Source organism: Curvibacter sp. GW821-FHT09D12, from assembly GCF_059416245.1.
This window is the reverse complement of sequence record NZ_JBWKOU010000004.1, coordinates 168,740-281,765: the sequence shown is the minus strand read 5'-3', so window position 1 is coordinate 281,765 and position 113,026 is coordinate 168,740. Positions and strand designations below refer to the sequence as shown.

Below are 113,026 nucleotides of genomic sequence, written 5' to 3'. Positions count from 1 at the left end.
TGGCATCAGCGCGGGCAGGTCGAGCCCCGCACCTGCAGCGTGGCCGCCAGAATGCGGGGCTCTGGCCGCTCGCCTGCGGTGAGTCGGAGCAGGCAATCCACCATCTCGGTGCCGGCCAGCTCGATGGGCTGGCGCACGGTGGTCAGGGAGGGGTGGCAATGCGCGGCGGCCTCGATGTCGTCGTAGCCCACCACGCTGACATCGCGGGGAACGTCCAGGCCCTGCGCCAGCAGCACGCCCATGGCGTTCATGGCGATCAGGTCACTGGCCGCAAACAGCGCATCAAGACCCACGCCTCGGGCCAAAAACTCACGCATGGCCTGCTGGGCCTCGACGGCCGTGAAAGGCGCCACGATGCGCAGCGCCGGATCGGGGGTCAGGCCACGGTCACGGTGGGCCTGAAGGTAACCCTCAAAGCGCTGCTCGGCCTCAGGAAACGCCACGTCCCCCATGAAGGCGATGTGGCGTCGCCCCAGACCCAGCAGGTGCTCGGTGGCCATGCGCCCGCCCGAGAAGTTGTCGGTGCCCACGCTGCAATAGAGTTGCCTCGGCAATTGCGCCCCCCAGACCACAAAAGGCACCTGGCGCACCGCCAGCGCATTGAGTTGATCATGGTGGCCCCACTGGCCGATGACCACGATGCCACGCGCTCGACCGGTGTCGTACAGGCCGGCCAGGTCGTCCAGGTGCTCTGAGTCGACGCGCGACAACAGCAGGTCGTACCCGTGGTCGGTCAAGGCGTCGGCCAGGCTACCCAACATGCCCAGAAAAAACGGATCCGACACATGCTGACGGGTTTTGCGGTCGAATGGAATCACCACACCGATGGTGCGGTTCTCGCCCAGGCGCAGGTTCTTGGCTCCAACGTTGATCGAATAGTTCAACGAGCGTGCCAGTTCGGTGATCCGTTGGCGGGTCTCGGGGTTGATCAGCGCACTGCCATTGAGCGCGCGCGACACGGTGGAGGCGGACACGCCCGCCAGGCGGGCGATGTCCATCATCTGGACGCGTCGCTTATCGGAGTCAGGTCGTGTCATGTCGGCTCAAGGGATTGAACAGCGGTGCAGGTCGATTCGGACCCAGCCTGAAAACCAGGGCAAGTGGATGCATCAGGGGGTCTGCTGCGCATACAGAAGCCATAGTTGAGCGACCAGCAGGGCATCACCGCCAACCGCCCCCAGCACCTCACGTGCTTGTGCTTTGCGGCCTGCCCCGATGAGACTGCGGCCGTAGTGTAAGCGCACTTCCTCAGGCCGGCGAAGCTCCCCCAGGCCCAGTGCTTTTTCATAGGCCTCGGCAGCCTGGGGCCACTGTTGTGCCGAGCCGAGCAGGTCGCCCAGTTGCGCCCAATCGTTGCCCTGGCGCGCGGCCTCGCGCAGTGCTGCCAGGGCTTGCTCATCCTCCGCAGCGCGCTTGCGGGCCTGTGCCAATGACGCCTGAGCAGGTGCATCCGTCAGAACCCGCCGTTCAACGCCCATGGCCAGCACGCGGCTCGCCTCGGCCGGCAAGCCGGCCTTGATCGCCAGGCTGGCAAAGCTGCTGAATTCCGCCGCGTCTTCCAGGTTGCCCGTGGCCTCATACAGGCGGTAGACATCCAACTCAAGGCGACTGTTGAAGCCAGGCTGCTGGGTCACCCTGGGCAACAGGTCGGACCAGTAATCACGGCTGGCCTCCAGCGTGGCCGATTGGCGCAGCAACTGGCGCAAGGTCTGAAAGTAACCGGCTTCATCCTTGAGCTTGAGCTGGCTGGCCCCCAGGGCACGCCACTCGGCCTCATTCAAAGGGGGGCTGCCGGCGTCAGACTGGGCCTGCCGGGCTTCGGCCAGAACCGCGGCATGCTGGCCCAGCATGCCCAGCGACTGCAGCCTGACCTGGCGGAATCGGGCCGCCTCGGGCCCGCCGGCCTGCCAACCAGCCTGGGCCCAACGGGCTGCCCGGGTGTAATCCTTGAGGTTGATGCTGGCGTTGACCAGGGACTGCACCAAAGCACGGCGATCAGCCTCGGGCAGGTCGGGTCGTTGCAGCAGCGCTTCGAAGGCCGGCACGGCCAGCGCAAACTGGCGCGCCTGCATGGCCGCCGCGGCGGTCGTGCGGTCCAGCAGCGCCCGCTCGGCGTCCGTCAAATCGGTGCGCGCACGCACAGGCGCCAGCAAGGCCAGGGCCTCTTCGGGGTGGCGCGCCTTCAACACGTCCTGGGCCGCCTGCAGCGGCTGGGCCACCTCACGGCGCAGTGCATCGTCGGCCTGGGCGGTGGTCACCCAGAGGAGAGCGGCCAACACCACGGGCATGAAGCGGCCCGAGCCGGGCAAGGGAAAAGCGGTGGAAGTCATGACAAGGGACATCGATCCAAAATCAGTCAAAAAAGACCCCGCGCCCGAAAGCGCGGGGCAAGTCACTACCTTGGAGAAACTCAGTTGACGCTCAGTTGACGAACTGTTCTGAGCCAACAATGCCCAGCTTGGTCAAACCGATGCGCTGGGCATTGGCCATCACCGCGGCCACCGCCTCGTACTTGGCCTTGGCATCCGAACGGATGTGGATTTCTGGCTGAGGCTGCAGTCGCGCCGCCTCGCCCAGATGCGCTTCCAGCTCAGCCCGGTTGCTCAGCGCAGCGCCATTCCAGTGGATGACACTTTGCTTGTCGATGTCGATGTGCACCACCACCGGATCCACCTTCTTGGTGGGTGGCGTGGACACCGGCATGTCGAGGTTGACCGAGTGCAGTTGTGCCGGAATGGTGATGATCAGCATGATCAGCAGCACCAGCATCACATCGATCAGGGGCGTGGTGTTGATGTCCATCATCACCTCGGGTTCGCTGTTGCCGCCCCCGCTACCTATGTTCATTCCCATGATGAATCCTTGTCTTTGAAACGGAGCCCGGGCTCAGTTGGAGGCGGGCTCGGTGATGAAGCCCACCTTGGTGATGCCCGCACGCTGCACCGCATACATGACCCGGCCCACCGACTCGAAGTCGCTGCGCGCGTCACCCCGGATCTGGACTTCAGGCTGAGGCACCTTGACGGCGAAGGTCTTCATGCGGTCCAGCAGGTCGGTGGAGTTCTTGATGGGCGTGTCGTACAGAAAAATATGGCCTGAGGCATCCACCGAGATGATCACGTTCTCGGGCTTGGTCTCGCGCACCACGTTTTTCTCTTTGGGCAGATCCACCTTGACCGAGGTGGTCACCACCGGGATCGTGATCAGGAAAATGATCAGCAACACCAGCATGACATCCACCAGCGGCGTGGTATTGATCTGGCTGAGGACTTCGTCTTCGCCCGAGTCGGCACCGACATTCATGGCCATGGTTGGGGTCTCCTGCGCGCCGCCGAAGCGGCTCTGATGTCAATGGGATTCACTTCTTGGCAGTGGCCAGCAGCACCGAGTGCAGGTCGTTGCCAAAGGCGTTGATGTCTTCCATGGCCGACTTGTTGCGGCGCACCAACCAGTTGTAGCCCAGCACGGCAGGCACAGCGACCGCCAGGCCGATCGCCGTCATGATCAGGGATTCACCCACCGGGCCCGCCACCTTGTCGATGCTGGCCTGACCCGACATGCCGATTTTGACCAGCGCGTTGTAAATGCCCCAGACCGTGCCGAACAGCCCAACGAACGGACCGGTGGACCCCACGGTGGCCAGCACGGCCAGGCCGTCCTGCATGCGGCTTTGCACATTGCCAATGGCGCGCTGGATGCTCATCGTGACCCAGGTGTTGAAGTCGACCGCCCCGAGCATGCCCTCGTGCTTGCTGGCACCTTCCAGGCCTTTCTCGGCAATGAAGCGGTAGGGGCTGTCGGCGTGCAGTTCGTCGGTGCCCTCGCGCACCGAGCCCTTGGTCCAGAAGTTGTCTTGCGCCTTGCGGGCAAAGCCGGCGTTGCGGTTCTGCTCGAAGAACTTGGTGACGATCACGTACCAGCTGCCCATGCTCATGAGCACCAGGATCAACAGCGTGCCCTTGGCCACGGCATCGCCCTGGGCCCACAGGGCCCCCAGGCCATAGGGGTTGTCGGTGCTGGCTTCGGCGGCCGCGCCGGCCGGTGCCGGTACCGATGCCACCTGGGTGGCTGTCGTTTCTGCGGGGGCAGCCGCGTCGGCCGCCCAGACAGCGCCTTGGCCCAGCCACAGGCTGGCACTCAGGCCGCAGATCACAGCGATGGACTTGATGATTTTGAACATGGTGGAAGAACTCCTCGAAAAATGATGTCGTTTGTTTTCTGTGGCGATCAGGGTGGCCAGCCGGCTCATTCCAGACGCCACGTGTACTTCATGCTGGCCCAGCTCTGTTCGGGCTTGCCATCGGTGCTCGCCGGCTTGAACTGGCAGCGCGCCAGGGCCAGCCGGGCCGCCTCATCCAGGCGTTTGAAGCCCGAGGTGCTTTCGACCTGCGAATCCACGACGCGACCATCCACGTCAACCAGGAAACGCAGCTGCACCGTGCCCTCTTCTTCGGCCCGGCGCGACGCGGCGGGATAAGCAGGCTTCTCGCAGTTCTGAGCGCTGATCACAGCGGCGGTGCGCACAGGCGCCGCAGGCGGTGGCGGTGGCGCGGGAGGTGCCGGTGGTGGCGGCGGCGGTGGTGGTGGCGCGGGGGGCTGAGGCGTGTTCGACACCGCAGCAATCGCATTGGCGGCCGCCGGCGCGTTGCTCACCACGGCCGCAGGCGGCACATAGGCCGGCGGTGGCGGTGGCGGTGCGTTCTTGGGTGGAGGCGGCGGTGGCGGCGGCGGAATGTCGGGCTTGGCCTCCTCCAGCAACTGGGCCTCAACGGGCCCCTTGATCACTTTGACGAACTTGCGGGCCAGGCCCGAATTGATCGCCCAAAAGATCAACGCATGCAGCACCAGCACCAGGCACAAGCCGACGACGTGCTTGCGAGGGGTGCGTTGCCGACTGGCGTAGTCATTCATCAAACAGGGTCTCCTCTGGTTTGGACTTCTCAACAGCACGCGAATTGATTCATCGTGCAAACGTTTGCAATCGTAGTTTGTGCCAAAAAAATCAATACTAGTGATAACCCTAGACACACTTGCACAAGCTCTTTCGAAGTGAATCCCCTCTGTTGCAAGCCAGATACACTAGGGAAATCACTTAATTTTCAACCTACTACAGAGGAAGCAAGGCACCTTGGCAGCCTCATTTTCAATAACGGCTTCATGCCAATTTGATTTAAATGATAAAACCATCTTTGCAATCGTTTGCATGATCCAACACAATGCGATCACTCGCGGTAGGCATGCCTTGTGTGCCGAGAGTCACCCCAGCCGACAACCGGGCTTGCAGCGAGGTTTCGGCTCACTCATGAAACGTAGAAGGAGACTTTTGTGAAAAAGAAGCACCCAGCCATCGTTCCCACCAAGGTGGCGATCGCCGCCTCGATCGCGGTCCTGCAACTCGGCGCCGCATGGGCCCAGAACGCCCAGCCCGCCACGGCTGGCTCTGGCCTGAATCTGGACGAGATGGTGATCACTGCCACCCCGGAAGCACGCTCCAAGATGAAGCAAAGCTTGTCCGTCAGTTCGATGGACGGCGACCAGATCCAGGACGCGATGCCCGCCAGCTCGGCCGAAATCCTGCGTTCCATCCCGGGCATCCGCGCTGAAGCCAGCAGTGGCGAAGGCAATGCCAATGTGACCGTGCGCGGCCTGCCGATTTCAGCTGGCGGCTCGCGCTATGTGCAGTTCCAGGAGGATGGCCTGCCCGTTCTGCTGAACGGTGACTACAACTTTCTGACGCCCGACGTGTACATGCGCGCCGACATGGGCACGGAAGGCGTCGAAGTGGTGCGCGGTGGCTCGGCCTCGACCATGGCCACCAACGCCCCGGGCGGTGTGATCAACTTCATCAGCAAAACAGGCGAAGTCGAAGGCGGCACGATCGGCCTCACCACGAATGTCGGCGGCTCGACCAGCCGCCGCCTGGACCTGAACTACGGTGTGCGCATCTCTGACACCGCCACCTTCAACGTGAGTGGCTATGCACGCGACGGCCAAGGGCCTCGCGCCACCCAAGGCGTCAACATGGAGGGCGGCGGCCAGATCCGACTGGCACTGAACAAGGACCTGGGCGGTGGCAACAACATCAAGGTCTACGCCAAGTTCCTGGACGACAAGACGCCCCTGATCATGGATGCCCCGGTGCGCATCGTGAACGGTCAGATTGTTCAGCTCAATGGCGTCAATCCCGGCACCTTCTCCCCCTATGCCGGAGGTCTTCCCCGCATTGCCAACTGGGGCCTGTATGGCGGCGGCCCAGGCAACATGAATGATGGTCTGCGCGCCGTGTCCAAGGCTTTCGGCGCCGAGGTGAACCTGGACCTGGGTGGCGGCTGGCGCCTCAACGACAAGTTCCGCATCTCGTCCAACGGCGGCTCGTTCAACGGCATCATGCCGGCCGCCTATGGCCCCACCAACAACCTGACCAATCCGAGCTCGTCGAACGCCAGCGGCTATCAGGCCCTGTTCCTGGGTTCACGCTTCAACGATGCCGGCCTGGCCGTCAACGACCTGAAGGCCTCCAAGACCTTCCAGATGGCCGACAAGGCCAAACTGACCAGCACGGTCGGCGTCTTCATGGCCAGCCAGAAGCTCAACATGGACTGGGAAATCGGCGGCTTCAACGCGAGCCTGCCAGTCAATGGCAACAGCACCTATGGCCCCTACAGCAGTTGGTATCAGCGCAACGTGAACGAGACTTTCAACAGCCTCGCACCTTACGCCGCGCTGGGCTATGAAAGCGGCCCGCTGAACATTGACGCCAGCGTGCGCTTCGATCGCCAGAAGGTGACTGGCAGCTGGGCTGACAGTGGCTCCAAGGGCGGCCTGGGCATCGGCTACCACTCCGATCTCAACTCGTACTCGGTGGGTGCCAACTACAGCCTGAGCAAGGACACCGCCCTGTTTGCCCGCATCAGCAAAGGCGGCGCCCTGCCCAGCGATCGCATCCTGGCCTACGGCGGGGCCTGCGGCAACAACTGCCTGCAAAACGGCAACCAGACCCCCAACACCGTCACCCAGTACGAAGGCGGATTGAAGTGGCGCAATGGTCCGGTGACCACCTTTGTGACCTTGTTCCAGGCCAAGACCGACGAGACGAACTACGACGTGACCACGGGCGTTTCCTCGGCCAACAAGTACGACGCCAAGGGTGTGGAACTGGAAGCCAGCTACAAGGCCGGCAACTTCCGTCTGAACGGCGGCCTGACCGTGACCAATGCCAAGGTGACCGACTCCAACATTGCCGGTTATGCGGGTCTGACCCCGAACCGTCAGGCCAAGGTGATCTTCCAGTTGGCACCAAGCTACCGCTTTGGTGCGGCCACCGTCGGGGCCTCCATCATCGGAACCACCTCTTCGCTGGATGGCCAGACCACAGCGTTGCAGGCCACGCTGCCGGGCTACACCTATGTGAACGCCTTTGCCAAGTACGACGTGAACGCGGCCACCACGGTGATGCTGGGCGTGAACAACCTGTTCAACACGCTGGGCTACACCGAGATCAACACCGACCGTGCTGCAGCCCGCTCGATCACCGCACGCACGGTGCGTCTGTCGGTTCGCTACAACTTCTGATGAGAAGGCAGGCCGTCGCTGGCTGCCCCGGCGCCGGCCTGATGAGTTTTAACGCGGTATCTCCAAACCTCTCTTGAAGCCCGTGCGGCACGGTCGACCCCCGGCCAGCCGTGTCCGTGCGGCGCTCTTTTCCCTGATTGCACCCTATGAATTTCGTCGGAGCCAGCCACCCTCTCCAAGCCAGCGAGTCTGTGTCGCCCAGCGTGTCGGACTTTCTGCAGTCCATCCCACCGGCGCGGGCCACGCTGTTGCGCGAGCGGCTGGAGCGCGAACTCCCCCGGCTTCGGCGGTGCCTGGACCCGCTGTATGGCCAGACACCCTGCTTCGAATCGTTTTTCAATACCGTCCTACTGAACGCCCTCGCATCCGCCGAGCAGCGCGACGCCGACCTTTGGCAACTGGACCTGCACCGCGAGGCTGACCCCGCCTGGCATCAAAGAGGCCTGAGCGGCTATTGCACCTATGTCGACAAATTGGCTGGCACCCTGGCAGGGGTACAGCAGCGCATCGATTACCTGCGTGAACTGGGCGTGAATTACCTGCACCTGCTCCCCTTCTTGAAAGCCGGCACCGCCCCCAATGACGGCGGTTTTGCGGTCGCCAGCTTTGATGAGGTGGAACCCTCCCTGGGCACCCTGGCCGACCTGCGCTCGCTGTGCCAGGCACTGCGCCAATCGGACATCAGCCTGTGCAGCGACTTTGTGCTGAACCATGTGTCGCACGAGCACCCCTGGGCCAAGGCGGCCCGGGCCGGTGACCCGCGCTATCTGCCGTACTTTCACTGGCTGCCCAGTGAGGCTGAAGTCCGGGCCCGTGAACAGCACCTGGTCCAGATCTTTCCGGCCACCGCACCCGGCAATTTCACCTGGATTGCAGAACGCCAGGCCTGGGTCTGGACCACCTTCTACCCCTACCAGTGGGACCTGAATTACGCCCACCCGGCCGTCTTTGCCGACATCGCGGCCGCGCTGCTGAACCTGGCCAACCAGGGCGTGGAGTCCTTCCGACTCGACTCGACCGGCTTTCTGTGGAAGCGCGCAGGAACCAACTGCATGAACCAGCCCGAGGTGCACCTGATCGTGCAAGCCTTGCGCAGCCTGTGCGCCATTGCCGCCCCGGGCGTGCTGCTCAAGGCAGAAGCCATCATGCCGACCCGGGAACTGCCGCCCTACTTCGGGCTGGGGCCGGTGGCCGGACCTGAATGCCACATTGCTTACCACTCCAGCCTGATGGCGGCCAGTTGGGTCGCCCTGACCGAGGAAAGTCCGCAGCTGATCGAGGAGGTGTTGCGCAATACGCCCGAACTGCCCGTGGGCGCCAGTTGGTTGAGCTACGTGCGCTGCCACGACGATATCGGCTGGAATGTGTTGCGTCCCGAACTGCTGGCACTGGGCGCCGACCCTGTGGCTCGTCTGGGCCGGGCTGCCGCCTTCCTGGCTGGCGAGACCCCGGGCAGCTATGCGCGAGGTGCGCGCTTTCAGGCCAACACACCAGGGACGGTGCATGGCAGCAACGGCATGACCGCCGCACTGGTGGGTTTGCATCCCGATCTGCCCGCCGACCACCCCGACCAGCAGGCGCCCCTGCGTCGCCTCGGGTTGATGATGTCGCTGAGCTTTTTTGTGGGCGGTCTGCCCCTGATCTACATGGGCGACGAACTGGGTCTGGACAACACATCGGAGGCAGAGGTGCAAGCACGCCAAGGCGCTGATGGGCGCGAACTCCACCGCCCACGACTTGACGAAGCCGCCCTGGCACGCCGGCACCAACCCGGTACGGTGGCCGCACATGTCTTTTCGCTTTTGCAAGGCCTGAACCGCCTGCGCCGTGAACGCCTGAGCCTGGACGGCCCGATCCGCCTGCAAGTGCTGCCGTGCCGGCACCCAGGCTTGCTGGCCTTGCAACGCAATCAGGAAGTCGGCCTGTTCAATTTCAGCCCGGAACCGTGCAGCATCGAGCTGTCAGAGCTGAGCAAGCCCGCGCTGCAGAATCTGAGCCTGAATGAAAGCCACCCTGTGAGCTCAGTGCACCTGGAGGGCCATGGCTGCGTCTGGCTCGGTGCCTGACACAGCCCCCCCAAGGAGACCAACGAATGCGAGACAAGCATCAGAAGCCCTGGCTGACGCTGTGGCAGATCCTGCAGATGAACCTGGGGTTCTTCGGCATCCAGTACAGCTTTGGCCTGCAGCAGGCCAACATGAGCCCGATCTACAAATACCTGGGCGCCGATGAGGGCAGCCTGCCGTTTCTCTGGCTGGCCGGCCCCATCACCGGCCTGCTGGTACAGCCCATCATTGGCGCGCTGAGCGATCGAACCACCGGCCGCTGGGGGCGGCGCACGCCTTACTTCCTGGTTGGGGCCGTGCTGTGCAGTCTGGGCCTGCTGCTGATGCCTTTCAGCCCCAGCCTGTGGTTTGCCGCCAGCCTGCTGTGGATTCTGGATGCAGCCAACAACGTGACCATGGAGCCCTACCGGGCCTACGTGAGCGACCGCCTCAACCCGGGTCAACATGCCTTGGGATTCCTGAGCCAGAGTGCCTACACCGGGCTGGCCCAGACCCTGGCCTACCTGACCCCCTCTTTGCTGGTGATGTGGGGGCTGGACAAAAACGCCCTGGGTGCCAACCACATCCCCCAGATCACCGTGATTGCCTTTGTGATCGGGGCAGTGTTCTCCATCGGCACCGTGGCCTGGTCGGTCTGGTCCACACCGGAGCTGCCCCTGAGCCCCGAGGCACTGGCCGAGCTGCGCGCCAGGCCCTCAGGGTGGCGCGCCACCCTGACAGAGATCGTCGAGGCCGTGCGCGACATGCCCCAGATGATGCGCCGCCTGTGGTGGATGAAGCTGTTCCAGTGGTACGGCATGCTTTGCTACTGGATCTACGTGGTGCCGTGCCTGGCCCGCTCGGTGTTTGACACCCCCGACGCCCAGTCGGAGGGCTTTCGCGATGCCAGCCTGCTCAACGGTGAGATCGGGGGGTTCTACAATTTTGTGGCCTTTTTGTCCGCCTTCGCGCTGGTGCCACTGAGCAGGCGCTTCGGCCCGGCCCGGGTGCACGCGCTGTGCCTGACCCTGGCCGGTCTGGGCATGGCCGTTCTGCCCTCTTTGCAGTCGAAGGCCCTGCTGTTCATCCCGATGCTGGGCGTGGGCCTGGCCTGGGCCAGCATCATGGGCAACCCCTACATCCTGTTGGCGTCGAGCATTCCGAAGGAGCGCGCCGGGGTGTACATGGGCCTGTTCAACATGTTCATCGTGTTGCCCATGATCCTGCAAATGCTGACGCTGCCGCTTTACTACGACAGTCTGTTGGCCAGCGACCCGCGCAACGTGTTGCGCCTGGCCGGTGGGCTGCTGGTGGTGGCGGCCGCCTTTTCTTGGCGGCTGCATCGCCAGCCTCGCTGAAGCGGCAGCTCAAGCGGCCTGGCGTTTGGCGACGCGCTCGGCCACGAAACGGAAACCGAAACTGAGGGCGTCTTCCATGGCCTGCTCGATACCGTGGCGCTCTTTCTCGGTCAGGTAGAACATCAGGTCCACATCGTGACGCACATAGCGTGCCGGCAGACGGTTCAAGGCTACGCAGGCCACATCGGCCAGCATGTCGTGGGTGAAATCAGGGTATTTCTCGGAGCGGTGGCTGACCTCCTCGAACACCAGCCGCTCATAGAAATTGTGGATCTGCTCAAAGTCGGTGCTCATGGTGGTCTCCTTCGCGCTGTTGGGGGCCTGTTTTGTTGGAGGCCTGTTTAGCGGCCAGACTCCAACATTAACAGCGAGCCCCGGCCGCCACAAGACAGAAAGGGCCTGCCCTCGGGCTGGCCCTGGCCGCGGGCTCAGGCGCCCTGGTGGTCCAGACCCAGCAGGCGCACCGCGTTGTCCTTCAGGATGCCGGGCATCACTTCGGGCTTGAAGCCGGCCACCTCGAAATCCTTCATCCAGCGCTCGGGCGTGATCAGCGGGTAGTCACTGCCGAACAGGATGCGGTCCTTCAACAAGCTGTTGGCGTATTGGATCAGTTGCTTCGGAAAGTACTTGGGGCTCCAGCCCGACAGGTCGATCCAGACATTGGGCTTGTGCGTGGCCACCGACAGGGCCTCGTCCTGCCAGGGGAAGCTGGGGTGGGCCATGACGATCTGCATGTCAGGGAAGTCGATGGCCACGTCGTCCAGGTGCATGGGGTTGCTGTACTCCAAGCGCAGGCCGCCGCCGCAGCGCATGCCGCTGCCGATGCCGCTGTGGCCGGTGTGGAAGATGGCAGGCAGCTTGTAGTGGTTGATCACCTCGTAGATCGGCCAGGCCATCTTGTCGTAGGGGTGGTAGCCCTGCACCGTGGGGTGGAACTTGAAGCCCTTGATGCCGTGCTCGGTGATCAGCTTCTCGGCCTCACGCGCGCCCATCTTGCCCTTGTGCGGGTCGATGCTGCCGAAGGCCATCATCATGTCGCTGTTGGCCTTGGCCGCCTCGGCGATCTCTTCGTTGGGCACGCGCTTGCGGCCCAGCTTGGATTCACTGTCCACCGTGAACATCACCAGACCGATCTTGCGTTCGCGGTAGTAGGCCACGGTTTCTTCGATGGTGGGGCGACGGTTGCTGCCGAAGTACTTGTCGGCAGCACGGTCGTATTCCTCGCCGTAGTTGTCAAAGGGGTTCCAGCAACTCACTTCGGCGTGGGTGTGGATATCGATGGCAATCAGGTTCTTGTAGTCCATTGACGGTCTCCTGGGGTGGATAGAAACAAGGGTTTTCACCAAGATCAAAGCGGCTCTGTTGGCTTGAATTGGTTATTTTTTATAACCATAATCGATTCAACAACGGAACGCAATCATGAACCAGACATCCTCCCATCCCGACCTTCAAATCGAATTTCATGGCGACGAACAGCAAGTGGCCGTGCTGCGACTGACCCGTCCGACCAAGCGCAATGCGCTCAATGACGGGCTGATCATCGCGATCCGCAATGCCTTCGATGGCCTGCCCGAGACCGTGCGCGCTGCCGTGATCGACGGCCAGGGCCCGCACTTCTGCGCCGGCCTGGATCTGAGCGAACTCAAGGAGCGCGATGCCGGTCAGGGGGTGCACCACTCCCGCATGTGGCATGCGGCCCTGGAGCGTGTGCAGCATGGCCCGGTGCCGGTGATTGCGGCCCTGCATGGCGCCGTGGTGGGGGGTGGGCTGGAACTGGCCAGCGCCTGCCACATCCGGGTGGCCGACGAGACCACCTTCTACGCGCTGCCTGAAGGCTCGCGCGGCATTTTTGTGGGCGGCGGCGGCGCGGTGCGCATCCCGCGCCTGATCGGTGCGGCCCGCATGACCGACATGATGCTGACCGGCCGCGTCTACAACGCCGCTGACGGCGAACGCATCGGCATGGCCCAGTACCTGGTGCCTGAGGGCACCGCCTTCGACAAGGCTCTGGAGCTGGCCCTGCGCGTGGCCCAGAACGCCCCGCTGACCAACTACGCCCTGATGCATGCGCTGCCGCGCATTGCCGAGCAGCCAGCCGACCAGGGCTTCTTCACCGAAGCCCTGATGGCCGCCATCGCGCAAAGCGCCCCCGAGGCCAAGGACCGCGTGCGTGCCTTCCTCGAAGGCCGTGCCGACAAGGTGCGCAAGGACTGAACCCAGCCGCCCCAACAACCACCACCGAGCAGAAGAACATGAGCGAGACAAACCAAGCTGCGGCCCCGGCCCGCTACCGCCCCCTGGAATTCGGTGTCACCCGGGTTCAGTTGCACACCGGCCAACCCGGTACCCGCTACCTGCAGGCCGAACAGCCGCTGGCGTCGCATGCCGAGCGCATGACCGACCGGCTGCTGCACTGGGCGCAGACCGAGCCCGAGCGCACCTTCATGGCCCAGCGCCAACGCGACAGCCAGGGCCGCACCGGTGAGTGGCGCCGTGTGAGCTATGCCGAGGCCTTGCAGACGGCGCGGCGCATCGGCCAGGCCCTGCTCAACCGGGGCCTGAGCGCCGAACACCCGGTGGTGATCCTCAGCGAAAACAGCCTGGAGCACGCGCTGCTGGCGCTGGGCTGTGTGTATGCGGGCATCCCGCACTCGCCGGCCTCGCCGGCGTACTCCACCATCAGCCAGGACTACGACAAGCTGCGCCACGTGATCAACACGCTCACGCCCGGCCTGGTGTTTGCCACCGAGGGCAGCCGCTTCGCCAAAGCCATCGCCGCGGCGGTGCCGGAGCGGGTGGAAGTGGTGCTGGTCTCGGGCGAGGTGCCGGGCCGGGCCCACACGGCCTGGAGCGATCTGATCGCCACCGAGGCCACCGACACGGTGGACGCGGCCATGCAGGCCACGGGGCCGGACACCATCACCAAGTTCCTGTTCACCTCGGGCTCGACCAAGCTGCCCAAGGCGGTGATCAACACCCACCGCATGTGGTGTGCCAACCAGCAGCAGATGCGCCAGTCCATGCCGGTGCTGGGTGATCCGGAGCAGCCTCCGGTGCTGATCGACTGGCTGCCCTGGAACCACACCTTCGGCGGCAACCACAACGTGGGCCTGACGATCTACAACGGCGGCACGCTCTACATCGACGACGGCAAGCCCACGCCAGCCATGATCGGCGAGACCCTGCGCAACCTGCGTGAGATCGCCCCCACGGTGTACTTCAACGTGCCCACCGGTTTTGAGGCCATCGCCAATGCGATGAAGACCGACGATCTGCTGCGCAAGACCCTGCTGTCGCGGGTGCGCATGTTCTTCTACGCCGGGGCTGCCCTGGCCCAGCCGATCTGGGACGATCTGCACGCGCTGCAGGAAGCCGAGGTGGGCGAACGCATCGTCATGGGCACCGGCCTGGGCATGACCGAATCGGGGCCGTTTGCGCTCTACATCACCAACCCACAAGTCAAGTCCGGCGACCTGGGCGTGCCCACCCCGGGCCTGCAGCTCAAGCTGGTGGACAGCGATGGCAAGGTCGAGGTGCGCTACCGCGGCCCCAACATCACGCCGGGCTACTGGCGCGCCCCGCAAGAAACGGCCGCCCACTTCGACGAAGAAGGCTTCTTCTGCAGCGGCGATGCCGTGCAGTGGATCGATGACAGCAACATCCACCTCGGCCTGCGCTTTGACGGCCGCATCGCCGAAGACTTCAAGCTGGCCACGGGCACCTTTGTGAGCGTGGGTCCGCTGCGGGCCAAGATCATCGCGGCCGGCGCCCCCTATGTGCAGGACGCCGTGCTGACCGGCATCAACCTCAAGGAGGTGGGCGCCCTGCTGTTCCCGACCCAGGCCTGCCGTGCCCTGAGCGGGCTGCCCGCTGACACGCCCTGGGCCGAGGTGTTGAGCAGCGCCCCGGTGCTGGCCAAATTCCAGCAGATCGTCGATGAGCTGGCCAGCCACGCCACCGGCAGCGCCAACCGCATCGCGCGCGCCGCCCTGCTGACCGAGCCGCCCTCGATCGACCGCGGCGAGGTGACCGACAAGGGCTCGATCAACCAGCGCGCCGTGCTCAAGCACCGCGATGCCCTGGTGCAGGGCCTGCACGAGGGCAGCCTGCCCCATATCTTCCAACCTCAAGGAAACTGACCATGGACATCCAAGGACAAGCCGCGCTCGTCACCGGCGGCGCATCGGGTCTGGGCGAAGCCACCGCCCGCGAACTGGCCCGCCTGGGCGCACGCGTGGCCGTGCTCGACGTGAATGCCGAACTGGCCGCCAAGGTGGCCGCCGACATCGGCGGCATCGCCTGCGTCTGCGACATCACCAACACCGACAGCGTGCAGGCCGCCCTGGCCCGCGCCACCGAGGCCCATGGCCCGGCCCGCATCCTGATGAACATCGCCGGCATCGGGACCGCCAAGCGCGTGGTGCAAAAGGATGGCAGCGCCGCGCCGCTGGAAGACTTCAGCCGCGTGGTGACCGTGAACCTGATCGGCGCCTACAACATCAGCCGCCTGTTTGCCGCCCAATGCGCCAAGTTGACCCCGCTGGAAGACGGCGAGCGCGGCGTGATGATGTTCACCGCCTCAGTGGCGGCCTTTGACGGGCAGGTCGGCCAGCAGGCCTACAGCGCCTCCAAGGGCGGCCTGGTGGGCATGACGCTGCCGATGGCGCGCGATCTGGCGCAGCATGGCATCCGGGTCTGCACCGTGGCCCCGGGCCTGTTCGCCACGCCACTGATGAAGCAGTTGCCCGAGCCGGTGCAGGCTTCGCTGGCGGCCTCCATCCCCTTCCCCTCGCGCCTGGGCAAGCCCGAAGAATTTGCCCAGTTGGCCTGCCACATCGTCACCAACGGCCACCTCAATGGTGAGGTGATCCGGCTCGATGGTGCCTTGCGCATGGCGCCGCGCTGAAATCGATCGATTCAGCAACTTTTCAAAAATAACGGAGACAAATCATGAGCAATCGTCGTCAATTCATCCAGGCCCTGAGCGCCCTCGGCGCCCTGGGCGGCAGCGGCCTGCTGGCCCCCAACGCCTTCGCCCAACTGGTCGACCAGTGCAAGATCTTCTACGGCTTTCCGGCCGGCAGTTCGGGCGACAGCGTGGCCCGCCGCGTGGGCGAGAAGATGGCTGGCACGGCCTTCAGCAAGAACCCCGCGGTGGTCGAGAACAAGCCCGGCGCCGGCGGCCGCATCGCCCTGGAATCGCTCAAGCCCGCACCCGCTGATGGCTCGGTGCTGGCCCTGTCGCCCTTCTCGGCCCTGGCCATCTACCCGCACATCTACAGCAAGATGAACTACGAGATGAAGGACTTCGTGCCTGTCTCGATCGGCGCCGTGATGCACCATGGCCTGGCCGTGGGCCCGCTGGTGCCGGCCAGCGTGAAGACACTCAAGGACTTCCTGGCCTGGGCCAAGGCCAACCCCAAGGATGCCAGCTATGGCTCGCCGGGCGCCGGCTCCACGCCGCACTTTCTGGGCGCCCTGCTGGGCCTGAACAGCGGCGTCGAGATGCGCCACGTGCCCTACCGCGGCTCCATCCCCGGCGTGACCGACCTGGTGGGCGGGCAGATTGCCGCCATGCTGACCCCCAGCGGCGACTTCATCGCCAATGCCAAGGCCGGCAAGCTGCGCATCCTGGCCACCTCGGGCGAAAAGCGCTCGCCCTTCCTGCCCGACGTGGCCACCTTCGCTGAGCAGGGCTTTGCCGACCTGACCACCGAAGAATGGTTCGGCTTCTACGCCCCGGCCAAGACCCCTGCGCCGGTGGTTGCTGCCGCCAACGCCGCGATCAACGCTGCCCTCAAGGAGAAGATCGTGATCGACAGCCTGGCGCTGGTCGGCCTGATCGCCCAAGGCTCGACCGCCGAGGAGATGGGCCGTTCGCAAAAGCACGAGTTCGAGCGCTGGGGCCCCCTGGTCAAGCGCATCGGCTTCAGCGCCGAATCGTGATCGCGTGACCTCCTGATCCCGCCATGGGGCCCCGCGGGGCCCCTTGTTGTCTTAGCCCACCCACTTTCTCCGCACCATGTCTTCCTCTTACCAGCCCCGCCCCGCCGACAACGCCTTCTTGCTGTTCAACGTGCTGCAGGCGCCGCAGCAACTGGCGCCACTGTCCGCCCTGACCGAGGCCGACCAGGCCTTGATGGCGCAGGTGCTGGACGAAGCCGGCAAGTTTGTCGGCGAGGTTGTGGCCCCTTTGTCGCGTGACGGCGACGAGATCGGCTGCCGCTGGGAGGCCGGCCGCGTCACCACCCCACCGGGCTTTCGCGAGGCCTACCAGGCCTTCTGGCAGGCCGGCTGGCCCGCCCTGGCCGGCGCGGCGGAGGACGGTGGCCAGGGCCTGCCCTGGGTGCTGGAAGGCGTGCTTTATGAATGGCTGAGTGCCGCCAACCACGGCTGGACCATGGCACCGGGCCTGCTGCATGGCGCCTACGAATGCATCAAGCACCACGCCTCGGACGAACTCAAGGCGCGCTACCTCGACAAGGTGGCCAGCGGGGAGTGGCTGGCCACCATGTGCCTGACCGAACCCCATGCCGGCAGCGATCTGGGTCTGGTGCGCACCCAGGCGCAGCCGGTCGAAGACGGCAGCCTGCCCGGCGAACATCGACTCAACGGCAGCAAGATCTTCATCTCGGGCGGCGAGCACGATCTGACCGACAACATCGTGCACCTGGTGCTGGCCCGCCTGCCCGGCGCGCCGGCCGGGCCCAAGGGCCTGTCGCTGTTCCTGGCGCCGAAGTTCTTGCCAGATGGCTCGCGCAACGGCGCGCACTGTGATCGCATCGAAGAAAAAATGGGCCTGCACGGCAGCCCCACCTGCGTGATGCGCTTTGAAGACGCCACCGGCTGGCTGGTGGGCCAAGCCGGCGCCGGCCTGAACGCCATGTTTGTGATGATGAATGCGGCGCGTCTGCACGTGGCCCTGCAAGGGATCGGCCTGCTGGACGCCGCCTGGCAGAAGGCCGATGCCTACGCCCATGAGCGCCGCCAGATGCGCGCGCCCGGGCCCCGCCCCGCCTCGCGTGGCGACAAGGACAGCGCCGACCTGCTGATCGAGCACCCGGCCATGCGCCGCATCCTGGACGTGCAGCGGGCCTGGATCGACGGCGGCCGCCTGCTGGCCTACCGCACCGGTCTGGCCCTCGACATCGCCCGCCACCACCCCGACGCGGACGAGCGCGCCCAGGCCCAGCGCTGGTGCAGCCTGGTCACCCCGGTGTTGAAAGCGGCCTGGACGCACCAGGCCTTTTACGGCGCCAGCGAATGCCTGCAGGTGTTCGGCGGCCACGGCTACGTGCGCGAATGGGGCATCGAGCAGATCGTGCGCGACTCGCGCGTGGCCATGATCTATGAGGGCACCAACGAGATCCAGGCCATCGACCTGCTGCAGCGCAAGGTGCTGCCTGACGGCGGTGAGGCGTTGGGGGCCCTGCTGCTGTCACTGCGCGCCACCCTGGATGCCAGCCGCCCCTTCGATGCCGAGGTGCTGCGCCGTCTGGCCGAAATGCGTTACCTGAGCACCACGCTGGCCGCGGCCTGCGCCAATGACCCGATGCTGGCCAGCCTGAGCGCCGACGACTACCTGCGCGCCGTGGCCCTGGTGCTGCTGGCCTGGGCCTGGGCCCAGATCGAACACACCCCGGGCGCCGACGGCGCACGCTGGCAAGGGCCTTTGCAGGCACTGCAGCAGCGCGTGATGCCTGAGTTCGACATGCGACTGAAGATGATCCGCCAGCAGATCCCGGCCACCCCGCTGCACCCGGCCTGAGGCGGCCCCCCATCAGATCGGGGCCGCTGCAAGCCTCGATTCAGCCCCGGTCGACGCGCAGGCTCAAGCTGGCTCCAGGGGCAGCGCGGGCTCGTCGTACCGCAGCGGCTGCGCCAGCTCGACCCGGTTGCGCCCCCGACTCTTGGCCCGGTAAAGGGCCTTGTCGGCCGCAGCCAGCAGCTCACCCGGCAATTGCCCATGCTCCGGGTAGGACGCCACCCCCGCCGACAGCGTGATGCGCAGGCGCTGCCCTTCAATCAGCAACAGGGACGAAGCCAGGCTCTCGCGGTAGTGCTCAGCGCGCTGCAGCGCCGCCGCCACCGGCATGTTGGGCAGCATCAGCAGAAATTCCTCACCCCCATGGCGACACACCACGTCACTGGCCCGCGAATCATGGCTCAGTAAAAATGCCACGCGCCGCAACACCTCATCGCCCACGGGGTGGCCTGCGTTGTCATTGACTTTCTTGAAGTGATCGATGTCGATCACGATCAGTGCCAGAGGCTGGCCCTCGCGTTGGCAGCGGATCAGCTCGCGGCCCAGCGTGGCATCCAGAAAGCGCCGATTGAACAGGCCGGTGAGCGAATCCCGGTTGGCCTGCTCGCTGAGGCGCACCTGCAGCACCTGGTTCTCGGCCAATTGACGCTGGAGCGCCCGCTCGCTGTCGGTCAGGCGCAGGCGGATCGCATGCAGCTTGCGGGTGCGGTCATTGGCGCCATGAGCAAAGGCCAGCAGGTAACCCGACAAGGCCAGCATGCACAAGGCTGTCGGCACCGGGGCCAGATCAGGCTGAAAGTGAAAGCCATGCACCAGCACGGCCAAAACCGCTCCGCCCCCCTGCAGCAACACGGAGATCAGCAGGCCCCTGGGGCCCTTGAAGGCCGCCAGGTTCATGGCACCGCAGACACACAGGGCATAGGCCAGCCACAGAGGCGCCCCCAGCCAGGCCACCCAAAAGCCGATGGCCAGTGAATCGACGGTCAGTGTTCTCAATTCAAAGGCCAGTGGATCCTTGGCCAGGCGGGCCAGCAGATAGGCCAGTTGGGGGTACAGCACAAACTGCAGGCCCAAACCAGCCCACCAGAACCAGGGCCAGGGGCTTGCCCACCACTGCCATGCGACCACCACCATCACCGCAAGCCAGGACACGGCGCGGTTGCGGTAATTCATGCGAACCACCCAATGCGGGGGGCGTGGCGGAAAGGGCGACATGGGCAGCAGACAGGCCAGATATCAGAGTCTTCAACTGTATCAGTTGGTAACCAAACCTGCACCCGGACTGAAGGCCTTGCAAAGCGGCCAACAGGCCGTTGCCAGCGCCACCCCATGGCCGCAATTTTGTGGGTGCCAGCCCTCGCCCCGGCAGCGAGGCCGCGCCCTCAAGACCACTCATCAAGCCTGGGCAGCAACAGGTCCGACACATCGCGTGAGGCAATGTAAGTAATTTCAATTTTTAGCGGCAAATCTTGACGCTTTAAAGGCAGTTCTTAGCATCTGACGAACGAAAGAAAGACCACAACCGCGATAGGGGACTTTATGAATTTCACTCGCCGTCAATGGATGGGGGCCAGCGCCGTCGGCCTGCTGGGGGCCCTGGGAGCCGGGACCAGGCTGTCACCGCTGGCGCAGGCCATGGCCGCCACATCACCAGAGGCTGCAACCCTGGACGGGCTTGCCTCGTTCACTGGACAAGTCACCCATGCGACTCACTACGGGCCCTTGATCGCCACGGTCCAGAACGGCCGGCTCATCAAGGTGGAGGCCCAGGCGACCGACAAGCGCCCCACCCCCATGCTGACCGAGGGCGTGCTGGATCGGACCTACGACAAGACCCGCATCGCGGGCCCGATGGTGCGCAAGTCCTACCTGGAGTGGGAAATGAACGGGCGCAAGGGCAGCAACAAACCTGAGCTGCGCGGGCGCGACGAATGGGTGCAGGTGAGCTGGGACACCGCACTGGGTCTGACCGCCAAGGCCATCCTGGACACCATCGAAAAGCACGGCAATGAGGGCTGCTTTTCCAGCTCCTACGGCGGTTGGTCCCATGCGGGCATCTTCCGGCCCAACGTGCTGCAGGGGCGCTTTTTCAACCTGCTGGGCGGCTCGTCGATCACCACGGGCGACTACTCGGCCGGTGCAGGGCAGATCATCATGCCGATGGTCATCGGCGACATGGAGGTCTACTCCGCCCAGACCGCCTGGGAACAACTGCGCGATCACACCGAACTGGTGGTCTTCATCGGTTGCGACCCCGACAAGAACAACCGCATCGAGTACACCGTCTGCGATCACGAGATGTATGCCGGCTGGGATGCCATCAAGCAGGCCGGCTGCCGCTTCGTCTCCATCAACCCGCAACTCACCACCACCGACGAGAAGATGGGCTCGGAATGGGTGCGCATCATCCCCAACACCGACACCGCGCTGTTCCTGGCCATGGGCTACCACCTCATCAGCCAGAACAAGCACAACCAGGCGTTCATCGACCGGTACACCGTCGGCTTCGATCGCTACCGTGCCTACCTCGAAGGCAAGGACGCCGATGGCTCGCCCCCCAAGACGCCCGAATGGGCCGCGGCCATCACAGGCATCCCGGCCGCCAAGATCCGCGCACTGGCCGAGTTGATGGCCTCCAAGCGCACCCAGTTGTGCGGCTCGTGGGCCATCCAGCGCGCCCACCACGGCGAGATGCCTTACTGGGCCATCGTCAACTTTGCCTGCATCCTGGGCAACATCGGCCTGCCGGGTCAAGGCGTGGGCTTCTCGTGGCACTACGGCGGTGGCGGCATGGCTCAATCGGGTGGCACGGCACCCACAGGCCTGTCGCAGGGCCGCAATCCGGTCCGCAAGATCTGCCCGGCCTCACGCATCAACGACATGCTGCTCAACCCCGGCAAAGAGTTCACCTACAACGGCAGTCGCTACACCTACCCCGAGGTCAAGCTGATCTACAACGCAGGCAACAACCTGTTCTCGCACCAGCAAGACCTGAACGAACTGGCCCGGGCCCTCCAGACCGTGGACACCTACATCTGCCAGGAACCCTGGTGGAATGGCTCGGCACGCTGGGCTGACATCGTGCTGGCGGCCACCACCACCCTGGAACGCAACGACATCTCCTCGGCCGGCACCTACAGCATCGACAAGGTCTATGCGATGAAGCAGGTGGTTGCACCGCAACACGATGCGCTGGACGACTTTGAGATCTTCCGCCGCCTGTCTGCACTGTGCGGGGTCGAATACGCCTTCACAGAAGGCAAAACGGCACTGGACTACGTCAAGACGGCCTACGAGGCCAGCAGTGCGGCCAAACACACGCCGTTTGACCAATTCTGGGCCGAAGGCATCGCTCGCATTCCCGTGCCCGCAGCGGCTCATCAGTGGGTGCGTCATGGCGACTTCCGTCAGGACCCGCAAAAGCATCCGCTGCACACCACCAGCGGCAAGGTGGAGATGTACTCCAGCACGATCGAGAAAATGAACATTCCCGACATGCCGCCCATGCCCAAATGGCAAGCCCCTGCCGAGTACCTGGGCAACGCCCGCAAGGGCCAGGTGCATGTGGTCAGCCCGCACCCCTACTGGCGCCTGCACTCGCAGATGAACAACTCCGAAACGCTGCGCAAGCGCTACACGGTACAGACCCGCGAGCCCCTGACCCTCAGCCCCGAGGACGCCAAGGCACACGGCATCCAGGATGGCGATCTGGTGGAGCTCTACAACGAGCGCGGTGCCGTGGTGGTCGGCGCCCGGGTGTCCGACAAGATCATGCCCGGTGTGGTCAGCCTGTACGAAGGCGCCTGGCCACAGCTGGACAGCAAGGGGCGCTGCAACAACGGCCTGATCAACTTCCTGACCTCCAGCCGCCAGGCCAGTGGCCTGACCCAGGCCACGACAGCCAACACCTGTGTCGCCTCGATCCGCAAATGCACCGATGCTGACCCCGGCGGCACCCGGGCCTTTCAGCCGCCTAGGATCACGCGCAGCGATGTCCACTTTGACGAGAAGTTCTTCGGTGCCGACCGGGCATTTGCCTTGCGTGAAAAAGCCACGGCCTCGTTGACGCCAGCCGAAAAGATCTTCTACCAACGCTGCACGGTCTGCCACGGCCCACGCGATCCAGGCCAGTTCACCGAAAAGCAATGGCTGGGCATCACGCCCAGCATGTTCCAACGGGCCGGACTGAACGATGACGAACGCAAGATGGTGCTCGACTTCCTGCTGAAGAACGCCAAGCACTGAGCGCCCCCCCTATCCCCTCCATCCCACCCCATCCCCTGCACCCATCCCTAGAAGGAGTTCTGACATGTACCGTGTTTCATTGATTTTGGCCGCCGCCCTGGCGGCAGCCCCCGCCATGGCCGACCAGGCCCTGGCCACCAGCAAGGCCTGCATGGCCTGCCACTCGGTCGACAAGAAAATGGTCGGCCCGGCCTTCAAGGATGTGGCGGCCAAGTACGCGGGCCAGAAAGACGCCCCGGACAAACTGGCCGCCAAGGTCATCAAAGGCGGCTCAGGTGTCTGGGGACCGGTGCCGATGCCACCCAATGCACAGGTCAACGAGGCCGACGCCAAGAAGCTGGTGAACTGGGTGTTGTCACAGAAGTAAGCCCCGCCCAAGCGGGCGCAGCCTCCCCCCGGCCCTGGCGGTCGCGGCCCGAGCGCCGGGCTGGGCAGGCCGTGTGCCTGGGGTGGCAGGCGTCAGGCCAGAAAACGCTGCGCCAGCAAGGCCCAGTAAGCCGCCCCTCGCACCAGGTTGCAGTCATTGAAGTCATAGCCCGGGTTGTGCACCATGCAGGCACAGTGCCCGGCAAACGGGTGGCCTGCATCTTGCCCGTCACCATTGCCGATCAGCAGGTAGCTGCCCGGCACTTTTTCAAGCATGAAAGCAAAGTCTTCGCTGCCCGGCAGGGCCGGTGCCTGCAGCGTGACCTGCTGCGGCCCGATCAGCTCCAAAGCCACCTCGCGCGCCAGCGCGGTCTCGGCCGCCGTGTTGACCAGCACGGCATAGCCATCGCGGTAGTCAACCGTGGCCGAACAGCCAAAGCTCGCGGCCTGCGCCCGGGCCACCGCGGTGATGCGCTCGCGCAGCAGGGTTCGCACCTGGCGGTCCAGGGCGCGCACACTGAGTTTGAGCGTGGCGGTCTCGGGGATCACGTTGTTGGCCTGCCCGGCGTGGAAGGCCCCCACCGTGACCACCGCCATGCCCAGGGGGTCGACGTTGCGCGACACCACCGTCTGCAGAGCCATCACCAGGCTGGCCCCGGCCACCACGGGGTCGGCGGCACGGTGCGGCATGGCGCCATGCCCCCCCACGCCATGCAGGGTGATCTCGACATAGTCAGACGAGGCCATGGCCGGGCCTTCGCGCAGGGCCAGATGCCCTTGCGGATAGCCTGGCATGTTGTGCATGGCAAACACGGCATCGCAAGGGAACTGCTCGAACAAGCCATCCTGCATCATCCGAACCGCACCGCCCAGCCCCTCTTCGGCGGGCTGAAAGATCAGGTTCAGCGTGCCATCAAATCGCTCTGACTCGGCCAGCAGTTTCGCCGCCGCCAGCAGCATGGCCGTGTGCCCATCGTGCCCGCAGGCGTGCATCACCCCCGCGTGCTGGCTGGCGTGGGGCAGGCCACTGGTCTCGGTGATGGGCAGGGCGTCCATGTCGGCGCGCAGGCCCAGGCGCCGGGTGCCCCTGCCGCGGCGCAGTTGGCCCACCACCCCGGTGCCGCCCAGACCACGGGTGACCTGATAACCCCAGCGCTGCAGGGCTTCGGCCACGCGCTCGCTGGTGCGGTGCTCCTCAAAGCCCAGTTCGGGGTGTTGGTGGATGTCTCGGCGCCAGGCCTCGAACTCGGGGGCCAGGGCCTGGGCACTCGCCAGCAGGTCAGCAATGTCGATGCTCATGTCCCGGTCCTCACTGGGGCTGCAGCTGGATGGTCTTGGCCAGGGCCCTGAACTGAGCTGTGCCATCGGCATAAGCCTGCGCGGCCTCCTGCAGGCTCAGGGGGCGTGACACCTGCTGGCTCTGGGCCTCCAGCCCGGCGCGCACAGCGGGATCCGACAAGGTGGCGGTGAGCGCCTTGTACAGCGTCTGCACAATGGGTTCAGGCGTGTCCTTGCGCACGAAGTAACCGGTCCAGAGCTTGTAGCTGAAGTCTTTCAAGGCCCGGCTCTCGCGCAGCGTGGGCACCTGCTTGAGGCCCTCCAGCCGCTCCTCACTGAGGGTGGCGACAAACTTGAGGCGCCCCTGCTGCACCATCTCGAGCTGCGCCTTGCCAAACACGGTGATGAAAATGTCGACCTGGCCCCCCATCAGGTCCGTGAAGGCCGGTGCCCCGCCCTTGTAAGGCACATGGGTCATGGGCACGCCCAGGGTGTGCGACATGTGCTCGCCCATGAAATGGTAGAACGAGCCCGGCCCCACGCTGGCATAGGTGAGCGGGCGCCCCTCGCGGGCCACCCGGGCGGCATAGGCGGCCAGTTCGTCGCCATTGCTGACGGGCAGGTCAGCACGCGCGATGACGGCCAGCGGGGCCACCGAGATCATCTGCAGCAGGCGGAAGTCCTCGCTCTTGAACTTGACGGCCGCGTTGGCCAATGGCGACAGGATCAGCTCATTGGGCGACCCCTGAAACAGCAGGTAGCCGTCGGCAGGCGCAGTCAGGGTCTTCTGGGCTGCAATCGCGCCACTGACACCCCCCAGGTTCTCGACCACCACCGGCTGACCCAGGTGCTTGCCCAGAGCCGTGTTCACGGTGCGCGCGATGACATCAGACACCCCACCCGCAGGGTACGGCACCATCAACGTGACGGGGCGCTGCGGAAAGCTCTGGGCCCAGCTGCCGCCAGCCAGGGTCACGGCCGCCAGGGCCAGGCCGGTTTTCAGGGACGCACGACGAAGAATCGATTTCATGGGGTTCCTTGCCATCAAGTAAGAGATGAGGAGTCCATGCTAGAAATGCTCAGAAGATGTGTCCAATGCATAATTTTCCTGAAACCCATTCAATCACCTCATACCTAAGCCATGGACCTGCGCCAACTCCAGCATCTGATCTGCCTGGCTGAAACGGGCTCGTTCAGTCGGGCTGCCGAACAACTGCACCTGACCCAATCGGCCCTGAGCCGCAGCATCCAGGCCCTGGAGCGCACGCTGGATGCCCGGCTGATCGACCGGCTGGGCAAACGCAACGAGCTCACACCGCTGGGCGAGGTGGTGGTCACGCATGGGCGACGCATGTTGTTCGAGGCCGACGAACTGAAGGAGAACCTGAAACGCCTGGCCCAGGGGGGGCTGGGCTCGCTGCGGCTGGGCCTGGGCTCGGGCCCTGGGGCCTTGCTGATGACACCCTTGCTGAGCCACATGGCGCGCGAGCACCCCGCGGTGCGGGTCAGCGTCTCGCGCGGGCCCACCGAGCTTCAGTTGCAGATGCTGCGCGCGCGCCAACTCGATGCGCTGGTCATCGACCTGCGCCGCGTGGTACCCGCCGACGATCTGCAGATTGAATCTCTGATCGAACTGAGCGCCGGCTTCATCTGCCGTGCCAGCCACCCTCTGGCCGGGCGCGGCAGCCTGGCCTTTGATGAACTGCTGGCCTACCCGATTGCCACCACCCCGCTGAGCGATGAGGTGGCCCGCCTGCTGGTCGACCGGTATGGCGTGCAGGCCCACCCGGAGCGCCTGGCCTCGCTGCGCTGCGAAGATGTGAGCAGCCTGGTGGACACGACCCTGAACACCGATGCCATCTTCATGGGGGTGCAGGCCGCGGCCAGAGCGCACCTGCAGTCGGGAGCGCTGGTGGTACTGCCCCTGCAACCGCCCCTGCAGGCCACGGCACGCTTCGGCCTCATCACCCTGCGCGGGCGAACCCCTTCGCCGATCATGCACCTGCTGCGCCAGTTTGTGGACCAGCACCTTTGCGAGTGAGGGCCCGGTGGCGATCGACACGCCCGAGACAGGGCCGGTCATAGACAGGTCACTGGCAGGTAAAGGCCCCGCTGATGCCCGGTTAAGGTCTGTTGAAGCGCTGACATCCTGTCACATAATCAACGCCACCCATGAAATTAGCGCCCGTCAGCTTCAGCAACATTCCGCTCGGTCGCCCGCTGCCCTTCGGCCTGCACAATGCCGACGGGACCTTGCTGGCCAGTCGCGGCTACATCTTCACCGAACGCGAGGCACTGGACACCCTGGCGGCCCACGGCACCCTGTTTGTCGACCCACAGGAGGTGCGCCAGTACCGCCGTGCGATGGAAGCCCAGATGCATGCGATGGTGAACGACAAAAACACCACGCTGGGCCAGATTGCCGACACCCAGATCATGGCGCCGGATCTGATGACCGCCGCCCCCAAGACGACGGACGAATACAGCGACGCCGACGCCCCGATCGACTGGCTGGACATGCAAAGCCGCGCCAACGCGATCATGCGCGACCCGCGCAGCCAACGCTTCATGTTCCGCCTGGACAAGCTGCAACGCGACCTCAGCCGCATGCTGCGCAGCAACCCCGACACGGTGCTGTTTGCGCTGATCCACCTGACGGCCAGTGAGACCCGCTTCTACAGCGCCACCCATGCCATGCTGGTGTGCGCCATGTGCTCGCTGGCCGCGCGCGACGTGCTGAACTGGTCGCCCGAGCTGGAGACCTCGATGGTGCGGGCCTGCCTGACCATGAACATCGGCATGACCGAGCTGCAGGACCAGTTGACCCAGCAGCACGACCCGCCCACACCCGAACAACGTGCCGTGATCGACCAGCACCCCGAGCGTTCGGTGAATCTGCTGCGTGACCGCGGCGTGCAGGATGCCGTCTGGCTGGATGCCATCAGCCTGCACCACGACGCCATGGCGGGCCCTTTGGGCGGGCGCAGCGCGGCCGAGCAGATCGCCCGGCTGATCCACCGGGCTGACGGTTTCGCGGCCCGCTTGTCACCTCGGGCCACACGCCCTCCCATGGCGCCGTCGGCAGCCATGCATGCCACCTATTTCGATGAGCGCAAGAAGGTGGATGAGGCCGGCGCCTCACTGATCAAGGCCGTGGGCATCTACCCCCCGGGGTCGTTCGTGAAACTGGCCAGCAACGAGGTGGCGACCGTGGTGCGCCGTGGCGCCAACACCCTCACACCGCGCGTGGCCGTGCTGGTGAACCGCGAAGGCATGCCCATGCTGGAGCCGGCCATCCGCGACACGCGGGTGAGCGATTTCCGCATCCTGTCGAGCGTGAACTACCGCGACATCCGGGTGCGGACGGACCTGGTGCGCCTGCTGGCGTTGACTTAGCCCCCAGAGCTTGATCCCCCCTGAGCCGCCTTCGGCGCCACCGTGCGGCCGCGAGACGCGGACGCTCTTCGCCCTGTCCAGCCCTGCGCAGGCAGGCCTGGAGCCGCAGGGCTCAGCCCCCAAGGGGGACGACACCCATGGCCTGGCAAAGCCAGCTCCATGGTGTCCGCTGGCATGGCCTGCTCCGCGGCCTTTTGAACGGTGAGGCCGGTGCTCGCTCAGACTCCATGCTCAACACCCGGCATCAACGTTGGGCACTTGATCCCGCCCCAGAGACGGGAGACTCCATCTGTCCTACAAAGCGCTCAGTAGTGAGGCGGCAGTTCGTCGCGCAGGCTGGTGCCGCGCTGCACGCCGCTGTCGGGGGTCTGGCGGCGCAGTTCGTGCACTTCGCGGATCAGGGCATCAATCTGCTCCTGCTGGCGGAACACGGTCTGGTTGAGTTGTTCCAGCAGGTCTTCGTTGAAGCTGGTCTTGATTTCCAGCTCGGTCAGCCGGCTGTCGATGTGGGCAGGGATATCCATGCCCCGATTGGACCTGAAAAATCAGCGCCGCAGATGACAAAACCCCACACCTGCGAGGCAGGTGCGGGGTGGCGTCGTTCAATTCAAATCAACTCAGCGCGGCTCAGGCGATCGCCGGGGTGCGGATCAGGTGATCGAAGGCACTCAAGGCGGCCTTGGCACCGTCTCCTGCCGCGATCACGATCTGCTTGTAAGGCACCGTGGTGCAGTCCCCCGCAGCCAGCACGCCGGGCAGGTTGGTCTGGCCCTTGGCGTCAACCACGATCTCGCCGAAGCGCGACAACTCGACCGTGCCCTTGAGCCACTCGGTGTTGGGCACCAGGCCGATCTGCACAAACACCCCCTCGAGGGCCACCAGTTGCTCTTCGCCGCTGACGCGGTCCTTGTAGCGCAGGCCATTGACCTTGCCGTCGGCCCCGGTGATCTCGGTGGTCTGGGCATTGGTGTGCACCACCACATTGGGCAGGCTGTGCAGCTTCTTGACCAGCACGGCGTCAGCCTTCAGCTCAGGCGCAAACTCGATCACGGTCACGTGGCGAACCACACCGGCCAGATCGATGGCCGCCTCGATACCCGAGTTGCCGCCACCAATCACCGCCACGTCCTTGCCCTTGAACAAGGGGCCATCGCAGTGCGGGCAATAGGCCACGCCCTTGTTCTTGTACTCGGCCTCGCCGGGCACGTTGACATTGCGCCAGCGTGCGCCTGTCGACAGGATCACGGTCTTGGCCTTGAGGCTGCCGCCATTGGCCAGCACCACCTCGGTCAAACCGCCGGGCTGGGCAGCCGGGATCAGCTTGTCGGCGCGCTGCAGGTTCATGATGTCCACGTCGTAGGCCCGGGTGTGGGCCTCCAGGGCCGCGGCGAACTTGGGGCCATCGGTCTCGAGCACCGAGATGTAGTTCTCGATGGCCAGCGTGTCGTTGACCTGGCCGCCGAAACGCTCGGCCGCCACCCCCACGCGGATGCCCTTGCGGGCCGCGTACACCGCCGCGGCGGCGCCGGCCGGGCCTCCGCCTACCACCAGCACATCGTACGGGGCCTTGGCCGACAGCTTGGCGGCGTCGCGGGCCGCAGCACCGGTGTCCAGCTTGGCCACGATCTCTTCCACGGTCATGCGCCCCGAGGCAAACACGTCGCCATTCAGGAACACCATGGGCACGGCCATGATTTCGCGGCGCGTGACTTCTTCCTGGAAGGCACCGCCTTCGATGACGGTGGTCTTGATGCGCGGGTTGAGGATGGCCATGAGCGACAGCGCCTGCACCACGTCCGGGCAGTTGTGGCAGCTCAGGCTCATGTAGACCTCGAAGTTGTAATCGCCATCCAGGGCCTGGATCTGCTCGATCACATCTGCCTCGACCTTGGGCGGGTGACCACCGGTCCACAGCAGCGCCAGCACCAGCGAGGTGAACTCATGGCCCAGCGGCAGACCGGCAAAGCGCAGTTGGCTGCTTCTGCCCACGCGCTGCAGGCTGAACGAGGGACGGCGGGCATCGCTGCCATCGGTGCGCAGGCTGATCTTGTCAGCACGCAGCGACTGGATGGTCTGCAGCAGTTGCAGCATCTCGCGGGCGGTGTCGCTGTCGTCGAGGGACGCCACCAGCTCAAACGGTTGCGTCACGCGCTCCAGGTAGGCGGCGAGTTGGGTCTTGAGTTGGTCGTCGAGCATGATGGCTTCCTTCTTGAATTCGGTTGGGGGCGCTGCGGACAGGCACCGGGGACATCCACCGGGGCGCGCGCGCCAATTTTTGGGCGAAAAAAAGCCGGACGGCATGGCGCAGGGCCATGACGCTGTCCGGCGGGGGAGCACGCCGCGGCGTGCTCGGCCGTCATCCGGCAGTGACTTAGATCTTGCCGACCAGGTCGATCGACGGAGCGATGGTCTTGGCGCCTTCATTCCACTTGGCGGGGCAGACTTCGCCGGGGTGAGCGGCGGTGTACTGGGCAGCCTTCAGCTTGCGCACGGTTTCCTTGACATCGCGAGCGATTTCGTTGGAGTGGATTTCGCTGGTCTTGATCAGCAACTCGGGGTTGATGATGAAGGTGCCGCGCAGTGCCAGGCCTTCTTCAGGGATGTGCACGCCGAAAGCGTTGGTCAGGGCGTGGGTCGGGTCGCCGACCAGGGGGAACTTGGCCTTGCCGACAGCAGCCGAGGTTTCGTGCCACACCTTGTGCGAGAAGTGGGTGTCGGTGGTGACGATGTAGACCTCGGCGCCAGCCTTCTGGAATTCAGCGTAGTTGTCGGCGGCGTCTTCGATTTCGGTCGGGCAGTTGAAGGTGAAGGCGGCCGGCATGAAGATCAGAACCGACCACTTGCCCTTCAGGCTTTGCTCGGTGACTTCGATGAACTTGCCATTGTGGAAAGCCTGGGCCTTGAAGGGTTGGACTTGGGTGTTGATCAGGGACATTGCTGTTTCCTCACTTGGGGTTGGTTGAACGACAGCCGTGACTTTATCGCAGCCGAAGCCATTGAGCCCATTAATTGATCGTATTCATACGATTACATATAACTATCATTGGGCGCCATTTGTCGCCACAGAGTCACAAGCCGCTGCAGTCGGCCCTGGGCTTGCCGCCACAATGGCGGCATGGCTACGAAGAAACCTGCCCCCTCTGTTGCCGTGGAAAGCGTGGACACCCGCTACCTCGAAACCCTGATGGGCTACAACGCCCGCCGCGCCGCACTGACGATCATCGAGGTCTTCATGGAGCGCATGTCGGTCTATGGCCTCAAGGTGGTCGACTTCTCGGTGCTGTCACTGGTCGCGCACAACCCGGGCATCACCTCGCGCCAGTTGTGCACCACCCTCAACATCCTGCCGCCCAACCTGGTCGGCATCATCGCCAGCATGGACCGGCGCGGCCTGATCGAGCGCAGGCCCCACCCCAGTGATGGCCGGGCGATGGGTCTGCACCTGACTGACGCCGGCCTGGCCTTGATGAAAGACGCCGAACAGACCGCCGCCGACCTCGAAGACGATGCCACCAGCCGGCTCACGGCCAACGAACGCAAAACCCTGATCCGGCTGCTGCAGAAGATCTACCTCTGACCCGCCCGAGCGCCAGCCAGCGCCCGGATCCGGGCTTGATTCACGCTGAATCGGCAGCTATGAAAGACGTAGCAGACTGTGCAATTTGGGCTATAGTCGCGCCGTGATGGCAGGCGACCGCCCGATGCGCCCGCCCGTCCAGCGCATCAGCCGGAGATTGCGACCATGAGTGCCAAGGAAGTCAGCGCCATCAGCCAGTTGTTCGACCTGCTTGAATCGCGTTATGCATTGCGCGTGTTGTGGGCCTTGCGCGACGAACACGCCCAGACCTTCCGGCTGCTGCAGGACAGCGTCGGTGGCATCACCCCCAACACCCTCAACACCCGGCTGAAAGAACTGCGCGAGGCCGGTCTGGTCGACCACGGTCCCAGCGGCTACCTGGTCACGGACAGTGGCAAGGACCTGCTGCGGCGCCTGCACGATGTGCAACCCTTTGCCGCTCGCTGGGCGGCCCACCGGGCCCGGCGCACCGCCTAGGCACGACCCTCCCAGCCGGGGCGCGTCCTGGGTTTCAGGGATAATCCTGGCTCTCGAATTGAAGCACTTGACGCAAGGAAATCCAATGCCCACCACTCCCTCTGGCCTGCAATACGAAGACACCACGGTTGGCGAGGGCGCAGCAGCGCGCGCCGGCGTCGAGGTGAGCGTGCACTACACCGGCTGGCTTTACGAAAACGGCGTTCAAGGCGCCAAGTTCGACTCCAGCGTCGACCGCAACGACCCGTTTGAATTCGCCCTGGGGGCCGGCATGGTCATCAAGGGTTGGGACGAAGGCGTGCAGGGCATGAAGGTTGGCGGCAAACGCACCCTGATCATCCCGCCCGAGCTGGGCTACGGTGCGCGCGGTGCGGGCGGCGTGATCCCGCCCAACGCCACCCTGAAATTCGATGTCGAGCTGCTGGGTGTGGAATCCCCCGAATCGGCCAGCGCCGACCTGCAGATCGTGGACACCGTGGTCGGTGACGGTACCGAGGCCGTGGCCGGCCGCAAGGTGCGTGTGCACTACACCGGCTGGCTGTACAACAGCGGCGCCCAAGGTGCCAAGTTCGACTCCAGCGTGGACCGCAATTCGCCGTTTGAATTCCACCTGGGTGCCGGCATGGTCATCAAGGGCTGGGATCTGGGCGTGCAAGGCATGAAAGTGGGTGGCAAGCGCACCCTGATCATCCCGGCCAAGCTGGGCTATGGTGCCCGCGGCGCCGGTGGCGTGATCCCGGGCAATGCCACCCTGAAGTTCGACGTCGAACTGCTGGCTGTCGCCTGAGCCTGATCCCGGGCCCGGAGCGCTCAGCCCAGCAGGGCGCGCTCCAGGGCCCGGTACTGGGTGGCCCCCACCGCTTCGCGGATGCGCGGCGCCACCGACAGCAGGGCCTGGTAATTGCCCGCAGCCTCCACCGCCAGGTTGAGGCGAAACCCCCGCAAGCCCAGAGAGGCCGTCAGCGCCACCGCCACCGGGTAGGCGTCATTGAAACGCTGGCGCTCGCTGCGAGCACTGTCGTGCGGCAGCAGGGACAATGAAAAATCAACCGCGGCCGCCCCCTCTTCGAAGGGTTCTGGCCCCTTGGGCAAAGGGCTGGCCACCGACTCGACCGCGACCGGGCTGACCTGGGCCAGCAAGCCTGACGCCAGCATGTGCCGGACATCGGCCTGGGTGATGCCCAGCGCGGTGGTGGCCAGCAGGACCTCATCCAGCCGCCGCACCCCGTCAAACAGGATGAAGGCAGACCGCTGACGAGGCGTCAGCACCGGGTCGCGTGCCTTGAAAAGGCGTTGGCCCAATTCGGTCTTGGTATAGATCATCGGCAGTGTGCGTTGCGGGAACAGGTCTGTGCAGGCCCACCGGGGCCTGCCGCATTGTCAGCCCAGATTGGCATGCGCTGGGGGGCTTTTGTATTGGGGTTTTTCCATAAGCAGGCCCGTTGGCAGGCCACGCTCAGCTGTGCACTTCAAGAACCTGGCTGGGTCGACGCGGCGTGAGCGCACTGACCAACCCGATGACGGCAAAGCCCACCGGCACACCAAACACGCCGGCCGACACCGGCTGGATGCCGTACCAGAGGCGGGGCCCGGGGGGCCAGCCCAGCCAGAGCATGAGCGTGGCCGAATTGGACAGCAGGTAATACACCGTGACCGCCAGGCCCGCCAGCATGCCGACCACCGCCGCCTGCCGGGTGGTGCGCCGCCAGAAGATGCCCAGCACCATCGCCGGCAGCAGGGCCGATGCTGCCAGCGAAAACGAAGCCGACACCAGGGGCAGGATCTCGGACGGCTTGAGCGCCGCAATGAAGGCCGCCAGCATGGCCACTGCCAGCAGCACGAACTTGGACAGGATCACGCGCCGCTCGCCCAGCGCGACCTTGGAGGCCGCCTTGCGGAACAGGTGCAGGTCATGCACCAGCGCATTGCTGATGGTCAGCAGCAGACCGTCCGCGGTCGATAGCGCCGCCGCCAGGCCGCCCGCCGCCACCAGGCCCGACAGCACATAGGGCAAGCCGCCGAGCTCCGGGGTGGCCAGCATCACGATGTCGGCCCCCAACCTCAGTTCGGCAAACTGCAGCAACCCATCGCCATTCACGTCGCTCACCGACACCAGGGAAGGGTCCACCTTGGACCACTGCACGATCCAGGTCGGCAAGGCCCCGAATGTGCTGCCCACCAGGTTGTTCATGATCTCGAACTTGACCAACACCGCCAGCGCGGGCGCACTCAGGTACAGCAAGGCAATGAACACCAGCGACCAGGCCACCGAGGTGCGCGAATCGGCCACCGTGGGCGTGGTGCAGTATCGGATCAACAGGTGCGGCAAGCCCGCCGTTCCGGCCATCAGACAGAACATCAGCGCCAGAAAGTTGAGGCGAGACAGGTGAAACGCTTCGCGCTCGGCTGGCGTGCCTTCCGGGTCACCGGCAAAGGCCTGGCTGTGCCTTGGCATGCCCCCGAGCGGGGTGGCGCGCTCGCGGTTCTCCTGGATGGCCCGGGTCCATTGTTCGCGGGCGGCAGCGGCGTCGCGTGGCAGACTGGCCACCTCGCGGGTGGCAGCCACGATGCTGGCCACATCGGCATTGCGCTGGCGCAGTTCACGCAGGTGTTCCTGGGCAGCCTGGCGCTCGCGCACCAAAGACTGCGGAACGTTGTTCAGATTGGCTTCGTACTCGTGCGACCGGCGCAGGAACTCAGCCGCCACCTGCCGCTCGGCCGGTGAATCGATGAGCTGTTGCTCCAGCGCCTCGATCTTGGCCAGCTGACGCCCATACACCAGAGGGGCCAGCGGATTGCCCAATTGCTTGTACGCCAGCCAGGACACCGGGATCAGAAAGGCCAGCAGCATGATGATGTACTGAGCCACCTGGGTCCAGGTGATGGCCCGCATGCCCCCGAGAAAGGAACACAGCAGCACGCCGCCCAGGCCCAGCATGATGCCGATCTCGAACTGCACGCCGGTCAGGCGCGAGGCGATCAGGCCCACGCCGTAGATCTGGGCCACCACATAGGTGAAAGAGCACACCACCGCCGCCAGCGCCGCAATCACGCGAGGCCAGCGCCCACCAAAGCGCTGCTCGAACAGATCGGGCACGGTGTAGAGGTTCATGCGCCGCAGGTAGGGCGCGATCAGCATGGCCACCAGACAGAATCCGCCGGTCCAGCCCAGCACATAGGCCAGCCCGCCGGGCTGCCCTTCGGTGCCCGAAAACCCCTGCAGGTAAAGAGCACCAGCCAGGCTGATGAAAGAGGCGGCGCTCATCCAGTCGGCCGCCGCCGCCATGCCATTGAAGAACGGCGGAATGCGCCGCCCGGCCACGTAATAGTCTTCGGCGTCGGTGGTTCGGCTGTAAATGCCGATGCCGGCACACACCATCACACTCGAAAACAGGAAGATGGGGCCGATCCAGCGCCGCGACAGCCCCTGCTGTTCGGCCCAGCCCATCAGAAGCAGAAAGCCCAGCAGGCCCAGGACAAACAGGCCCAGGATGCGGTACAGGCGGCGCTCGTAGCGACGCCGCACACCCGAATCTGCCAACACCGCCGGCCGCTCCGGCATCAGTCGGCCTCGGCACCAACCCCTGCAGGGGGCTGGGCGCTGCGGCGGTCGGCGCGGTTGAGAACGCAGGCATACAGCACCACGATGGCGATGAACACCAGCACGGCCCCCTGCGAGGCCATCCAGTAGCCCAGCGATCCGCCCCAGGCGGGCAAGGGCCATTGCTGCAGATCACGGGCGAAGTAACAGGCCCCAAAGGACACCGCCGCCCACACGCCCAGGAGCGAGGCCCGCAACCACCAGAAGCGGTGTTGGGTCAGCACAGCCGGGGTCGGCGCAGAGAGTTCGGAAGCCACGGGTGGAGACATGCCCGCATGATCGCACCGGATACCGCCCGTCAGGCCTAGGTCTTACCCCGGCGACGGCGGCTCCGATGCCCCCTCATGCACTGGCTCAGAGGCCGGCCAGGCGCTTCCAGGTGTCGATCACGCTGTCCGGGTTGAGCGAGATCGAGGCGATGCCCTGATCCGCCAGCCACTGGGCAAAGTCGGGGTGGTCGCTGGGGCCCTGGCCACAGATGCCGACGTACTTGCCTTGCGCCTTGCAGGCGGCGATGGCGCGGCTCAGCATGGCCTTGACGGCCGGGTCGCGCTCGTCGAAGTCGGCGGCCAGCAGTTCCAGGCCCGAATCACGGTCCAGGCCCAGCGTGAGCTGGGTCAGGTCGTTGGAGCCGATCGAGAAGCCATCGAAATACTGCAGGAACTCATCCGCCAGGATGGCGTTGCTCGGCACCTCGCACATCATGATGACCTTGAGCTCGTTCTCGCCACGCTTCAGGCCGTGATCGGCCAGCAGCTGGGTGACGCGGTCGGCCTGGCCCAAGGTGCGCACAAACGGCACCATCACCTGCACATTGGTCAAGCCCATGTCGTTGCGCACGCGCTTGAGGGCTTCGCACTCCATGGCAAAGGCCTCGCCGAAATCGGCACTGATGTAGCGCGCCGCACCACGGAAGCCCAGCATCGGGTTTTCTTCCTCGGGTTCGTAGCGGCTGCCGCCGATCAGCTTGCGGTACTCATTGCTCTTGAAGTCGGACAGGCGCACGATCACCGGCTTGGGCCAGAAGGCCGCAGCAATGGTGGCCACGCCTTCGGCCACCTTGTCCACATAGAAGGCACGCGGCGACGCATGACCCCGGGCCACCGACTCGACCGCCTTCTTCAGGTCGGTGTCGATGTTCGGGTAGTCCAGGATCGCCTTCGGGTGCACCCCGATGTTGTTGTTGATGATGAACTCCAGGCGGGCCAGGCCCACGCCCTCGTTGGGCAGCTGGCAGAAATCAAAGGCCAGTTGCGGGTTGCCCACGTTCATCATGATCTTGGTGTCGATCTTGGGCATCACGCCGCGCTCCACCTCGGTCACCTCGGTCTCCAGCAGACCGTCATAGATGCGACCGGTGTCGCCTTCGGCGCAGCTCACGGTCACCAGGGTGCCGTCCTTGAGCAGGTCGGTGGCGTTGCCACAGCCCACCACGGCCGGGATGCCCAGTTCGCGCGCAATGATGGCGGCGTGGCAGGTGCGGCCACCCCGGTTGGTGACGATGGCGCTGGCGCGCTTCATCACCGGCTCCCAGTTCGGGTCGGTCATGTCGGTGACCAGCACATCACCGGCCTGCACCTTGTCCATTTCGCTGATGTGGTGCACCAGGCGCACCGGGCCGGTACCGATCTTCTGGCCGATGGCACGGCCTTCGGCCAGCACGGCGCCCTGGCCCTTGAGCTTGTAGCGCTGCTCAGCCTTGCCTTGCTGCTGGCTCTTCACGGTTTCGGGGCGGGCCTGCAGGATGTAAAGCTGGCCGTCGGTGCCGTCCTTGCCCCACTCGATGTCCATCGGGCGGCCATAGTGCTGTTCGATCACCAGCGCGTACTGAGCCAGTTGCTCGACGTCGGCATCGGTCAGCGAATAGCGGTTGCGCAACTCGGTGGGCACATCCACGGTCTGGACCAGCTTGCCCGAAGCGGCTTTTTCTTCAGCGCTCGAGAACACCATCTGGATCAGCTTGGAGCCCAGGTTGCGGCGGATCACGGCACGCTTGCCGGCCTTGAGCATGGGCTTGTGCACATAGAACTCGTCAGGGTTCACCGCACCTTGCACCACGGTCTCGCCCAGGCCGTAGCTGGAGGTGATGAAGACCACCTCTTCAAAACCCGACTCGGTGTCGATGGTGAACATCACGCCGGCGGCGCCCAGATCGGAGCGCACCATGCGCTGCACGCCGGCCGACAGGGCCACGTCGGCATGGGCAAAACCCTTGTGCACGCGGTAGCTGATGGCGCGGTCGTTGTAGAGGCTGGCGAACACCTCCTTCATCTTGTGCAGGATGTCGCTCAGGCCCACCACGTTCAGGAAGGTCTCTTGCTGACCGGCGAACGAAGCGTCGGGCAGGTCTTCGGCGGTGGCCGAGGAACGCACCGCGAACGAAGCGGCGGCATTGCCTGCGCTCAGCGTGGCAAAGGCGTCGGCAATCGCTTTTTCCAGGTCAGCCGGGAAGGGCTGGGCCTCGACCATGGCACGGATCTCGGCGCCGGCCTTGGCCAGCGCGTTGACGTCCTCGGTGTCCAGGCTGGACAGTCGGGCATTGATCTTGTCGGCCAGGCCGTCATGGGCCAGGAACTGGCGGAAGGCATGGGCGGTGGTGGCAAAGCCCGTGGGCACCCGCACGCCTTGCGGCAGTTGCGAAATCATCTCGCCGAGGCTGGCGTTCTTGCCGCCAACGGCCTCGACATCGCTCATTCTCAGGTTTTCAAACGGTACGACCAGGGCGGTCGGGCTGAAAAGTGCAGACATGGGAAAGCTCCAGAAGTTAAAACCGGGTCTGCGCTGCCAGCGCTTCGGCCATGGCAGCTGCGGCCCATGCGCGTCGGGCGACTTTGTATTTGTGCTTGTAGGTCAAGACAGCGCATGGTGAGAATTTGGATAATGCGCGATTGTAGGCTTGGCGCGCCAAGACCTGCTGGCGTCAGGCTGACAGACCCTTTTTGGAACCCCCTTCGCAAATGCACACCCGCACAGTCTTCTACATCTCGGACGGCACCGGCATCACCGCCGAAACCTTCGGCAACGCCATCCTGGCCCAGTTCGACATGAGCACCCGCCACGTGCGCCTGCCCTTCATCGACACCGTCGACAAGGCCCACCAGGCCGTGCGCCAGATCAACCACACGGGCGAGATCGAGGGCCGCAAGCCCATCGTTTTCACCACGCTGGTGAACATGGAGGTACTGGCCGTGATCCAGGAAGGCTGCCAGGGCATGTTGCTGGACATGTTCGGTACCTTTGTGCACCCGCTCGAAAAAGAGCTGGGCATCAAGTCGCACCACCGGGTGGGCCGCTTCTCGGATGTCAGCAAGAGCAAGGAATACCACGACCGCATCGAGGCCATCAACTTCAGCCTGGCCCATGACGACGGCCAGTCCAACCGCGACCTGGAGGCCGCCGATGTGATCCTGGTCGGGGTGAGCCGCAGCGGCAAGACCCCCACCAGCCTGTACCTGGCCATGCAGCACGGCCTGAAGGCCGCCAACTACCCACTGATCCCCGAAGACTTCGACCGCCGCCAGTTGCCGCCGGCCCTGCTGCCACATCGCAAAAAGCTGTTCGGCCTGACCATCCACCCCGAGCGCCTGTCCGAGATCCGCAACGAGCGTCGCCCCAACTCACGCTATGCGAGCCTCGAGAACTGCCGCGCCGAGGTCAATGAAGCCGAGGCCATGATGCGGCGCAGCGGCATCCGCTGGCTCAGCAGCACCACCAAGTCGATCGAGGAGATCGCCACCACCATCCTGCAGGAGATCCGGCCCGAGCGCCTGATTTACTGAGATCCCCGCCAAATCGGGTGCAACAGCGCCTTGTTCTGCACCACAATCCACCGATCACCCCAACCGGAAGGACACCCCATGAAAGGCGACCCTCAAGTCATAGCCCACCTGCAGGCCCAGCTCAAGAACGAGCTGACCGCCATCAACCAGTACTTTCTGCACTACCGCATGCTCAAGCACTGGGGCTTCGACAAGCTGGCCAAGAAGGAATACGCCGAATCGATCGGCGAGATGAAACACGCCGACTGGCTGATGGACCGCATCTTCATGCTGGACGGCCTGCCCAATCTGCAAGACCTGGGCAAGCTGTCGGTGGGTGAGGACGTGCCCGAAATCCTGCGCTGCGACCTCGGCGCCGAGCAAGGCGCCCAGGCCACCATCAAGGCCGGCATGGCCCACTGCGAAAGCGTGCGCGACTACGTCTCGCGTGACCTGCTGCAGAAGATCCTCGACGACACCGAAGAGCACATCGACTTCCTGGAGACCCAGATCGACCTGATCGACAAGGTGGGCCTGCCCAATTACCTGCAGTCGCAGATGGGCGAACACGAATAAGCACCCCCGCGGTGCCACTTTCCATGGGCCTTCGGGCCCATTTTTTTTGCTCGGCCCCAATCCATCGCGCCGATCTTGACTCCTGTTGCGTCAAGTTGTTGCGAATACTTCTCATTTGTAATGTAAACTTGCGCCACGCCAGCCAAGCCCGACACGGGCCCCGCCAGCCCCGGATCCTGTGTGCCGGCCCTCGTGGCCCCGGGCGCCTGGCGGGCCTCTGGCCTGCGCGCGGCCCCTCAAGGATCGGGCGCGCCGTGGGGCGCCTCCGACCTCGGCACGCCGGCTCCGGCTCACGCAGGGCGCTCCGCCCCCTGCCCCCGGACCCACCCCGTGCCCCGAGGCCCAACCATGTTTCAGCAACGCATTTTCCGCCGTGGCCCGCTCGCCCTGGCCCTGTTCACCGCCTTCGGCCTGCCGGCCCTGGCCCAGACCCTGCAGGAAGTCACCGTCAACGGGGCCCAGGATGAGGGTTATTCACCCGCCAGCAGCCGCAGTGCCACCAAGACCAGCGCGCCCTTGCGCGACATTCCGCAATCGGTGCAGGTGGTGCCGGCCCAGTTGCTGCGCGACCAGGGCGCCCGTTCGATGGAAGATGCCCTGCGCAACGTGCCCGGCGTGGCCATGAGCACCGGCGACGGCCAGCGCGACCAGGTGGTGATCCGCGGCTTCACGGCCCTGGCGGATCAGTTCATCGACGGCGTGCGCGACGACGCGATGTACTTCCGCGACCTGGCTGACATCGAACGCATCGAAGTGCTCAAGGGCCCGGCCGCCGTGCTGTACGGGCGCGGCTCCTCGGGCGGGCTGATCAACCGCGTGACCAAGAAGCCGCAATTTGGCGTGACCCGCGGCGAAGCCACGCTGGGCCTGGGCAGCTTTGACTACCGCCGCGCCACCGCCGACCTGAACCTGGGCTTGAACGAGAGCGCCGCCTTCCGGCTGAACGTGGCCAAGGAAGACTCGGGCAGCTACCGCGACCAGCAATTTCTCAAGCGCTACAACTTCGCCCCCTCGCTGGCCCTGAAGCTGGCCCGCGAAACCGATCTGCTGCTGCAGTACACCGACGCCGACGACCGCCGCCTGACCGACTTCGGCATCCCGGCCCTGAACGGGCGCCCGGTCAATGTGGCCGCCAGCACCTACTACGGCTCGGGCCAGGCCGCGCGCGACGACACCACCACCAGCCATGTGCGCGCCTTCACGTCCACGCTCAACCACCGCTTCGACGAGGCCCTGTCGCTGCGCAACGTCACCCGCATCCAGGGCTACGACCTGCGTCGCTTCAACACCCTGCCCAGCGGCACCACCGACCCGGTGACCCAGACGGTGGGGCGCACCCGCTCCTTCATCTTCCGCGACGAATCGAGCCTGTTCAACCAGACCGACCTCACCTGGCGCAACCAGTTGGGCGGCTTCCAGCAAGAGTGGCTGATGGGCCTGGAGCTGGGCTCGCAGAAAAAGACCGCCTGGTCGGTCTCCGGCGGCACAGTCGACCGGGTCAACCTGTTCAACCCCGGCAACGTGGTGCCGCCCGCCATCGCGGCCAGCGCCTACGCGGCCGACAGCGCCATCCCCAGCCACACCTCGCTGGGCACCAGCGCGCTGTATGCGCAAGACCAGATCACCCTGTCGCCGCAATGGAAGGCCCTGCTCGGCGCCCGCTACGACGTGTTCAGCCAGGACACGGCTTTCGAGCGCAAGCTCAGCCCACTGAGCCGCACCGACAAGAAGTTCAGCCCCCGCGCCGGTCTGGTCTGGCAGCCGGCCGACTGGCTGTCTTACTACGCCTCGTACAGCCGGTCCTTCCAGCCCTCGGGCGAAAGCCTGGCCCTGTCGTCCAGCAACGCCGCCAGCGCCCCCGAGATCACGGAGAACCGCGAGATCGGCGCCAAGCTCGACCTGCTGGATGGCCAGCTCAACCTGACCGGGGCCCTGTTCCGCCTGGAGCGCGCCAACATCAAGAACACCGACCCGAACCGGCCCTCGGTGATGATCAATGTGGGCAAGCAGCGCACCGATGGGTTGGAGCTGACCGCCACCGGCCGACTGCCCGGCCGCTGGGACCTGAGCGCCGGTTACGCCTGGCTGAACGGCCGCATGGTCGAGTCGGTGGCCACCACGGCCTCCAGCCAGTTGCCCGTGGTCAACGTGTCGGCGCTGGGCAAGGTGCCCGCGCTCACGCCGCGCCACTCGGGTTTTGTCTGGGCCATGAAGGACCTGGGTCAGGGCCTGCGCCTGGGCGGCGGCCTGAGCGCGGTGGGCGCCCGCTACACCTCGCTGACCAACCTGGTCACCCTGCCGGGCTACACCACCCTGGACGCCGCGGCGCATTACGAGCGCGGCACCTGGGCGCTGGACGTGAACCTGAAGAATGTGGCCAACCGCAAGTACTACGTGTCCAGCCACGGCAGCAATGACAACCTGATCCTGCCGGGCTCGCCACGCGCCCTGCAGATGACGCTGCGCACCACCTTCTGAGCCCGGGGCCCCATGCACGCCAAACCCCTTCATGTGGCGGCCCGGGTGGTGGCCGCCCTGCCGGGCGGCTACCTGATCAGTGCCTGCAGCATGGGCCTGCTCAGCCGCCTGCTGGTCCTGGCCGGCCTGCCCCGCAGCGAGGCCGTGGTGGCCACCGCCATGCTGGGCTTTCTGATCTACCTCGCCTGGTTGCTGTGGGCCTTCAGCGTGCGGCGCCTTCGCCGTCTGTGGGCCACCGTGCTGCTGGGCAGCGCCGCCTGCCTGGCCCTGCTGGCCTGCCTGCCCTGAGAAAGCCCCACCATGCACCCCCATTTCCGCCAATCCATGACCTGGCTGCACAGCTGGGCCGGTGTGCTCGTCGGCAGCCTGTTGTTCGTGGTGTTCTGGATGGGCACGTTGAGCGTGTTCGACCGCGAAATCGACCGCTGGATGATGCCCGACACCCGCCTGGACACCGCCGTGTTGCAAACCCCGCTGCTGCTGGACGGCCCGGTCGGCGCCCAGATCGAACGCCTGACCCAGGGCGCCTCGCAATGGTCCGTGGTCTTGCCCTACGAGCGTGCGCCGGTGCTGCGCCTGAGCTGGCGCCCGCCAGGCAGCGCCCTGCCCGAGCGGCGCTACCTGCACCCGCGCACCGGTGCCGTGCTCAACGAGGTCGAGACCCTGGGTGGCTCGGGCTTCATCTACCCCTTCCACTACAGCCTGCACCTGAAATGGAAAGACCTGGGCTACTGGCTGGCCGGCCTGGCGGGCCTGGCCATGCTGGTCGGCGTGGTCAGCGGCGTGGTGATCCACCGCAAGCTGCTGGCCGACTTCTTTCTGTTCCGCCCACGCAAGCAGTTGCCCCGCGCCAGCCTGGACCTGCACAACCTCACAGGCGTGTTGTTGCTGCCGTTTCACTTTGCCATCGCCTTGTCGGGCTTGATCGTCTTCATGGGCATCTACTGGCCTGCCGCGCCCTGGGCCGCCTACCCGGGCGCCGGGCCGGTGGCGGCCCAACGGGCCTTCCAGGCCGAAGGCATGGGGGTCTATCGACGCCCCCCCGCGGGCCGGCCCGCCGAGCACGCCCCCAAACTGGACGAGCTGCTGGCCCAAGCCCGCCAGCATTGGCCCGGCAGCGAGGCCTACTTCCTGCGGGTCTGGCACCCAGGCGACGCCAACAGCTATGTGGAGCTGCGCCGCTCGCCTCAGGACCAGGTGCCCCTGGGCCTGGAACAGCTCTATTTCGATGCGGCCAGCGGCACCCTGCTGCACGAGTTCAACGAAGCCCCGGTGATGCGCGTGCAGCGCTTCATCAGCGGCCTGCACTATGTGCAGTTCAAGCACTGGACGCTGCGCTGGCTGTACTTTGCGGCCGGTCTGGGCGGCTGCGTGATGATCGGCACCGGCTTTGTGTTCTGGCTCGAAAGCCGGCGTGTCCGCCACACCCGTCAGGGCCTTCGCGGCGTGCGCCTGGTCGAGGCCCTGAGCATCGCCACCCTGCCCGGCGTGATCGGGGCCACCCTGGCCTTTCTGATCGCCAACCGGCTGCTGCCGGCCCAGGTCGGATTCGGCGGGCTGGGCCGCGCCGACCTGGAGATGGCCGCCTTCTACCTGTGCTGGCTGCTCAGCCTGGCCCATGCGGCCTGGCGCGGCCACCCGGCCTGGGCGACCCAGGTGCGGGCGGTGGCCATCGCGGCGGCGGCCGCCGTGTTGCTCAACGCCCTCACCACCGGCATGCCCCTGTGGCGCAGCCTGCAGCAAGGCCAATGGGGCGTGGCCGGCGTGGACTCCGCCCTGCTGTGCCTGGCGGCCCTGAGCGCCTGGACCGCATCGCGGCTGCACCGCCCCGTACCCCACCGCGGGGCAGCAGGCCTGGCAAGCGCTGTGCCGGCCCCTGGAGAACGACATGCATGACGCCATTTGGATGGGGGCCGCCGGCCTGCTCAACACGCTGGGCATGGCCTGCCTGGCCCTCAGCCAGGAACGCCACCGGGACACACTCGGCATCGGACGCCATCAGCCCCCGACGCACGCGACCTTGCGCCGCTGGCGCCTGCAGGGCGCGGCCCTGCTCGCCCTGGCCTTGGGCCTGTGCCTGTGGCAAGACGGCGCGGCCTTCGGCAGCCTGCTGTGGCTGATGTTGTTGAGCGCGGGCGCGCTCGCCGTGGCCCTGCAACTGAGCTTTGGCCCCAACACGCTGCGCTGCTTGCTGGGCGGGCAAGACAAACCGCCCACCAACACCAACACCCGCACAAGCGCAGGCACGGGCTGAAGCCCCCCTGACGCCCTTTTCAGCCAGGTGTCCAGGCCGCCCGCCTCGGCAGGTGCCGCCCCAGCCAATGACTCGCAGCCCAGAGGATGAACCCTTGACCATGACACCCTGCATGCTACATGCCGGTCGCCCCCCCAGCCCGGCCCACCGCCTCTCCGCTCTCGCGCCCAGGCCCCAACGCCTGCGCGCCATCACCCAGGCCACACTGACCCTTTGCAGCCTGGCGCTGCCCGGTCTGTCGCAGGCTCAGGGCACGGCCTCCACCGATGGGGTGGCCGAAAAAGCCCTGTCCTCCGTCACCATCCAGGCCCGGCCCGAGCCCGAGAGCGCCACCACCCCGGTGACAGGCTTCGTGGCCCGGCAAAGCGCCAGCGCCACCAAGACCGACACCCCGGTGCTGGAAACACCCCAGGCCATCTCGGTGGTCACCCGCGACCAGATCGAGGCTCAGGGCGCCACCACGCTGCGCCAGACCACGGCCTACAGCGCCGGCATCGTCTCCAGCTATTTCGACAGCCGCGTCGACAGCTTCAAGGCCCGTGGTGGCGACGTGACCCAGTACCTGGACGGCCTGCTGCGCAGCTACGGCACCTACAACACCACCCGCCCCGACCCCTACACCCTGGAGCGCGTGGAGTTGCTGCGCGGGCCCAGTTCGGTGCTGTACGGCCAGGGTCAGATCGGCGGGGTGCTCAACCTCAGCTCCAAGCGTCCGCAGGCTGAAACCCAGCGCGAAATCCAGGTGCAACTGGGTAACCATCAACGACGCCAGATCGCAGCCGACCTGACCGGGCCACTGGACGCCGAGGGCCAGTGGCTGTACCGCCTGATCCTGGTCGGCCGCGACAGTGGCACCCAGGTCGACCACGTGGCCGACGACCGCACCGTGGTCGCCCCCACGCTCACCTGGCGCCCCAGCGCCGACACCTCGCTCACGCTGCAGGGCCTGTACCAGCGCGACCAAAGCGGCTCTCTCATCGGCTTCTTCCCGTGGCAAGGCACCCTGCTGCCCAGTGCCTACGGGCAGATCCCCACCAGCACCTTCATCGGCGAACCGGGTTGGGACGCCTACAACACCCGCCAGAGTTCTCTGGGCTACCTGTTCAGCCACCGCCTGAACGAGCAATGGACCCTGCGGCAAAACCTGCGCGCCACAGAAAGCGAGGTGGACTACCGCACCGCCTACACCAGCTTCACGGCCAATGCCGCCACCGGCCGCCCGGCGCGGCCGGTGTTCAACGCCGACAACCGCACCGTGGCCCGCGACCTGGTGCAACAGCTCAACACCGGGCGCATGGTGCTGATCGACAACCAGGCCGAGCGCAGTTGGCAAAGCGGCGCCGTCGGCCACCGGCTGCTGCTGGGCCTGGACCTGCAGCGCAACCAGACCGGCCAATGGACCGGCCGTGGCAAGGCCGGTGACATCGATGTGTACCAGCCGGTCTATGGCAATTACACCCCGCCGGCCACCCTCACTCGCCAGCCCTCGGTGACACAACGCCAATTGGGCCTCTACGCCCAGGACCAGATCGCCTGGGAGCGCTGGCGCCTGACCCTGGGGCTGCGCCACGACAGCGCCCAGACCGACACCGAAGGCCGGCCGGCCGCCGCGATCGACGACAAGGCCTGGAGCAAGCGCGCCGGCCTGAGCTACCTGGCCGAGGGCGGCTGGGCGCCCTACCTGAGCTACTCGGAATCCTTCCTGCCGCTGGGCGGAGTGGACGTGTACGGCAGCGCCTACAAGCCCCAGCGCGGCAAGCAATGGGAGGCGGGGGTGAAGTGGCAACCACCGGGTGGCGGCATCACGGCCTATGCCGCGCTGTACGAGCTGCGCGACACCAATCGCAAGACCACGGACCCGGCCAACCCGCTCAACAGCCTGCAGATCGGTGAGGCCCGGGTGCGCGGGGCCGAACTGGAGGTGACGGCCAGCCTGAGCCGGCATTGGGACTGGACCGGCAGCTATGCCTGGACCGACGCCCGGGTGAGCCGCAGCACCGGCGCCGACCAGGGCAAGCGCTTGCAAGGGGTGCCCGAACACAGTGCGGCACTGTGGCTGATGCACCGCTTTGCCGGCCAGGGCCGCGGCGGTCTGTCGGCCGGCCTGGGGCTGCGCTACCTCGGTGAATCGTGGGATGGCACCGACAGCCTTCGCACGCCGGCCAGCACCCTGCTGGACGCGATGGTGGCCTACGACCAGGGCCACTGGCGCCTGGCCCTGAACGCGGTGAACCTGACCGACAAGGTGCAGATCACCACCTGCCTGACCCGCGGCGACTGCTTCTACGGCCAGCGCCGCACGGTGGTGGCCACAGCCACTTACCGGTTCTGAAGCCGGGCCAGGGTCGGGAGGGGGTCTCTCGCGGAGGCCGCCGCCGCACCCGGGCCATCGCCCCAGCCGCCCCCCAGGGCCCGCACCAGGGCCACCGTGGCCACGGCCTGGCCGGTGCGCACCTGCAGCTCGGCCCGGCGGTTGCGCAGTTCGGCCCGACGCGCGTCCAGCAGTTCGATCTGGCTCACAAAGCCATGCCGGTAACGTGATTCGGACAAGGCCGTGGCACGGCGCGCGGCCGCCACGGCTCGGGCCTGGGCCTCAGCCTGGGCGGCCAGCAGGTTCAGGTTGCTGAGCTGGTCCTCGACCTCGCCGAAGGCGTTCAGCACCTGACCGCGGTAGACCGCCAGGGCCGCATCCAGTCGCGCCTGGGCGCCCTGCACCGCCGCCTCGCGCCGCCCGCCATCGAGCAGCGGCAGCGACAGCAGGGCCCCGGCGCTCCAGGCCCGGGCCGACCACTTGAACAGATCGCCCAGCTCGGGTGAGGCCTGGCCGGCACTGCCGGTCAGGGTCACCGCCGGGAACCAGGCCGTCTGGGCCACGCCCAGCCGCGCCTGGGCCGCCAGCACCGAGGCCTGCGCGGCCGCCACATCGGGACGGCGCGCCAGCACCGTGCCCGGCACCCCGGGCGGCACCACCGGGATGCTGGCCAGAGGCCCGGCCTGGGGCAGGCTGAAACCGGTGGCCACCTCGCCCACCAGCACCGCCAGCGCGTGCGTCAGCAAGGCCTGCTGGCGTTGCAGGGCCAGGGCCTCCGACTCGGTGGCCGCCACCTCGGAGCGAGCTCGGGCCAGGTCCAGTTCGGCCACATCGCCGGCCCGCTCGCGCCGGGTGGTCAAAGCCAGCATCTCGCGCAGGGCCTGCAGGCTCTCGTCGACCAGCACCTGCTCGGCCTGCACCGAGCGCAGCTGCAGGTAGGTCTGGGCCACATCGGCCTGCACCAGCAGGCGCGTGCTCTGCAGCAGGGCCGCCTGGGCCCGCGCGTCCTGGCCGGCGGCCTGGCTGGCCTGGCGCAGGCGCCCCATCACATCGAGCTCATAGGCGGCCCCCAGGCCCAGGCTGGCCGTGGTACTGGGCACCTCGCCCGTCAGCGTGCCGCGACCGGCCTGGCGGCTCAGACCGGCGTTGACGCCCACCTGCGGCGCCCGGGCGGCCTCGGCCGTGCCCAGCAAAGCCCGGGCCTCGGCCAGCCGGGCCGACGCCTCCTGCAGCCGGGTGTTGGCCCCGTCGGCGCGCAGCACCAGATCGGTCAGCACCGGGTCCATGAAATCCAGCCACCAGGCGCCCCGGGGCTGGGCCTCGGCGCCGGGGGCCACGGTCCAACGGGTGCCGTCTGCGCCCAGGCCGGCCGGCTGGGTCTGGCTGAAGGTGGCCGGCAATGGAGGCAGGGCCTGCTCAGCGCCGGGCAAAGGCGTGCTGGCACAGCCGGCCAGCCACAGGGCCGCCCACAGCGGAGTCAGAACACGCAGGGTGCGGGGAATCAAGAAATCAGTCATGGCGTGTGGCTTTCAATCAGGGTCACGGCGCGGAGCCGCCAGCACGGGCCGGGCCTGGGCACCGGAGGCGGCCAGATCAAGCGGCCCCACGGGCGCGACATGGCTGCCATGCTGGATCAAGGGCCGGTTGCCCGTCAGCCGCCGCAGCAGCACATAGAACACCGGGGTCAGGAACAGGCCGAAGGCGGTCACGCCGATCATTCCGGCGAACACCGCCACGCCCATGGCGCGGCGCATCTCGGCGCCCGCCCCGGTGGACAGCACCAGGGGCAGCACCCCCATCACAAAGGCCAGCGAGGTCATCAGGATGGGGCGCAGGCGCAGGCGGCTGGCTTCGATGGCGGCCTGCAGCGGGCTGCGTCCGGCGAACTCCAGCTCGCGGGCAAACTCGACGATCAGGATCGCGTTCTTGGCCGACAGCCCCACCAGCACCATCAGCCCGATCTGGGTGAAGACGTTGTTGTCACCGCGTGACAGCCACACCCCGGTCATGGCCGCCAACAGGCCCATGGGCACGATCAGGATGATGGCCAGCGGCAGCGTCAGGCTCTCGTACTGCGCGGCCAGCACCAGGAACACCAGCAGGATGGCCAGCGGGAACACCCACACCGCCGAATTGCCAGCCAGGATCTCCTGGTAGGTCAGCTCGGTCCATTCGTAGCTGAAGCCCGGCGGCAGGGTCTCGGCCGCGATGCGGGCCACCGCAGCCTGGGCCTGGCCGCTGGAAAAGCCCGGTGCCGGCCCGCCGTTGATGTCGGCCGACAGGTAGCCGTTGTAGCGCATGGCGCGCTCAGGCCCGAAGCTGGGCTCGATCTTCAGCACCGCCGACAGGGGCACCATCTCGCCGCTGCTGGAGCGCACCTTGAGCAGGCCCACGTCTTCGGCCCGCGCGCGGTAGGGCGCATCGGCCTGCACGCGCACGCTGTAGGTGCGGCCAAAGCGGTTGAAGTCGTTGGCGTACAGGCTGCCCAGGTAGATCTGCAGGGTGTCGAACACCTCGGTCACCGGCACGCCCAGTTGGCGCGCCCGGGTGCGATCAATGTCGGCATACAACTGGGGCACGTTGACCTGGAAGCTGGTGAACAGGCCGGCCAGCTCGGGCGTCTGGTAGGCCTTGGCCATGAAGGCTTTCACGGCGCCATCCAGGGCCGCATAGCCTCGCGAGCCACGGTCTTCGATCTGCAGCTTGAAGCCGCCGGTGGTGCCCAGGCCGGCCACGGGGGGCGGCGGGAACATGGCGATGAAGGCGTCCTGCAGGCCGGCGTACTTCTGGTTGAGCTGGCCGGCGATGGCCCCTGCGCTCAGGCTGGCGTCGCGGCGCTCTTCAAAAGGCTTGAGGGTGGCGAACACGATGCCCGAGTTCGAGCTGTTGGTGAAGCCGTTGATGGACAGGCCTGGAAAGGCCACGGCGTGCTCCACCCCCGGCTGGGCCAGGGCGATCTCGCTCATGCGCCGGATCACCTGCTCGGTGCGGTCCAGCGTGGCGCCATCGGGCAATTGGGCGAAGCCGATCAGGTACTGCTTGTCCTGCGCCGGCACAAAGCCGCCTGGCACGCTCTTGAACAGGCCCAGGGTCAGCAGGCCCAGCACCAGGTACAGGCCCATCATGGCGCCCTTGCGGGCAATCACCCGCGTGACGCCGCCGCTGTAGGCCTTGGCCCCGCGCCCGAACAGGCGGTTGAAGCCGGCAAAGAAGCGGCCCAGCACGCGGTCCATGCCACGGGTGAGCGCGTCCTTGGGTGCGTCATGCCCCTTGAGCAGCAGGGCGGCCAGGGCCGGTGACAGGGTGAGCGAGTTGACGGCCGAGATGATGGTCGAGATGGCGATGGTCAGCGCGAACTGGCGGTAGAACTGGCCGGTCAGGCCGCTGATGAAGGCCAGCGGCACAAACACCGCGCACAGCACCAGGGCGATCGCGATGATGGGGCCCGAGACCTCGCGCATGGCGCGGTAGGTGGCCTCGCGCGGCGACAGCCCGGCTTCGATGTTGCGCTCCACGTTCTCCACCACCACGATGGCGTCGTCCACCACGATGCCGATGGCCAGCACCAGGCCGAACAGGCTCAGCGCATTGATGGAAAAGCCCGACACCTGCATCACGGCAAAGGTGCCCACCACCGACACCGGCACCGCCAGCAGCGGGATGATGGAGGCGCGCCAGGTCTGCAGGAACAGAATCACCACCAGCACCACCAGGGCCACGGCCTCCAGCAGGGTGTGCACCACTGAGTCGATCGAGGCGCGCACGAACTGCGTCGGGTCGTACACGATCTGGTAGTCCATGCCATCGGGCATGCCCTTCTTGAGCTCGGCCATGGCGGCATGCACGTCGTCCGAGATCTGGATCGCATTCGAACCCGGGGCGGCAAAGATGGGCACGGCCACCGCATCCTTGTTGTCGAGCAGCGAGCGCAGCGCATACGAGGCCGCGCCCAGCTCCAGCCGGGCCACATCGCGCAGCCGGGTGACCGCACCGTCGCTGCCGGTCTTGACGATGATGTCGCCGAACTCTTCTTCGCTCTGCAGGCGGCCCTGGGCGTTGATGGAGAGTTGCAGATCCGCCCCGGGCAGGCCGGGCGAAGCCCCCACCACACCGGCGGCGGCCTGCACGTTCTGCTCGCGGATGGCGCGCACCACGTCGTTCGCCGACAGGCCGCGCTGGGCCACTTTCTGCGGGTCCAGCCAGACGCGCATCGAGTAGTCGCCCGAGCCGAACAACTGCACCTCGCCCACGCCCTTGACGCGGGCCAGACGGTCTTTCACGTTGAGCACCGCATAGTTGCGCAGGTAGGTCATGTCGTAGCGGCCACCCGGCGACAGCAAGTGCACCACCAGGGTCAGGTCGGGCGAACTCTTGACGGTGGCCAGCCCCAGGCGGCGCACCTCTTCGGGCAGACGAGCCTCGGCCTGGGCCACCCGGTTCTGCACCAGTTGCTGCGCCTTGTCGGGGTCGGTCCCCAGGCGGAAGGTCACGGTCAGCGTCAACAGGCCGTCGGTGGTGGCCTGGCTGCCCATGTAGAGCATGCCTTCGACGCCGTTGATGGCCTCCTCCAGCGGGGTGGCGACGGTCTCGGCGATCACCTTGGGGTTGGCGCCAGGGTAGTTGGCGCGCACCACCACCTGGGGCGGCACCACCTCGGGGTATTCGGACACCGGCAGTACGCGCAGGGCCAGCAGGCCGGCGATCAGCATCAGCACCGACAGCACGCCCGCAAAGATGGGGCGGTCAATGAAGAATTTGGACAGGTTCATGGGTTCGATCTCGTGTCGCGGCGGGCCGGCTTCAGGCCGCCGGCGTGACGGGTGCCGCCGGGGTGGCGGCGGCCGCCTCCGGCTTCATGGGGACGGTCTGGGGGCTGACCAGGGCGCCAGGGCGGACGTGCTGCAGGCCGTTGACGACCACCTGTTCGCCCGCCTTGAGGCCGCTCTTGACCACGCGCAGGCCGTCGACCGGCGCGCCCAGGGTCACCTCGCGGTACTCGGCCTTGCGGTCGGCGCCCACCACCAGCACGAACTTCTTGTTCTGGTCGGTGCCCACGGCGCGTTCATGCACCAGCAGGGCGGGCCGGGTCTGGGCCTGGCCCATGCGCAGGCGGGCAAACTGGCCTGGCATCAGGCGGCCATCGGGGTTGTCGAACACGGCGCGCACCCGCACCGTGCCGCTGCGCACATCGACCTGGTTGTCCACCAGTTGCAGGTGGCCGCTGTAAGGGGTGCTGCCACCTTCGGCCGTGCCCCCTTCTGCCGTCCCCATCTGCACGGGGATGCGCTCAATGCGGGCGCGCGCGCTCTGGCCGCTGCCCAGCCCTTGCAAGGCCTGGGCAATCAGCTGCTCGTCGGCTTCGAAGCTGGCATAGATCGGATTCACCGAGACCAGGGTGGTGAGCACCGGGGCCCCGGCACCGGCCGCCACCAGGTTGCCGGCGGTCACCTCGATGCGCCCGATGCGGCCCGTGATGGGCGCACGCACCTGGGCGTAACCCAGGTTCAGGCGGGCACTCTGCAGCGCGGCCTGGGCGGCCCGCAGGTTGGCATCCGCCTCGCGCTGGGCGTTCTGACGCTCGTCGAGTTCGCGCTGGGCGATGGCGCGCTCTTCCCACAGACGGGTGGCGCGCTCCAGCTCGCTCTGGCTGTAGGCCACGCGGGCCTGGGCCGCGGCCACCTGGGCCTGGGCCCGGTCCACCTCGGCGGCAAAGGGCGCCGGGTCCAGGCTGAACAACAGGTCGCCGGCCTGGACCAGCGAGCCCTCGCGGAAGTTCACGGTCTGCACCGCACCCGCCACGCGGGGACGCAGGTCCACGCGCTGGACGGCCTCCAGCCGACCCGAGAACTCATCCCACAAGGCGATGGGCTGTTCGGCCACCGTGGCCACCGAAACCGGGGTGGCGGCGGGCGCCTGTTCAACCGGTGCATCGGCGTGCGAGTTGGGCAGGCCCAGGAAGGCCGCCCCTGTGGTGGCCAGCACGGCCAGGGCCACCGCCGACAGCCACAGCGGGCGGCGCGATGCGGCGGCCGCCTGGACCTGGGCGGCGAGAACGGGTTTGGATTCAGGTGTGGGGTTCATGGCAATCCTCCAAGACAGAAAAAACGGGACGCAGCCCACCCCCCGGGCCACGCAGGCCCACAGGCAGAACCGCAAGACAGGAAAACAGAATTTCGGGCGAGCAACGCCCGAATCACCGACCGGGGCCGGTGATCAGCAAGAGGGCAGGCAAGGCCTTGACGGCCGCCCGGTCAACACCGCGGTGTCAGGCCGGGCCGATGGGGGTGCTAGGAAGGCACCGGGCTGCGGGTGTCCTCGAAGAAACGTTGGAACTGCGCCTGCACCGCACCGGCACAGGGGCAGGCCTGGGCCTGGGCGGCCAACAGGGCATCGGGCCAGTGCTGGGCCGCACTCAACACCTCGCCCCGGGCCTGCAGGCCCGCCGCCTGCAAGCGCGTGACATAGGCCATGGCCTCGTCGCGCATGGGGTCGTCCGGGCCCACCAGCACCAGGGTGGGGGGCAGGCCTTGCAGGCGCATCGAGCCGGCCGGCACGGCATAGGGGTGTTCGGCGTCGCGCGGGCTGCGCAGGTAGCTGAGCCAGCCCTCGACCCACTTGCAGCAGGTGGCGCTGCCGGTGGCCTGGCGCAACGAGGCCGTACCCACGCAAGGATCCAGCATGGGCGAGAGCAGGATCTGCCCGGCCAGCGGGGGATGCGCCTGGTCGCGCGCCATCAGGCTCACGGCCGCCGCCACGTTGCCACCGGCCTCTTCACCCGCCAGGTAAACCAAAGCCCCCTGGCCGGCCAGCCGGTTGCGCTGGCGGAACACCCATTTGAGCACCTCGTAGCCGGCCTCGGCCGCGTTGGGAAAAGGATGCTGCGGCGCCAGCGGGTAAGCCACCGACACCACCACCGCGCCCGCCCCCAGCAGCAACTGGGCCACGGTGCAGCCGTTGTCCAGGTCACCCGAGACAAAGGCGCCCCCATGGAAGTGCACCACCAGGGGGCTCGCCGCGCCCGGGATCTTGCGACCGTAGACGCGAACCGCCACGCGCTTGCCGCCGGGCAGGTCGACCTCGCTGTCGACCCCGGGGTGGAGCGGCGGCGTGGCCAAGGCGGCGCGGGGCGATTCGGTTTCAGGGGTGCTGGGCATGGTGGGCAAGGCTCGCAACAAGATGGGATGGTGCGACTTTAGTGGCAGAAGACCCGGTCATAAACACCTGGTTCGCCACAGCAGTGTTTCCAAACGCCCAACAATGCCGACCGGTCGTCGTGTGAGAATTTGTGCCAGACCCAACCGGGCACAACAACAGGAGGGCCCATGGACCAGATCCAGGCCATGCGCATATTCACCCGCGTGGTGGAAGCCGGCACGTTCACGCGCGCGGCCGATTCATTGAACCTGCCCAAGGCCACCGTGACCAAGCACATCCAGGCCCTGGAGGCCCGGCTGCGGGTGCAACTGCTCAACCGCACCACGCGCCGTGTCACCGTGACGGCCGACGGCGCCGCCTACTACGAGCGAACCGTGCGCCTGCTGGCCGAGCTCGACGACATCGAGGCCAGCATGAGCCAGGCCCGCGCCAACCCGCGCGGGCGCCTGCGCGTGGACGTGGGCAGCACGATTGCCCGCCTGCTGATCATCCCGAACCTGGCCCGCTTTCAGGAGCGCTACCCCGACATCCAGCTCGACCTCGGCGTAAGCGACCGCATCGTGGACATGATCTCGGACAACGTGGACTGCGTGATCCGGGGCGGCAACCTGATCGAGCAATCGCTGGTGGCGCGGCGCATCGGCAACCTCGAATTCATCACGGTGGCCGCGCCCAGCTACCTGCAGCGCCGCCGCGTGCCCGAACACCCGCTGGACATTGAGCGCGAGCACACCGTGGTGACCTACTTCGGGGCCCATACCAGCCGCCAGTACCCGCTGGAGTTCCACCAGGGCGAAGAGGTGATCGAGATCCCCGGCCCCTACCGCATCAGCCTGAACGAATCGAACGCCTACACCGAAGCCCTGCTGCAAGGCCTGGGCATCGGGCAGATCACCACCTTCCAGGCCCGCCCCTACCTGGCCAGCGGCGCCTTGCAGCGCCTGCTGCCCGAGTGGGGCCACCCGCTGCTGCCGGTCTATGTGGTGTACCCGCCCAACCGACACCTGAGCGCCAAGGTGCGCGCCTTTGTCGACTGGGCGGCCGAACTGTTTGCCAGCCAACCCCTGCTGCAGGGCCAAGCCCTGCCCTCCTGAACCCAAGGCCCCCTGACATGAGCTCATCCCGCCTGTGTGTCCCTCCCTGCGCCCGCCCGGCCCCGACCGATGAGGCCACTTACGCCGACTCGCCCCAATGGCGCAACGGCAAGTTCCGCAACGCGGCCCCGCGCCATGCCATGGGCACCCTCAAGACCCTCGCCGTGATGTGGCGCTTTCTGTTCGGCAAGCCGGCCAACACGGTGCCGGCCCGGCCGATCCCGGTGCAGGCGCTGAGCCGGGCCGAGCTGCTGGCCGCCCCCGACATGAGCCTGTGGCGGCTCGGTCACTCCACCATGCTGATGAAACTGGGACAGCAGTTCTGGCTGACCGACCCGGTGTTTTCCGAACGCGCCTCGCCGTTCACCTTCATGGGCCCCAAGCGCTTCCACGCGCCACCGCTGCGCATCGAAGACCTGCCCGAGATCACCGGGGTGCTGCTGTCACACGACCACTACGACCACCTGGACCGGGCGGCCATCGAGCAACTGGCACCCAAGGTGGCGCACTTTGTGACACCGCTGGGCGTGGGCGAGCGCCTGATCGCCTGGGGCGTGCCGGCCGCCAAGGTGCAACAACTGGACTGGTGGCAGGAGACCCAGGTGCAGGGTCTGCGCCTGGTGGCGACGCCGGCCCAGCATTTCTCGGGCCGCGGCCTGAACGATGGCAACCGCACGCTGTGGGCCTCGTGGGTGCTGATCCAGGACGAGGTGCGGGTGTTCTTCAGCGGTGACACGGGGTACTTCAAGGGCTTCAAAACCATCGGTGAGCGCTTTGGCCCCTTCGATCTGAGCCTGATGGAAACAGGCGCCTACAACGCCGATTGGCCCGATGTGCACATGCAGCCCGAGCAAAGCCTGCAGGCCCATCTGGACGTGCGGGCGCGGCACCTGATGCCCATCCACAACGGCACCTTCGACCTGGCCCTGCACCCCTGGCACGAGCCCTTCGATCGCATCGCCGGCCTGGCCCGGCAGGCCGGCGTGCCCTTGGTGGCGCCGCAGATGGGCGAGCGCCTGGACCTGCGCGCACCGGCGCTGTCACAGGCTTGGTGGACGGCGGTGGCGTGAGCTCAGGCCTTTGGGACCACGGGCAAGGCCAGCACAGCCCGCTCACTCATAGTGCGACCACATGCGAAGCACTTTGACCACGCCCTGCTCCTGCAGCACCTGGTAGACCAGACGGTGCTGGATGTTGATGCGACGCGAGTAGGCGCCCGTCAGGTCGCCCACCAGCTTTTCAAAGGGCGGCGGGTTCTGGAATGGGTTGTCCCGAAGGAGGGTCAGCAGTTCCTGAGCCTTGGCTTTGAGTCCGCTGGCCAACAACTTTTGGGCATCTTTTTGCGCATGCCGGGTGTAGACCACCTGCCAGCTCACCAGTCCAGCTCCTGAGCGCAAGACTCGACCGGCGTGGCCATGCCCTCTCGGATCGACTCTCGCATGCCGGGCACCGACAGCAGGTAGAGCGTCTCCTGAATGGCCTGCCAGTCCTCGGCCGACACCAGCACGGCATCATGGCGCTTGCCGGAGATGGTGATGGCCTGATGGGACTCGGCCGCCTGATCCATGAGGCGATACAGATTGGCGCGTGCTTCGCTGGCGGTGAGTGTGACCATGGTGGGCTCCTTGCTCAAAAGCGTACGTCAAAAGGTACGCAAGGTCAAACTGAGCCCCAGGGGGCACATCAGCGCGTCAGCGTTTCAGCGCCGCCTCGCGGATCGCGGTGAGGGTGCTGCGTGTGGTGATGACCTCGGGGCTGAGCGGGATCTCGATCACGGTCCCGCGCTCGCAGGCCAGGGCGCGCAGCAGCGCGGCTTCGAAGTCTTCGGTGCGCGTGACCTGCTCGGCCGCATAGCCGTAGGCGCGGGCCAGGGCGCAGAAGTCGGGGTTGGCCAGGGCCGAGCCACTGATGTGCTCGGGGTACTCGCGCTCCTGGTGCATGCGGATGGTGCCGTACATGCCGTTGTTGAGCAGCACGATGAGACTCTTGCCGCCGTGCTGGCTGGCCGTGGCCAGCTCCTGCCCGTTCATCAGAAAGTCGCCGTCGCCCGCGATGGTGAAAGCCACCCGGCCAGTGAGCAGGTTGGCCGCAATGCCGGCCGGCACGCCATAGCCCATGGCCCCGACCGTGGGCGCCAGCTGCGTCTTGTGACCCCGGGCCAGGCCGAAGTGCCGGAAGTAGCGGTGCACCCAGCTGGCAAAGTTGCCTGCGCCATTGGTGAGCACCGCATCGGCCGGCAGGTGCTTTTGCAGCAGGGCCACCACGGCGGGCATGTCGATCGCGCCGGGCTGCGCCGTGTCCAGGCCTGGCAAGGCCTGGGGTTGCAGGTTGGCCTCGTAGTCGGCGTGGGCGGCAGCGGTCCAGTCGGCCCAGGGCAGGCTGACCGGGGCACTGAGCACCTCCAGGCTGCGGGCGGCGGCATTCATGCTGGCGTTGATGACCAGGTCGGCCTGGTAGACCCGGTTGAGTTCTTCGGCGCTGGCGTGGATGTGCACCAGCTTCTGGCGCGGGCGTGGCGCCTCCAGCAGCGTGTAGCCGTTGGTGGTCATCTCGCCCAGGCGCGGGCCGATGGCGATCACCAGATCGGCCTCGCGGATGCGGGCGGCCAGGCGCGGGTTGATGCCGATGCCCACATCGCCGGCGTACAGCGGGTGGTGGTTGTCGAAGGTGTCCTGGAAGCGGAAGGCATTGCCCACCGGCAATTGCCAGTTCTCGGCAAAGCGCTGCAGGGCCTGGGCGGCCTGCGGGGTCCAGCCGCCGCCGCCGGCGATCACAAAGGGCTTTTGCGATTGCAGCAGCAGGCCGCGCAGATCGCGCAGCGAGCCCGGGTCGCTCCAGGCCTGCACGGCATCGACCCGCGGCAGCGGGGTGGCGCTCACGGTCTGGGTCAGCATGTCTTCGGGCAGCACCAGGACCACGGGGCCCGGGCGGCCGTTCATGGCGGTGGCAAAAGCGCGGGCGATGTACTCGGGGATGCGGCGGGCATCATCGATGCGCTCGACCCGCTTGGCCATGCCCTTGGTGCTGGGGCCGAAGAAGCTCTGGAAATCGATCTCCTGGAAGGCCTCGCGATCACGAAAATCGCTGCCCACATCGCCCACCAGCAGCACCATGGGCGTCGAATCCTGGAACGCGGTGTGCACGCCGATGGAGGCATTGGTGGCCCCCGGCCCGCGGGTGACCAGGCAAACCCCGGGGCGGCCCGTGAGCTTGCCGGCGGCCTCGGCCATGAAGGCGGCGCCCCCCTCCTGTCGGCAGGTGATGAAGCGGATCTGGTCGCGGTAGCGGTGGAAGCCGTCCAGGACGGCCAGGTAGCTTTCACCGGGCACGCCGAAGGCAGTGTCCACGCCCTGGGCGATCAGGCATTCAACCAACAAATGTCCTGCGCTTTGCTGCTCAGCCATGCGGAGTTCTCTCAGATGAAATGGAAGAACTCCGGATCGTAATGGCTTCGCGCCGCCAGTGCGCCGGCTTCAGTCGGATTCAGCAGGCAGGGCCGCCAGCCACCTCAGATGGTCGGGGCGGATGTCGGCGGGCGAACGGCAGCCGCAGAGGGCCAGGGCCATCTCGAACTCATCGCGCAGCAGGCGCAGCACATGGGCCGCGCCCATGGCGCCATGCGCCGCCAGGCCCCACAGGCAGGGCCGGCCGATCAGCACGGCCTGGGCGCCCAGGGCCAGGGCCTTGAACACATCGGTGCCGCGCCGAAGGCCGCCGTCCACCAGCAAGGGCACATCGCCCTGCAGCGCCTGCGCGACTTCGGCCAGGCATTCGGCCGTGGCTTCCTGGGTGTCCAGCACCCGACCACCATGGTTGCTGAGCACCAGGCCCGCCACGTTCAGGCGCGCCGCCTGGCAGGCATCGAGCGGGTGGGTGATGCCCTTGAGCAGCATCGGCAGGCGGGTGCGCTCTTGCAGCCAGGCCAGATCGTCCCAGCGCAAGGCGTGTTCAACGGTGCCGCCGCACAGGCCGGCCGCCGCCGCTGTGGCGGCTCGCCAGTGCGGTGTGACCAGGCTGGCGGGGGGCTGTGCCGCCAGGCGGCGCACGCGATCTCGGCTACCCTGCACCGGCGCGTCCACACTCAGCACCAGGGCCTCGTAGCCGGCGCGCTCGGCCTCGGCGGCCACCTCCAGCAGCCCCGCCCGGTCTGCGCCATTGGCCAACTGCATCCACAGCGGCCCGCGTTCGGGCTCAGCGCGGACCAAGGCAGCCACCTGCTGCAATGGGGTGGTGCTGTGCTGGCTCAGCACCAAGCCGCACTGCTGGCTGGCCGCTGCCAGGGCCATGCCGCGCTCGCCGTCAGGGTGAGCCCAGCACTGGTAGGCCATGGGGGCCACGATCAGGGGGGTGGACAGCTCGCGACCCAGCAGCGTCACGCGGGTGTGGCCTTCGCGCAGGTCCTGCAGCACCCGGGGACGCAAGCCCCAGCGGGCCCAGGCGGCCACGTTGCGGCGCTGGGTCGATTCATCGCCTGCGCCGCCATCGAAATAGGCCCAGGCCTCGGGCGTCAGGCGCTCCCGCGCTCGCAGAGCGTAGTCGGGCAAGGTGGTGGGCAGGGCCTTCAGGTCTGGGCCCATTGCCGCAACAGGTTGTGGTAGACCCCGGTCAGGGCCGTGGTCTCGGGGGTCTCGCCCAACTGGGCGCGCAGCTTGAGCAGGTTCATGTCAAGGTCGAACAGGATGCGGCGCTGTTCATCGCTGCGCACCATGCTCTCGATCCAGAAGAAGCTGGCCACCCGGTGGCCGCGCGTGACCGGGGTGACCTGGTGCACGCTGGTGCCGGGGTACAGCACCGCGTCGCCGGCCGCCAGCTTGACGCCACGGCTGCCATAGGTGTCCTGCACCAGCAGCTCGCCGCCGTCGTACTCGGCCGGGTCGCTGAGGAAGACGGTGCACGAGACATCGGTGCGCACCCACTCCTGCGAGGCCTTGGAGTGCAGCACCGCCCCGTCCACATGCGGGCCATAGAAATTGCTGCCCCCGCCATAGCGGTTGAACAGCGGGTTGAAGATCTTGCGCGGCAGGGCCGCCGAGAAGAACAGCGGATCGCGTCGCAAGGCCCCGAGGATCAGGGCCTGCAGGGCATGTGAGGCCTCGCTGTCCTGTGCCAGCTGCTCATTGTTCTTTTGGGTCAGGGCCTGGATGCCCGCGCTGCTGCGCCCATCGATCCAAGGGGCCTCGTCCCCGAGCAGGGCACGGGCGGTGCTGAGCTCTTCGGCGCTCAGCAGGTTCTTGAGTTGCAGCAGCATGGACTCCCCAGGTCAGAACAGGGCCTTGACGCTCAGCTCGATGCGACGCGGCGCACCGGGCACGTAAAAGCCTCGGTAGAGCTGGTCAGCATACAGTTTGTTGGTCAGGTTGCTCACGTTCAAGCGCAGCAGGGTGTTGCTGGTCAGGTTGTGCTCGACCATGGCATCGACGGTGGTGAAGGCCGGGGCCACGACGTTGCGGTTCTGGTCAGGATTCTGAGCCCCCCGGTAGTTCAAACCACCGCCGACACGCCAGCCCGGCAGCATGCGGTAGGTGCTCCAGAGGGTGGCGCTGTGCTTGGGCGTGAGGGCCGGGCGGTCACCCTGGCGCTGGGCGGCGCTGGTAGAGGCCACACTGCTCACGTCGATGCTGGCCGAGGGGATCCAGGTGTGGTTGTAGAACACCTCCCAGGCCGAGGTCAGGCGGCCGGCAAAATTGAACTCCATGCCGGTGGCATGGCGCTTGCCCGAGAGCAGGTATTGGTTGGCCGCCGTGTCGACGTCGGTGTTGCGCTCGTTGTACTTCTCGCTGCGGAACAAGGCCACGCCGAACAGGCCCTTCTTGTCGAACACGTCGTACTTGGCGCCCAGCTCGAAGTTGCGGCTCTTTTCCGGCGGGGTGTTGAGCAGCGTGGCGCTGGTGCCCGACAGGCTCAGGTTGACGGTGCCGTACTGGTAGGTGTCGCCCGAGGTGTTGTACGAGGTGCCGTACGAGGCGTAGTACGACGAGGTGTCGTTGGGCTGCCAGATGGCCCCCAGGCGCGGGCTCCAGAGGTTGTTGTCCATGCTGAAGCTGTTGCCGCTGGTGTCGCCATACTTGCCCATGAAGCGGTCGTAGCGCAGGCCACCGACCAGCTTGATCTGCTCGGTCAGGCTCATGACGTCCTGGCCGTAGAAGCCCAGCGAACGGGCGCGGAAGGGCGCCATGGCGACCGAGCGGGTGTCTTGAACATAGGCGCCGCTGTCGGGGTTGCCCACCGTGGTGGTGGGGGGCGTGGCCAGGCCGGTCGTGGCATTGTTGTTCTGCAGCGCACGCTGGTCGTAGTAATCGACGCCGCCCACCAGGCTGTGCTTGAGGCCGCCCCAGTGGGCGTTGCCGGTGTACTCGCTTTGCACCTGCAGCATGTTGGAGTCGTTGCGACGCGCCTTGAAGCGGCGGTTGAGCACCGTGCTGTCGCTGAGGCTGGACGCGGTGGTCACACTGCCCCAACTGATGTTGCTGGCCAACAGGTCACGCGAGTAGTGGCCATAGCGCAGCGTGGTCTTGATCTCGGCATCGCCATCGAGACGGCGCTTGTGGGTGACCGTGCCGTAATTGGACTCGGTGCGCAGGTAGTCGCTGGCCAGCCCGTAGTAGGCGGTGGCGTCGAGCACGGGGGTGATGGTGCCGCTGCTGTTGTTGCTGGCGGTGGTGCTGCCGTTGTTGATCAGCCAGGGGTGGTTGTACATCGGGCGCCCCTCGGTGCGCAGGTGGTACATGCCGATCGAGTACTCGTCGCGCTCGCCGATGCCCCAGCGGTAGGTGGGGGCCACGCCCTCCTTCTTGACCGTGGCGCCCCAGTTGTCGGCCTGTTGGCGCATGATGTTCACCCGGAAGGCCGACGACTCGCCGGTCTGGCGGTTGATGTCCGCCGAGACCCGGGCCGAGCGGCCGTTGCCCACCGTGGCGTTGATCTCGCTCTGGTCCATCAGGAAAGGCTGCTTGTTGACCTGATTGACCACCCCGCCAGTCGAGCCCTTGCCGAACAGCATGGAGGCCGAACCCTTGAGCACTTCGACCCGGTCGAGGTTGAAGGTGTCGTGCTGGACCATGGCGTTGTCATGCAGGCCATCGACATAGATGTCGCCGGCCTGCTGCAGCGAGAAGCCGCGGATGCGAACGTCTTCCTCACCGGTCTCGCCAGCCTGGAAGGTCACGCCCGAGACCGACTTCAGCACTTCGCGCAGATCATCGAAATTGCGGTCGTCCATGTAGTGCTCGGTCATCACCGTCACGGTCTGGGGAATGTCGCGGATGTCCTGGTTGCCCTTGGCGATGCCGGTCTGCTTGACGAGCAGGCTCTCCTTGGCAATGGTCGGGCCCTCCTTGGTGTCCTTGACGGTCACGGTGCTGAGGGACTTTTCCTCGCTCTGCGCCAGCGCCTGCTGGGCCGTGCCCAGCGAACCTGCCAACATGAGCGCCGCCAGGGGCAGCACCTTGCCGGGCACGGAGACGGCCTGACGCGTCGCAGCAGGCTGATTTCGGGACATCTTTTTGCGTTGCATGAAAACTCCAGTGTGTGGGTGGGCCCCAGGCCAAAGCCCAGGCCGATGGCTGACGACCCGCATTGCGCTGTGCAGTCGCTGGCTGATTTGAAAAATGGCGTGGCGCCCCCCGCAAGCGGCGGCCACAACCTGGGGAAAAGGGTCAGCGGTAGCCGACGCGGTCCAGCATCTGCTGCACCTTGGTCTGGTTCTGGCCAGCGGCACTCACCGGGATGACTTCGCTCTTGAACGTGCCGCCGCCCGCCATCGACCTGAGGGCGGCGTTGTCAAACTGCACGCCCTTGGCCACCGGCCACTCGTTGTTGCCATTGGCAAAGTGCTTCTGTGCGTCGGGGCTGGCCAGGTACTCCAGGAACTTGACGGCATTGGCCTGGTTCTTCGAGTAGCGGGCCACGGCACCGCCGGCCACGTTGACGTGCGTGCCCCAACTCGACTGGTTGGGGAACACCACCCCCACCTTCTCCACCACCGCACGGTCTTCGGGGTTGCTGGAGCGCATCAGGCGGGCGTAGTAGTAGCTGTTGGAGAGGGCCACGCTGCATTCCCCACTGGCGACGGCGCGGATCTGGTCCGTGTCACCGCCCTGGGGGGAACGGGCCATGTTGCTGACCAGGCCCTGCAACCAGGTTTCGGTGGCCGCGGCCCCGATGTGCTCGATCATCGAACCAAACAGACTCACGTTGTAGGGAGAGGAACCGGTGGTGGTACAGAGCTTGCCCTTGAACTGGGGATCGGCGAGCTTTTCGTAAGTGTCGAAATCGGATTTGCGGTACTTGATCTTGTTGAAGACGATGACGCGGGCACGGGTCGAGAAACCGAACCAGGCGATGCCGCCATCGGCCTTGGGCTGGGCATGGAACTGCGCAGGGATCGCTTCTTCAAGCGTCTTGGAGCGGATCGGCTGGAACAGGCCGTCGTTCTCGGCACGCCATAAGCGGGCCGCATCCACCAGCAAAATCACATCGGCAGGCGAGGCGCTGCCTTCGGCCTTGAGGCGACTGAGGATGCCGGCGTCATCCGAGTCGACCCGGTTGATCTTGATGCCGGTGGCCTTGGTGAAGGCACTGTAGAGGGCATCGTCGCTCTGGTAATGGCGTGCCGAGTAGAGGTTGACCGAGCCCTCGTCCGCATGCGCGGACAGCCACGGCGCCGCAAGGGCCAACAAGAAGATCGGAAGGATGCGTCGCATGTGTGAGGGCCTCGCCAAGGTCAGCTCAGAAGGTGTCGATTCGGGTGAAGAAATTGCAATCACTTTGCGAATCAACGCAAAGGAAAGCAAATGCTATCACGAACAAGAATGATTCTCATGAAGATCAACACACGCGATACAAGGTGTTGCGCGAGACTAACGGCGGCGCAGTGTCCGGCTCAGCATGATCACCGGCACCAGGCCTGCCAGCACCAGGGCCAGGGCCGGCAAGGCCGCCTCGCCCAAGCGTTCATCGCGCGCCAGCTGGTGGGTGATCACAGCCAGGGTGTCCGTGTTGAAGGGCCGCAACACCAGGGTGGCGGGCAGCTCCTTCATGACATCCACCATCACCAGCAGGATGGCGGCCATCATGGGCTGGCGCAGCAGCGGCAGGTGCACCCGCCTGAGCAGGCCCCAGCCCGCCACACCCAGCATGCGGGCGCTGTCATCGAGGTGAACCGGCACCCGGCTGTAGCCGCTTTGCACCGATTGCAAGGCCACGGCCACGAAGCGGACCAGGTAGGCCCAGATCAGCCCCAGAAAGGTGGTGGTCAACAAAGACCCCACCGACCCTTGCGGCCAGCGCGACTGCACCCAGCCCACAGGCAGCAGAAGTCCGACCACGATCACGGCACCGGGCACGGCATACCCGAGGCCGATCACATAGGACAGTGAACGCATCTGGGTGCCGGGGTACAGGCGCGACTGGGCCGACAGCCACAGGGCCAGCAAGCTGGCCAGCACGGCGGTGCCCAGGCCCAATGCGAGGCTGTCAAAGGCCCAGCGACCGAAGCGCGCCCAGGGCAGAGCCACCTCGCCGGCGGCGTGCAGGGCGCGCAGCATGAAGCCCACCGGCAACACAAAGCCCAGCAGCACGGGCAGCGCGCAAAGGCCGATCGCCAGCCCGGCTTGCCACCCCCCCAGTCTGAGCACGGTCGAGCCTGCCGAAGCCCGGTCCAGCCGCTGGCTGGCAAATCGCAGGCGAGCCTGGGAACGTTGTTCCAAGGTCAACAACAGTGCCACGATCAGCAACAACACAGTGGCCAGTTGAGCCGCGGCAATGTGGTCCTCCATGACCAGCCAGGCCTTGTAAATGCCGGCGGTGAAGGTCTGGATGCCGAAGTAGCTGGAGACGCCGTAATCGGCCAGGGTCTCCATCAGGGCCAGGGCCGCCCCGGCCGCCATGGCGGGCCGGGCCATCGGCAAGGCCACACGGAACACCCGCCGGCCAAGCGACGCCCCCAGCAGGCGGGCCGCCTCCATCAGCAACTGGGCCCGCTGTGCCAGGGCCGTGCGCACCAGCAGGTAGACATAGGGGTACAAGGCCAGGATGAAGACGCCGATCGCGCCCCCCACGCTGCGGATGTTGGGCAGCAGGCGCCCCTCCAGGCCCCAGGCCGCACGCATCCAGGTCTGCAAGGGGCCACTGAACTGCAGGAAGTCGGTGTAGGCATAGGCCAGCACATAAGCTGGCATGGCCAGCGGCAGCAGCAAGGCCCATTCAAAGGTGCGGCGCAGCGGAAAGTCGAACAGGGACACCAGCACCGCGCAGAGGCTGCCCAGCAACACCACCCCGACACCCACCCCCAGCGACAGCAGCACGGTGGTGGCGGCATAGCGGGGCAACACTGTGTCCAGCATGTTGCGCAGCAGGTCGTGCGAGCCTTCATTCCACTGCAGCCAGGCCCCGATCACCACCAGCACGGGCAAGGCCAGCAGCAGGGCGATCCCCCAGAGAACGGCACGCGAGAAGAAGCCCGGACGAAAAATCATGCGGCATTGTAGGAGCCAATATCGCGGCCCATGGACTCCCTACAATCGCCCCATGTTTCTTGAAGTCCTTGATCTGGAGATCCGCTATCCTGGCCGCGAACACCTGGCGGTGGACCGCGCCAGCCTGGGCCTGAAGGCCGGCGAGATCGGGGTGTTGCTGGGCCCTTCGGGCTGTGGCAAGACCACGCTGCTGCGCGCCGTGGCCGGCCTCGAACCCGTCAGTGCCGGCACCATCCGGCTGGCCGGCGAGTGGGTCAGCGGCCAGGGCGGGCATGTGCCGCCGGAGGGCCGGCGCATCGGCATGGTGTTCCAGGACTACGCGCTGTTCCCCCACCTCAGCGTGGCGGACAACGTCCGCTTCGGACTGCACCGCCAGCCGCGGGCCCAGCAGGCCCAGCGGGTGGATGAGGTCCTGGGCCTGGTGGGGCTGCGCTCCAGCGCCCAGCGCTTTCCGCATGAGCTCTCGGGCGGCCAGCAACAACGGGTGGCCCTGGCCCGGGCCCTGGCGCCCAAGCCCCACCTGATGCTGCTCGACGAACCGTTCTCCAACCTGGATGTGGAATTGCGCGAGCGCCTGGCCCACGAGGTGCGCAGCATCCTCAAGGAAGCCCAGACCACCGCGCTTTTTGTCACCCACGACCAGATGGAAGCCTTTGCCCTGGGCGACCTGATCGGGGTCATGTCACAAGGCCGGATGCACCAGTGGGCCGACGCCGGCACGGTTTACCGCGAACCGGCCAGCCGTTTTGTGGCCGATTTCATCGGGCACGGGGTGTTCGCGCCCGGCCGCGTGCAACATCAGGCCGGCCAGCGCTGGATCGACACCGCCCTGGGGCCCCTGCCAGCCCCGGCGCACTGCGCCGACGGCCCCTGCGACGTGCTGCTGCGCGCCAGCGATGTGGCCTGCGACCCGGCCCCGGGTGCGCCCCAGGCCCAGATTGTTCGCAAACTGTTCCGCGGCGCCGAATCGCTGTACGAGTTGCGCCTGGCCGACGGCCAGCGGCTGCTGGCCCAGGTGCCCAGCCATCTGGAGCACCCCGTGGGCAGTTGGATCGGCGTGCGTGCCTGCCCCGCCCACCCGGTGGTGTTCGACCCCGTCGCCCCAGCGGCCTGAAACGGCCCTGCCCTCCCCGGGCTCAGGCCGGCTGCAGGCCCGCTGCAGTGCGGCGCACCCGCCGCACATTGAAGGCACTGGCGATCAACACGGCCTGCACCACGGCCAGGCCCACCAGCACGCTGGTGTACTGCCCGTGGTCCATCATCCGACCAAACACCAGCGGCGAGATGGCCTGGCCGATGTCCAGCCCCGCGTACACCACCCCATAGACACGGCCGGTGGCGTTCTCGGGCGTGGAGCGCTTGACCAGCAGATCGCGCGAAGGGCCGGCAATGCCATTGGCAAAGCCCATGAAGCCGAACAGCACCGGCACCAGGCTGGCCGGCACCGGGGCCAGCGCCAGGCTGAGTGCCACCAGGGCCGCCAGGCCAATGCCCACGGCCACGATGCGCTCGCAACGCGTGGGATCGGAGGCCAGAAAGCCCCCCAGCACCATGCCACCGGCGCTGGCCACCATGTAGATGGTCAGGCACACCGCCACCAGGGTCACGGGCACGGCATGCAATTGCCGGGCGGCCTCCGGCGCAAAGGTCTGCACCACGCTGAGCGCCATGGCATAGAAGAGGAAGAACGCGAAACACATCCACACCGCCGGGATGCGCAAGAAATCGAGGCCGCCAGCCGCCGCAGCGGTGCTCTTGGCCGAGGAAGAGGATGCAGGCTTGGGCACGGCTGCGGCGCCGGGCAAGCTCAGCACCTCACGGTTGAACCACAGCACGGCCAGCACGACCAGCGCCAGCCCACCCGCGCTGGCCAACGCCACGCGCCAGGAAAAAGCCATGGCCAAGGGCACCACCAGGGCCGGGGCCAGCGCCCAGCCCAGGCTGCCCGTGATCCCGTGCACGCTGTAGGCATGACCCAGGCGGGTGGTGGCCACCTTGCGGTTGAACAAGGTGTAGTCCACCGGGTGGAACACCCCGTTGCCCATGCCGGCCAGCACGGCACAGCACAGCAGCATCCAGTAGTTGGGCGCCGCGGCATAGCCCAGCAGGGCCACACCCAGCAGGCCCAGGCCGGCAAACAGCACCGGGCGCGGGCTGTAGCGGTCGACCACAAAGCCCGACAGCGCCTGCACGATGCATGACACCACGAAGAACACCGTGAGCACAAAACCCAGCTCGGTGTAACTCACGCCAAAGGCGTCCTTGAGCCAGGGAAACAAGGGCGCCAGCACCAGCTGGCTGAAATGGCTGATGCCGTGGGCCAGACCCACCAGGCCGATCAGGGTGGCATCCTGACGAACAGTGGGCACGGGCAAGGCGTGGGCGGTAGTGGACATGAAACAGGCTCCCGAGTGGCTTGACGAGGGTCATGTTAGGGGGAGCGCGCTCGTCTTGTTGACGATGAAAAGACATAATCCATCGAAATCAAGACAAATCAGCCCGCCGACATGCCCGCCACCCGACGCCCCCTCACCCGACGCAGCGCCCTCCGGCCGGTGGCCGTGCGCCCCGCCGGCGACGTGGTCGACAGCCTTACCCCACACCTTTACCTGCCCACGGCGGATCGGCCGTTGCGCGCCAAGATGCGCCACCTGCAGGCCGAGACCAAGGTGGTGCCGCACCACCACGAGTGGCCCCAGCTGACCTTCTCGCTCAATGGCGTGTGCCGCCTCAGCACCGACGACGGCACCTTCATCGTGCCGCCCTCCCGGGCGGTCTGGGTACCGGCCGGCATGAGCCATTCAATCAATGTGGTGGAAGACGCCGACTTGCACACCCTCTACCTGCACCACCTGGCGGCCCCGCAGCAGGCCCCCTGGCAAGGCTGCGTGGTGATCGAGGTCACCGAGCTGATGCGCGCCCTGGTGCTGAGCCTGGACACCCACTCCGACGCCCAGCTGAGCCGGGTCGAGCCAATCAGGCAACAGGCGCTGCTGCAACGCGAGCGCCTGATCCAGCCCCTGCTGTGCGATGAACTGCTGCAGGCGCCGCAGATCCGCATGGGCGTACCCCTGCCCCCGCGCGAGGGCGGCGACAAGCGCCTGCGGGCCCTGTGCGAAGCGGTGCTGAGGGCCCCGGGTGAACGGGCCACGCTGGCCGAGTGGTCGGCCAGCGTGGGCGCCAGCGAGCGCACCGTGGCTCGCCTGTTCCGCGAGCAACTGGGCCTGAGCTACCAGCAGTGGCGCCAGCAGGCCACGCTGGCCTATGCCCTGCCCCTGCTGGCCCGCGGCCAGCCGGTGAGCCTGGTGGCGGCCGCCAGCGGCTACGCCAGCGAGAGTGCTTTCACGGCCATGTTCCGAGCCGCCATGGGACAGCCCCCCAGCCACTTCAGCGGCAAGGCCCGAAGCAGCCCAGGCGTGGCCTGAAAGCGAGCCGTTCATCCGGTTACATCCTCACAGACAAGGCCGCCGGCTCACGCTATGCTGCCGCAGGTCTCCGACAGCCCCCTCTTGCCTTGCCCATGCGTTCTTTCTACCCCCTGACCTGGCTGCTCCGCCTGCCCCCCCATGTTCTCAACGGCCTGGGGGTGGCGCTCGGCATCGGCCTGATCCAGTGGCTGTTCGGCAGCCAAACCACGCTGCACCTGGCGCAGTTGGCCAGCAGCGGCGCGGTGTTCTCCAGCCTGGCCGATGTGCCCACCACACCGCGGCGCTCGCTGCACCGGGTGCTGTTGGCGGCCGCCCTGGGCGCCCTGGCCACCTGGACGGTGGCCGCCCTTGACCCCTACCCCAGGGTGCTCGGCCTGGCCATCATGGGCCTGGTGTTCCTGGGCATGATGACCCTGGCCTGGGGCCCCCGGGCCGGGCCGGTGTCGTTTTCGGCCGTGCTGGCCATCGTCTTCACCATGGGCATGCCCCCGGGCACCCCACCCGGCGAACTGCTGCTCTGGACCCTCGCAGGCTCGGCCGTTTACCTGGCCTGGGCCCAGGTCCTGGTGCGCCTGCTGCAACCGCGCTACCGCAGCCTGGCCCTGGCGACGGCACTGGACGCCACGGCCCAGTTGCTGCGCTCAAGGGCCGGGGTCGTGGAAGGGGCCGCTGAGACCGACCAGGCGCGGGACTCGCTGCAGACCTGGGTGCGCGACGAAGCCGTGTTGGCCGAACGCCTGCAGGCCGCCCGCGACCTGCTGTTTGCCGCCCCGGATTCGGCCCGCGCACGCCGCGACACCGGCATGCTGCTGCGGGCCATCGACCTGCGCGACATCCTGCTGGCCAGCCGCCTCGACCTGGAGCTGCTGGGCAGCGACGAACTGGCCCTGCAGGTGCGGGCCGCCCTGGCAGCACGCCTGCGGCACCTGGCTTACCGGCTGGACCAGGCCCAGGCCGGTGTGCGTGGCCTGCCGCCCCCGGATGAAGACGAGCCGCCGCTGCGGCTGGCCTTGCGCGACCAATTCATGACCCACCCGCTGTTGCAATCGGACGACGTGCGGGCGCGCCTGCTGCCCGCGCTGGTGAACCGGGTGCAACACCTGGCCGATGACGTGGACGCCATCCATGCGCTGCTGCGCCAAGGCGACGGTGAACTGCCACTGACACGCAAGGAACTGCAACTTTTCGTGGCCCCTGAAGGCTGGCCGCTGTCGGCCTTCAAGCCCCATCTGAGCCTGGCCTCGCCCGTGCTGCGCCACGCCCTGCGGGCCGCGCTGGCGCTGGGCGCGGCCTACTACATCGCACTGGCCCTGCCCTGGACCGCGCACCCCCAATGGCTGGTGTTGAGCGTGGCCGTGGTGCTGCGTGGCAACCTGGAACAGACGCTGTCGCGGCGCAACATCCGGGTGCTGGGCACCTTGCTGGGCTGCCTGATCGTGATGGGGCTGGCCCATGTGCACGCCCCCTGGGTGCTGACACTGGCCTTTTTGATGGCCGTCGGCCTGGCGCACAGCTTCGCCGTGGAACGCTACCTGGTCACCGCCTCGGCGGCCACGGTGATGGCGCTGTTGCAGGCCCATCTGGCCCACCCGGCGATCGGCTTTCCGATTGCCGAGCGCCTGGGCGACACCCTGCTGGGCGCCTTGATGGCCTGGGCTTTCTGCTTTGTGCTGCCCTCGTGGGAGCGGCGGGCCCTGCCCCGCGCGCTACCGCGCCTGCTGCTGGCGCTGCGCGCCTATGCCCATGCGGCACTGGCCCCGCACGACCCGGCCCACCCCGAGCGCACGGTGGCCCAGCGCCTGGCCCGGCGCCAGGCCTACGACGCCCTGAGCCTGCTGGCCACCGCGCTGCAACGCAGCAGCTTCGAGCCGCGCCAGGTGCAACTGCCGCTTCAGCCCCTGACCCGCCTGCTGGACCACGCCCAGCGCCTGATGGCCCACTTGTCGATGTTGCGCATGATGCAGTTGCGCGAGGGCTCCGAGTTGCAACGGGCGCAAGCACAGGCCGCCGTGCAGGCGGCCCAGAAGACACTGGACACGCTGCTGACCCCAGGCCAACGGCCACCGGGCAACAGCGAGGTGGAAACCCAGGTTGAAGCAGCCGCCCTGGACGCTGGGCTGGACCTGCTGCCGGAAAAACCGCTCAGTGAGGACGTGCTGCCCTGGATGAACCGACGCCTGCAGGTGGCCCTGCGCGATGCGGCGCGGGTGGCGTCATCGGCCCGCGAGGCGCTGGGCGAACTGCGCCGCCCGCCGGGCTGAAAACGCACCAGGCGACGCTGACAAGCCTGGCGCCCAAGGGCGCCTCAAGGCGCCTCAGGCCAGCGCCTGCTCCACCGCCAGCGCCACGCTGGCCAGGCGCGCATCGTCGCCGCGCACCGAGGCCAGCATCAGCCCCACCGGCAGCTCGCCCGCGGGCTGGCAGGGCAGGCTGAAGGCACAGCCATCGAGGTAGTTGAAGGCAAAGGTGTTGCGCAGCAGCAGGCCATTGGCCTTGAAGAAGGCCTCGTCAGACGCCACCAGCTCGTCGATGGCCGGCGCCAACACGGGCACGGTTGGGCACAGCACCGCGTCAAAGCCCGCCAGAACCGCCTCCACCCGGGCGATCCAGTCAGCTCGGTGGTCCTGCATGGCGATGTACTCGCGGGCCGTGACGGGCGCCCCCAACTCGATGCGGGCGGCCACGCGGGGGTCGAACTGCCCCCGCGCCCGGGCCAGACGCTGGTGATGCACGGCATAGGCCTCGACCGGCGAGAACCCGCCGGGCGCATTCAAGCGCGGGATCTCGGCCAGCTCGCTCAGGGGAATGTCGATCAACTGAGCGCCAGCCGCCGACAGCCGCGTGAGCGCACGGGCATGGGCCTGGGCCACTTCGGGCGCCAGGCCATCGAGCAGCACGGTCTGCGGCAGGGCCAGACGCAGGCCGGCCAGCGGGCGACGTTGCACGGGCAGCGGCGCACCGGCCAGCACAGCATCCACCGTGAGGCAGTCGGCCACGCTGCGGGTCATGGCGCACACGGTGTCCAGACTGCGCGACAACTCCAGTGCGCCCTGACGTGGCACGCGCGACTGCGTGCTCTTGAAGCCCACCAGGCCGCACAAGGCCGCAGGAATGCGGATCGAGCCGCCAGTGTCCGAGCCCAGGCCCGCCACGGCCAGCCCCAGGGCCACCGAGACGGCGGCCCCCGACGAAGAGCCCCCGGGAATGCGCGCCACCCCGGCATCGGCCGGGTTGCGTGGCGTGCCGTGATGGGGGTTGATGCCCACACCCGAGAAAGCGAACTCGGTCATGTTGGTCTTGCCCAGCAGCGCCGCACCGGCGTTGCGCAGCCGGGCCACGGCCGGCGCGTCTGCACCGGCCGCAGGCTCGCCGCGGCAGACCACCGAGCCGGCCAGCGTGGTCTCGCCGGCCACGTCGTACAGGTCCTTGATGCTGACGGGCAGGCCCGCCAGGGCCGGCAGGGCCACACCGGCAGCGCGCTGCGCATCCGCGTGGCGGGCGGCAGCCAGGGCGGCCTGGGGGTACAAGGTGGTGAAGACGCTGGCTGCCGCCGGTGCAGCCGCGGCCTCCAGGGCGCCGGCCACCAGGGCCTCGCAACTGGTTTCGCCGCGCGCCAGGCGGGCCTTGAGAACGGGAATGGTGTCGGTGATGAAGCGCATGGGCCCCTCGCAATTCAGCCAGCGGGCATTATCGGGCGGGGTGGGCCGTGCTGAAGCCCGGGCCCACAGAGCTTTCAGCGCGCCGGGGTCTCGGTCGGTGTGCCCGGGGCCAGCAGGCTCCACTCCAGCAGCGCCACATACCCGTCGCGACAGGCCAGCACCAGCCGGGGCCCGTCGCTGTGCACCACGGCCCCGGGCGGAAAACGATGCCCTTGCTTCCAGGCCGCGGCGCGGCGCACATGGAAGAGCACGTTGTTGACCCTCGCCAGGCATTCAAAACGGCCAAAGGCACGCAACTGGGTCTGCAACTCGTCCACACCACGTTCGAAATCCAGCAGGCGGTCGTCGTCGCTCCAGAGCTTCACGTAGTGCCCCTCGCCTTGGGGCTGGGCCTGCGCCCACAGGGCGTCCAGATTCATCGCCACGGCCGTGGCCAGTTGCCCGGCGGCGATCTGGGCCTTGAGGTCCAGGCTCTCGTGGCACTCGTCGTCGGTCAGCTCGAAGCTGCGGCTGGCCAGCACATCGCCGGCATCAAACTCGTGCGTGACCTGGTGGCAGCTCACAGCCCAGCGCTTTTGCCGGTCCAACAAGGCCTGCACCAGAGGATAGGGTCCACGGTAACGCGGCAACGGCGAGGGGTGGAAGTTGATGGCATAGCGCAGATAAGGCGCCCAGTCGCCGATGCGCCACTGGTAGCTGGCCAGCACCAGCAGCTCGCAATCGCGGGCCTGCAGATCGGCCATGGCGGCCGGGTCCAGCGGCGAGAGCTGGATGTCCAACCCCAGGCTGCGGGCATAGGCGATGGTGGCCTTGTTGTGGGAGATGCGTTCGTCGGTGGGGGCGGTGAACAGCTTCACCGGCTGCCAGCCTGCCTCGACAAAGGCCTTGAAAACACCGAGGTAACGGTCGGTGGCCGTGATGGCAAAGCGCCGCGCTGGCATGGGCTTCCTGGGCTGGTTCAAGGGTGCGCCAGCCAGCAGGCGCCACCTGACCGGTGGCGGCCCCGGGGGCCGGTTTCACCATTTTGAAAGCCGCAGGTAAAGCCTGATTGAGGTTTTGGTAAACGGCTGGTAGCCCTGGCTGGCACCGGAACGCCGAGCCGCTCAGGCCGCTCAGGCCGCCCAGGCCGTTCAGCGCGGCGGCAAGCGAGGGCTGCGGTCGCCCAAATCAGTCACTTCGGTCACCTCGATGATCTCGCGCACCTCGACGTCGGTGACATCGGCCGGGGCGCGACGCCCCGCCCCGCCTGCCCCGGCCTGGCCCCGCCGCAGCACGTCGCCAAACTGCTGGCCCAGATCAAAGCGCCGCACCCAGGGCGTGACAGGGCGCCCAGTGAGCCGGGCCCAGCCGGCCCGCAGGGTCCAGGCCAGGGCCAGCAAGGCCATGGCCGCGAGCAGGCTGAGCACCAGCACCAGCGCACCGGCCACCAGCAGCAGGCGCAACAAAAGACGGGACAAAGTGGCCAGGGCCTGGTTGAGTCCGGACATGGGTTCCTTTCAAGACGAAAAGCCCGACGCGCCAGGCGCGTCGGGCTGTGCATGGCTCAGATAGAGCCGAAGCCTCAAAGTTCAAGCGGTCGCGGGACGGCCCCGCGGTCAGGCCGCGCTGGCCGCACCGAAGTGGAACACCCCGGGCGCCTGCACCGGATCGACGTCGACCGGGATCACGCTCTTGGGTGCAAACTTGCCTTCCAGCAGCAACTTCGACAGCGGGTTCTCGATGCGCTGCTGGATCGCACGCTTGAGCGGCCGGGCACCAAACACCGGATCGAAGCCCACCTTGGCCAGTTCGGCCAGTGCCGCGGGCGACACCTGCAAAGTGAGGTCCATCTTCTGCAGGCGGGCCTGCAGGATCTGCAGCTGGATGCCGGCAATCGATTCGATGTGCTTGGCATCGAGCGCATGGAAGACCACGGTCTCATCAATGCGGTTCAGGAACTCAGGGCGGAAGTGGTTCTTCAGTTCGTCCCACACGGCGTCCTTGATGTCGTCATACGACTGCCCCACCATGGCCTGGATGTGGTGCGAGCCGATGTTGCTGGTCATCACGATGACGGTGTTCTTGAAGTCCACGGTGCGGCCCTGGCCATCGGTCAGGCGGCCATCGTCGAGCACCTGCAGCAGCACGTTGAACACATCGGGGTGCGCCTTCTCGACCTCGTCGAGCAGCACCACGCTGTAGGGCTTGCGACGCACCGCCTCGGTCAGGTAGCCCCCTTCTTCGTAGCCCACGTAGCCCGGAGGCGCGCCGATCAGGCGGGCCACCGAATGCTTCTCCATGAACTCGCTCATGTCGATGCGGATCAGGTGCTCTTCGGAGTCGAACAGAAAACCCGCCAACGCCTTGCACAGCTCGGTCTTGCCCACGCCCGTGGGGCCCAGGAACAGGAAGGAGCCGGTGGGGCGGTTGGGGTCGGACAGACCCGAACGTGAGCGGCGGATGGCGTTGGCCACCGCACTGATGGCTTCGTCCTGGCCCACCACACGCTCGTGCAGCTTGTCTTCCATCTGCAGCAGCTTGTCTTTCTCGCCCTGCATCATCTTGGACACCGGGATGCCGGTGGCACGGCTCACCACCTCGGCGATCTCTTCGGCACCCACCTGGGTGCGCAGCAGGCGCGGCGCGCCCTGGGTGGCGGCCTTGCCGGCCTCCTTGTCCTGGGCTTCCTTGAGCTGCTTTTCCAACTCGGGCAGCTTGCCGTACTGCAACTCGGCCACCTTGTTGAAATCGCCCTTGCGGGTCAGCTCCTCAATCTGCTGGCGCAGCTTGTCGATGGCTTCACGCACCTGCTGGCTGCCCTGAGCCTGGGCTTTTTCAGACTTCCAGATCTCTTCGAGGTCGGCGATCTCTTTTTGCAGCTTGGCAATCTCTTCCTCGATCAGCTCCAGGCGCTTCTGCGAGGCCTCGTCGGTCTCTTTCTTCATCGCCTCGCGCTCGATCTGCAACTGGATCATGCGGCGGTCCAGCTTGTCGATGGCTTCAGGCTTGGAGTCGATCTCGATCTTGATCTTGGCTGCGGCTTCATCGATCAGGTCGATGGCCTTGTCGGGCAGGAAGCGGTCGGTGATGTAGCGGTGGCTCAACTCGGCCGCGGCCACGATGGCCGGGTCGGTGATGTCCACACCATGGTGCACCTCGTACTTTTCTTGCAGGCCGCGCAGGATGGCGATGGTGGCCTCGACGGAGGGCTCGCCGACCAGGATTTTCTGGAAACGGCGCTCCAGCGCAGCGTCTTTCTCGATGTACTTGCGGTACTCGTCCAGGGTGGTGGCGCCCACGCAATGCAGTTCGCCGCGGGCCAGCGCTGGCTTGAGCATGTTGCCGGCGTCCATGGCGCCCTCGGCCTTGCCGGCGCCCACCATGGTGTGCAGTTCGTCGATGAAGACGATGGTCTGCCCCTCGTCCTTGGCCAGTTCGGTCAGCACGTTCTTGAGGCGTTCCTCGAAATCACCGCGGAACTTGGCGCCGGCCAGCAGCGAGGCCATGTCCAGCGACAGCACACGTTTGCCCTTGAGGGAATCGGGCACCTCGCCGGCCACGATGCGTTGCGCCAGCCCCTCGACGATGGCGGTCTTGCCCACGCCGGGCTCGCCGATCAGCACCGGGTTGTTCTTGCTGCGGCGCTGCAGCACCTGGATGGCGCGGCGGATCTCGTCGTCGCGGCCGATCACCGGGTCGAGCTTGCCCTGGCGGGCCCGCTCGGTCAGGTCGAGGCAGTATTTCTTGAGGGCCTCGCGCTGGCCTTCGGCCTCGGGGCTGTTGACGTTCTGGCCGCCGCGCACGGCCTCGATGGCCGACTCCAGGCTCTTGCGGGTCAGGCCATGGGTCTTGGCGGTGGCGGCCAGATCGATCTTGCTTTCGGTCAGGGCCAGCAGAAACAACTCGCTGGCAATGTACTGATCGCCCCGTTTGAGGGCTTCTTTTTCGGTGGCCTGGAACAGCACGGCCAGGTCACGGCTGACCTGCACCTGCTCCTGGCCCTGCACCTGGGGCAGGCGCTTGACGGCCGCCTCGGCGGCACTCAGCAGGCCGGCCACGTTGACACCGGCGCGCTGCAACAGGGCTTTGGGGCCGTCGTCCTGACGCAGCAAGGCCACCAGCAGGTGGGCCGGTTCGATGTAGGCATGATCGTTCCCCAGGGCCAGACTCTGAGCCTCGCCAAGGGCTTCTTGAAACTTGGTGGTGAATTTATCGATTCGCATGGGTGATCTCCAGTTGATCAGCAACTTGTGCCCAACAGGCTTATTTCAAGGGCCGGCCGCCGCCTGGGTGCTGACTAAAATCAAAGCATGGACATCCACCAACTGTCGCTTCAGTACCAGCGCGAGCAAGACCGCATCCTGATGCGCCTCAACACCACCTCGCGCGAGGAGTTGCGGCTGTGGCTGACCCGCCTGCTGCTCAAGGGCTGGTGGCCCTTGTTGCTGGGCGAGGTGCCCGCACCAGCCGAACCTGGCACGCCACAGGCGAACGCAGGCGCTGCAGGACTGGCGCAGGCGCAGGACGCGGCCCCCATTCAGGCCATGCCGGCGCCCACGCCCCACGCTGACTATGGCCAACCTTTTCGGGCTGATTACGTCACCCTGCCGCTGGGCGAGGCGCCTTTGCTGGTGACCGAAATCAGCCAGCAGCGCCGCGGGGACAAGCTGGCCATCTCGTTTCTGGAGCGACTGGACCCGCAGACCCCTGGCCGCACCGTGGATGTGGAGTTCGAGCCCGGCCTGCAGCAAGGCCTGCGCCAGTTGCTCATCCTGACACTGGGCCAGACCGACTGGAACCTGCCCGATACACCGCTGAAACCACCCGAGGCCGCCACCGCCACCGCCACCGCCACTGACACTGACACCGGCCCGGCCGATAACGCGTTAAGCCCCTCACACGGCCGCTCAGGCTACCTGCACTGACGAGGCCCGAACCCCTCAGGCATTGCGCGCTTCGATGCCCCAGCGCGCCAGCGCGGCGTCGTCGCTGACACGGGCATCCACCCACTGCGCCCCCTGGGGGGTTTGCTCCTTCTTCCAGAACGGCGCCTGGGTCTTGAGGTAGTCCATCAGGAACTCGCAGCCCAGAAAGCTCTGCCCCCGGTGCGCCGAGGTGACCGCCACCAGCACGATCTGCTCGCCGGGCTGCAACAGGCCCACGCGGTGCACCACCCGGGCGCCATACAGGTCAAAGCGCTGGTGGGCCTGGTCGATCATGGCCTCGATGGCGCGCTCGGTCATGCCGGGGTAGTGCTCCAGCTCCATGGACAGCACGGGCGCGCCGTTGTTGCCCTCGTTGCCGCCACGCACGGTGCCCACAAAACTGCACACCGCCCCCACACGCCGGTCATGGGCGCGCAGCGCGGCCAATTCGGCAGAAACATCAAAGTCGGCGGTCTGGATGGCAACACGGGGTAATCGGCTCATGGTCGGTATTTTGGCACCGCAGGCAAGGCCCCGGCGGCGGCGTTTATACTGCGCCGATGTTCACCGCCCCAGCCCAGCCTGCCACCGAGCGCCGCGCGCCCGGCGCGCCCGCGCAGGCCTGCGGCGTGAACAAAAGCAAAAAACCCCAGCTCATCTGACCGGAGCTGCGGTTCCGTCCTCGGATGAGCGATGGAGCCGCACGGCAAGAGCCCACCCTGTTTTTTGCCCCGTCCCTGTTGCGCGTTTCGAGGCCGGTTCACCCCCGGGTCTTCAACCTTTGCCAAGGAAACACGCATGCCATCACCCACCCGCCAGACCCCGCCCGAGCCCGCCACGGCCCATCCCCCCTTCCAGGGTCTTTGGCTGCCCCTGATCACGCCCTTCGATGAATCCGGCCAGGTGGACCACGCCAGCCTGGCCACCCTGACCCGGCACTACAGTCAACCGACGCAGGGCCTGAATGGCCTGGTGGTGTGTGGCTCGACCGGCGAGGCCGCCTCGCTGACCGAACAGGAGCAGGAGGCCGTGCTCGACACCGTGCTGGCCCACACCTCGCTGCCCGTGGTGATGGGGCTGACGGGTTACCACCTGGGCCACACCCTGGAACGTGTGGCCGCCCTGGCCCCGTACCCGCTGGCCGGCTGGCTGGTGCCCGCGCCCCATTACATCCGCCCCTCCCAAGCGGGTCTGCAGGGCTGGTTTGAACGCATCGCGGACCAGGCCCGGGCGCCACTGATCGTCTACGACATCCCCTACCGCACCGGCTCCACGCTGAGCCTGGCCACCCTGCTGGCCTTGGCGGAACACCCCCGCATCCAGGCCATCAAGGACTGTGGCGGCGACCCGGCCAAGACCCAGGCCCTGATCGAGGACGGCCGGCTGCAGGTGCTGGCGGGGGAAGACGCCCAGATCTTCACCACCCTGGCCCTGGGTGGCCACGGCGCCATCGCGGCCAGTGCCCATTGGCAGACCGCGCGCTTTGCACGCCTGCTGGCCCTGTTGGCCGCATCCGATCTGCAGGCCGCGCGGGGGCTGTGGCAAAGCCTGCTGCCCATGATCCCCCTGCTGTTCGCCGAGCCCAATCCTGCCCCGATCAAGGCCTTGCTGGCCGCACAAGGGCACCTGCAGCCCCATTTGCGCGCGCCCATGACGGCGGCGTCGCCCGCCTTGGTGCAGCGCCTGCTGGCGGTGGACCGTTCGGCAGGCTGAACAGGGCCGGCTTCACACAGCTTCACCCGGGCGACATGTTGCAGGCGAGGGGTTCACAAAACCTCACCATGATGACATTCGCTTGTGACGGGGCCCGTCGAAGATCGCGATACGCAGGCGCCAAGGGCCAGAGCCGGAGCTTTGGCCCTTGGCGCCGACACCGTGTCCCCTCTTTCGAAGCCTACGCATGAAACCCTCTCCAAGCTTTTCCCTTGCCCCCCACGCACTGAGCCGCCGCAGCTGGCTGATGGCCCTGGGCAGTCTGGGCATCGCACCTGTGCTGACCGCCTGCGGCAGTGGTGACGACGGCAGCTCCAAGATCCGGGTGATCAACGCCACGCAGGGCCTGAGCGCGCTGGACGCCTACCTGGACACCACCTCGATCGCCAGCAGCGTGGCCAGCGCAGCTGCCAGCAGCTACTACGGCGCCGACCCCGACACCTACACCCTGGGCCTGCGCAGCGCGGGCGGGGCCGTGAACAGCCTGGAGTCGTCGCTCACCCTGAGCAAAGACACCTCCACCTCGGTGGTGGTGACGGGCACCCAGAGCGCCCTGAGCACCACCATCTACACCGAAAACGAAAGCACCCCCAGCAGCGGCTACGCCAAGCTGCGCCTGATCAACGGCTTGCAGACAGGCGATGGCGTCGACGTCTACATCACCACCACCAGCACCACCAGCCTGGACAATCAGTCGGCCGCCATCAGCAACGTGACCGAAGGCGGCACCAGTTCGTTCAGCAAGGTGAGCAAGGGCACTTACAGCCTGTGGATCACCGGCAACGGTGACACCAGCGACCTGCGCGCCTACGTGGCCAGCATCACGCTGTCGGACCAGGGCATCGATACCTTTGTGCTGATCCCCACCAACAGCACCACACTGGCCAGCGTGCTGCGCCTGCCACAAAAGGGCAGCAGCACGACCTATGCCTGCACCCTGACCCGGGTGCGTTTTGTCAATGCGGCCTCGGCCTCCGCGTCGGCCCAGGCCACGCTGGACGGCACCGCGGTCTCGAGCGCGACCATCGGGGCCTATGGGGTGTCGTCCTACTCGCAAGTCACGGCGGGTTCACGCCTGGTGGGCTTCACCCTCAGCGGCAGCACGGTCAGCAGCCAGATGACGCTGGTGGCCGGCGATGACATGACCGTGGCCCTGGCCTTGGACAGCAGCGGGGCCTACACGGTGGTGAGCTTTGTGGACAACAACTTCCCCTCGACCTCCAGCACCAAGTCGAAGATCCGCCTGGTCAACCTGGCCGCCACGGCGGGCAGCGCGCAGCTGACCTACAACGGCGGCTCGCTGCTGGCCGACTACACCGCGGCCAACAGCGCCTCCAGCTACACCAGCTTCACGGCGGGCGAATACGATTTCGTGATCAGCGCCAGCGGCGGCAGCACCCAGACGGTGGCCAGCTACACCAGCGTGGCGGGCGTGGTGTACACCGCGTTTGCCTTCGGCACCAGCGCGGTCAGCAAGTTCACGATGCGTCAGGACGGCTGAATCCGCTCCAGGCCCTGGGCCCAGAGGGCCGCCATGGCCGGTGAGTTCAGGCAACTGCAACGGGCGCCTGCGCTCCAGACGGCCCGCTCCATCAGCTGGATGTCGGCCTCGTGCTGGCGAGCCACGTGGGGGTCTTCAAAAAAGATCACCTTCTGGCAGGCGCCATCCAGCACCAGCTCGGCAATCTGGGCATCGCCCCCCAGGGGGCCGCTCTGGTAGCGGGTGACCCAGGGCTGACCCGCGGGCCAGCCGCGCGACCAGGCCAGCTCATTGAGCAGGCCACCCGTGGTGCCGGTGGCCACACGCGATTCAAAGCGCGACAGCAGATCAAAGTGCTGGCCGGCGAAGTCGACCATCTGGGTCTTGCGGGCATCATGGGCGATCAGGGCCAGGGTCTGGTCCGCCGGGTCCAGTTCGGCCACCGCCGTGGCCCCCAGGCGCTCCGGTGCCAGGCCTGCCACCAAGGCCTCCACCCAGACCCACTCCAGGGCACCCGCCAGGGTCGGGACGAAGGGCTTGCCATGGGTGACACATTGCCGCTTCAGGGCCTGGGCCTCCGGGAAAGTGGACGAAGGGTCCACCGGGTCCATCAAAAAAATCACGCCGTCCAGCGACTCCCCCGGGGTCAGCCCCCCTGCGATGCGCGAAACCACCCGCATGAGCCCACCTTCACGCCCATTGGGCAGGCGGTGCAGGCCAGGGTAATCCACCAGCAGTTCTTCATTCAGCAAAGCGTCAAAAGCCGCCCCGACCGTGACCAGTTGCAGCCCCAGTTGCCGCACCAGGTCTTCGCTGCTGCGTGCCCATTGGGCCAGCGCGCTGTCGCTGCCCGTGCGGTGCAGGCGGTGCGCAATGAGGCCAAAGCGGCGCTGGCCTGAGACGGCCTGCTGCCAGGACTGCAGCGGCGCCGGAACAGGCCGGGCCTGGAGAGAGGACGATTCGGACATGGGGCACCTCCGGGGTCAGGGCGCGCGGTGCAGGCGCGGCGCCGATTGCAATGCGATCTGTTCCACCAGCACCTCGGCCACATTGGGCAGCCGCGGCGCACCCGGCGCCAGCAAGGCGGCCTGCAGGCGTTGGAGGTCGGCCACGGTGGGGGCCACCTTGATCTGGCCGATGGCGGCCTGGGCATTGCCGCTTTTGAGCAGCGCCATCACCTTGAGGGTCCATTCGTTGTTGTTTTTGGCCATGGGTTCCTTTCGCATCGATCGAGTTCTTTCCTGCGGCGTGGCGTTCGGGCACGCAAGATTGCTTTAGCATTCGGCAGCACTGTAACGCGCACACGCCCCATGGCCACACAAACCATCACCATCGACGGCTACAAGCTGTTCCCCAACCCGCGCAATGTGCACCGGGTGGTCTTTGAGCACCAGCTTTTCGTGCCCTACCCCTACGCACTGATCGACCTGCCCAGCTTTGACCTGGCGGGCAAATACAGCCTGTTTGCCGCCTGCCGCCTGGAGGACATGAAGATGGGACAGATGGTGACCTTTGAACTGCTGGCCGATCAGGAGCGTTTTGAACGCCGCTTCGTGCCCGACTGAGCTGTGCCCCACACCCCCTCCCATGACCGAAGACGACAACCAGATCATTGTCCCGCCCTCGTTCATCGCCGTGTACAGCGATGCAAGACAGCGCCTTAGCGAGCCCGCGGCCGTGGTGCGCCAGCGCTATGAGCTGTGCGAAGACCTGGCCTGCCAGTTGGTGGGCCACGCCCAGACCCTGTACCACGCCGAGGCCCCCTCGGAGTCGGGCATTCTGCGCAGCATCCATGCCGGCCTGAGCAACCCGGAATCCGGCTTTTCGGGCGCTGAGGCCACCTGGGTGGTGCTGCGCCTGGCCGAACTGCTGGAATGGGCCAGCCCGGCACTGGCGCCCACGCCTACCCCCTTGGCGGACGCAGAGCCGTCCTGATCAGCCGCCGGTGACCGGCGGAAAGAAAGCCACCTCGGCCCCTGCCACCAAGGGTGTCGACTCGTCGCGCAGATGCTGATTCAGCGCCAGCCGCACCGGGCGCTGGCGGGCCAGCGCATCCGCATAGGCACCGCCCCGCGCAATCAGTTCGTCGCGCAACTCGCCCAAGGTGGTGGCGCAGGTGCGCACCGTCTCGTCACCCCGGCCCAGCGCCTCGCGGATGGAGGCGAAATAGCGCACGCGCAATTCGAGTTCAACGCTCATGACAGCAGCTCCGTGAACGAGACAAAGGCCACCAGATCGCCCGGGGCGATGGTGGTGCCCGCGGGGTTGTCAACCAGGCCATCGCCCCAGACGGCCGAGGTCAGCACCCCCGAACCCTGGTGGGGGAACAGGTCCAGCCCGCCCTGCGGGTTGCGCCAGACTCGCAGGAACTCGCGACGCTTGTCGGCCTTGCCCCAGGAGAAATGGGCCGGCAGGGCCACCGTCTTGGGCCGGACCTCCTGCACGCCTTGGAGGCGCAACAGAAAGGGGCGCACCAGCATCAGGAAGGTGACATAGCTGGACACCGGGTTGCCCGGCAGCCCGACAAAGTGGCTTTGGGCGACGCGGCCATAGGCAAAGGGCTTGCCGGGCTTGATGGCCAGTTGCCACAGATGCAACTCGCCCAGCGACTGCACGGCCGGCTTGACGTGGTCTTCCTCCCCCACGCTGACGCCGCCGCTGGTGAGGATGAGATCGTGCCCCTGAGCCGCCTCGGCCAGGGTCTGGCGGGTGCGCTCAAGTTGGTCGGGCACGATGCCGAAGTCGGTGACCTCGCAGCCCATGCGCAGCAGCAGGGCACGCAGAAAGAAGCGGTTGGAGTTGTAGATGGCGCCGGCTGGCAATTGTTCGGGCGGCACATCGCCCGGCATGACCAGCTCATCGCCGGTCGAAAACAAGGCCACGCGGGGGCGCCGCGCCACCTGCAAGCGGGCCCGTCCGACGCTGGCAGCCAGGCCCAGGCTGGCCGGACTCAGGCGCTGCCCTCCGGCGAGCACCACGGCGCCCAGTTGAACGTCTTCGCCAGAACGGCGGATTGCCATGCCGACGCGAACCGCCTTGGTAAAGCGGACCTGGGGCGCCCCTTGCGCGTCCGCGAGGGCTTCACAGTCTTCCTGCATCACGACGGTATCGGCCCCCGGGGGCACCGGCGCCCCGGTGAAGATGCGCGCGGCCGTACCGGGCTGCAAGGGCACGGGCACCTCGCCCGCGGCCACGCGCTGCGACACCGGCAGCACCGTGCCTGCCGTGCCGGCGTCGGCGGCGCGCAGGGCATAGCCGTCCATGGCGCTGTTGTCATGCGGAGGCACCTGCAGCGGGGAGACCACCGATTCGGTCAGCACACGGCCGTCGGCCTCGAAGGTGGACACCCACTCGTCCGGCCAGGCGGCGCCATCCAAAGGTCGGGCATGGCCGAGCAACTCGGCCAGCACGTCATCAAGCGGGCGCAGCGCTTTGGCAGGCTGCAGGGCGACGGTGGATGCGTTCATGTTCGGTTTTCGAAAGAGTATTCAAAGCGGTCGCCATTGTCGACCAGCCAGGCGGCCACCGCCTCGGCTTGGTTGAGGTCGAGCACCGGGCGCCCGGTGGGCTCGGGCAGTTCCGCTGCGGGCACGTCCGTGGCGATGGCCACGATGAAATCGTCTTCGGGGTAACGCACGGGGTGGCCAGCGAAGTCCCCCCCGGGTGCACGCCAAACCTCGACCTTGAGCAGATCGCTTTCCTTGAAGCCCTCTACCAGCACCCAGTCCACCCCGTCATACAGCTCGGCCAGCATCTGATGCACCGACAGCCGGTAAGGCTGCTCGTACTCGCGCATCAGCGCCAGACGGTGCTCGCTGGCCACCACCACCTCGAAGGCACCGGCCTGGCGATGGCGCCAGCTGTCTTTACCGGGGTGATCGATGTCGAAGCGATGGTGCGCATGCTTGACCACCGACACGCGCAGCCCGCGCTGGCGCAAGGCTGGGATCACGCGCTCCAGCAGCGTGGTCTTGCCCGAGCCCGAATAGCCCGCAAAGCCGACAACTTTCATGCAAGTCTCCTGGGTCTGCCGCACGGGGATGATGGCCGTGGGTCAGAGCTGTTGATAGGGTGTCAGATGGCAAAAAGCCAGCGCGGGGCGCTGGCTTCAAGCTTCAGCGCCAAAGCGCAGGGGTCGCAGCCGCCACAGCGTCTGCGATCAGTCGCAATGGCGTTCGATGTAAGCCTTGACCACCGCGACATCGGCCGGGATCACCTGAACCTTCTTGGGCAGTTGTTCGATGCCTTCGAAGCGGGCCGGGCGCTCGGGCTCATGGCCCAGGGCTTCGGCGATGGTGGCGGCAAACTTGATCGGCAAAGCGGTCTCGAGCACGATCATCGGCACCGACGGGTCTCCGCGCTGCTCCAGGGCCACTTTCACCCCATCGGCAGTGTGGGTGTCGATGGTGACGCCATGGCGCTGGAAGTTGTCGCGAATGGTGGCCAAGCGATCGGCATGGGTGCTGCGGCCACTGACAAAGCCATAGCGGCTGGCCGCCTGGGCGAACAAGGGGTCGGCGCTGAGGTCAAAACGGCCCTGGCTGGACAGCTGGGCACCGAACAGATCCTGAGTGCGAGCGGCGTCGCGGCCCAACAGGTCGAATACGAAACGCTCGAAATTGCTGGCCTTGGAGATGTCCATCGAGGGGCTGGACGTCTCATGCGTGTCGGCGCTGCCGCGCACGCGGTAGATGCCGGTGCGGAAGAACTCGTCGAGCACGTCGTTCTCGTTGGTGGCCACCACCAGCCGGTCGATCGGCAGGCCCATCATGCGCGCCACGTGGCCGGCACAGACGTTGCCGAAGTTGCCCGAAGGCACAGTGAAGCTCACCTTTTGCTGGTTCGATTCGGTGGCCTGCACGTAACCGGCAAAGTAGTAGACCACCTGGGCCAGCAAACGCGCCCAGTTGATCGAGTTGACCGTGCCGATCTTGTACTGGCGCTTGAAGGCCAGGTCGTTGGAGACGGCCTTGACGATGTCCTGGCAGTCGTCAAAGACGCCTTCGACCGCCAGGTTGTGGATGTTGTCGTCCTGCAGGCTGAACATCTGGGCCTGCTGGAAGGGGCTCATGCGACCGTTCGGGCTGGTCATGAAGACGCGCACGCCCTTCTTGCCGCGCATGGCGTACTCGGCCGCACTGCCGGTGTCACCCGAGGTGGCGCCCAGGATGTTGAGTTCTTCACCACGGCGGGCCAGTTCGTACTCGAACAGGTTGCCCAGCAATTGCATGGCCATGTCCTTGAAGGCCAGCGTGGGGCCATTGGACAGGGCTTCGAGCCACAAACCATCTTCGAGGTGGCGCAGGGGCACGATCTCGCCGGTGCCGAACACCTCGGCGGTGTAGGTCTTGTGGCACAGGGCCCGCAGGTCGGCTGCCGGGATGTCGTCGATGTACAGCGACAGGATCTCGAAGGCCAGTTCGGCATAGCCCTGCTGGTGGTAGACCTGGCGCCAGCGCGTCAAGGTGGCGTCATCTACCTGAGGGTAGTGCTCGGGCAGGTAGAGCCCGCCATCGGGCGCCAGGCCCTCCAGCAGGATTTCACAAAAGCGCTTGCGGTCGGCGTGACCTCGTGTGCTCAGGTACTTCACGTTTAGTTCCTGTTCCAACAATTCAAGGGCAACCCGCCGGTGCTCACCGGTCAGACTGCCATTTTGACGCGATCGCCACCCGAATCAATGGGTGGCCGAACACGACAGGCGGCTGAGCCCTCAGGCCAGCTCTTCCTTGCGGATGCGGGTGATGGGGGCCAGCACGGTGGGCAGACCCTGCATTTCAGCCATCGCGGCATTCATGATGCCTTCGCGGGTGTCGTGGGTCAGGATGATCAGATCGGTCTGGGTCGAGCCCTCGCCGCCGACCTCGTCGGCCTCGCGCTGCAGCACCGCATCGATGCTGATGCCGGCCGTGGCCAGGATGCCGGTCACACGGGCCAGCACGCCGGCCTCGTCGGACACACGCAGGCGCAGGTAGTAGCTGGTGACGACCTCGCTCATGGGCAGCACCGGCACGTCGCTCATGGCATCGGGCTGGAAGGCCAGATGGGGCACGCGCTGGGCAGCATCGGCCGTGTGCAGGCGGGTGATGTCGACCAGGTCGGCAATCACGGCACTGGCGGTGGGTTCGGAGCCCGCGCCCTTGCCGTAGTAAAGCGTGGTGCCCACGGCATCGCCCTGCACCATCACGGCGTTCATGGCGCCTTCGACGTTGGCGATCAGACGCTTGGCCGGCACCAGGCTGGGGTGCACGCGCAGTTCGATGCCGTTGGCAGCGCGCTTGGTGATGCCCAGCAGCTTGATGCGGTAGCCCAGTTGCTCGGCGTAGCGGATGTCGGCGGCCGAGAGGCGGGTGATGCCTTCGACATAGGCCTTGTCGAACTGCACCGGGATGCCGAAAGCGATGGCGCTCATCAGCGTGGCCTTGTGGGCCGCATCGACGCCTTCGATGTCGAAGGTCGGATCGGCTTCGGCATAGCCCAGGCGCTGGGCCTCCTTGAGCACCACTTCAAAGTCCAGGCCCTTGTCACGCATTTCGGACAGGATGAAGTTGGTGGTGCCGTTGATGATGCCGGCGATCCACTGGATGGCGTTGGCGGTCAGGCCTTCACGCAGCGCCTTGATGATGGGGATGCCCCCCGCCACAGCGGCCTCGAAGGCCACCATCACGCCCTTGGCCGAAGCCGCAGCGAAAATCTCGGTGCCATGCACGGCCAGCAGGGCCTTGTTGGCCGTGACCACGTGCTTGCCGGCGGCAATGGCTTCGAGCACCAGAGCCTTGGCCACGCCATAGCCGCCGATGAGTTCGATCACGATGTCGATTTCTGGGTTGGCAATCACGGCGCGGGCGTCATTGACGACCTGCACCTGCTCACCCACCACGGCGCGCGCTCGCTCGACGTCCAGATCGGCCACCATGGTGATCTCGATGCCACGGCCCGCACGGCGGCGGATTTCTTCCTGGTTGCGTTGCAGCACGTGGAAGGTGCCACTGCCAACGGTGCCAATGCCCAGCAGGCCAACTTTGATCGGGTTCATAGCGAGACGGTTTGAAGTTTTGAAACAGACAGATAGAAAGGCTCAGACCACCACGCTGCTGCGCTTGCGGTACTGCTCCAGGAAACGGGCGATGCGGCCGATGGCCTCGCGCAGGTCGTCCTCATGGGGCAGGAACACGATGCGGAAGTGGTCGGTGTCCGGCCAGTTGAAACCGGTGCCCTGCACCAGCATCACCCGGGTCTCTTCCAGCAGTTCGAGGAAGAACTGCTGGTCGTCCTTGATCGGGTAGACCGCCGGGTCCAGGCGCGGGAACATGTACAGCGCCGCCGTGGGCTTGACGCAGCTGACGCCCGGGATGGCCGTGATCAGCTCATAGGCCAGGTCGCGCTGGCGGCGCAGCCGGCCCCCTTCGCAGACCAGGTCATTGATGCTCTGGTAGCCACCGAGCGCGGTCTGGATGGCCCACTGGCCGGGCACGTTGGAGCACAGGCGCATGTTCGAGAGCATGTTCAGGCCCTCGATGTAGTCCTTGGCAGGCTTTTTGTCGCCCGACACCACCATCCAGCCGGCCCGGTAGCCGCAGCTGCGGTAGCTCTTGGACAGCGAATTGAAGGTGAGGGTCAGCACATCTTCGCTGAGCGAGCCGATGGCGGTGTGCTTGACATCGTCGTACAGCACCTTGTCGTAGACCTCATCGGCAAAAATCACCAGGCCGTGCTCGCGGGCAATCACCACGATGGCCTTGAGCAGGTCGTCGGAGTACAGGGCGCCAGTCGGGTTGTTGGGATTGATCACCACGATGCCCTTGGTGCGCGAGGTGATCTTGCTGCGGATGTCATCCAGGTCAGGCATCCAGCCGTTGGCCTCGTCACAGCGGTAGTGCACCGGGGTGCCGCCCGACAGGCTGGCCGCCGCCGTCCACAAAGGGTAGTCGGGCGAAGGCAGCAGCACCTCGTCACCGTTGTCGAGCAGGGCATTGGTGGCCATCACGATGAGCTCGCTGGCGCCGTTGCCAAGGTAGATGTCGTCAAGCGTGACACCCTTGATGCCTTGCTGCTGGGTGTAGTGCATCACCGCCTTGCGAGCGGCAAAAATACCCTTGCTGTCCGAATAGCCTGCCGAATTGGGCAGGTTGCGGATCATGTCCTGCTGGATTTCCTCGGGCGAGTCAAAACCAAATACCGCCAGATTGCCAATATTGAGCTTGATGATCTTCTGGCCTTCGTCTTCCATTTGACGCGCTCGGTCCATGATGGGACCGCGGATGTCATAGCAGACGTTGGCAAGCTTGGCAGATTTCTGGACAGTTTTCATGGTGACGGGAAAGCCCCCTCCTGGGTAAGTCGTCAGAAGCGAAACCTATAATTTGACCACAGTTCTGCACCGCAGCCTGCAGCGCGCCCCACAGTCGCGCCTCTTCGCCCCAACACAGTGCCCCATGAAGCTGCAACCCGACCAATTCGACGTTCAATCCATCACCGCTTACGGCGAGGGCTGGGTGGCCATCAACGGCGAGAAACACGCCGGCAGCCTCATCATCAGCGCTCAGGGGCAGCGCCTGAACTGGCCCGTGAGCCGTTTCGAAGACCTGACCGAAGATCATTTCGAGCAATTGGCCGCCATTGATTGCGAACTGATCGTATTTGGCAGTGGCCGACGCAACCGTTTTCCGCCAGCGGCCTGGCTGAAGGCACTGATGGCCCGCCGCATCGGGCTGGAAACCATGGACACCCAGGCCGCCTGCCGCACCTACAACATCCTGGCGCAAGAGGGCCGCAAGGTGGCGGCAGCACTGTTGATCGAGGGCAACGAGCCCGCGCAACCCTGAGTCGACCGATTTAGAGGTAAAATCTTGGGTTGCGGATGGAGCGGGCAATCAAAAGAGAGGTGCAATGCCTCCGGACCCAGCCCATCTTAGGTCACACCTGTCACACGAGATTGAAGTTCTATGGCGATCGTTGTCAACAAGTCCATCCCTGAATTCGAAGCGAACGCCACGGGTGGGATCAAGGTGTCGAACTCTTCCCACCTGGGCCAGATCCTGGTGTTGTACTTCTACCCGAAGGACAACACCCCGGGCTGCACCACCGAAGCAATGCAGTTCCGCGACAAATACAAGGATTTCGTGAAGGCCGGCGCCACCGTGTTCGGTGTGTCGCGCGACAACATGAAATCGCACGATGAGTTCAAGCTCAAGCTGGAACTGCCCTTCGAGCTGATCGCTGATACCGAAGAAAAAATGTGCCACATGTTCGGCGTGGTCAAGAACAAGATCATGTACGGCAAGAAGGTCAAGGGCATCGAACGCAGCACCTTCCTGATTGGCGAAGACGGCATTCTCAAAGAAGAATGGCGCGGCCTCAAGGTGCCGGGTCACGTGGACGAAGTTCTGAAGTCGGTCAAGGAACTCAAAGCCCTCAAAAAGGCCGCCTGAGAACCCTCAGCCCGATCCCGGGAGGGTTTGTCGAGTCATGCATAATGGCTCGCATATGTTGCTGGTTTCGCACCGCCACCCTCCTCCGCAAAAGCCGCTCAGGTCTCCTGGCGGCTTTTTTGCTTCCTGCACCAATCCGTGCACTCGCATTCCCACTTTCAGTGCTTTTTCTGGAGACTGACCTTCCATGCCCCTGCCTCCCGCCCCATCGAAGAAAGCCACCATCCTGCCCACCAGCGCCTACGCCAACCCCGGCGAGGACAAAGCGCGCAAGGCCGGATCACGCGGCCGCGCTGCCGATTCAGCCCACCCCGAGGCCAAGGGTGAGGCACCCGAGGCCCTGCTGGCCATCCCCGCTGCACCAGTCGCCCCCGCGCCGGTCAAGACCCCCAGCCGACGCAAGACTGCCTCCACCCAGGTATCGGCCCTTCTGAGCCCCCCGGCAGCAGCAGCCCCCGCCGTCACCAAATCGACTCCCAGCACCCCGACAACCGCCCCCATCGCCGTCACACCGGTGGCAGCCGAGGCGCCGGCCGTCGCAGCACGCAGCCGCAAGGCGCGGCATACCGGGCCGACCAAGCTCTTCGTGCTCGACACCAATGTGCTGATGCACGACCCGATGTGCCTGTTCCGCTTTGAGGAACACGACATCTTCCTGCCGATGATCGTGCTGGAAGAACTCGACAGCCACAAAAAGGGCATGACCGAAGTGGCTCGCAACGCGCGCCAGACCAGCCGCTCACTCGATGCGCTGGCCGCCGCCCAAGGAGCCGACATCACGGCCGGCTTGAAACTGGACACCACCGGCCACCGCGAAGCCGGTGGCAAGCTTTTCTTCCAGACCCGGCCACTGAACTACACACTGCCCACCAGCCTGCCCCAGGGCAAGGCCGACAACCAGATCCTGGGTGTGGTGGAGGCGCTGCGCCACCTGCACAGCCCACAAGGCCAGGAGGGCCAACCCACACGCGAAGTGGTGCTGGTGTCCAAAGACATCAACATGCGCGTGAAAGCCCGCGCCCTGGGCCTGACCGCCGAGGACTACCAGAACGACAAGACGCTGGAGGACGGCGACCTGCTGTACTCCGGCGCCATGGCATTGCCTGCCGACTTCTGGGCCAAGAATGGCAAATCGGTCGAGAGCTGGCAAAGCGGCTCGCACACCTACTACCGCATTGCGGGCCCCATCGTGCCCAATCTGCTGATCAACCAGTTCGTGTTTTTCGAAGCCCCGGGTGAGCCCAGCCTGTATGCCCGAGTGACCGAGATCCGCGGCAAGACCGCGGTGCTGCAGACCCTGAAGGACTTTGCCCACGCCAAGAACGCCGTGTGGGGCGTGACGACGCGCAACCGCGAACAGAACTTCGCGATGAACCTCCTGACCGATCCTGAGATCGATTTCGTGACCCTGGCAGGCACCGCCGGTACCGGCAAGACCCTGATGGCACTGGCCGCAGGCCTGACCCAGGTGCTGGATGACCGCCGGTACACCGAGATCATCATGACCCGCGCCACCGTGAGCGTGGGTGAGGACATCGGCTTTCTGCCGGGCACCGAGGAAGAAAAAATGGGTCCCTGGATGGGGGCCCTCGACGACAACCTCGAATTTCTGGCCAAGGGTGACGGCGGCAATGCGGGCGAATGGGGCCGCGCCGCCACCAATGAGTTGATCCGCAGCCGCATCAAGATCAAGAGCATGAACTTCATGCGCGGACGCACCTTCCTGAACAAGTACGTGATCATCGACGAGGCACAGAACCTGACGCCCAAGCAGATGAAAACACTGATCACGCGGGCCGGCCCGGGCACCAAGATCATCTGCATGGGCAACCTGGCCCAGATCGACACACCGTACCTGACCGAAGGCTCGTCCGGACTCACCTTTGCCGTCGACAAGTTCAAGGGCTGGCCACACAGCGGGCACATCACCCTGGCACGCGGCGAGCGATCGCGCCTGGCTGATTTTGCGAGCGAAGTGCTCTGACAAAGCGTTGAACGGACCGGCCAGCGGCCGGCCAACCCCAGTCAAACGCCCGGCATGCCCGGGCGTTTTGCATTTCAAGGCACCAAAATCACTGGATCACGGCCAAGGCAGCAGCCCCTTGGCAAAGAAAGCCCCCACCTCGGCACGCAGGGGATCGCCGCCCAGGCGCTCGTAATCCACGTGGTCGGCATCGGGAATCACACGCCAGATGCGGGGCTGGCCCGCAGCCTCGAACACGGCCCTGGCCACCTCCAGGGGCACGTGGTGATCACGGTCACCCACCACCACCATCACGGGCCTGGGGGCCAGGCTCGCGATCCGGGCCAGAGGATTGACCTGCTCCAACCGCACACCCGCCCGGGCAAAGTCGCGCAAGACCCAGCGTGCCTGCCAACCGCCGCCCAGCATGTGCGAAAGCTCCTCCGACAAACCCGTCCAAACCGCCTTCAAGACGACGGCTCGCACCCGCTGATCACGCGCGGCCGCCAAGGCCACGGTAGAGGCCCCAATGGAGAAACCCTCCGCACCCAGCCGGCCAGGATCGACATCGGGGCGTTGCTGCAGAAAATCGAGGGCGCCGATCACATCCTCTTGCTCACGATCACCCCAGGTCTGCAGGTCACCGCCACTTTCGCCAGCGGCCCGGTTGTCGTACAGCAGCACACCAAACCCCAGCCTGGCCAGCGACTCAGCTTCGTCCAGCAGCCACAGGCGATTCTCGGCCGCGCCGTGCACCAACACCACCGCCGCGCGATTGCGCGAGGGCACATACCAGCCCTGCAGAGTGATGCCATCGGCACTGCGAAAAGCCACCGATTCGAGCCCCGGCAAGCGGCGCCGGGCATCGGCCTGCGCCTGTGCGCTGATGGGTCGACGCTCTGGATGCAGCAGATGCCGCATCAGTTCGTCGTGCCGCCAGACAAGCAGGGCTACCAACAGCAGCAGCCCCCCCAGCAAGGCCCACAACACCACACCCAAGGGATGCCGGCTCAGCCAAGCCCATGTGCTTGAGATCATGCAGAAACAGGAGGCCTGCTCAGAAATCGTCGGCAGAGCCGCGGGCCAGGCTTTCAAACCGGGTCTGCGACTTGTGGAAATACAGCTTCACCGTACCCGTCGGGCCGTTACGCTGCTTGCCGATGATGACCTCGGCCATGTTCTGGTCCTTGCTTTCCTTGTTGTAGTAATCGTCACGGTAGATGAACATGATGATGTCCGCATCCTGCTCGATGGCGCCGGATTCACGCAAGTCACTCATCATGGGACGCTTGTCGGTGCGCTGCTCCACGCTTCGGTTCAGCTGCGAAAGCGCGATCACCGGGCACTGCAACTCCTTGGCCAGCATCTTCAGGCCGCGGGAGATTTCGCCCAGCTCGGTGGCACGGTTGTCGGCACTGGCCGCCGACCCGGAGCCACTCATGAGCTGCAGGTAGTCGACCACGATCAAGCCCATCTTGCCGCACTGGCGCGCCAACCGGCGGGAGTTGGCCCGCAGCTCGCTGGGCGACAGGCCTGGCGTCTCGTCAATGTGCAGCGACACCGTGCGCAGACGCTCGATGGCCTCGGTCAGACGCGGCCACTCATCATCAGTGAGCTTGCCGGTGCGCAGGTTGCCCTGGTTGATGCGGCCAATGGAACCCACAATACGCACCGCCAGCTGAGCGGCCCCCATTTCCATGGAGAACACCGCCACCGGCAGACCTTCGTTCAAGGCCACGTGCTCGGCAATGTTGATGGCAAAAGCCGTTTTACCCATCGAGGGACGGGCCGCCAGCACCACCAGGTCACCGGCCTGCAGACCCGAGGTCATGCGATCCAGGTCATAGAAGCCCGTGGGCACACCGGTGATGTCATTGGTGTTGTCGGCCATCTCCTGGACGCGGTCCAGCAGGTCAACCACCAGTGAATCCATGGACTGGAAGCCCTGCTTGTTGCGCGAACCTTCTTCCGAAATTTTGAAGATCTTCTGCTCTGCTTCGTCCAGAATCTTGTCGACGGCACGCCCCTGCGGATTGAACGCCACGGTGGCGATCTCATCACTGGCCGTGACCAGCTTGCGCAGGATCGAGCGCTCGCGAACGATCTCGCCATAACGGCGGATGTTGCTGGCACTGGGCACATACTGGGCCAGTGAATTCAGGTAACCAAGCCCCCCCACCTCTTCGGCTTTGCCCAGGTTCTGCAGGCTTTCATAGACCGTGATCACGTCGGCAGGCTTGCCTGAGTTGATCAGCGAGCTGAGCACCCCGAATACGACACGGTGCTCATAGCGGTAGAAGTCACCTTCGCTCACCACGTCGGCCACACGATCCCAGGCACTGTTGTCCAACAGCAAGCCCCCGAGCACGCTGGACTCGGCCTCGATCGAATGCGGCGGCACGCGCAGCTTGGCCACCTCACGGTCCACCGTGCGCTCGATCGCGTGCTGCGCCGGCGCCGACTCAAGTGGCGGCGGCATCTCGATTCCGGCAGGAAGATGGAAATCAGGCTCGAAATCAGAGTCGACAGGCGGAAAAATGGCAGACATGGGTTTCCTTGGCAGCCTTAAATCGTAAGCGTTTCAACGCCTTCCGTCAGCCCCAGGGCTGGGGATAAGCTGTGCATGATGAGGGGAAATCAAGGGGATAAACGCACTTCGACCCTGGCGACTTCCCCAAAAGAAAAGCCGCCCGAAGGCGGCTTGACAGAAGCAGTGGTTTCGGTGATCAGGCAGTTTCGCCGTACACGGAAACATTCACTTCAACGACCACATCAGTGTGCAGGGCAACGCTGATGGTGCTGTCGCCAACCACCTTCAGGGGGCCGTTGGGCAGACGGATCTGAGCCTTGACCACTTGGTAGCCTTGCTTGATCAGTTCTTCAGCGATGTCGTGGTTGGTGACGGAACCGAACAGACGGCCATCAACGCCAGCCTTCTGGGTGACCTTGACGGTCGTACCAGCCAGCTTTTCGCCTTGGGCTTGGGCTTCGGCCAGCTTGGCGGCTGCGGCCTTTTCCAGCTCAGCGCGCTTGGCTTCGAACTCAGCCTTGGCAGCTTCGGTGGCACGGCGAGCGCGGCCCGACGGGATCAGGAAGTTGCGGGCGTAGCCGTCCTTGACCTTGACGATTTCGCCGAGGTTACCCAGGTTCACAACCTTTTCGAGCAGGATGATTTGCATGGTTGTTCTCCTTAGATCTTGTGCTGGTCGCTGTAAGGCACCAGAGCCAGGAAGCGGGCGCGCTTGATGGCAGTGTTCAGCTGACGCTGATAGATGGCGCGCGTGCCGGTCAGGCGAGCGGGGATGATCTTGCCGTTTTCAGCGATGAAGTCACGCAGGGTGTCGACATCCTTGTAGTCGATTTCTTCGACGCCAGCGACGGTGAAGCGGCAGAAGCGCTTGCGCTTGAACAGCAGGGACTGGGTGTTGCGCTTCGGGCGCTTATCTTTGTTGAACTTCTTGAACGTGGCCATGTTGGCCTCCTGAAATTTAATCTTGCTGGAATTCCTGGATGTGAAAAACGACGGTCTTGACGTTGCGCGGTGTGGCCAGAAATCCGGAGAATTTCCAGACCGAGCCGAGGGCCTGCTTGGCAAGCCGTTCGGCGTTACTACCGAGCGCAACAGCCCTGATGGCCACCTGCACCTTGCGCTTCTGCCCAGCTTCTTCGACCTCCGACTCGGATTCGAGCCGCAGGTCAATGGCGGGCAGACCGGCAGGTGTGAATCGCATCGGCTTGGCCTCAACGATCACGGCGGTCAGAGCGACGTGGTTCACTTCCCCTTTGAATCAGTCAAACGAACTGGACGCAGGCCTTAGTTGTTGGCAGCGGCGAATTCAGCTTGCTGGGCCTTGCGGGCCTCTTCACGCTCGACGGTCTTCATCATCGAAGACGGGCCGGTATCAGCCTTCTTCTTGACGACGGTCAGGTGACGCAGCACGGCATCGTTGAACTTGAACGCGTGTTCCAGTTCAGCCATCACAGCCTGATCGGCTTCGATGTTGACGCACAGATAGTGGGCCTTGGCCAGCTTGTTGATCAGGTACGCCAGTTGACGACGGCCCCAGTCTTCCACGCGGTGGATCTTGCCGCCGCCGGCGGTGATCATGCCCTTGTAGCGCTCCAGCATGGCCGGAACCTGTTCGCTCTGATCCGGGTGAATCAGCAAAACGATTTCATAATGACGCATTGAGTACTCCTTACGGGTGAAGCCGTCCGCTGCGTCTGTAGCAGTACGGCAAGGCAAAGCCCACGAGTATAGCGCCACTGATTCTCAAAACACAAGCGCCCATCGCTTTTTTGGCTGAGACGAATCCAGTGGACAATCCACGCCTTGAAAAGTTCAACAGCGGCCCCATCTGCCGCGACATCCTCTTTTCGTCAACTTATCGACCCGAATCCGAATGTCTGAAAACCAAGAACACCAGAATCAGGCCATGCCAGGCGGCCCGATGAGCCCCGAAGAGCAAGAAGCCGCCCAGGCTGCCAACGACGTCGAGGCGCTGGCCCAGGCGCAGGCCGAGCTGGCAGCCCTCAAGGCCAAGAGCGCGGACCTCGCCGACCAGTTCCTGCGCGCCAAGGCCGAGGCCGAAAACGCCCGTCGCCGTGCCGAGGAAGAAATCGCCAAGGCCCGCAAGTTCGGCATCGAGAGCTTCGCCGAAAGCCTGCTGCCCGTGTGCGACAGCCTGGAAGCCGGCTTGGCCATCAAGGATGCCAAGCCCGAACAGATCCGCGAAGGCGCCGAAGCCACCTTGCGTCAACTGACCGCCGCACTCGAGCGCAACAAGGTGCTGGCCATTGCACCGGCAGCAGGCAGCAAATTCGATCCGCACCAGCACCAGGCCATCAGCATGGTGCCCGCCGACCAAGAAGCCAACACGGTGGTGAGCGTGCTGCAAAAAGGCTACCTGATTGCCGAACGCGTGCTGCGCCCGGCCCTGGTGACGGTGGCTGCGCCCAAATAAATTTTTGGTTCTGGAAGCCGCCGGGGCTTGAAACCCCAAAAGTTATCCACAACTCATCAACAAGACGAACCAAACAACACACGCCGGCAAATCGCCCGGCGTGCAATCGAAATACAGGAGTAAATCATGGGAAAAATCATCGGTATTGACTTGGGCACCACCAACAGCTGCGTGTCCATCATGGAAGGCAACACCACCAAGGTGATCGAGAACTCGGAGGGTGCACGCACCACCCCGTCGATCGTGGCTTACCAGGAAGATGGCGAAGTGCTGGTGGGCGCCTCGGCCAAGCGCCAGGCCGTGACCAACCCCAAGAACACGCTGTATGCCATCAAGCGCCTGATTGGCCGCAAGTTCACCGAAAAAGAAGTGCAGAAGGACATCAACCTGATGCCCTACTCCATCGTGGCCGCCGACAACGGCGACGCCTGGGTGGAAGTGCGCGGCAAGCGCCTTTCGGCCCAGCAGGTGTCGGCAGACATTCTGCGCAAGATGAAAAAGACCGCCGAAGACTACCTCGGCGAAGAAGTCACCGAAGCCGTGATCACGGTGCCCGCCTACTTCAATGACGCCCAGCGCCAGGCCACCAAGGACGCTGGCCGCATCGCCGGCCTGGAAGTGAAGCGCATCATCAACGAGCCCACCGCCGCCGCGCTGGCATTCGGCCTGGACAAGACCGACAAGGGCGACCGCAAGATCGCCGTGTATGACCTGGGTGGTGGCACGTTTGACGTGTCCATCATCGAAATCGCCGACGTTGATGGCGAAAAGCAGTTCGAAGTGCTGTCCACCAACGGCGACACCTTCCTGGGTGGCGAAGACTTTGACCAACGCATCATCGACTACATCATCACCGAGTTCAAGAAGGAACAAGGCGTCGATCTGTCCAAGGACGTGCTGGCCCTGCAACGCCTGAAGGAAGCCGCCGAAAAGGCCAAGATCGAGCTGTCCTCATCGGCCGCAACCGACCTGAACCTGCCCTACATCACTGCAGACGCCTCGGGCCCCAAGCACCTGAACATCAAGCTGACCCGCGCCAAGCTGGAGCAGTTGGTGGAAGAGCTGATCGAGCGCACCATCGCTCCGTGCCGCACCGCCATCAAGGATGCCGGCGTGACGGTGGGTGAGATCCACGACGTGATCCTGGTCGGCGGCATGACCCGCATGCCCAAGGTGCAGGAAAAGGTGAAAGAGTTCTTCGGCAAGGATCCGCGCAAGGACGTGAACCCCGACGAAGCCGTGGCCGTGGGTGCTGCCATTCAGGGCCAGGTGCTGTCGGGCGACCGCAAGGACGTGCTGCTGCTGGACGTGACCCCGCTGTCCCTGGGCATTGAAACCCTGGGCGGTGTCATGACCAAGATGATCAACAAGAACACCACCATCCCGACCAAGTTTGCGCAGACCTTCTCCACCGCCGACGACAACCAGCCGGCCGTGACCATCAAGGTGTTCCAGGGCGAACGCGAAATGGCCTCGGGCAACAAGCTGCTTGGCGAATTCAACCTCGAAGGCATCCCGCCCGCACCGCGCGGCCTGCCCCAGATCGAAGTGTCGTTCGACATTGATGCCAACGGCATCCTGCACGTGGGCGCCAAGGACAAGGGCACGGGCAAGGAAAACAAGATCACCATCAAGGCCAACTCGGGTCTGTCCGAAGAGGAAATCCAGAAGATGGTGAAGGATGCGGAGCTGAACGCCGCCGAAGACAAGAAGAAGCTCGAAATCGTGCAAGCCCGCAACCAGGGTGAAGCGACCGTGCACAGCGTGAAGAAGAGCCTGACCGACTACGGTGACAAGCTCGAAGCTGGCGAGAAGGAAAAGATCGAAGCCGCCATCAAGGACCTGGAAGAGGCCCTGAAGGGTGAAGACAAGGCGGCCATCGAAGAAAAGAGCAACGCGCTGATGACCGCCAGCCAGAAGCTGGGCGAGAAGATGTACGCCGACATGCAAGCCGAGCAAGCTGCCCAGCAGGCCGCCGCCGGCGGTGCAGCAGGTGCCGGCGCCGCTGGCACGGAATCTGCCTCCAAGCCCGCTGACGACAACGTGGTGGACGCTGAAGTCAAGGAAGTGAAGAAGGGCTGATCCCCGGCTACGGCCACTTCGCCCGCCGCGCCGGACCCAGGCCTGGGACCTGCGCGGCGTTTGTGTTGAATACGGCTCGGAAAACCAATGGCTAAACGAGACTATTACGAAGTCCTGGGTGTCGGCAAGACTGCCTCGGATGAAGAAATCAAGAAGGCTTATCGCAAGTTGGCGATGAAGCATCACCCTGACCGCAATCAGGGCGATGCGGCCAAGGCTGCCGAGGAGAAATTCAAGGAAGCCAAGGAAGCCTATGAAATGCTCAGCGACCCGCAAAAGCGGGCCGCCTATGACCAGCACGGCCACGCCGGCGTGGACCCGAACATGCGCGGCCCCGGTGGCGCCGAAGGCTTTGGCGGCTTTGCCGAGGCCTTTGGTGACATCTTTGGCGACATGTTCGGCCAGCAGCGTGGTGGCCGTGCGGGCGGGCGCCAGGTCTACCGCGGCAGCGACCTCAGCTATGCCATGGAGGTCACTCTCGAAGAGGCGGCCCGTGGCAAGGATGCGCAGATCCGCATCCCGAGCTGGGACACCTGCGACACCTGCCACGGCTCCGGCGCCAAGCCCGGCACCAGCGCCAAGACCTGCGGCACCTGCAACGGTCAGGGCAGCGTGCAGATGCGCCAGGGCTTCTTCAGCGTGCAACAGACCTGCCCCACCTGCCGCGGCAGCGGCAAGGTGATCCCCGAGCCCTGCACCGCGTGCCATGGCCAGGGCAAGATCAAGAAGCAGAAGACGCTGGAAGTGAAAATCCCGGCCGGCATCGACGATGGCATGCGCATCCGCAGCGTCGGCAATGGCGAGCCCGGCACCAATGGCGGGCCACCGGGCGACCTGTACATCGAAATCCGCCTCAAGAAGCACGACATCTTCGAGCGCGACGGAGATGACCTGCACTGCTCCGTTCCGGTCAGCTTCATCACCGCCGCCCTGGGTGGCGAGATCGAAGTGCCCACGCTGCAAGGCAAGGCTGCCATTGACATCCCTGAAGGCACCCAGGCGGGCAAGCAGTTCCGTTTGCGTGGCAAGGGTATCAAGGGCGTGCGCTCCAGCTACCCTGGCGACCTGTACTGCCACATCGCGGTCGAAACGCCGGTCAAGCTCACCGAGTACCAGCGCAAGCTGCTGCGCGAACTGGAAGAATCGCTGAAGAAGGGGGGCGGCAAGCACTCCCCCAGCGGCGACAGCTGGACCGACCGACTGAAGAATTTCTTCAGCTGATCCCAGCCCCCCCCAAAGCCCGAGCCCGCTTCAAAGCGGGCTTTTTTTCGCCTGAATCCGGGATCACGGCCTGCCCCCAGGCGAACCCAGCTCCCACCCTCAACGATGAAAGCCATCGCCGATAGAGATGCCAAGGCCCTAGAATAGCCACGAAAATACTCATCGCATCTCAATCCGAGATGAAAACACCCCATGAAAAGCTCCGAGCGCAACTTTGCCCGCCGAATCGACCTGACCTCGCTGCAGCTGTTTGTGGCTGTCTGCGAGCTGGGCAGCATTGGCAAAGCCGCAGAGCGTGAATTCATCGCCGCCTCGGCCGTCAGCAAGCGCCTGAGTGACCTGGAGGCGACCGTCGACACCCAATTGCTGTACCGACACAGCCGCGGTGTGCGCCTGACCCCGGCCGGCGAGAGCCTGCTGCACCACGCCCGAACCGTCTTGTATGGATTGGAAAAGATGCAGGGCGAGTTGAGCGAATACGCCGACGGCGTGCGCGGCCATGTGCGCATCCACGCCAACATCTCGGCCATCGTTCAGTTTCTGCCCGAAGACCTGGGCGCCTTCACCCGTGAGCACGAGCAGATCAAGATCGACCTCGAAGAACACCTGAGCCCCGACGTCATGCAGGCCGTGACCGAGGGTGCTGCCGACCTGGGCATCTGCCATGTGCGCGATCAAGCCAGCACCGGTGCGCCATTGCAGACCCTGCCCTACCGGGAAGACCGCCTGGTGCTGGTGGTGCCACACCACCACCCCCTGGCCCAACAGGACAGCGCCCACTTTGCCGACGTGCTTGACCACGACATCGTGGGTCTGCACGCCAACAGCAGCATCAGCCTGGCCATGCAGCAGGCTGCCGCACGCGCAGGACGGGCACTGAAGTTGCGCATCCAGGTCACGGGGCTGGATGCCATGTACCGCATGATCGACAACGGCCTGGGCGTGGGCGTGCTGCCTGACCGGGCCTTTGCCCTGATGCAAGGCGTTGGCCAACTGCAGGCCGTGGCACTCAAAGATGACTGGGCCCACCGCGAGTTGCGCATCGTGGCCCGCGACTTCCAGGCCCTGCCGATGACCGCACGCCTGCTGGCCGACCACCTGCGCGCCAGCAGTCCGCCGCCACGGCCTCATGCCGCCAGCATCGCGGACACCGCCCTGCCCGCCGAGCCCCTGCCCGCCTAAAATCACCCTCCTCACGAAAGACCAGAGACCACCATGGGACGCACCCTTTACGACAAGATCTGGGACGAGCACGTCGTCCACACCGAAGAAGACGGCACCGCCGTGCTTTACATCGACCGCCATCTGGTGCACGAAGTGACCAGCCCGCAAGCCTTCGAAGGCCTGCGCGAGGCCGGCCGCAAGGTCTGGCGCGTGAGCTCCATCGTGGCCACCGCCGACCACAACACCCCCACCACCGGCTGGGAACTGGGCTACGACGGCATCACCGACCCGATCAGCAAAGAGCAGATCACCACCCTGGACACCAACATCAAGGAATTCGGCGCTGCCGCCTTCTTCCCCTTCATGTCCAAGCGGCAGGGCATCGTGCACGTGATCGGCCCGGAAAACGGCGCCACCCTGCCCGGCATGACCGTGGTCTGCGGTGACTCGCACACCTCCACCCATGGCGCCTTTGGCGCACTCGCCCACGGCATCGGCACCAGCGAAGTCGAACACGTGATGGCCACCCAGACGCTGCTGGCCAAGAAGGCCAAAAACCTGCTGATCAAGGTCGATGGCACCGTGGCCAAGGGCGTCACGGCCAAGGACATCGTGCTGGCCATCATCGGCAGGATCGGCACGGCCGGCGGCACCGGCTACACGATCGAATTTGCCGGCTCGGCCATCCGGGCGCTGTCCATGGAAGGCCGCATGACGGTCTGCAACATGGCCATCGAAGCCGGTGCGCGCGCCGGCCTGGTGGCGGTGGACGACAAAACCATCGAATACGTCAAGGGCCGCCCGCTGGCGCCCGCGGGTGTCGAGCTGGAGCACGCCATCACCTACTGGAAGACCCTGCACTCCGACGCCGACGCCACGTTCGACGCCGTGGTCGAGCTGGATGCCGCCCAGATCGTGCCGCAGGTCACCTGGGGCACCTCGCCCGAAATGGTGCTGGGCGTGGACGCCCGCGTGCCGGATCCCGACAAGGAAAAGGACGCCAACAAGCGTGGCGCCATCGAACGCGCCCTGACCTACATGGCGCTGGAGCCCGGCAAGCCCATCAATGACATCTTTGTCGACAAGGTGTTCATCGGCTCCTGCACCAACAGCCGCATCGAAGACATGCGCGAAGCCGCTGCCGTGGTGAAAAAGCTCGGCCAGAAAGTGGCCAAGAACATCAAGGTGGCCATGGTCGTGCCAGGTTCTGGCCTGGTGAAGGAACAGGCCGAGCGCGAAGGCCTCGACCAAATCTTCAAGGCCGCTGGCTTTGAATGGCGCGAGCCCGGCTGCTCGATGTGCCTGGCCATGAACGCCGACCGCCTCGAACCCGGCGAGCGCTGCGCCTCCACCAGCAACCGCAACTTCGAAGGCCGTCAAGGCGCCGGTGGCCGTACCCACCTGGTGAGCCCGGCCATGGCCGCCGCCGCCGCCGTGCACGGTCATTTCGTCGACATCCGTCAATTCGCCTGACCCCGAAGGAGACCCTTGCCATGAACCGCATCACCACCTTCCTGACCCTGTCCGCCCTGGTCGCCCTGATGGGCTGCAACACCGTCAAGGGCCTGGGCGAAGACGTCCAGAAAGCCGGCTCGGCGATCGAAAACGCGGCCAAGAAATAAGCCACAAGGCCCTGACTCATCATGCAAAAATTCACCGTACACAAGGGCATCGTGGCCCCGATGGACCGCGAGAACGTCGACACCGACGCGATCATCCCCAAGCAGTTCCTGAAATCGATCCGCAAGACCGGCTTCGGCCCCAACCTGTTTGACGAATGGCGCTACCTGGACCACGGCGAACCCGGCCAGGACCCCGCCAGCCGCAAGCCCAACCCTGACTTCGTGCTGAACCAGCCCCGCTTTGCCGGCGCGTCCGTGCTGCTGGCGCGCAAGAATTTCGGCTGCGGCTCCTCACGCGAACACGCCCCCTGGGCTCTGGACCAGTTCGGCTTCCGCGCCATCATTGCGCCCAGCTTTGCCGACATCTTCTTCAACAACAGCTTCAAGAATGGCCTGCTGCCCATCGTGCTGCCCGAAAGCACCGTGGCCCAACTGTTCGACGAAGTGCTGGCTTTCCCGGGCTACCAACTCACCATTGATCTGGATCGCCAGGTCATCGTGCGCCCGCAAGGCGAAGAGATCCCCTTCGAGGTCAACGCCTTCCGCAAGTACTGCCTGCTCAACGGCCTGGACGACATCGGCCTGACCCTGCGTCATGCCGACAAGATCCGGCTGTACGAGGCCGAACGCCTGGCCCAGAAGCCCTGGCTGGCCCAGACCATGGTCGGCTGACCACCTCACGTCCACTTCAACCCAGGCCGCCCCATCGGGTCGGCCTCACCTGATCCATCCCATGAAAATCGCAATCCTGCCGGGTGACGGCATTGGCACCGAAATCGTCGCCGAGGCCGTCAAGGTCCTGAATGTTCTCGACCTGAAGTTCGAAACCGAGACCGCCCTGGTCGGCGGCGCCGCCTACGAAGCCCACGGCCATCCGCTGCCCGAATCGACCCTGAAGCTGGCCAAAGAAGCCGACGCCATCCTGTTTGGTGCTGTCGGTGACTGGAAATACGACAAGCTCGACCGCCCGCTGCGCCCCGAACAAGCCATCCTGGGCCTGCGCAAGAACCTGGGCCTGTTTGCCAACTTCCGCCCCGCCATCTGCTATGAGCAGCTGGTTGGCGCCTCCAGCCTCAAGCCCGAGCTGATCGCCGGCCTGGACATCCTGATCATTCGTGAACTGACGGGTGACATCTACTTCGGCCAGCCCCGGGGCCGCCGCACCGCCGTGGATGGCCACTTCCCTGGCGCCGAAGAGGCCTTCGACACCATGCGCTACTCGCGACCTGAGGTGGAACGCATTGCCCACGTCGCCTTCCAGGCAGCCCGCAAGCGCAGCAAGCGCGTGACCAGCGTGGACAAGGCTAACGTGCTCGAGACCTTCCAGTTCTGGAAGGACATCATGATCGAGGTGGGCCAGCAGTACCCCGACGTGGAACTGGACCACATGTACGTCGACAACGCCGCCATGCAACTGGTCAAGGCGCCGAAGAAATTCGACGTGGTGGTGACCGGCAACATGTTCGGCGACATCCTGTCCGACGAAGCCGCGATGTTGACCGGCTCCATCGGCATGCTGCCCTCGGCCAGCCTGAATTCGAGTAACCAGGGCCTGTACGAACCCAGCCACGGCAGCGCCCCCGACATCGCGGGCAAGGGCATTGCCAATCCTTTGGCTACAATACTGTCCGCTGCCATGATGCTCCGCTTCTCCCTCAACCAAGCCGAAGCCGCCGACCGAATCGAGTCCGCGGTGCAATCGGTGCTGGCTGCTGGCCTCAGAACCGTTGACATCTACTCGGAAGGCACCACCAAGGTCAGCACCCGCGAGATGGGTGATGCCGTGGTGGCCGCCATTACCAAGACGACCATTAAAGGCTAAGCAGTAGCCCGGTTCGTCACGCCCTCCCCGGCCCGACGAGCCGGGGTGAAGAAGATTTCATTTTTCTGAAAGGGCAATGTGATGAAGGTAGGTAATCTTGTAGGTTTGGTGGGTTGGCGCGGAATGGTCGGCTCGGTGCTGATCGACCGCATGACGGCTGAAGGCGACTTCGGCCTGATCGAACCCGTTTTCTTCTCGACGTCGAATGCCGGTGGCAAGGCCCCCGCGCAAGCCAAGAACGAAACCGTTCTGCAAGACGCCTACGACATCGCAGCCCTCAAGCGCTGCGACATCATCATCACCGCACAAGGCGGCGACTACACCACCGAAGTGTTCCCGAAGCTGCGCGCCGCCGGCTGGAACGGCCACTGGATTGACGCCGCGTCCACCCTGCGCATGAAGGATGATGCCGTCATCATCCTGGACCCGGTGAACCTGCCCGTGATCCAGAGCGCGCTCGCCAAGGGCGGCAACAACTGGGTGGGCGGCAACTGCACGGTCAGTTGCATGCTCATGGGCGTGGGCGCACTGTACAAGGCGGGCCTGGTGGAGTGGATGTCCACCCAGACCTACCAGGCCGCATCGGGCGGCGGTGCTCAGCACATGCGTGAACTGCTGACCCAGTTCGGCACCCTGAACGCCGAAGTGCGCAACCTGCTGGATGACCCCAAGAGCGCCATCCTGGAAATCGACCGCAAGGTCATCGCCAAGCAGCGCAGCCTGAGCGACACCGAAACCGCCAACTTCGGCGTGCCCCTGGGCGGCAGCCTGATCCCCTGGATCGACAAGGACCTGGGCAACGGCGTCAGCCGCGAAGAATGGAAGGGCATGGCCGAAACCAACAAGATCCTGGGCATCGGCGAAGGCTTCAGCGCCCCCGCCATCCCGGTCGACGGTTTCTGCGTGCGCGTGGGCGCCATGCGCTGCCACAGCCAGGCCTTGACCTTCAAGCTCAAGAAGGATGTGCCAGTGGCTGACATCGAAGCCATGATCGCCGCTGACAACCCCTGGGCCAAGGTGGTTCCCAACACCCGCGAAGCCACCATCAAGGACCTGACGCCCGTGGCCGTGACCGGCACCCTGACGATTCCCGTGGGCCGCGTGCGCAAGCTCGCCATGGGACCGGAATACGTGGGCGCCTTCACCATCGGCGACCAGTTGCTGTGGGGTGCGGCGGAACCGTTGCGCCGCATGCTGCGCATCCTGCTGGACGCGTGATCATTTACAAAGGTAACTAAACGAAACCGTTCGGACGTTGTCAATTGGCAACGTCCAAACGGCTCGTTCAGCAGGCCTCAAAGCGTGCCGCAAGCTTCCAAGGCACGTCAGCTTGTCAGCATAAGGCCTTGATGCTATGGTGCTTTTTCACTATTTGAGTTCGGGACAAGTTACAAATGTTGAAAAAAGATTTGCCATGCAACCTGCTCCCGAGCACCAAGGCATGAAGAACCCCGCACGCAAGAATCGTTGGCAATGCACGGCCCTGGCAGCCCTGTTGGTCTGCTCGGCAGGACTGTGGGGGGTTGAAGCCCAGGCACTGACACTGGGCAAGCTGACGGTTCAGTCGGCCCTCGGCGAACCCTTGCGCGCCGACATCGAACTGCCCGACATCACCAGCACTGAATTCGAAAGCCTCAAGGCCACCCCAGCCAACTCGTCGGCCTTCAGAGCGGCCGGCTTTGAGTACAACCCCGCCATCTCGGGCATGAACATCGACGTGGTACGCCGGGCTGACGGGCGTGCTTTTCTGCAAATCAAGAGCGACCGCGTCATCAATGACCCCTTTCTGGATCTGATTCTGGAGGCCAATTGGGCATCGGGTCGCATCGTGCGCGACTACACCCTGCTGTTTGACCCCCCAGCAGCGCGCCAGGCCGCGCCCAGCCCGATCAATCCGGCACAGGCCTCAGTGGCCAGCCCATCTGCGAGCCCATCCATCCGGTCGGCACCGCCCGTGGTGCTGGCACCCCAACCAGCACCCGCCCCGGCGGCCCCCAGTCGGCCGGTCTCACCCGCGGTGGTGGCCAAGCAGGCGCCAGCCCCAGCAGCGGCCCCCAACGGAGACACCCTGACCGTGAAGCAGGGCGACACCGCGGGACGGATTGCCGCCAGCATCAAACAGCCACAGGTCTCTCTCGATCAGATGCTGGTCGCCCTGATGCGAGCCAACCCCGAGGCCTTCCTGCGTGGCAACGTGAATCGCATCAAAGCCGGCGCTGTGCTGGCCTTGCCTGACAACGCCAGCGCCGCCTCGGTGCCAGCAGCCGAAGCCCGCCAGATCATCCAGGCGCAAAGCCGCGACTTCAATGATTTCCGTCGCAAGCTGGCAGATCAGGCCCCTCACGTGAAGGTGGCCGCAGCTGAGCGCAGTGCCAGCGGGCAGGTGCAGACCCAGGTCGAAGAAAAGAAGCCAGCCACCGCGGCCCCGGACAAACTCACCCTGTCCAAGGGTGCGCTGGAAGCGAAGAAGGCCGACGCCGCCGCAGAACAAAAGGTTGCCGAAGAAAAACAAGCCAAGGCGCAGGCCGAACGGACCGCCGAGCTGAACAAGAATCTGGCCGATCTGAACAAGGTAAGTGCCGCCGCACCAGCACCAGCACCAGCAGCAGAAGCCCCATCGACCCCCGCAACACCGGCGGTCACTGCGCCATCAGTTCCTGCGCCCGCGCCCGCCGTGCCGCCCGAAGCGCCCGAAGCGCCCAAGGCGCCCCCACCCGCCCCGCCCAAACCTGCGGCGCCCCCCGTCGTGCCGGCACCCCAAGAAGAGGCCGGCCTGCTCAGCTTCCTTGGTGACGATCCGCTGATCCCTGCCGCGGGCGGCGGCATCCTGGCCCTGCTGGCAGGCCTGGTCGCCTACCGATACGTGAAGCGTCGGCGATCCAACCACGTGGACAGCTCCTTCCTGGAGAGCAAGCTGCAGCCCGATTCGTTCTTTGGCGCCAGCGGTGGTCAACGCATTGACACCAATGATTCGACCAATGGCTCGTCGTCCATGGCCTACTCGCCCAGCCAGCTCGACGCTGGCGACGTTGACCCCGTGGCCGAAGCCGATGTGTACCTGGCCTATGGCCGGGACCTGCAAGCCGAGGAAATTCTCAAGGAAGCCCTGAAAATCAACCCAAGCCGTGTGGCGATCCACGCCAAGCTGGTTGAAATCTATGCCAAGCGGCGCGATGTGGTGGCCGTCAACGCAATGGCACTGGAGGCCTTCAAGCTCACCCAGGGCAAAGCCCCCGAATGGGACCGCATCCGCGAGCTGGGCCATGAGCTGGACCCAACCAACCCGCTGTACACCGATGGCGGCTTGCCAGAAGCACCGGCCCCCAGAGAAGGGCCCGCGTCTGTGCCGTTCTCGGCACCTACGCAGCCGCTCGGTCCAGACCTCGATCTGGACCTCGATCTGGACCTGCCACTGGACGATGTTCCCTCGCAGCCCGCACCGGCCCCGCTGCCCTCGGATGACCCGTTTGGCGACCTGAATCTGGACCTGGAACCACCACCGGCTGCCGTTCTCGAACCTGAGGAAGCGCCATTGCCAACGTCCGATGACATCAGCATCGACCTGACCGAGGAACTCGACTTTCCCAGCAGCAATGCCACCGAACCGGCGCGACTGACCCCGGTTGAGCCCGAGCTTGCGCCGGCTCCGAGTGACCCGGGCATGATTGAATTCGACCTCGATTCGCTGTCGATGGAACTTGAAAAGAGCCCTGAGCCCACCCAGGTCACTCCGCTGCCGGAGCCTCTGCCCGAGATTTCGGAGCCCGCCCCTCAGGTCGAGCCCACACTGGACTTCGAAGATGAGGATGACGAACTCGACATCCACCCCGAAGATCCCCTGGCCACCAAACTGGCACTGGCCGAAGAGTTCAACGCCATTGGCGACGCCGATGGTGCTCGCGCCCTGGTCGAGGAAGTCATTTCCGAAGCCTCCGGCGCGCTGAAGACCAAAGCCGAGCGTTTGCTCGCCCAGTTGGCTTGAAGGCGCAACCCACCGAACCCAGGCCCCCCGTGCGCATGGCCCTGGGTTTGAGCTACCAGGGCCGTGCCTACGCGGGTTGGCAAAGCCAGCCCACGGTGCCCACCGTACAAGACGCACTGGAAAAAGCACTGGCTCGCTTCGTTGACGCCCCCATCGTCACGCTGTGCGCCGGTCGCACGGATGCGGGTGTGCACGGTCTGATGCAGGTGGTGCATTTCGACACGCATGCCGACCGCCCCGACTTCTCCTGGGTGCGTGGCACGAACACCTTCCTGCCTTCGGACATCGCCGTTCAGTGGGCCCGCCATGTGCCGCAAAGCTTCCACTCGCGGGCCTGTGCACTGCGGCGCCGCTATGTCTACGTGGTGCTGCAGTCGCCGGTGCGGCCCAGCCTGGAGGCCGGCGCCGTGGGCTGGGTGTTCCGCAAACTCGACCACGCCGCGATGGACAAGGCCGCGCAGTTGCTGGTGGGTGAGCATGACTTCAGTTCCTTCAGGGCATCTGCCTGCCAGGCGCTGACGCCCATCAAGACGCTGCACCACATCCACATCCACCGCCGACCCGCTCGCGCACTCGAAGATGGCAGCACCGACACCCGCCACAGTTTCGAGCCCTGTTACTGGCGTTTCGAGTTTGAAGGAAATGCCTTTCTGCACCACATGATCCGCAACATCATGGGTTGCCTGCTCATGATCGGCCAGGGTCTCAAGCCCCCGGAGTGGATGGCCCAGGTGCTGGCAGCCCGCTCACGGGATGCAGCGGCCCCCACCTTCTCGCCCGATGGCCTCTACTTCGCGGGACCCATCTATGGGCCGCAATGGGGCTTGCCCGAGCGCACTCCAGCCTATGATTGGCTGCCATGAAGACGATTGCCCTCCCCTCGCACCGCACCCGAATCAAGATCTGCGGCATCACCCGCGAAGAAGACCTGGATGCCGTGGTGGCCGCGGGTGCCGACGCGGTCGGTTTTGTGCTTTACCCCCCCAGCCCACGTTTCGTGAACCCCGCACGTGCGGCCGAACTGGCACGCAGACTGCCGCCTTTCGTGACGCCAGTGCTGCTGTTCGTCAATGCGAGTGCCACCGACGTGCAAACAGCCTGCGCCCAGATCCCAGGTGCTCTGTTGCAGTTCCATGGCGATGAAAGCCAGGCAGACTGCCTCGCTGCGGCGGGCCCCGCCGGTCGCACATGGGTCAAAGCGGCGCGAATTCCGCTCGGACCTGAAGCCCAGGCCTTCGACCTCGTAAAATACGCAGCAGATTACTCAGAAGCCAGTGCCATCCTGCTAGACGCCCATGTCGACGGCTACGGTGGCAGCGGCAAAACATTCAATTGGTCACTTCTTCCACCAAACGTCAGCTCTCACCTCGTTTTGTCTGGTGGACTCACGCCTGCAAACGTGACCGATGGCATTTTGCAAGTGCGCCCGCGTTGCCCCACGCTGGCCGTTGATGTGAGTTCGGGTGTCGAGGTGTCCAAGGGCATCAAGTCACCCGAGAAGATCTTCCAGTTCGTCGCCGCCGTGCGCGCCGCCGACGAACAACTTGCAAAGAGTTTTCAACATGTTCGAGTACCACCAACCTGATGCCTCCGGCCATTTCGGCCCCTATGGCGGCAGTTTTGCCAGTGAAACCCTCACCCATGCACTGACCGAGCTGCGCGAGGCCTACGCCAGATACCAGCACGACCCGGATTTCCAGGCCGAATTCCGCTATGAGCTGGCCCACTTTGTGGGTCGCCCTTCGCCGGTTTACCATGCCGCCCGCATGAGCCGCGAAATGGGTGGCGCTCAGATCTTTCTCAAGCGAGAAGACCTGAACCACACCGGGGCCCACAAGGTCAACAACACCATCGGCCAAGCCATGCTGGCCAAACGCATGGGCAAGCCCCGCGTGATTGCCGAGACCGGTGCCGGCCAGCACGGCGTGGCCACAGCCACCATCTGCGCCCGCTATGGACTGGAATGCGTGGTGTACATGGGCAGTGAAGACGTCAAGCGCCAAAGCCCCAACGTGTACCGCATGCACCTGCTGGGTGCCAAGGTGGTGCCGGTCGAGTCCGGCAGCAAGACCCTGAAAGACGCGCTCAATGAAGCCATGCGCGACTGGGTCACCAACGTCGAAAACACCTTCTACATCATCGGCACGGTGGCCGGCCCGGCGCCCTACCCGGCCATGGTGCGCGACTTCCAGAGCGTGATCGGCGAGGAATGCCTCACCCAGATGCCCCAGCTGTTCAGGCACCTGAACATGGCCTCGGAACAGCCCGACGCCGTGGTGGCCTGCGTGGGGGGCGGCAGCAATGCCATGGGCATCTTCTACCCCTACATCCCGCATGAAAAAACCCGGCTGATCGGGGTCGAGGCCGCGGGCGAAGGCCTGGACAGCGGCAAGCACTCGGCCTCACTGCAAAAAGGCAGCCCGGGCGTGCTGCACGGCAACCGGACCTACATCCTCCAGGACGACAACGGCCAGATCACCGAAACCCACAGCGTGAGTGCCGGTCTGGACTACCCCGGCGTGGGCCCCGAGCATGCCTACCTGAAGGACATCGGCCGGGCCGAGTACGTGGGCATCACCGACCGCGAGGCGCTTGACGCCTTCCATTACCTGTGCCGCACCGAGGGGATCATCCCGGCTCTGGAGTCCAGCCATGCCGTGGCCTATGCCATGAAACTGGCCAAGACCATGCGTTCCGACCAATCCATCCTGGTCAACCTGTCGGGCCGAGGCGACAAGGACATCGGCACCGTGGCCGACCTGAGCCAGGCCGAGTTTTTCTGCCGCCCCAGCTGCCGCGGCCAATCCGTCAAAGGCGCCGAACAAGTCATGCAGGTGGTGAAATGAGCCGAATCGAAGCAACCCTCCAGGCCCTGAAAGCCCAAGGTCGAAAGGCCCTCATCCCCTACGTGACGGCCGGGTTTCCGCAAGCCGACATCACCCCCGACCTGATGCACGCCATGGCAGCCGCCGGGGCCGACATCATCGAGCTGGGGGTTCCGTTCTCGGACCCGATGGCTGATGGCCCGGTGATCCAGCGTGCCGGCGAAAAGGCCCTGACCTTCGGCATCGGCACGGCCCAGGTGCTGGCCATGGTCAAAGCCTTCCGCGAACGCGACAACCGCACGCCCGTCGTGCTGATGGGCTATGCCAACCCGGTCGAGCGCTACGACCAGAAGCACGGCGACAACGCCTTCATCCGCGACGCTGCGGCCGCCGGTGTCGATGGCGTGCTGATCGTCGACTACCCGCCCGAAGAATGCCGCGACTTTGCCAGTCGCCTCAAGGAGGCCGGCCTGGACCTGATCTTCCTGTTGGCCCCGACCAGCACCGATGAACGCATCCAGCAAGTCGCCGAAGTGGCCACGGGCTATGTGTACTACGTGTCGCTCAAAGGCGTGACGGGCGCAGGCCACCTGGACACCGATGCGGTGGAGGCTGCGCTGCCCAAGATCCGCAAGCATGTCAAAATCCCGGTTGGCGTGGGCTTTGGCATCCGTGATGCCCAGACCGCTGTCGCGGTGTCCCGCGTTGCCGATGCCGTGGTCATCGGCAGCAAGATCATCCAGCTGATCGAAGACCTGCCTCGAGAAGAAGCCATTGCCCAGTGCAGCAGCTTCCTCGCCGGCGTCCGATCAGCACTGAACCAAAGCCAGGCCTGAACAAGCCCCTGGCATCAAGGAGAAACGCATGAGCTGGCTCGAAAAACTGCTACCGGCCAAAATCCAACAGACCAACCCCAGCGAGCGCCGCAGCGTGCCCGAAGGGCTGTGGATCAAGTGCCCCAGCTGTGAATCGGTGCTGTACAAGACCG

100 protein-coding genes and 1 pseudogene (1 of these 101 only partly in view) are annotated in these 113,026 nt (G+C 65.7%); 51 read left to right on the top strand and 50 right to left on the bottom strand.

Annotation, left to right across the window (positions count from 1 at the left end; translation table 11 throughout):
• Nucleotides 1-5: 5 nt before the first annotated feature.
• From AC07PT_RS08460 to AC07PT_RS08435, 6 genes are all read right to left on the bottom strand, one after another.
• Nucleotides 6-1,037, bottom strand: a complete 1,032-nt coding sequence (locus tag AC07PT_RS08460; RefSeq protein WP_492346902.1) for a LacI family DNA-binding transcriptional regulator — start codon at nt 1,035-1,037, stop codon at nt 6-8.
• Between the two features lie 72 nt (nt 1,038-1,109).
• A complete protein-coding gene (locus AC07PT_RS08455; RefSeq protein WP_492346901.1) occupies nt 1,110-2,330 on the bottom strand; it encodes a hypothetical protein in 1,221 nt (406 codons plus the stop codon).
• A gap of 91 nt (nt 2,331-2,421) precedes the next feature.
• Nucleotides 2,422-2,853 carry an ExbD/TolR family protein gene (locus AC07PT_RS08450; protein ID WP_492346900.1) on the bottom strand — a complete coding sequence of 144 codons (432 nt, stop codon included), beginning with the start codon at nt 2,851-2,853 and terminating at the stop codon, nt 2,422-2,424.
• A 33-nt stretch (nt 2,854-2,886) separates the two neighbouring features.
• Entirely contained in the window at nt 2,887-3,309 is a 423-nt protein-coding gene (locus AC07PT_RS08445) for an ExbD/TolR family protein (RefSeq protein WP_492346899.1), read from the bottom strand.
• Between the two features lie 49 nt (nt 3,310-3,358).
• Nucleotides 3,359-4,180 carry a MotA/TolQ/ExbB proton channel family protein gene (locus tag AC07PT_RS08440; RefSeq protein ID WP_492346898.1) on the bottom strand — a complete coding sequence of 274 codons (822 nt, stop codon included), beginning with the start codon at nt 4,178-4,180 and terminating at the stop codon, nt 3,359-3,361.
• 65 nt (nt 4,181-4,245) lie between these two features.
• Nucleotides 4,246-4,911 carry an energy transducer TonB gene (locus AC07PT_RS08435; RefSeq protein ID WP_492346897.1) on the bottom strand — a complete coding sequence of 222 codons (666 nt, stop codon included), beginning with the start codon at nt 4,909-4,911 and terminating at the stop codon, nt 4,246-4,248.
• 414 nt (nt 4,912-5,325) lie between these two features.
• On the opposite strand from AC07PT_RS08435, the gene AC07PT_RS08430 reads away from it, so the two are divergent.
• From AC07PT_RS08430 to AC07PT_RS08420, 3 genes are all read left to right on the top strand, one after another.
• Entirely contained in the window at nt 5,326-7,572 is a 2,247-nt protein-coding gene (locus AC07PT_RS08430) for a TonB-dependent receptor (protein ID WP_494656404.1), read from the top strand.
• A gap of 146 nt (nt 7,573-7,718) precedes the next feature.
• Nucleotides 7,719-9,638 carry an alpha-amylase family glycosyl hydrolase gene (locus tag AC07PT_RS08425; protein WP_494656403.1) on the top strand — a complete coding sequence of 640 codons (1,920 nt, stop codon included), beginning with the start codon at nt 7,719-7,721 and terminating at the stop codon, nt 9,636-9,638.
• 26 nt (nt 9,639-9,664) lie between these two features.
• Nucleotides 9,665-10,975 carry an MFS transporter gene (locus AC07PT_RS08420; RefSeq protein WP_492346894.1) on the top strand — a complete coding sequence of 437 codons (1,311 nt, stop codon included), beginning with the start codon at nt 9,665-9,667 and terminating at the stop codon, nt 10,973-10,975.
• Nucleotides 10,976-10,984: 9 nt separating this feature from the next.
• Here the strand turns inward: AC07PT_RS08420 and AC07PT_RS08415 are convergent, their stop codons facing one another.
• Both AC07PT_RS08415 and AC07PT_RS08410 read right to left on the bottom strand, forming a co-directional pair.
• Nucleotides 10,985-11,269: a late competence development ComFB family protein gene (locus tag AC07PT_RS08415; protein ID WP_492346893.1), complete on the bottom strand. Its 285-nt coding sequence runs from the start codon at nt 11,267-11,269 to the stop codon at nt 10,985-10,987.
• A 134-nt stretch (nt 11,270-11,403) separates the two neighbouring features.
• Nucleotides 11,404-12,279, bottom strand: a complete 876-nt coding sequence (locus tag AC07PT_RS08410; protein ID WP_494656402.1) for an amidohydrolase family protein — start codon at nt 12,277-12,279, stop codon at nt 11,404-11,406.
• A 115-nt stretch (nt 12,280-12,394) separates the two neighbouring features.
• On the opposite strand from AC07PT_RS08410, the gene AC07PT_RS08405 reads away from it, so the two are divergent.
• From AC07PT_RS08405 to AC07PT_RS08385, 5 genes are all read left to right on the top strand, one after another.
• Entirely contained in the window at nt 12,395-13,189 is a 795-nt protein-coding gene (locus AC07PT_RS08405) for a crotonase/enoyl-CoA hydratase family protein (protein ID WP_492346891.1), read from the top strand.
• 38 nt (nt 13,190-13,227) lie between these two features.
• The gene (locus AC07PT_RS08400) at nt 13,228-15,114 is read left to right on the top strand and encodes a feruloyl-CoA synthase (protein ID WP_494656401.1); all 1,887 of its coding nucleotides are present in this window, start codon (nt 13,228-13,230) and stop codon (nt 15,112-15,114) included.
• Nucleotides 15,115-15,116: 2 nt separating this feature from the next.
• Nucleotides 15,117-15,881, top strand: a complete 765-nt coding sequence (locus AC07PT_RS08395; RefSeq protein ID WP_492346889.1) for an SDR family NAD(P)-dependent oxidoreductase — start codon at nt 15,117-15,119, stop codon at nt 15,879-15,881.
• A 44-nt stretch (nt 15,882-15,925) separates the two neighbouring features.
• Nucleotides 15,926-16,921, top strand: a complete 996-nt coding sequence (locus tag AC07PT_RS08390) for a Bug family tripartite tricarboxylate transporter substrate binding protein (protein ID WP_492346888.1) — start codon at nt 15,926-15,928, stop codon at nt 16,919-16,921.
• 76 nt (nt 16,922-16,997) lie between these two features.
• The gene (locus tag AC07PT_RS08385) at nt 16,998-18,743 is read left to right on the top strand and encodes an acyl-CoA dehydrogenase family protein (RefSeq protein ID WP_492346887.1); all 1,746 of its coding nucleotides are present in this window, start codon (nt 16,998-17,000) and stop codon (nt 18,741-18,743) included.
• A gap of 63 nt (nt 18,744-18,806) precedes the next feature.
• Here the strand turns inward: AC07PT_RS08385 and AC07PT_RS08380 are convergent, their stop codons facing one another.
• On the bottom strand, nt 18,807-19,913 hold the full coding sequence (locus AC07PT_RS08380) for a sensor domain-containing diguanylate cyclase (RefSeq protein WP_494656400.1): 1,107 nt from the start codon (nt 19,911-19,913) through the stop codon (nt 18,807-18,809).
• A gap of 366 nt (nt 19,914-20,279) precedes the next feature.
• Between AC07PT_RS08380 and AC07PT_RS08375 the strand changes: the two genes are divergently transcribed.
• Together AC07PT_RS08375 and AC07PT_RS08370 are read left to right on the top strand one after the other, a co-directional pair.
• The gene (locus tag AC07PT_RS08375) at nt 20,280-22,985 is read left to right on the top strand and encodes a molybdopterin-dependent oxidoreductase (RefSeq protein ID WP_494656399.1); all 2,706 of its coding nucleotides are present in this window, start codon (nt 20,280-20,282) and stop codon (nt 22,983-22,985) included.
• A gap of 64 nt (nt 22,986-23,049) precedes the next feature.
• Entirely contained in the window at nt 23,050-23,352 is a 303-nt protein-coding gene (locus AC07PT_RS08370; RefSeq protein WP_492346884.1) for a c-type cytochrome, read from the top strand.
• Between the two features lie 92 nt (nt 23,353-23,444).
• Here AC07PT_RS08370 and AC07PT_RS08365 read toward each other — a convergent pair whose 3' ends face one another.
• Both AC07PT_RS08365 and AC07PT_RS08360 read right to left on the bottom strand, forming a co-directional pair.
• The gene (locus AC07PT_RS08365; RefSeq protein WP_494656398.1) at nt 23,445-24,650 is read right to left on the bottom strand and encodes a M20 aminoacylase family protein; all 1,206 of its coding nucleotides are present in this window, start codon (nt 24,648-24,650) and stop codon (nt 23,445-23,447) included.
• A gap of 10 nt (nt 24,651-24,660) precedes the next feature.
• Nucleotides 24,661-25,659 (bottom strand): Bug family tripartite tricarboxylate transporter substrate binding protein, encoded by a 999-nt coding sequence (locus AC07PT_RS08360; RefSeq protein ID WP_492346882.1) that lies wholly within the window; start codon nt 25,657-25,659, stop codon nt 24,661-24,663.
• Nucleotides 25,660-25,770: 111 nt separating this feature from the next.
• On the opposite strand from AC07PT_RS08360, the gene AC07PT_RS08355 reads away from it, so the two are divergent.
• Complete coding sequence (locus AC07PT_RS08355) at nt 25,771-26,670, top strand: LysR family transcriptional regulator (protein ID WP_494656397.1); 900 nt, start codon at nt 25,771-25,773, stop codon at nt 26,668-26,670.
• A 131-nt stretch (nt 26,671-26,801) separates the two neighbouring features.
• Nucleotides 26,802-28,025, top strand: coding sequence for an HD-GYP domain-containing protein (locus AC07PT_RS08350; RefSeq protein WP_492346880.1), 1,224 nt, complete (start codon nt 26,802-26,804; stop codon nt 28,023-28,025).
• A gap of 305 nt (nt 28,026-28,330) precedes the next feature.
• Here AC07PT_RS08350 and AC07PT_RS08345 read toward each other — a convergent pair whose 3' ends face one another.
• The 3 genes from AC07PT_RS08345 to ahpC all read right to left on the bottom strand — a co-directional run bounded on the left by AC07PT_RS08345 (nt 28,331) and on the right by ahpC (nt 30,960).
• On the bottom strand, nt 28,331-28,549 hold the full coding sequence (locus AC07PT_RS08345; protein WP_492346879.1) for a SlyX family protein: 219 nt from the start codon (nt 28,547-28,549) through the stop codon (nt 28,331-28,333).
• A 103-nt stretch (nt 28,550-28,652) separates the two neighbouring features.
• Nucleotides 28,653-30,221: an alkyl hydroperoxide reductase subunit F gene (gene ahpF / locus AC07PT_RS08340; RefSeq protein WP_494656396.1), complete on the bottom strand. Its 1,569-nt coding sequence runs from the start codon at nt 30,219-30,221 to the stop codon at nt 28,653-28,655.
• Nucleotides 30,222-30,396: 175 nt separating this feature from the next.
• Complete coding sequence (gene ahpC, locus AC07PT_RS08335; protein ID WP_019574930.1) at nt 30,397-30,960, bottom strand: alkyl hydroperoxide reductase subunit C; 564 nt, start codon at nt 30,958-30,960, stop codon at nt 30,397-30,399.
• Nucleotides 30,961-31,140: 180 nt separating this feature from the next.
• Here ahpC and AC07PT_RS08330 point away from each other — a divergent pair, with 180 nt between their 5' ends.
• The 4 genes and pseudogenes from AC07PT_RS08330 (at nt 31,141) to AC07PT_RS08315 (ending at nt 32,866) form a co-directional block, all read left to right on the top strand.
• The gene (locus AC07PT_RS08330; protein ID WP_492346877.1) at nt 31,141-31,602 is read left to right on the top strand and encodes a MarR family winged helix-turn-helix transcriptional regulator; all 462 of its coding nucleotides are present in this window, start codon (nt 31,141-31,143) and stop codon (nt 31,600-31,602) included.
• A gap of 165 nt (nt 31,603-31,767) precedes the next feature.
• Nucleotides 31,768-32,079, top strand: coding sequence for a winged helix-turn-helix transcriptional regulator (locus AC07PT_RS08325; RefSeq protein WP_492346876.1), 312 nt, complete (start codon nt 31,768-31,770; stop codon nt 32,077-32,079).
• An 85-nt stretch (nt 32,080-32,164) separates the two neighbouring features.
• Nucleotides 32,165-32,509, top strand: a pseudogene (locus AC07PT_RS08320) (FKBP-type peptidyl-prolyl cis-trans isomerase); the annotation flags it as partial.
• Nucleotides 32,510-32,536: 27 nt separating this feature from the next.
• Entirely contained in the window at nt 32,537-32,866 is a 330-nt protein-coding gene (locus AC07PT_RS08315) for an FKBP-type peptidyl-prolyl cis-trans isomerase (protein WP_492347060.1), read from the top strand.
• 23 nt (nt 32,867-32,889) lie between these two features.
• On the opposite strand, the gene AC07PT_RS08310 is transcribed toward AC07PT_RS08315, so the two are convergent.
• The 4 genes from AC07PT_RS08310 to ppsA form a co-directional block, all read right to left on the bottom strand.
• A complete protein-coding gene (locus AC07PT_RS08310) occupies nt 32,890-33,402 on the bottom strand; it encodes a hypothetical protein (RefSeq protein WP_494656395.1) in 513 nt (170 codons plus the stop codon).
• Nucleotides 33,403-33,535: 133 nt separating this feature from the next.
• Nucleotides 33,536-35,641 (bottom strand): VC_2705 family sodium/solute symporter, encoded by a 2,106-nt coding sequence (locus AC07PT_RS08305; protein ID WP_494656394.1) that lies wholly within the window; start codon nt 35,639-35,641, stop codon nt 33,536-33,538.
• The gene (locus AC07PT_RS08300) at nt 35,641-35,949 is read right to left on the bottom strand and encodes a DUF4212 domain-containing protein (protein WP_492346873.1); all 309 of its coding nucleotides are present in this window, start codon (nt 35,947-35,949) and stop codon (nt 35,641-35,643) included. Before AC07PT_RS08300 ends, AC07PT_RS08305 begins: the two co-directional genes overlap by 1 nt.
• An 85-nt stretch (nt 35,950-36,034) precedes the next feature.
• On the bottom strand, nt 36,035-38,428 hold the full coding sequence (gene ppsA, locus AC07PT_RS08295) for a phosphoenolpyruvate synthase (RefSeq protein WP_492346872.1): 2,394 nt from the start codon (nt 38,426-38,428) through the stop codon (nt 36,035-36,037).
• Between the two features lie 209 nt (nt 38,429-38,637).
• Here ppsA and ppsR point away from each other — a divergent pair, with 209 nt between their 5' ends.
• From ppsR to AC07PT_RS08260, 7 genes are all read left to right on the top strand, one after another.
• Nucleotides 38,638-39,459: a posphoenolpyruvate synthetase regulatory kinase/phosphorylase PpsR gene (gene ppsR / locus AC07PT_RS08290; RefSeq protein ID WP_027475805.1), complete on the top strand. Its 822-nt coding sequence runs from the start codon at nt 38,638-38,640 to the stop codon at nt 39,457-39,459.
• Nucleotides 39,460-39,537: 78 nt separating this feature from the next.
• Nucleotides 39,538-40,014, top strand: a complete 477-nt coding sequence (gene bfr / locus AC07PT_RS08285) for a bacterioferritin (protein ID WP_492346871.1) — start codon at nt 39,538-39,540, stop codon at nt 40,012-40,014.
• Between the two features lie 348 nt (nt 40,015-40,362).
• A complete protein-coding gene (locus tag AC07PT_RS08280) occupies nt 40,363-42,492 on the top strand; it encodes a TonB-dependent receptor (protein WP_494656393.1) in 2,130 nt (709 codons plus the stop codon).
• Between the two features lie 12 nt (nt 42,493-42,504).
• Nucleotides 42,505-42,780, top strand: a complete 276-nt coding sequence (locus AC07PT_RS08275; protein ID WP_492346869.1) for an iron transporter — start codon at nt 42,505-42,507, stop codon at nt 42,778-42,780.
• 12 nt (nt 42,781-42,792) lie between these two features.
• On the top strand, nt 42,793-44,388 hold the full coding sequence (locus AC07PT_RS08270) for a PepSY-associated TM helix domain-containing protein (protein WP_494656392.1): 1,596 nt from the start codon (nt 42,793-42,795) through the stop codon (nt 44,386-44,388).
• On the top strand, nt 44,381-44,746 hold the full coding sequence (locus AC07PT_RS08265; RefSeq protein ID WP_492346867.1) for a DUF3325 domain-containing protein: 366 nt from the start codon (nt 44,381-44,383) through the stop codon (nt 44,744-44,746). Before AC07PT_RS08270 ends, AC07PT_RS08265 begins: the two co-directional genes overlap by 8 nt.
• A 100-nt stretch (nt 44,747-44,846) precedes the next feature.
• Nucleotides 44,847-47,078 (top strand): TonB-dependent siderophore receptor, encoded by a 2,232-nt coding sequence (locus AC07PT_RS08260; RefSeq protein ID WP_494656391.1) that lies wholly within the window; start codon nt 44,847-44,849, stop codon nt 47,076-47,078.
• Here AC07PT_RS08260 and AC07PT_RS08255 read toward each other — a convergent pair.
• The 4 genes from AC07PT_RS08255 to AC07PT_RS08240 all read right to left on the bottom strand — a co-directional run bounded on the left by AC07PT_RS08255 (nt 47,066) and on the right by AC07PT_RS08240 (nt 54,211).
• Entirely contained in the window at nt 47,066-48,574 is a 1,509-nt protein-coding gene (locus AC07PT_RS08255) for an efflux transporter outer membrane subunit (RefSeq protein ID WP_494656390.1), read from the bottom strand. The two genes, AC07PT_RS08260 and AC07PT_RS08255, sit on opposite strands and share 13 nt — an antisense overlap.
• 12 nt (nt 48,575-48,586) lie before the next feature.
• The gene (locus AC07PT_RS08250; protein WP_494656389.1) at nt 48,587-51,826 is read right to left on the bottom strand and encodes an efflux RND transporter permease subunit; all 3,240 of its coding nucleotides are present in this window, start codon (nt 51,824-51,826) and stop codon (nt 48,587-48,589) included.
• A gap of 31 nt (nt 51,827-51,857) precedes the next feature.
• The gene (locus AC07PT_RS08245) at nt 51,858-53,138 is read right to left on the bottom strand and encodes an efflux RND transporter periplasmic adaptor subunit (RefSeq protein WP_494656388.1); all 1,281 of its coding nucleotides are present in this window, start codon (nt 53,136-53,138) and stop codon (nt 51,858-51,860) included.
• Nucleotides 53,139-53,344: 206 nt separating this feature from the next.
• On the bottom strand, nt 53,345-54,211 hold the full coding sequence (locus AC07PT_RS08240) for an alpha/beta hydrolase (protein WP_494656387.1): 867 nt from the start codon (nt 54,209-54,211) through the stop codon (nt 53,345-53,347).
• Nucleotides 54,212-54,379: 168 nt separating this feature from the next.
• Here AC07PT_RS08240 and AC07PT_RS08235 point away from each other — a divergent pair, with 168 nt between their 5' ends.
• Entirely contained in the window at nt 54,380-55,306 is a 927-nt protein-coding gene (locus AC07PT_RS08235) for a LysR family transcriptional regulator (RefSeq protein WP_492346861.1), read from the top strand.
• A gap of 17 nt (nt 55,307-55,323) precedes the next feature.
• Complete coding sequence (locus AC07PT_RS08230; RefSeq protein ID WP_494656386.1) at nt 55,324-56,376, top strand: MBL fold metallo-hydrolase; 1,053 nt, start codon at nt 55,324-55,326, stop codon at nt 56,374-56,376.
• Between the two features lie 42 nt (nt 56,377-56,418).
• Here the strand turns inward: AC07PT_RS08230 and AC07PT_RS08225 are convergent, their stop codons facing one another.
• The 8 genes from AC07PT_RS08225 to AC07PT_RS08190 all read right to left on the bottom strand — a co-directional run bounded on the left by AC07PT_RS08225 (nt 56,419) and on the right by AC07PT_RS08190 (nt 65,781).
• Complete coding sequence (locus tag AC07PT_RS08225; RefSeq protein WP_492346859.1) at nt 56,419-56,682, bottom strand: Txe/YoeB family addiction module toxin; 264 nt, start codon at nt 56,680-56,682, stop codon at nt 56,419-56,421.
• Entirely contained in the window at nt 56,679-56,921 is a 243-nt protein-coding gene (locus AC07PT_RS08220) for a type II toxin-antitoxin system Phd/YefM family antitoxin (protein WP_492346858.1), read from the bottom strand. The genes AC07PT_RS08225 and AC07PT_RS08220 overlap by 4 nt, the downstream gene beginning before the upstream one ends.
• Nucleotides 56,922-56,997: 76 nt before the next feature.
• A complete protein-coding gene (locus AC07PT_RS08215) occupies nt 56,998-58,710 on the bottom strand; it encodes a thiamine pyrophosphate-binding protein (RefSeq protein WP_492346857.1) in 1,713 nt (570 codons plus the stop codon).
• A 69-nt stretch (nt 58,711-58,779) separates the two neighbouring features.
• On the bottom strand, nt 58,780-59,883 hold the full coding sequence (locus tag AC07PT_RS08210) for an alpha-hydroxy acid oxidase (RefSeq protein ID WP_492346856.1): 1,104 nt from the start codon (nt 59,881-59,883) through the stop codon (nt 58,780-58,782).
• Nucleotides 59,868-60,554 (bottom strand): Fe2+-dependent dioxygenase, encoded by a 687-nt coding sequence (locus AC07PT_RS08205; protein WP_492346855.1) that lies wholly within the window; start codon nt 60,552-60,554, stop codon nt 59,868-59,870. Before AC07PT_RS08205 ends, AC07PT_RS08210 begins: the two co-directional genes overlap by 16 nt.
• A gap of 12 nt (nt 60,555-60,566) precedes the next feature.
• Complete coding sequence (locus AC07PT_RS08200; protein ID WP_494656385.1) at nt 60,567-62,819, bottom strand: TonB-dependent receptor; 2,253 nt, start codon at nt 62,817-62,819, stop codon at nt 60,567-60,569.
• Between the two features lie 142 nt (nt 62,820-62,961).
• Nucleotides 62,962-64,008, bottom strand: coding sequence for an extracellular solute-binding protein (locus tag AC07PT_RS08195; RefSeq protein WP_492346853.1), 1,047 nt, complete (start codon nt 64,006-64,008; stop codon nt 62,962-62,964).
• A gap of 156 nt (nt 64,009-64,164) precedes the next feature.
• On the bottom strand, nt 64,165-65,781 hold the full coding sequence (locus AC07PT_RS08190) for an ABC transporter permease (RefSeq protein ID WP_492346852.1): 1,617 nt from the start codon (nt 65,779-65,781) through the stop codon (nt 64,165-64,167).
• Between the two features lie 52 nt (nt 65,782-65,833).
• Here AC07PT_RS08190 and AC07PT_RS08185 point away from each other — a divergent pair, with 52 nt between their 5' ends.
• Nucleotides 65,834-66,895, top strand: coding sequence for an ABC transporter ATP-binding protein (locus AC07PT_RS08185; RefSeq protein WP_494656384.1), 1,062 nt, complete (start codon nt 65,834-65,836; stop codon nt 66,893-66,895).
• A gap of 22 nt (nt 66,896-66,917) precedes the next feature.
• Here AC07PT_RS08185 and AC07PT_RS08180 read toward each other — a convergent pair whose 3' ends face one another.
• Entirely contained in the window at nt 66,918-68,177 is a 1,260-nt protein-coding gene (locus AC07PT_RS08180) for an MFS transporter (RefSeq protein ID WP_494656383.1), read from the bottom strand.
• Between the two features lie 111 nt (nt 68,178-68,288).
• On the opposite strand from AC07PT_RS08180, the gene AC07PT_RS08175 reads away from it, so the two are divergent.
• Together AC07PT_RS08175 and AC07PT_RS08170 are read left to right on the top strand one after the other, a co-directional pair.
• Nucleotides 68,289-69,206 carry an AraC family transcriptional regulator gene (locus AC07PT_RS08175; RefSeq protein WP_492346849.1) on the top strand — a complete coding sequence of 306 codons (918 nt, stop codon included), beginning with the start codon at nt 68,289-68,291 and terminating at the stop codon, nt 69,204-69,206.
• A 95-nt stretch (nt 69,207-69,301) separates the two neighbouring features.
• Nucleotides 69,302-71,470, top strand: a complete 2,169-nt coding sequence (locus AC07PT_RS08170; protein ID WP_494656382.1) for an FUSC family protein — start codon at nt 69,302-69,304, stop codon at nt 71,468-71,470.
• A 54-nt stretch (nt 71,471-71,524) separates the two neighbouring features.
• On the opposite strand, the gene AC07PT_RS08165 is transcribed toward AC07PT_RS08170, so the two are convergent.
• The 4 genes from AC07PT_RS08165 to clpB form a co-directional block, all read right to left on the bottom strand.
• Nucleotides 71,525-72,868: an amidase gene (locus AC07PT_RS08165; RefSeq protein WP_492346847.1), complete on the bottom strand. Its 1,344-nt coding sequence runs from the start codon at nt 72,866-72,868 to the stop codon at nt 71,525-71,527.
• Nucleotides 72,869-72,942: 74 nt separating this feature from the next.
• Nucleotides 72,943-73,830: a formyltransferase family protein gene (locus tag AC07PT_RS08160; protein ID WP_494656381.1), complete on the bottom strand. Its 888-nt coding sequence runs from the start codon at nt 73,828-73,830 to the stop codon at nt 72,943-72,945.
• Nucleotides 73,831-73,998: 168 nt separating this feature from the next.
• Nucleotides 73,999-74,355: a hypothetical protein gene (locus tag AC07PT_RS08155; protein ID WP_492346845.1), complete on the bottom strand. Its 357-nt coding sequence runs from the start codon at nt 74,353-74,355 to the stop codon at nt 73,999-74,001.
• Between the two features lie 108 nt (nt 74,356-74,463).
• Nucleotides 74,464-77,070 (bottom strand): ATP-dependent chaperone ClpB, encoded by a 2,607-nt coding sequence (clpB, locus tag AC07PT_RS08150; protein ID WP_492346844.1) that lies wholly within the window; start codon nt 77,068-77,070, stop codon nt 74,464-74,466.
• 87 nt (nt 77,071-77,157) lie between these two features.
• On the opposite strand from clpB, the gene AC07PT_RS08145 reads away from it, so the two are divergent.
• Entirely contained in the window at nt 77,158-77,772 is a 615-nt protein-coding gene (locus AC07PT_RS08145) for a hypothetical protein (protein ID WP_494656380.1), read from the top strand.
• A 15-nt stretch (nt 77,773-77,787) separates the two neighbouring features.
• On the opposite strand, the gene AC07PT_RS08140 is transcribed toward AC07PT_RS08145, so the two are convergent.
• Nucleotides 77,788-78,276, bottom strand: coding sequence for a molybdenum cofactor biosynthesis protein MoaE (locus AC07PT_RS08140; RefSeq protein WP_031255025.1), 489 nt, complete (start codon nt 78,274-78,276; stop codon nt 77,788-77,790).
• Nucleotides 78,277-78,570: 294 nt separating this feature from the next.
• Here AC07PT_RS08140 and dapA point away from each other — a divergent pair, with 294 nt between their 5' ends.
• Nucleotides 78,571-79,485, top strand: a complete 915-nt coding sequence (dapA, locus tag AC07PT_RS08135; RefSeq protein ID WP_494656379.1) for a 4-hydroxy-tetrahydrodipicolinate synthase — start codon at nt 78,571-78,573, stop codon at nt 79,483-79,485.
• 187 nt (nt 79,486-79,672) lie between these two features.
• Nucleotides 79,673-80,986, top strand: a complete 1,314-nt coding sequence (locus tag AC07PT_RS08130) for a DUF4397 domain-containing protein (RefSeq protein ID WP_494656378.1) — start codon at nt 79,673-79,675, stop codon at nt 80,984-80,986.
• Here AC07PT_RS08130 and AC07PT_RS08125 read toward each other — a convergent pair.
• Both AC07PT_RS08125 and AC07PT_RS08120 read right to left on the bottom strand, forming a co-directional pair.
• Nucleotides 80,974-81,933: a methylglyoxal synthase gene (locus tag AC07PT_RS08125; protein WP_494656377.1), complete on the bottom strand. Its 960-nt coding sequence runs from the start codon at nt 81,931-81,933 to the stop codon at nt 80,974-80,976. The two genes, AC07PT_RS08130 and AC07PT_RS08125, sit on opposite strands and share 13 nt — an antisense overlap.
• A gap of 15 nt (nt 81,934-81,948) precedes the next feature.
• The gene (locus tag AC07PT_RS08120) at nt 81,949-82,176 is read right to left on the bottom strand and encodes a hypothetical protein (protein WP_492346839.1); all 228 of its coding nucleotides are present in this window, start codon (nt 82,174-82,176) and stop codon (nt 81,949-81,951) included.
• A 99-nt stretch (nt 82,177-82,275) separates the two neighbouring features.
• Here AC07PT_RS08120 and AC07PT_RS08115 point away from each other — a divergent pair, with 99 nt between their 5' ends.
• Nucleotides 82,276-82,530 (top strand): hypothetical protein, encoded by a 255-nt coding sequence (locus AC07PT_RS08115; protein WP_492346838.1) that lies wholly within the window; start codon nt 82,276-82,278, stop codon nt 82,528-82,530.
• A 22-nt stretch (nt 82,531-82,552) separates the two neighbouring features.
• Nucleotides 82,553-82,900 (top strand): hypothetical protein, encoded by a 348-nt coding sequence (locus AC07PT_RS08110; protein WP_494656376.1) that lies wholly within the window; start codon nt 82,553-82,555, stop codon nt 82,898-82,900.
• Here AC07PT_RS08110 and AC07PT_RS08105 read toward each other — a convergent pair whose 3' ends face one another.
• The 6 genes from AC07PT_RS08105 to AC07PT_RS08080 all read right to left on the bottom strand — a co-directional run bounded on the left by AC07PT_RS08105 (nt 82,901) and on the right by AC07PT_RS08080 (nt 89,273).
• Complete coding sequence (locus AC07PT_RS08105; RefSeq protein WP_494656375.1) at nt 82,901-83,164, bottom strand: MoaD/ThiS family protein; 264 nt, start codon at nt 83,162-83,164, stop codon at nt 82,901-82,903.
• On the bottom strand, nt 83,161-84,432 hold the full coding sequence (locus tag AC07PT_RS08100) for a molybdopterin molybdotransferase MoeA (protein ID WP_492346835.1): 1,272 nt from the start codon (nt 84,430-84,432) through the stop codon (nt 83,161-83,163). Before AC07PT_RS08100 ends, AC07PT_RS08105 begins: the two co-directional genes overlap by 4 nt.
• On the bottom strand, nt 84,429-84,977 hold the full coding sequence (gene mobB / locus AC07PT_RS08095) for a molybdopterin-guanine dinucleotide biosynthesis protein B (RefSeq protein WP_492346834.1): 549 nt from the start codon (nt 84,975-84,977) through the stop codon (nt 84,429-84,431). The genes AC07PT_RS08100 and mobB overlap by 4 nt, the downstream gene beginning before the upstream one ends.
• A 147-nt stretch (nt 84,978-85,124) precedes the next feature.
• Nucleotides 85,125-86,555, bottom strand: a complete 1,431-nt coding sequence (gene thrC / locus AC07PT_RS08090) for a threonine synthase (RefSeq protein ID WP_494656374.1) — start codon at nt 86,553-86,555, stop codon at nt 85,125-85,127.
• A 120-nt stretch (nt 86,556-86,675) separates the two neighbouring features.
• Complete coding sequence (locus AC07PT_RS08085) at nt 86,676-87,998, bottom strand: homoserine dehydrogenase (RefSeq protein WP_494656373.1); 1,323 nt, start codon at nt 87,996-87,998, stop codon at nt 86,676-86,678.
• Nucleotides 87,999-88,040: 42 nt separating this feature from the next.
• Nucleotides 88,041-89,273, bottom strand: coding sequence for a pyridoxal phosphate-dependent aminotransferase (locus tag AC07PT_RS08080; RefSeq protein ID WP_019574981.1), 1,233 nt, complete (start codon nt 89,271-89,273; stop codon nt 88,041-88,043).
• A 124-nt stretch (nt 89,274-89,397) separates the two neighbouring features.
• On the opposite strand from AC07PT_RS08080, the gene AC07PT_RS08075 reads away from it, so the two are divergent.
• The 3 genes from AC07PT_RS08075 to AC07PT_RS08065 all read left to right on the top strand — a co-directional run bounded on the left by AC07PT_RS08075 (nt 89,398) and on the right by AC07PT_RS08065 (nt 92,377).
• Nucleotides 89,398-89,787, top strand: a complete 390-nt coding sequence (locus AC07PT_RS08075; RefSeq protein WP_492346829.1) for an Mth938-like domain-containing protein — start codon at nt 89,398-89,400, stop codon at nt 89,785-89,787.
• Nucleotides 89,788-89,907: 120 nt separating this feature from the next.
• A complete protein-coding gene (locus AC07PT_RS08070; protein WP_027475765.1) occupies nt 89,908-90,393 on the top strand; it encodes a peroxiredoxin in 486 nt (161 codons plus the stop codon).
• A 187-nt stretch (nt 90,394-90,580) separates the two neighbouring features.
• Nucleotides 90,581-92,377 carry a PhoH family protein gene (locus AC07PT_RS08065; protein WP_494656372.1) on the top strand — a complete coding sequence of 599 codons (1,797 nt, stop codon included), beginning with the start codon at nt 90,581-90,583 and terminating at the stop codon, nt 92,375-92,377.
• 96 nt (nt 92,378-92,473) lie between these two features.
• Here AC07PT_RS08065 and AC07PT_RS08060 read toward each other — a convergent pair whose 3' ends face one another.
• From AC07PT_RS08060 to rpsF, 6 genes are all read right to left on the bottom strand, one after another.
• The gene (locus AC07PT_RS08060; protein ID WP_494656371.1) at nt 92,474-93,394 is read right to left on the bottom strand and encodes an alpha/beta hydrolase; all 921 of its coding nucleotides are present in this window, start codon (nt 93,392-93,394) and stop codon (nt 92,474-92,476) included.
• Nucleotides 93,395-93,413: 19 nt separating this feature from the next.
• Nucleotides 93,414-94,904: a replicative DNA helicase gene (dnaB, locus tag AC07PT_RS08055; RefSeq protein WP_494656370.1), complete on the bottom strand. Its 1,491-nt coding sequence runs from the start codon at nt 94,902-94,904 to the stop codon at nt 93,414-93,416.
• A 178-nt stretch (nt 94,905-95,082) separates the two neighbouring features.
• Complete coding sequence (gene rplI / locus AC07PT_RS08050; RefSeq protein WP_019574987.1) at nt 95,083-95,535, bottom strand: 50S ribosomal protein L9; 453 nt, start codon at nt 95,533-95,535, stop codon at nt 95,083-95,085.
• A gap of 11 nt (nt 95,536-95,546) precedes the next feature.
• Nucleotides 95,547-95,828 (bottom strand): 30S ribosomal protein S18, encoded by a 282-nt coding sequence (gene rpsR / locus AC07PT_RS08045; protein WP_011794373.1) that lies wholly within the window; start codon nt 95,826-95,828, stop codon nt 95,547-95,549.
• A gap of 16 nt (nt 95,829-95,844) precedes the next feature.
• Nucleotides 95,845-96,132 carry a primosomal replication protein N gene (gene priB / locus AC07PT_RS08040; protein ID WP_019574988.1) on the bottom strand — a complete coding sequence of 96 codons (288 nt, stop codon included), beginning with the start codon at nt 96,130-96,132 and terminating at the stop codon, nt 95,845-95,847.
• A 38-nt stretch (nt 96,133-96,170) separates the two neighbouring features.
• Nucleotides 96,171-96,545, bottom strand: a complete 375-nt coding sequence (gene rpsF / locus AC07PT_RS08035) for a 30S ribosomal protein S6 (protein ID WP_019574989.1) — start codon at nt 96,543-96,545, stop codon at nt 96,171-96,173.
• A 214-nt stretch (nt 96,546-96,759) separates the two neighbouring features.
• Between rpsF and grpE the strand changes: the two genes are divergently transcribed.
• The 15 genes from grpE to accD form a co-directional block, all read left to right on the top strand.
• Nucleotides 96,760-97,320: a nucleotide exchange factor GrpE gene (gene grpE / locus AC07PT_RS08030; RefSeq protein WP_492346825.1), complete on the top strand. Its 561-nt coding sequence runs from the start codon at nt 96,760-96,762 to the stop codon at nt 97,318-97,320.
• 126 nt (nt 97,321-97,446) lie between these two features.
• A complete protein-coding gene (dnaK, locus tag AC07PT_RS08025; RefSeq protein ID WP_492346824.1) occupies nt 97,447-99,402 on the top strand; it encodes a molecular chaperone DnaK in 1,956 nt (651 codons plus the stop codon).
• An 87-nt stretch (nt 99,403-99,489) separates the two neighbouring features.
• Entirely contained in the window at nt 99,490-100,623 is a 1,134-nt protein-coding gene (gene dnaJ / locus AC07PT_RS08020) for a molecular chaperone DnaJ (RefSeq protein WP_492346823.1), read from the top strand.
• A gap of 192 nt (nt 100,624-100,815) precedes the next feature.
• Nucleotides 100,816-101,805: a LysR family transcriptional regulator gene (locus AC07PT_RS08015; protein WP_492346822.1), complete on the top strand. Its 990-nt coding sequence runs from the start codon at nt 100,816-100,818 to the stop codon at nt 101,803-101,805.
• A gap of 33 nt (nt 101,806-101,838) precedes the next feature.
• Entirely contained in the window at nt 101,839-103,260 is a 1,422-nt protein-coding gene (leuC, locus tag AC07PT_RS08010) for a 3-isopropylmalate dehydratase large subunit (protein ID WP_492346821.1), read from the top strand.
• A gap of 20 nt (nt 103,261-103,280) precedes the next feature.
• On the top strand, nt 103,281-103,409 hold the full coding sequence (locus tag AC07PT_RS08005) for an entericidin A/B family lipoprotein (RefSeq protein WP_019574995.1): 129 nt from the start codon (nt 103,281-103,283) through the stop codon (nt 103,407-103,409).
• Between the two features lie 21 nt (nt 103,410-103,430).
• Nucleotides 103,431-104,081 carry a 3-isopropylmalate dehydratase small subunit gene (leuD, locus tag AC07PT_RS08000; RefSeq protein WP_492346820.1) on the top strand — a complete coding sequence of 217 codons (651 nt, stop codon included), beginning with the start codon at nt 103,431-103,433 and terminating at the stop codon, nt 104,079-104,081.
• A 61-nt stretch (nt 104,082-104,142) separates the two neighbouring features.
• On the top strand, nt 104,143-105,231 hold the full coding sequence (leuB, locus tag AC07PT_RS07995) for a 3-isopropylmalate dehydrogenase (RefSeq protein ID WP_027475758.1): 1,089 nt from the start codon (nt 104,143-104,145) through the stop codon (nt 105,229-105,231).
• 81 nt (nt 105,232-105,312) lie between these two features.
• The gene (gene asd, locus AC07PT_RS07990; RefSeq protein WP_492346819.1) at nt 105,313-106,449 is read left to right on the top strand and encodes an aspartate-semialdehyde dehydrogenase; all 1,137 of its coding nucleotides are present in this window, start codon (nt 105,313-105,315) and stop codon (nt 106,447-106,449) included.
• A gap of 196 nt (nt 106,450-106,645) precedes the next feature.
• Nucleotides 106,646-109,213 carry a motility hub landmark protein FimV gene (locus tag AC07PT_RS07985; protein ID WP_494656369.1) on the top strand — a complete coding sequence of 856 codons (2,568 nt, stop codon included), beginning with the start codon at nt 106,646-106,648 and terminating at the stop codon, nt 109,211-109,213.
• Between the two features lie 29 nt (nt 109,214-109,242).
• Nucleotides 109,243-110,076, top strand: a complete 834-nt coding sequence (gene truA, locus AC07PT_RS07980; RefSeq protein ID WP_494656523.1) for a tRNA pseudouridine(38-40) synthase TruA — start codon at nt 109,243-109,245, stop codon at nt 110,074-110,076.
• Nucleotides 110,073-110,798: a phosphoribosylanthranilate isomerase gene (locus AC07PT_RS07975; RefSeq protein ID WP_492346817.1), complete on the top strand. Its 726-nt coding sequence runs from the start codon at nt 110,073-110,075 to the stop codon at nt 110,796-110,798. Before truA ends, AC07PT_RS07975 begins: the two co-directional genes overlap by 4 nt.
• Nucleotides 110,776-112,059: a tryptophan synthase subunit beta gene (trpB, locus tag AC07PT_RS07970; RefSeq protein ID WP_492346816.1), complete on the top strand. Its 1,284-nt coding sequence runs from the start codon at nt 110,776-110,778 to the stop codon at nt 112,057-112,059. The genes AC07PT_RS07975 and trpB overlap by 23 nt, the downstream gene beginning before the upstream one ends.
• Nucleotides 112,056-112,874, top strand: a complete 819-nt coding sequence (gene trpA, locus AC07PT_RS07965) for a tryptophan synthase subunit alpha (RefSeq protein ID WP_492346815.1) — start codon at nt 112,056-112,058, stop codon at nt 112,872-112,874. Before trpB ends, trpA begins: the two co-directional genes overlap by 4 nt.
• A gap of 28 nt (nt 112,875-112,902) precedes the next feature.
• Nucleotides 112,903-113,026 carry the start of an acetyl-CoA carboxylase, carboxyltransferase subunit beta gene (gene accD / locus AC07PT_RS07960; RefSeq protein ID WP_019575003.1) on the top strand. It continues 749 nt past the right edge of the window, so only the first 124 of its 873 coding nucleotides appear in the window; the start codon lies at nt 112,903-112,905; its stop codon lies off the right edge, out of view.

What these genes read in the sequence shown, in the direction of transcription:
- AC07PT_RS08460 (WP_492346902.1), bottom strand. Translation starts at nt 1,037, where the DNA reads ATGACACGACCTGACTCCGATAAGCGACGCGTCCAGATGATGGACATC.
- AC07PT_RS08455 (WP_492346901.1), bottom strand. Translation starts at nt 2,330, where the DNA reads ATGACTTCCACCGCTTTTCCCTTGCCCGGCTCGGGCCGCTTCATGCCC.
- AC07PT_RS08450 (WP_492346900.1), bottom strand. Translation starts at nt 2,853, where the DNA reads ATGGGAATGAACATAGGTAGCGGGGGCGGCAACAGCGAACCCGAGGTG.
- AC07PT_RS08445 (WP_492346899.1), bottom strand. Translation starts at nt 3,309, where the DNA reads ATGGCCATGAATGTCGGTGCCGACTCGGGCGAAGACGAAGTCCTCAGC.
- AC07PT_RS08440 (WP_492346898.1), bottom strand. Translation starts at nt 4,180, where the DNA reads ATGTTCAAAATCATCAAGTCCATCGCTGTGATCTGCGGCCTGAGTGCC.
- AC07PT_RS08435 (WP_492346897.1), bottom strand. Translation starts at nt 4,911, where the DNA reads ATGAATGACTACGCCAGTCGGCAACGCACCCCTCGCAAGCACGTCGTC.
- AC07PT_RS08425 (WP_494656403.1), top strand. Translation starts at nt 7,719, where the DNA reads ATGAATTTCGTCGGAGCCAGCCACCCTCTCCAAGCCAGCGAGTCTGTG.
- AC07PT_RS08420 (WP_492346894.1), top strand. Translation starts at nt 9,665, where the DNA reads ATGCGAGACAAGCATCAGAAGCCCTGGCTGACGCTGTGGCAGATCCTG.
- AC07PT_RS08415 (WP_492346893.1), bottom strand. Translation starts at nt 11,269, where the DNA reads ATGAGCACCGACTTTGAGCAGATCCACAATTTCTATGAGCGGCTGGTG.
- AC07PT_RS08410 (WP_494656402.1), bottom strand. Translation starts at nt 12,279, where the DNA reads ATGGACTACAAGAACCTGATTGCCATCGATATCCACACCCACGCCGAA.
- AC07PT_RS08405 (WP_492346891.1), top strand. Translation starts at nt 12,395, where the DNA reads ATGAACCAGACATCCTCCCATCCCGACCTTCAAATCGAATTTCATGGC.
- AC07PT_RS08400 (WP_494656401.1), top strand. Translation starts at nt 13,228, where the DNA reads ATGAGCGAGACAAACCAAGCTGCGGCCCCGGCCCGCTACCGCCCCCTG.
- AC07PT_RS08395 (WP_492346889.1), top strand. Translation starts at nt 15,117, where the DNA reads ATGGACATCCAAGGACAAGCCGCGCTCGTCACCGGCGGCGCATCGGGT.
- AC07PT_RS08390 (WP_492346888.1), top strand. Translation starts at nt 15,926, where the DNA reads ATGAGCAATCGTCGTCAATTCATCCAGGCCCTGAGCGCCCTCGGCGCC.
- AC07PT_RS08385 (WP_492346887.1), top strand. Translation starts at nt 16,998, where the DNA reads ATGTCTTCCTCTTACCAGCCCCGCCCCGCCGACAACGCCTTCTTGCTG.
- AC07PT_RS08380 (WP_494656400.1), bottom strand. Translation starts at nt 19,913, where the DNA reads ATGAATTACCGCAACCGCGCCGTGTCCTGGCTTGCGGTGATGGTGGTG.
- AC07PT_RS08375 (WP_494656399.1), top strand. Translation starts at nt 20,280, where the DNA reads ATGAATTTCACTCGCCGTCAATGGATGGGGGCCAGCGCCGTCGGCCTG.
- AC07PT_RS08370 (WP_492346884.1), top strand. Translation starts at nt 23,050, where the DNA reads ATGTACCGTGTTTCATTGATTTTGGCCGCCGCCCTGGCGGCAGCCCCC.
- AC07PT_RS08365 (WP_494656398.1), bottom strand. Translation starts at nt 24,650, where the DNA reads ATGAGCATCGACATTGCTGACCTGCTGGCGAGTGCCCAGGCCCTGGCC.
- AC07PT_RS08360 (WP_492346882.1), bottom strand. Translation starts at nt 25,659, where the DNA reads ATGAAATCGATTCTTCGTCGTGCGTCCCTGAAAACCGGCCTGGCCCTG.
- AC07PT_RS08355 (WP_494656397.1), top strand. Translation starts at nt 25,771, where the DNA reads ATGGACCTGCGCCAACTCCAGCATCTGATCTGCCTGGCTGAAACGGGC.
- AC07PT_RS08350 (WP_492346880.1), top strand. Translation starts at nt 26,802, where the DNA reads ATGAAATTAGCGCCCGTCAGCTTCAGCAACATTCCGCTCGGTCGCCCG.
- AC07PT_RS08345 (WP_492346879.1), bottom strand. Translation starts at nt 28,549, where the DNA reads ATGGATATCCCTGCCCACATCGACAGCCGGCTGACCGAGCTGGAAATC.
- ahpF (WP_494656396.1), bottom strand. Translation starts at nt 30,221, where the DNA reads ATGCTCGACGACCAACTCAAGACCCAACTCGCCGCCTACCTGGAGCGC.
- ahpC (WP_019574930.1), bottom strand. Translation starts at nt 30,960, where the DNA reads ATGTCCCTGATCAACACCCAAGTCCAACCCTTCAAGGCCCAGGCTTTC.
- AC07PT_RS08330 (WP_492346877.1), top strand. Translation starts at nt 31,141, where the DNA reads ATGGCTACGAAGAAACCTGCCCCCTCTGTTGCCGTGGAAAGCGTGGAC.
- AC07PT_RS08325 (WP_492346876.1), top strand. Translation starts at nt 31,768, where the DNA reads ATGAGTGCCAAGGAAGTCAGCGCCATCAGCCAGTTGTTCGACCTGCTT.
- AC07PT_RS08310 (WP_494656395.1), bottom strand. Translation starts at nt 33,402, where the DNA reads ATGATCTATACCAAGACCGAATTGGGCCAACGCCTTTTCAAGGCACGC.
- AC07PT_RS08305 (WP_494656394.1), bottom strand. Translation starts at nt 35,641, where the DNA reads ATGCCGGAGCGGCCGGCGGTGTTGGCAGATTCGGGTGTGCGGCGTCGC.
- AC07PT_RS08300 (WP_492346873.1), bottom strand. Translation starts at nt 35,949, where the DNA reads ATGTCTCCACCCGTGGCTTCCGAACTCTCTGCGCCGACCCCGGCTGTG.
- ppsA (WP_492346872.1), bottom strand. Translation starts at nt 38,428, where the DNA reads ATGTCTGCACTTTTCAGCCCGACCGCCCTGGTCGTACCGTTTGAAAAC.
- ppsR (WP_027475805.1), top strand. Translation starts at nt 38,638, where the DNA reads ATGCACACCCGCACAGTCTTCTACATCTCGGACGGCACCGGCATCACC.
- bfr (WP_492346871.1), top strand. Translation starts at nt 39,538, where the DNA reads ATGAAAGGCGACCCTCAAGTCATAGCCCACCTGCAGGCCCAGCTCAAG.
- AC07PT_RS08280 (WP_494656393.1), top strand. Translation starts at nt 40,363, where the DNA reads ATGTTTCAGCAACGCATTTTCCGCCGTGGCCCGCTCGCCCTGGCCCTG.
- AC07PT_RS08275 (WP_492346869.1), top strand. Translation starts at nt 42,505, where the DNA reads ATGCACGCCAAACCCCTTCATGTGGCGGCCCGGGTGGTGGCCGCCCTG.
- AC07PT_RS08270 (WP_494656392.1), top strand. Translation starts at nt 42,793, where the DNA reads ATGCACCCCCATTTCCGCCAATCCATGACCTGGCTGCACAGCTGGGCC.
- AC07PT_RS08265 (WP_492346867.1), top strand. Translation starts at nt 44,381, where the DNA reads ATGCATGACGCCATTTGGATGGGGGCCGCCGGCCTGCTCAACACGCTG.
- AC07PT_RS08260 (WP_494656391.1), top strand. Translation starts at nt 44,847, where the DNA reads ATGACACCCTGCATGCTACATGCCGGTCGCCCCCCCAGCCCGGCCCAC.
- AC07PT_RS08255 (WP_494656390.1), bottom strand. Translation starts at nt 48,574, where the DNA reads ATGACTGATTTCTTGATTCCCCGCACCCTGCGTGTTCTGACTCCGCTG.
- AC07PT_RS08250 (WP_494656389.1), bottom strand. Translation starts at nt 51,826, where the DNA reads ATGAACCTGTCCAAATTCTTCATTGACCGCCCCATCTTTGCGGGCGTG.
- AC07PT_RS08245 (WP_494656388.1), bottom strand. Translation starts at nt 53,138, where the DNA reads ATGAACCCCACACCTGAATCCAAACCCGTTCTCGCCGCCCAGGTCCAG.
- AC07PT_RS08240 (WP_494656387.1), bottom strand. Translation starts at nt 54,211, where the DNA reads ATGCCCAGCACCCCTGAAACCGAATCGCCCCGCGCCGCCTTGGCCACG.
- AC07PT_RS08235 (WP_492346861.1), top strand. Translation starts at nt 54,380, where the DNA reads ATGGACCAGATCCAGGCCATGCGCATATTCACCCGCGTGGTGGAAGCC.
- AC07PT_RS08230 (WP_494656386.1), top strand. Translation starts at nt 55,324, where the DNA reads ATGAGCTCATCCCGCCTGTGTGTCCCTCCCTGCGCCCGCCCGGCCCCG.
- AC07PT_RS08220 (WP_492346858.1), bottom strand. Translation starts at nt 56,921, where the DNA reads ATGGTCACACTCACCGCCAGCGAAGCACGCGCCAATCTGTATCGCCTC.
- AC07PT_RS08215 (WP_492346857.1), bottom strand. Translation starts at nt 58,710, where the DNA reads ATGGCTGAGCAGCAAAGCGCAGGACATTTGTTGGTTGAATGCCTGATC.
- AC07PT_RS08210 (WP_492346856.1), bottom strand. Translation starts at nt 59,883, where the DNA reads ATGGGCCCAGACCTGAAGGCCCTGCCCACCACCTTGCCCGACTACGCT.
- AC07PT_RS08205 (WP_492346855.1), bottom strand. Translation starts at nt 60,554, where the DNA reads ATGCTGCTGCAACTCAAGAACCTGCTGAGCGCCGAAGAGCTCAGCACC.
- AC07PT_RS08200 (WP_494656385.1), bottom strand. Translation starts at nt 62,819, where the DNA reads ATGCAACGCAAAAAGATGTCCCGAAATCAGCCTGCTGCGACGCGTCAG.
- AC07PT_RS08195 (WP_492346853.1), bottom strand. Translation starts at nt 64,008, where the DNA reads ATGCGACGCATCCTTCCGATCTTCTTGTTGGCCCTTGCGGCGCCGTGG.
- AC07PT_RS08190 (WP_492346852.1), bottom strand. Translation starts at nt 65,781, where the DNA reads ATGATTTTTCGTCCGGGCTTCTTCTCGCGTGCCGTTCTCTGGGGGATC.
- AC07PT_RS08185 (WP_494656384.1), top strand. Translation starts at nt 65,834, where the DNA reads ATGTTTCTTGAAGTCCTTGATCTGGAGATCCGCTATCCTGGCCGCGAA.
- AC07PT_RS08180 (WP_494656383.1), bottom strand. Translation starts at nt 68,177, where the DNA reads ATGTCCACTACCGCCCACGCCTTGCCCGTGCCCACTGTTCGTCAGGAT.
- AC07PT_RS08175 (WP_492346849.1), top strand. Translation starts at nt 68,289, where the DNA reads ATGCCCGCCACCCGACGCCCCCTCACCCGACGCAGCGCCCTCCGGCCG.
- AC07PT_RS08170 (WP_494656382.1), top strand. Translation starts at nt 69,302, where the DNA reads ATGCGTTCTTTCTACCCCCTGACCTGGCTGCTCCGCCTGCCCCCCCAT.
- AC07PT_RS08165 (WP_492346847.1), bottom strand. Translation starts at nt 72,868, where the DNA reads ATGCGCTTCATCACCGACACCATTCCCGTTCTCAAGGCCCGCCTGGCG.
- AC07PT_RS08155 (WP_492346845.1), bottom strand. Translation starts at nt 74,355, where the DNA reads ATGTCCGGACTCAACCAGGCCCTGGCCACTTTGTCCCGTCTTTTGTTG.
- clpB (WP_492346844.1), bottom strand. Translation starts at nt 77,070, where the DNA reads ATGCGAATCGATAAATTCACCACCAAGTTTCAAGAAGCCCTTGGCGAG.
- AC07PT_RS08145 (WP_494656380.1), top strand. Translation starts at nt 77,158, where the DNA reads ATGGACATCCACCAACTGTCGCTTCAGTACCAGCGCGAGCAAGACCGC.
- AC07PT_RS08140 (WP_031255025.1), bottom strand. Translation starts at nt 78,276, where the DNA reads ATGAGCCGATTACCCCGTGTTGCCATCCAGACCGCCGACTTTGATGTT.
- dapA (WP_494656379.1), top strand. Translation starts at nt 78,571, where the DNA reads ATGCCATCACCCACCCGCCAGACCCCGCCCGAGCCCGCCACGGCCCAT.
- AC07PT_RS08130 (WP_494656378.1), top strand. Translation starts at nt 79,673, where the DNA reads ATGAAACCCTCTCCAAGCTTTTCCCTTGCCCCCCACGCACTGAGCCGC.
- AC07PT_RS08125 (WP_494656377.1), bottom strand. Translation starts at nt 81,933, where the DNA reads ATGTCCGAATCGTCCTCTCTCCAGGCCCGGCCTGTTCCGGCGCCGCTG.
- AC07PT_RS08120 (WP_492346839.1), bottom strand. Translation starts at nt 82,176, where the DNA reads ATGGCCAAAAACAACAACGAATGGACCCTCAAGGTGATGGCGCTGCTC.
- AC07PT_RS08115 (WP_492346838.1), top strand. Translation starts at nt 82,276, where the DNA reads ATGGCCACACAAACCATCACCATCGACGGCTACAAGCTGTTCCCCAAC.
- AC07PT_RS08110 (WP_494656376.1), top strand. Translation starts at nt 82,553, where the DNA reads ATGACCGAAGACGACAACCAGATCATTGTCCCGCCCTCGTTCATCGCC.
- AC07PT_RS08105 (WP_494656375.1), bottom strand. Translation starts at nt 83,164, where the DNA reads ATGAGCGTTGAACTCGAATTGCGCGTGCGCTATTTCGCCTCCATCCGC.
- AC07PT_RS08100 (WP_492346835.1), bottom strand. Translation starts at nt 84,432, where the DNA reads ATGAACGCATCCACCGTCGCCCTGCAGCCTGCCAAAGCGCTGCGCCCG.
- mobB (WP_492346834.1), bottom strand. Translation starts at nt 84,977, where the DNA reads ATGAAAGTTGTCGGCTTTGCGGGCTATTCGGGCTCGGGCAAGACCACG.
- AC07PT_RS08085 (WP_494656373.1), bottom strand. Translation starts at nt 87,998, where the DNA reads ATGAACCCGATCAAAGTTGGCCTGCTGGGCATTGGCACCGTTGGCAGT.
- AC07PT_RS08080 (WP_019574981.1), bottom strand. Translation starts at nt 89,273, where the DNA reads ATGAAAACTGTCCAGAAATCTGCCAAGCTTGCCAACGTCTGCTATGAC.
- AC07PT_RS08075 (WP_492346829.1), top strand. Translation starts at nt 89,398, where the DNA reads ATGAAGCTGCAACCCGACCAATTCGACGTTCAATCCATCACCGCTTAC.
- AC07PT_RS08070 (WP_027475765.1), top strand. Translation starts at nt 89,908, where the DNA reads ATGGCGATCGTTGTCAACAAGTCCATCCCTGAATTCGAAGCGAACGCC.
- AC07PT_RS08065 (WP_494656372.1), top strand. Translation starts at nt 90,581, where the DNA reads ATGCCCCTGCCTCCCGCCCCATCGAAGAAAGCCACCATCCTGCCCACC.
- AC07PT_RS08060 (WP_494656371.1), bottom strand. Translation starts at nt 93,394, where the DNA reads ATGATCTCAAGCACATGGGCTTGGCTGAGCCGGCATCCCTTGGGTGTG.
- dnaB (WP_494656370.1), bottom strand. Translation starts at nt 94,904, where the DNA reads ATGTCTGCCATTTTTCCGCCTGTCGACTCTGATTTCGAGCCTGATTTC.
- rplI (WP_019574987.1), bottom strand. Translation starts at nt 95,535, where the DNA reads ATGCAAATCATCCTGCTCGAAAAGGTTGTGAACCTGGGTAACCTCGGC.
- rpsR (WP_011794373.1), bottom strand. Translation starts at nt 95,828, where the DNA reads ATGGCCACGTTCAAGAAGTTCAACAAAGATAAGCGCCCGAAGCGCAAC.
- rpsF (WP_019574989.1), bottom strand. Translation starts at nt 96,545, where the DNA reads ATGCGTCATTATGAAATCGTTTTGCTGATTCACCCGGATCAGAGCGAA.
- grpE (WP_492346825.1), top strand. Translation starts at nt 96,760, where the DNA reads ATGTCTGAAAACCAAGAACACCAGAATCAGGCCATGCCAGGCGGCCCG.
- dnaK (WP_492346824.1), top strand. Translation starts at nt 97,447, where the DNA reads ATGGGAAAAATCATCGGTATTGACTTGGGCACCACCAACAGCTGCGTG.
- dnaJ (WP_492346823.1), top strand. Translation starts at nt 99,490, where the DNA reads ATGGCTAAACGAGACTATTACGAAGTCCTGGGTGTCGGCAAGACTGCC.
- AC07PT_RS08015 (WP_492346822.1), top strand. Translation starts at nt 100,816, where the DNA reads ATGAAAAGCTCCGAGCGCAACTTTGCCCGCCGAATCGACCTGACCTCG.
- leuC (WP_492346821.1), top strand. Translation starts at nt 101,839, where the DNA reads ATGGGACGCACCCTTTACGACAAGATCTGGGACGAGCACGTCGTCCAC.
- AC07PT_RS08005 (WP_019574995.1), top strand. Translation starts at nt 103,281, where the DNA reads ATGAACCGCATCACCACCTTCCTGACCCTGTCCGCCCTGGTCGCCCTG.
- leuD (WP_492346820.1), top strand. Translation starts at nt 103,431, where the DNA reads ATGCAAAAATTCACCGTACACAAGGGCATCGTGGCCCCGATGGACCGC.
- leuB (WP_027475758.1), top strand. Translation starts at nt 104,143, where the DNA reads ATGAAAATCGCAATCCTGCCGGGTGACGGCATTGGCACCGAAATCGTC.
- asd (WP_492346819.1), top strand. Translation starts at nt 105,313, where the DNA reads ATGAAGGTAGGTAATCTTGTAGGTTTGGTGGGTTGGCGCGGAATGGTC.
- AC07PT_RS07985 (WP_494656369.1), top strand. Translation starts at nt 106,646, where the DNA reads ATGCAACCTGCTCCCGAGCACCAAGGCATGAAGAACCCCGCACGCAAG.
- AC07PT_RS07975 (WP_492346817.1), top strand. Translation starts at nt 110,073, where the DNA reads ATGAAGACGATTGCCCTCCCCTCGCACCGCACCCGAATCAAGATCTGC.
- trpB (WP_492346816.1), top strand. Translation starts at nt 110,776, where the DNA reads ATGTTCGAGTACCACCAACCTGATGCCTCCGGCCATTTCGGCCCCTAT.
- trpA (WP_492346815.1), top strand. Translation starts at nt 112,056, where the DNA reads ATGAGCCGAATCGAAGCAACCCTCCAGGCCCTGAAAGCCCAAGGTCGA.